The sequence below is a fragment of the Catellatospora chokoriensis genome, from assembly GCF_011297315.1.
GTDB lineage: Bacteria > Actinomycetota > Actinomycetes > Mycobacteriales > Micromonosporaceae > Catellatospora > Catellatospora citrea.
Genome location: NZ_JAAOTI010000012.1, coordinates 1 through 114,528, shown reverse-complemented (window position 1 = coordinate 114,528; position 114,528 = coordinate 1). Strand labels below are relative to the sequence as shown.

The 114,528-nt window shown below is 72.5% G+C and carries 95 protein-coding genes, 3 tRNA genes, 3 pseudogenes and 2 riboswitches (1 of these 103 only partly in view); of the genes and pseudogenes, 50 read left to right on the top strand and 51 right to left on the bottom strand.

Annotated features, from left to right (window positions below):
* On the bottom strand, nt 1–1,284 hold the 5' portion of the coding sequence (cobN, locus tag HAV39_RS19385) for a cobaltochelatase subunit CobN (protein WP_191840730.1). The gene continues 2,358 nt to the left of window position 1, outside the view; the window shows 1,284 of its 3,642 coding nt (coding positions 1–1,284); it begins with the start codon at nt 1,282–1,284; its stop codon lies beyond the left edge, outside the window.
* Nucleotides 1,285–1,350: 66 nt separating this feature from the next.
* Nucleotides 1,351–1,483: riboswitch (cobalamin riboswitch) on the bottom strand.
* A 39-nt stretch (nt 1,484–1,522) separates the two neighbouring features.
* Here cobN and HAV39_RS19380 point away from each other — a divergent pair.
* The 5 genes from HAV39_RS19380 (at nt 1,523) to HAV39_RS19355 (ending at nt 6,532) form a co-directional block, all read left to right on the top strand.
* Nucleotides 1,523–1,888: a DUF2784 domain-containing protein gene (locus HAV39_RS19380; protein ID WP_191840611.1), complete on the top strand. Its 366-nt coding sequence runs from the start codon at nt 1,523–1,525 to the stop codon at nt 1,886–1,888.
* 158 nt (nt 1,889–2,046) lie between these two features.
* A riboswitch (guanidine-I (ykkC/yxkD leader) is annotated at nt 2,047–2,176 on the top strand.
* A gap of 52 nt (nt 2,177–2,228) precedes the next feature.
* Nucleotides 2,229–3,407, top strand: a complete 1,179-nt coding sequence (locus tag HAV39_RS19375; RefSeq protein WP_203736206.1) for an agmatinase family protein — start codon at nt 2,229–2,231, stop codon at nt 3,405–3,407.
* Between the two features lie 26 nt (nt 3,408–3,433).
* Nucleotides 3,434–4,441, top strand: a complete 1,008-nt coding sequence (locus HAV39_RS19370) for an ABC transporter substrate-binding protein (protein WP_191840610.1) — start codon at nt 3,434–3,436, stop codon at nt 4,439–4,441.
* 200 nt (nt 4,442–4,641) lie between these two features.
* Nucleotides 4,642–5,619 (top strand): ABC transporter permease, encoded by a 978-nt coding sequence (locus HAV39_RS43285; RefSeq protein ID WP_373311733.1) that lies wholly within the window; start codon nt 4,642–4,644, stop codon nt 5,617–5,619.
* Nucleotides 5,620–5,755: 136 nt separating this feature from the next.
* Nucleotides 5,756–6,532: an ABC transporter ATP-binding protein gene (locus tag HAV39_RS19355; RefSeq protein ID WP_191840609.1), complete on the top strand. Its 777-nt coding sequence runs from the start codon at nt 5,756–5,758 to the stop codon at nt 6,530–6,532.
* Between the two features lie 4 nt (nt 6,533–6,536).
* On the opposite strand, the gene HAV39_RS19350 is transcribed toward HAV39_RS19355, so the two are convergent.
* A complete protein-coding gene (locus tag HAV39_RS19350) occupies nt 6,537–6,878 on the bottom strand; it encodes an HIT family protein (RefSeq protein ID WP_191840608.1) in 342 nt (113 codons plus the stop codon).
* Between the two features lie 186 nt (nt 6,879–7,064).
* Between HAV39_RS19350 and HAV39_RS19345 the strand changes: the two genes are divergently transcribed.
* Complete coding sequence (locus tag HAV39_RS19345; protein WP_191840607.1) at nt 7,065–7,538, top strand: NUDIX hydrolase; 474 nt, start codon at nt 7,065–7,067, stop codon at nt 7,536–7,538.
* Between the two features lie 63 nt (nt 7,539–7,601).
* Nucleotides 7,602–8,951: an HNH endonuclease signature motif containing protein gene (locus HAV39_RS19340; RefSeq protein WP_191840606.1), complete on the top strand. Its 1,350-nt coding sequence runs from the start codon at nt 7,602–7,604 to the stop codon at nt 8,949–8,951.
* Between the two features lie 18 nt (nt 8,952–8,969).
* Here HAV39_RS19340 and HAV39_RS19335 read toward each other — a convergent pair whose 3' ends face one another.
* From HAV39_RS19335 to HAV39_RS19320, 4 genes are all read right to left on the bottom strand, one after another.
* Nucleotides 8,970–9,152: a hypothetical protein gene (locus HAV39_RS19335; RefSeq protein ID WP_191840605.1), complete on the bottom strand. Its 183-nt coding sequence runs from the start codon at nt 9,150–9,152 to the stop codon at nt 8,970–8,972.
* A 25-nt stretch (nt 9,153–9,177) separates the two neighbouring features.
* On the bottom strand, nt 9,178–10,938 hold the full coding sequence (locus HAV39_RS19330; protein WP_191840604.1) for an urease accessory protein UreH domain-containing protein: 1,761 nt from the start codon (nt 10,936–10,938) through the stop codon (nt 9,178–9,180).
* Entirely contained in the window at nt 10,935–12,296 is a 1,362-nt protein-coding gene (locus HAV39_RS19325; RefSeq protein WP_191840603.1) for a tetratricopeptide repeat protein, read from the bottom strand. Before HAV39_RS19325 ends, HAV39_RS19330 begins: the two co-directional genes overlap by 4 nt.
* Before the next feature lie 78 nt (nt 12,297–12,374).
* Nucleotides 12,375–14,042, bottom strand: coding sequence for a DUF4331 domain-containing protein (locus tag HAV39_RS19320; protein ID WP_191840602.1), 1,668 nt, complete (start codon nt 14,040–14,042; stop codon nt 12,375–12,377).
* 257 nt (nt 14,043–14,299) lie between these two features.
* On the opposite strand from HAV39_RS19320, the gene HAV39_RS19315 reads away from it, so the two are divergent.
* From HAV39_RS19315 to HAV39_RS19305, 3 genes are read left to right on the top strand one after another with little or no spacing between them, the layout of a single operon-like run.
* A complete protein-coding gene (locus tag HAV39_RS19315) occupies nt 14,300–15,652 on the top strand; it encodes an efflux RND transporter periplasmic adaptor subunit (protein WP_191840601.1) in 1,353 nt (450 codons plus the stop codon).
* Nucleotides 15,649–16,467 (top strand): ABC transporter ATP-binding protein, encoded by an 819-nt coding sequence (locus tag HAV39_RS19310; protein ID WP_191840600.1) that lies wholly within the window; start codon nt 15,649–15,651, stop codon nt 16,465–16,467. Before HAV39_RS19315 ends, HAV39_RS19310 begins: the two co-directional genes overlap by 4 nt.
* Entirely contained in the window at nt 16,464–17,645 is a 1,182-nt protein-coding gene (locus HAV39_RS19305) for an ABC transporter permease (RefSeq protein WP_191840599.1), read from the top strand. The genes HAV39_RS19310 and HAV39_RS19305 overlap by 4 nt, the downstream gene beginning before the upstream one ends.
* A gap of 134 nt (nt 17,646–17,779) precedes the next feature.
* Here HAV39_RS19305 and HAV39_RS19300 read toward each other — a convergent pair whose 3' ends face one another.
* The 5 genes from HAV39_RS19300 to HAV39_RS19280 form a co-directional block, all read right to left on the bottom strand.
* Nucleotides 17,780–18,172: a PPOX class F420-dependent oxidoreductase gene (locus tag HAV39_RS19300; protein ID WP_191840598.1), complete on the bottom strand. Its 393-nt coding sequence runs from the start codon at nt 18,170–18,172 to the stop codon at nt 17,780–17,782.
* 38 nt (nt 18,173–18,210) lie between these two features.
* Nucleotides 18,211–18,489, bottom strand: a complete 279-nt coding sequence (locus tag HAV39_RS19295; RefSeq protein WP_120316667.1) for a DUF6510 family protein — start codon at nt 18,487–18,489, stop codon at nt 18,211–18,213.
* Nucleotides 18,490–18,518: 29 nt separating this feature from the next.
* Nucleotides 18,519–19,283, bottom strand: coding sequence for a ferredoxin reductase (locus tag HAV39_RS19290; protein ID WP_191840597.1), 765 nt, complete (start codon nt 19,281–19,283; stop codon nt 18,519–18,521).
* Nucleotides 19,253–19,849: a molybdopterin-dependent oxidoreductase gene (locus HAV39_RS19285; protein ID WP_203736213.1), complete on the bottom strand. Its 597-nt coding sequence runs from the start codon at nt 19,847–19,849 to the stop codon at nt 19,253–19,255. Before HAV39_RS19285 ends, HAV39_RS19290 begins: the two co-directional genes overlap by 31 nt.
* Nucleotides 19,850–20,074: 225 nt before the next feature.
* Nucleotides 20,075–21,358 (bottom strand): citrate synthase, encoded by a 1,284-nt coding sequence (locus HAV39_RS19280; protein WP_191840595.1) that lies wholly within the window; start codon nt 21,356–21,358, stop codon nt 20,075–20,077.
* A gap of 209 nt (nt 21,359–21,567) precedes the next feature.
* Here HAV39_RS19280 and HAV39_RS19275 point away from each other — a divergent pair, with 209 nt between their 5' ends.
* A complete protein-coding gene (locus tag HAV39_RS19275) occupies nt 21,568–22,083 on the top strand; it encodes a nucleoside deaminase (protein WP_222106269.1) in 516 nt (171 codons plus the stop codon).
* A gap of 33 nt (nt 22,084–22,116) precedes the next feature.
* Here HAV39_RS19275 and HAV39_RS19270 read toward each other — a convergent pair whose 3' ends face one another.
* From HAV39_RS19270 to HAV39_RS19260, 3 genes are all read right to left on the bottom strand, one after another.
* Nucleotides 22,117–23,118: an NAD-dependent epimerase/dehydratase family protein gene (locus HAV39_RS19270; protein WP_191840594.1), complete on the bottom strand. Its 1,002-nt coding sequence runs from the start codon at nt 23,116–23,118 to the stop codon at nt 22,117–22,119.
* A gap of 187 nt (nt 23,119–23,305) precedes the next feature.
* Nucleotides 23,306–25,564 carry an SF1B family DNA helicase RecD2 gene (recD2, locus tag HAV39_RS19265; protein WP_191840727.1) on the bottom strand — a complete coding sequence of 753 codons (2,259 nt, stop codon included), beginning with the start codon at nt 25,562–25,564 and terminating at the stop codon, nt 23,306–23,308.
* Nucleotides 25,565–25,604: 40 nt separating this feature from the next.
* A complete protein-coding gene (locus HAV39_RS19260; protein ID WP_191840593.1) occupies nt 25,605–26,984 on the bottom strand; it encodes an FAD-binding oxidoreductase in 1,380 nt (459 codons plus the stop codon).
* Nucleotides 26,985–27,142: 158 nt separating this feature from the next.
* Between HAV39_RS19260 and HAV39_RS19255 the strand changes: the two genes are divergently transcribed.
* Nucleotides 27,143–27,841 carry a hypothetical protein gene (locus HAV39_RS19255; protein ID WP_191840592.1) on the top strand — a complete coding sequence of 233 codons (699 nt, stop codon included), beginning with the start codon at nt 27,143–27,145 and terminating at the stop codon, nt 27,839–27,841.
* Between the two features lie 23 nt (nt 27,842–27,864).
* On the opposite strand, the gene HAV39_RS19250 is transcribed toward HAV39_RS19255, so the two are convergent.
* Both HAV39_RS19250 and HAV39_RS19245 read right to left on the bottom strand, forming a co-directional pair.
* Complete coding sequence (locus HAV39_RS19250; protein WP_239120516.1) at nt 27,865–28,179, bottom strand: hypothetical protein; 315 nt, start codon at nt 28,177–28,179, stop codon at nt 27,865–27,867.
* Nucleotides 28,173–28,481 carry a hypothetical protein gene (locus tag HAV39_RS19245; RefSeq protein ID WP_239120515.1) on the bottom strand — a complete coding sequence of 103 codons (309 nt, stop codon included), beginning with the start codon at nt 28,479–28,481 and terminating at the stop codon, nt 28,173–28,175. The genes HAV39_RS19250 and HAV39_RS19245 overlap by 7 nt, the downstream gene beginning before the upstream one ends.
* Nucleotides 28,482–28,619: 138 nt before the next feature.
* Here HAV39_RS19245 and HAV39_RS19240 point away from each other — a divergent pair, with 138 nt between their 5' ends.
* Entirely contained in the window at nt 28,620–31,433 is a 2,814-nt protein-coding gene (locus tag HAV39_RS19240; protein ID WP_191840591.1) for an ATP-binding protein, read from the top strand.
* Nucleotides 31,434–31,466: 33 nt separating this feature from the next.
* On the opposite strand, the gene HAV39_RS19235 is transcribed toward HAV39_RS19240, so the two are convergent.
* On the bottom strand, nt 31,467–32,663 hold the full coding sequence (locus HAV39_RS19235; protein WP_191840590.1) for an LCP family protein: 1,197 nt from the start codon (nt 32,661–32,663) through the stop codon (nt 31,467–31,469).
* Nucleotides 32,664–32,820: 157 nt separating this feature from the next.
* On the opposite strand from HAV39_RS19235, the gene HAV39_RS19230 reads away from it, so the two are divergent.
* Entirely contained in the window at nt 32,821–33,024 is a 204-nt protein-coding gene (locus HAV39_RS19230) for a CsbD family protein (RefSeq protein ID WP_191840589.1), read from the top strand.
* Between the two features lie 91 nt (nt 33,025–33,115).
* Here HAV39_RS19230 and HAV39_RS19225 read toward each other — a convergent pair whose 3' ends face one another.
* Nucleotides 33,116–33,298 carry a hypothetical protein gene (locus HAV39_RS19225; protein ID WP_147432798.1) on the bottom strand — a complete coding sequence of 61 codons (183 nt, stop codon included), beginning with the start codon at nt 33,296–33,298 and terminating at the stop codon, nt 33,116–33,118.
* 131 nt (nt 33,299–33,429) lie between these two features.
* Between HAV39_RS19225 and HAV39_RS19220 the strand changes: the two genes are divergently transcribed.
* Nucleotides 33,430–33,819, top strand: coding sequence for a hypothetical protein (locus HAV39_RS19220; RefSeq protein WP_191840588.1), 390 nt, complete (start codon nt 33,430–33,432; stop codon nt 33,817–33,819).
* A gap of 90 nt (nt 33,820–33,909) precedes the next feature.
* Nucleotides 33,910–34,065 (top strand): DUF6131 family protein, encoded by a 156-nt coding sequence (locus tag HAV39_RS19215; RefSeq protein ID WP_166382865.1) that lies wholly within the window; start codon nt 33,910–33,912, stop codon nt 34,063–34,065.
* Nucleotides 34,066–34,125: 60 nt separating this feature from the next.
* On the opposite strand, the gene HAV39_RS19210 is transcribed toward HAV39_RS19215, so the two are convergent.
* Both HAV39_RS19210 and HAV39_RS19205 read right to left on the bottom strand, forming a co-directional pair.
* The gene (locus HAV39_RS19210) at nt 34,126–35,217 is read right to left on the bottom strand and encodes a hypothetical protein (protein WP_191840587.1); all 1,092 of its coding nucleotides are present in this window, start codon (nt 35,215–35,217) and stop codon (nt 34,126–34,128) included.
* A 103-nt stretch (nt 35,218–35,320) separates the two neighbouring features.
* On the bottom strand, nt 35,321–35,791 hold the full coding sequence (locus HAV39_RS19205) for a hypothetical protein (RefSeq protein WP_191840586.1): 471 nt from the start codon (nt 35,789–35,791) through the stop codon (nt 35,321–35,323).
* A gap of 114 nt (nt 35,792–35,905) precedes the next feature.
* Between HAV39_RS19205 and HAV39_RS19200 the strand changes: the two genes are divergently transcribed.
* Nucleotides 35,906–36,526: a TetR/AcrR family transcriptional regulator gene (locus HAV39_RS19200; protein WP_191840585.1), complete on the top strand. Its 621-nt coding sequence runs from the start codon at nt 35,906–35,908 to the stop codon at nt 36,524–36,526.
* A gap of 102 nt (nt 36,527–36,628) precedes the next feature.
* Here the strand turns inward: HAV39_RS19200 and HAV39_RS19195 are convergent, their stop codons facing one another.
* Together HAV39_RS19195 and HAV39_RS19190 are read right to left on the bottom strand one after the other, a co-directional pair.
* A complete protein-coding gene (locus HAV39_RS19195) occupies nt 36,629–37,504 on the bottom strand; it encodes a diacylglycerol/lipid kinase family protein (protein ID WP_191840584.1) in 876 nt (291 codons plus the stop codon).
* Entirely contained in the window at nt 37,504–39,072 is a 1,569-nt protein-coding gene (locus HAV39_RS19190; RefSeq protein ID WP_191840724.1) for an FAD-binding oxidoreductase, read from the bottom strand. The genes HAV39_RS19195 and HAV39_RS19190 overlap by 1 nt, the downstream gene beginning before the upstream one ends.
* A 57-nt stretch (nt 39,073–39,129) precedes the next feature.
* Between HAV39_RS19190 and HAV39_RS19185 the strand changes: the two genes are divergently transcribed.
* The 5 genes from HAV39_RS19185 (at nt 39,130) to glsA (ending at nt 49,685) form a co-directional block, all read left to right on the top strand.
* The gene (locus HAV39_RS19185; protein ID WP_191840583.1) at nt 39,130–40,653 is read left to right on the top strand and encodes a glycerol-3-phosphate dehydrogenase/oxidase; all 1,524 of its coding nucleotides are present in this window, start codon (nt 39,130–39,132) and stop codon (nt 40,651–40,653) included.
* Between the two features lie 108 nt (nt 40,654–40,761).
* Entirely contained in the window at nt 40,762–42,321 is a 1,560-nt protein-coding gene (locus HAV39_RS19180; RefSeq protein WP_191840582.1) for an FAD-binding oxidoreductase, read from the top strand.
* 155 nt (nt 42,322–42,476) lie between these two features.
* On the top strand, nt 42,477–43,355 hold the full coding sequence (locus HAV39_RS19175) for a DUF4132 domain-containing protein (RefSeq protein ID WP_191840581.1): 879 nt from the start codon (nt 42,477–42,479) through the stop codon (nt 43,353–43,355).
* A gap of 11 nt (nt 43,356–43,366) precedes the next feature.
* Entirely contained in the window at nt 43,367–48,115 is a 4,749-nt protein-coding gene (locus HAV39_RS19170; protein ID WP_191840580.1) for a hypothetical protein, read from the top strand.
* Nucleotides 48,116–48,341: 226 nt separating this feature from the next.
* Nucleotides 48,342–49,685, top strand: coding sequence for a glutaminase A (gene glsA, locus HAV39_RS19165; RefSeq protein WP_191840579.1), 1,344 nt, complete (start codon nt 48,342–48,344; stop codon nt 49,683–49,685).
* 61 nt (nt 49,686–49,746) lie between these two features.
* On the opposite strand, the gene HAV39_RS19160 is transcribed toward glsA, so the two are convergent.
* From HAV39_RS19160 to HAV39_RS19150, 3 genes are all read right to left on the bottom strand, one after another.
* Nucleotides 49,747–51,630: an SLC13 family permease gene (locus tag HAV39_RS19160; protein WP_191840578.1), complete on the bottom strand. Its 1,884-nt coding sequence runs from the start codon at nt 51,628–51,630 to the stop codon at nt 49,747–49,749.
* Between the two features lie 7 nt (nt 51,631–51,637).
* Nucleotides 51,638–53,317 carry an AbgT family transporter gene (locus HAV39_RS19155; protein WP_191840577.1) on the bottom strand — a complete coding sequence of 560 codons (1,680 nt, stop codon included), beginning with the start codon at nt 53,315–53,317 and terminating at the stop codon, nt 51,638–51,640.
* A gap of 115 nt (nt 53,318–53,432) precedes the next feature.
* Entirely contained in the window at nt 53,433–54,968 is a 1,536-nt protein-coding gene (locus tag HAV39_RS19150) for a leucyl aminopeptidase (protein WP_191840576.1), read from the bottom strand.
* A 135-nt stretch (nt 54,969–55,103) separates the two neighbouring features.
* Here HAV39_RS19150 and speB point away from each other — a divergent pair, with 135 nt between their 5' ends.
* The 4 genes from speB to HAV39_RS19130 all read left to right on the top strand — a co-directional run bounded on the left by speB (nt 55,104) and on the right by HAV39_RS19130 (nt 61,001).
* Nucleotides 55,104–56,138 (top strand): agmatinase, encoded by a 1,035-nt coding sequence (gene speB / locus HAV39_RS19145; protein ID WP_191840575.1) that lies wholly within the window; start codon nt 55,104–55,106, stop codon nt 56,136–56,138.
* A gap of 205 nt (nt 56,139–56,343) precedes the next feature.
* Entirely contained in the window at nt 56,344–56,961 is a 618-nt protein-coding gene (locus HAV39_RS19140) for a class I SAM-dependent methyltransferase (RefSeq protein WP_191840574.1), read from the top strand.
* A 412-nt stretch (nt 56,962–57,373) separates the two neighbouring features.
* Nucleotides 57,374–59,674, top strand: a complete 2,301-nt coding sequence (locus tag HAV39_RS43280) for a glycoside hydrolase family 6 protein (protein ID WP_191840723.1) — start codon at nt 57,374–57,376, stop codon at nt 59,672–59,674.
* A 394-nt stretch (nt 59,675–60,068) separates the two neighbouring features.
* Nucleotides 60,069–61,001 (top strand): sensor histidine kinase, encoded by a 933-nt coding sequence (locus HAV39_RS19130; RefSeq protein WP_191840573.1) that lies wholly within the window; start codon nt 60,069–60,071, stop codon nt 60,999–61,001.
* Nucleotides 61,002–61,025: 24 nt separating this feature from the next.
* Here HAV39_RS19130 and HAV39_RS19125 read toward each other — a convergent pair whose 3' ends face one another.
* Both HAV39_RS19125 and HAV39_RS42270 read right to left on the bottom strand, forming a co-directional pair.
* Nucleotides 61,026–62,072: a LacI family DNA-binding transcriptional regulator gene (locus HAV39_RS19125; RefSeq protein WP_191840572.1), complete on the bottom strand. Its 1,047-nt coding sequence runs from the start codon at nt 62,070–62,072 to the stop codon at nt 61,026–61,028.
* A gap of 82 nt (nt 62,073–62,154) precedes the next feature.
* Nucleotides 62,155–62,655 carry a hypothetical protein gene (locus HAV39_RS42270; RefSeq protein WP_203736565.1) on the bottom strand — a complete coding sequence of 167 codons (501 nt, stop codon included), beginning with the start codon at nt 62,653–62,655 and terminating at the stop codon, nt 62,155–62,157.
* A 205-nt stretch (nt 62,656–62,860) separates the two neighbouring features.
* On the opposite strand from HAV39_RS42270, the gene HAV39_RS19115 reads away from it, so the two are divergent.
* Both HAV39_RS19115 and HAV39_RS19110 read left to right on the top strand, forming a co-directional pair.
* On the top strand, nt 62,861–64,117 hold the full coding sequence (locus HAV39_RS19115) for an MFS transporter (protein ID WP_191840571.1): 1,257 nt from the start codon (nt 62,861–62,863) through the stop codon (nt 64,115–64,117).
* Between the two features lie 66 nt (nt 64,118–64,183).
* The gene (locus HAV39_RS19110) at nt 64,184–64,483 is read left to right on the top strand and encodes a DUF2795 domain-containing protein (RefSeq protein ID WP_170213058.1); all 300 of its coding nucleotides are present in this window, start codon (nt 64,184–64,186) and stop codon (nt 64,481–64,483) included.
* A 40-nt stretch (nt 64,484–64,523) separates the two neighbouring features.
* Here the strand turns inward: HAV39_RS19110 and HAV39_RS19105 are convergent, their stop codons facing one another.
* Nucleotides 64,524–66,566, bottom strand: coding sequence for a carboxypeptidase-like regulatory domain-containing protein (locus HAV39_RS19105; RefSeq protein WP_191840570.1), 2,043 nt, complete (start codon nt 66,564–66,566; stop codon nt 64,524–64,526).
* 231 nt (nt 66,567–66,797) lie between these two features.
* Between HAV39_RS19105 and thpR the strand changes: the two genes are divergently transcribed.
* Together thpR and HAV39_RS19095 are read left to right on the top strand one after the other, a co-directional pair.
* Complete coding sequence (thpR, locus tag HAV39_RS19100; RefSeq protein WP_191840569.1) at nt 66,798–67,382, top strand: RNA 2',3'-cyclic phosphodiesterase; 585 nt, start codon at nt 66,798–66,800, stop codon at nt 67,380–67,382.
* Nucleotides 67,383–67,398: 16 nt separating this feature from the next.
* A complete protein-coding gene (locus HAV39_RS19095; RefSeq protein WP_191840568.1) occupies nt 67,399–68,130 on the top strand; it encodes a class I SAM-dependent methyltransferase in 732 nt (243 codons plus the stop codon).
* A 64-nt stretch (nt 68,131–68,194) separates the two neighbouring features.
* On the opposite strand, the gene HAV39_RS19090 is transcribed toward HAV39_RS19095, so the two are convergent.
* The 3 genes from HAV39_RS19090 to HAV39_RS19080 all read right to left on the bottom strand — a co-directional run bounded on the left by HAV39_RS19090 (nt 68,195) and on the right by HAV39_RS19080 (nt 74,815).
* Nucleotides 68,195–73,132 (bottom strand): carbohydrate-binding protein, encoded by a 4,938-nt coding sequence (locus tag HAV39_RS19090; RefSeq protein WP_191840567.1) that lies wholly within the window; start codon nt 73,130–73,132, stop codon nt 68,195–68,197.
* A 64-nt stretch (nt 73,133–73,196) separates the two neighbouring features.
* Nucleotides 73,197–74,141 (bottom strand): HoxN/HupN/NixA family nickel/cobalt transporter, encoded by a 945-nt coding sequence (locus HAV39_RS19085; protein WP_191840566.1) that lies wholly within the window; start codon nt 74,139–74,141, stop codon nt 73,197–73,199.
* A complete protein-coding gene (locus tag HAV39_RS19080) occupies nt 74,138–74,815 on the bottom strand; it encodes a hypothetical protein (RefSeq protein WP_191840565.1) in 678 nt (225 codons plus the stop codon). The genes HAV39_RS19085 and HAV39_RS19080 overlap by 4 nt, the downstream gene beginning before the upstream one ends.
* Before the next feature lie 148 nt (nt 74,816–74,963).
* On the opposite strand from HAV39_RS19080, the gene HAV39_RS19075 reads away from it, so the two are divergent.
* Nucleotides 74,964–75,548 carry a pyridoxamine 5'-phosphate oxidase family protein gene (locus HAV39_RS19075; RefSeq protein ID WP_239120858.1) on the top strand — a complete coding sequence of 195 codons (585 nt, stop codon included), beginning with the start codon at nt 74,964–74,966 and terminating at the stop codon, nt 75,546–75,548.
* A 54-nt stretch (nt 75,549–75,602) separates the two neighbouring features.
* Here HAV39_RS19075 and hisS read toward each other — a convergent pair whose 3' ends face one another.
* From hisS to HAV39_RS19045, 6 genes are all read right to left on the bottom strand, one after another.
* The gene (gene hisS / locus HAV39_RS19070; RefSeq protein ID WP_191840564.1) at nt 75,603–77,114 is read right to left on the bottom strand and encodes a histidine--tRNA ligase; all 1,512 of its coding nucleotides are present in this window, start codon (nt 77,112–77,114) and stop codon (nt 75,603–75,605) included.
* 360 nt (nt 77,115–77,474) lie between these two features.
* Nucleotides 77,475–78,059 (bottom strand): hypothetical protein, encoded by a 585-nt coding sequence (locus HAV39_RS19065; RefSeq protein ID WP_191840563.1) that lies wholly within the window; start codon nt 78,057–78,059, stop codon nt 77,475–77,477.
* 62 nt (nt 78,060–78,121) lie between these two features.
* Nucleotides 78,122–79,402: a hypothetical protein gene (locus HAV39_RS19060; protein ID WP_191840562.1), complete on the bottom strand. Its 1,281-nt coding sequence runs from the start codon at nt 79,400–79,402 to the stop codon at nt 78,122–78,124.
* A complete protein-coding gene (locus tag HAV39_RS19055; RefSeq protein ID WP_191840561.1) occupies nt 79,399–80,127 on the bottom strand; it encodes an ATP-binding cassette domain-containing protein in 729 nt (242 codons plus the stop codon). Before HAV39_RS19055 ends, HAV39_RS19060 begins: the two co-directional genes overlap by 4 nt.
* Nucleotides 80,128–80,196: 69 nt before the next feature.
* Nucleotides 80,197–80,685: a hypothetical protein gene (locus tag HAV39_RS19050; protein WP_191840560.1), complete on the bottom strand. Its 489-nt coding sequence runs from the start codon at nt 80,683–80,685 to the stop codon at nt 80,197–80,199.
* Nucleotides 80,686–80,854: 169 nt separating this feature from the next.
* Nucleotides 80,855–80,992 carry a hypothetical protein gene (locus HAV39_RS19045; protein WP_191840559.1) on the bottom strand — a complete coding sequence of 46 codons (138 nt, stop codon included), beginning with the start codon at nt 80,990–80,992 and terminating at the stop codon, nt 80,855–80,857.
* Between the two features lie 84 nt (nt 80,993–81,076).
* On the opposite strand from HAV39_RS19045, the pseudogene HAV39_RS19040 reads away from it, so the two are divergent.
* Nucleotides 81,077–81,765: pseudogene (locus tag HAV39_RS19040) on the top strand (site-specific integrase).
* A gap of 159 nt (nt 81,766–81,924) precedes the next feature.
* Here the strand turns inward: HAV39_RS19040 and HAV39_RS19035 are convergent.
* Nucleotides 81,925–82,000, bottom strand: a tRNA-Lys gene (locus HAV39_RS19035).
* Between the two features lie 420 nt (nt 82,001–82,420).
* On the opposite strand from HAV39_RS19035, the gene HAV39_RS19030 reads away from it, so the two are divergent.
* The 3 genes from HAV39_RS19030 to HAV39_RS19020 all read left to right on the top strand — a co-directional run bounded on the left by HAV39_RS19030 (nt 82,421) and on the right by HAV39_RS19020 (nt 86,884).
* Nucleotides 82,421–83,986 carry an ArnT family glycosyltransferase gene (locus tag HAV39_RS19030; protein ID WP_203736572.1) on the top strand — a complete coding sequence of 522 codons (1,566 nt, stop codon included), beginning with the start codon at nt 82,421–82,423 and terminating at the stop codon, nt 83,984–83,986.
* Nucleotides 83,987–84,131: 145 nt separating this feature from the next.
* A complete protein-coding gene (locus HAV39_RS19025) occupies nt 84,132–85,421 on the top strand; it encodes a L,D-transpeptidase (RefSeq protein ID WP_191840556.1) in 1,290 nt (429 codons plus the stop codon).
* Between the two features lie 128 nt (nt 85,422–85,549).
* Nucleotides 85,550–86,884, top strand: a complete 1,335-nt coding sequence (locus HAV39_RS19020; protein ID WP_373311830.1) for an Ig-like domain-containing protein — start codon at nt 85,550–85,552, stop codon at nt 86,882–86,884.
* Nucleotides 86,885–86,931: 47 nt separating this feature from the next.
* On the opposite strand, the gene HAV39_RS19015 is transcribed toward HAV39_RS19020, so the two are convergent.
* Nucleotides 86,932–87,007, bottom strand: a tRNA-His gene (locus HAV39_RS19015).
* A 114-nt stretch (nt 87,008–87,121) separates the two neighbouring features.
* A complete protein-coding gene (gene orn, locus HAV39_RS19010) occupies nt 87,122–87,727 on the bottom strand; it encodes an oligoribonuclease (protein ID WP_191840719.1) in 606 nt (201 codons plus the stop codon).
* Between the two features lie 105 nt (nt 87,728–87,832).
* On the opposite strand from orn, the gene HAV39_RS19005 reads away from it, so the two are divergent.
* Nucleotides 87,833–89,044 carry a glycosyltransferase 87 family protein gene (locus HAV39_RS19005; protein ID WP_191840555.1) on the top strand — a complete coding sequence of 404 codons (1,212 nt, stop codon included), beginning with the start codon at nt 87,833–87,835 and terminating at the stop codon, nt 89,042–89,044.
* 154 nt (nt 89,045–89,198) lie between these two features.
* Here the strand turns inward: HAV39_RS19005 and HAV39_RS19000 are convergent, their stop codons facing one another.
* The 4 genes from HAV39_RS19000 to HAV39_RS18985 all read right to left on the bottom strand — a co-directional run bounded on the left by HAV39_RS19000 (nt 89,199) and on the right by HAV39_RS18985 (nt 93,720).
* The gene (locus tag HAV39_RS19000) at nt 89,199–90,422 is read right to left on the bottom strand and encodes a hypothetical protein (protein ID WP_191840554.1); all 1,224 of its coding nucleotides are present in this window, start codon (nt 90,420–90,422) and stop codon (nt 89,199–89,201) included.
* A gap of 136 nt (nt 90,423–90,558) precedes the next feature.
* On the bottom strand, nt 90,559–91,260 hold the full coding sequence (locus tag HAV39_RS18995) for a YcnI family copper-binding membrane protein (RefSeq protein WP_191840553.1): 702 nt from the start codon (nt 91,258–91,260) through the stop codon (nt 90,559–90,561).
* A 37-nt stretch (nt 91,261–91,297) separates the two neighbouring features.
* Nucleotides 91,298–92,914, bottom strand: a complete 1,617-nt coding sequence (locus HAV39_RS18990) for a copper resistance CopC/CopD family protein (protein WP_239120859.1) — start codon at nt 92,912–92,914, stop codon at nt 91,298–91,300.
* Between the two features lie 155 nt (nt 92,915–93,069).
* Nucleotides 93,070–93,720, bottom strand: a complete 651-nt coding sequence (locus tag HAV39_RS18985) for a hypothetical protein (protein WP_191840552.1) — start codon at nt 93,718–93,720, stop codon at nt 93,070–93,072.
* Between the two features lie 223 nt (nt 93,721–93,943).
* Here HAV39_RS18985 and HAV39_RS18980 point away from each other — a divergent pair, with 223 nt between their 5' ends.
* From HAV39_RS18980 to HAV39_RS18965, 4 genes are read left to right on the top strand one after another with little or no spacing between them, the layout of a single operon-like run.
* Nucleotides 93,944–94,501, top strand: coding sequence for a sigma factor-like helix-turn-helix DNA-binding protein (locus HAV39_RS18980; RefSeq protein ID WP_239120862.1), 558 nt, complete (start codon nt 93,944–93,946; stop codon nt 94,499–94,501).
* Between the two features lie 31 nt (nt 94,502–94,532).
* Complete coding sequence (locus HAV39_RS18975) at nt 94,533–95,102, top strand: DoxX family protein (protein WP_191840551.1); 570 nt, start codon at nt 94,533–94,535, stop codon at nt 95,100–95,102.
* Between the two features lie 15 nt (nt 95,103–95,117).
* On the top strand, nt 95,118–95,852 hold the full coding sequence (locus HAV39_RS18970) for a DsbA family protein (protein WP_191840550.1): 735 nt from the start codon (nt 95,118–95,120) through the stop codon (nt 95,850–95,852).
* A gap of 20 nt (nt 95,853–95,872) precedes the next feature.
* Nucleotides 95,873–97,048: a hypothetical protein gene (locus HAV39_RS18965; RefSeq protein ID WP_191840549.1), complete on the top strand. Its 1,176-nt coding sequence runs from the start codon at nt 95,873–95,875 to the stop codon at nt 97,046–97,048.
* Between the two features lie 118 nt (nt 97,049–97,166).
* On the opposite strand, the gene HAV39_RS18960 is transcribed toward HAV39_RS18965, so the two are convergent.
* The 4 genes and pseudogenes from HAV39_RS18960 to HAV39_RS42260 form a co-directional block, all read right to left on the bottom strand.
* Nucleotides 97,167–97,925 carry an energy-coupling factor ABC transporter ATP-binding protein gene (locus HAV39_RS18960; protein WP_191840548.1) on the bottom strand — a complete coding sequence of 253 codons (759 nt, stop codon included), beginning with the start codon at nt 97,923–97,925 and terminating at the stop codon, nt 97,167–97,169.
* On the bottom strand, nt 97,922–98,692 hold the full coding sequence (gene cbiQ / locus HAV39_RS18955) for a cobalt ECF transporter T component CbiQ (RefSeq protein ID WP_191840547.1): 771 nt from the start codon (nt 98,690–98,692) through the stop codon (nt 97,922–97,924). The genes HAV39_RS18960 and cbiQ overlap by 4 nt, the downstream gene beginning before the upstream one ends.
* A 2-nt stretch (nt 98,693–98,694) precedes the next feature.
* Entirely contained in the window at nt 98,695–99,057 is a 363-nt protein-coding gene (locus HAV39_RS42265; RefSeq protein WP_373311833.1) for a PDGLE domain-containing protein, read from the bottom strand.
* 18 nt (nt 99,058–99,075) lie between these two features.
* Nucleotides 99,076–99,753: pseudogene (locus HAV39_RS42260) on the bottom strand (energy-coupling factor ABC transporter permease); the annotation flags it as partial.
* 107 nt (nt 99,754–99,860) lie between these two features.
* On the opposite strand from HAV39_RS42260, the gene bcp reads away from it, so the two are divergent.
* Nucleotides 99,861–100,337 carry a thioredoxin-dependent thiol peroxidase gene (bcp, locus tag HAV39_RS18945; protein ID WP_191840546.1) on the top strand — a complete coding sequence of 159 codons (477 nt, stop codon included), beginning with the start codon at nt 99,861–99,863 and terminating at the stop codon, nt 100,335–100,337.
* 69 nt (nt 100,338–100,406) lie between these two features.
* Nucleotides 100,407–100,479: transfer RNA gene (locus tag HAV39_RS18940), tRNA-Leu, on the top strand.
* Nucleotides 100,480–100,490: 11 nt separating this feature from the next.
* Here the strand turns inward: HAV39_RS18940 and HAV39_RS18935 are convergent.
* On the bottom strand, nt 100,491–100,844 hold the full coding sequence (locus tag HAV39_RS18935; RefSeq protein WP_191840545.1) for an MmcQ/YjbR family DNA-binding protein: 354 nt from the start codon (nt 100,842–100,844) through the stop codon (nt 100,491–100,493).
* 181 nt (nt 100,845–101,025) lie between these two features.
* Between HAV39_RS18935 and HAV39_RS18930 the strand changes: the two genes are divergently transcribed.
* Complete coding sequence (locus HAV39_RS18930; protein WP_191840544.1) at nt 101,026–104,133, top strand: M14 family metallopeptidase; 3,108 nt, start codon at nt 101,026–101,028, stop codon at nt 104,131–104,133.
* 98 nt (nt 104,134–104,231) lie between these two features.
* Entirely contained in the window at nt 104,232–104,747 is a 516-nt protein-coding gene (locus HAV39_RS18925; RefSeq protein ID WP_191840543.1) for a GNAT family N-acetyltransferase, read from the top strand.
* On the opposite strand, the gene HAV39_RS18920 is transcribed toward HAV39_RS18925, so the two are convergent.
* Both HAV39_RS18920 and HAV39_RS18915 read right to left on the bottom strand, forming a co-directional pair.
* Nucleotides 104,740–105,585, bottom strand: coding sequence for an MOSC domain-containing protein (locus HAV39_RS18920; RefSeq protein ID WP_191840542.1), 846 nt, complete (start codon nt 105,583–105,585; stop codon nt 104,740–104,742). The two genes, HAV39_RS18925 and HAV39_RS18920, sit on opposite strands and share 8 nt — an antisense overlap.
* 74 nt (nt 105,586–105,659) lie before the next feature.
* Nucleotides 105,660–106,502: a class I SAM-dependent methyltransferase gene (locus tag HAV39_RS18915; protein ID WP_191840541.1), complete on the bottom strand. Its 843-nt coding sequence runs from the start codon at nt 106,500–106,502 to the stop codon at nt 105,660–105,662.
* A gap of 123 nt (nt 106,503–106,625) precedes the next feature.
* On the opposite strand from HAV39_RS18915, the gene HAV39_RS18910 reads away from it, so the two are divergent.
* The 6 genes and pseudogenes from HAV39_RS18910 to hutH all read left to right on the top strand — a co-directional run bounded on the left by HAV39_RS18910 (nt 106,626) and on the right by hutH (nt 114,498).
* Nucleotides 106,626–107,495 (top strand): MurR/RpiR family transcriptional regulator, encoded by an 870-nt coding sequence (locus HAV39_RS18910; protein ID WP_373311832.1) that lies wholly within the window; start codon nt 106,626–106,628, stop codon nt 107,493–107,495.
* A gap of 12 nt (nt 107,496–107,507) precedes the next feature.
* On the top strand, nt 107,508–109,157 hold the full coding sequence (gene hutU / locus HAV39_RS18905; protein ID WP_191840540.1) for a urocanate hydratase: 1,650 nt from the start codon (nt 107,508–107,510) through the stop codon (nt 109,155–109,157).
* Between the two features lie 37 nt (nt 109,158–109,194).
* The gene (locus tag HAV39_RS18900) at nt 109,195–110,394 is read left to right on the top strand and encodes an allantoate amidohydrolase (RefSeq protein WP_191840539.1); all 1,200 of its coding nucleotides are present in this window, start codon (nt 109,195–109,197) and stop codon (nt 110,392–110,394) included.
* Nucleotides 110,394–111,761, top strand: a complete 1,368-nt coding sequence (locus HAV39_RS18895; protein ID WP_373311834.1) for a formimidoylglutamate deiminase — start codon at nt 110,394–110,396, stop codon at nt 111,759–111,761. Before HAV39_RS18900 ends, HAV39_RS18895 begins: the two co-directional genes overlap by 1 nt.
* Nucleotides 111,749–112,873: pseudogene (hutI, locus tag HAV39_RS18890) on the top strand (imidazolonepropionase); the annotation flags it as partial. The gene HAV39_RS18895 and the pseudogene hutI, both read left to right, overlap by 13 nt.
* Before the next feature lie 89 nt (nt 112,874–112,962).
* Nucleotides 112,963–114,498 carry a histidine ammonia-lyase gene (hutH, locus tag HAV39_RS18885; protein ID WP_191840536.1) on the top strand — a complete coding sequence of 512 codons (1,536 nt, stop codon included), beginning with the start codon at nt 112,963–112,965 and terminating at the stop codon, nt 114,496–114,498.
* Nucleotides 114,499–114,528 lie beyond the last annotated feature (30 nt).

Genomic DNA, 114,528 nt, shown 5'->3' with positions numbered 1-114,528 from the left:
GATGCCGTCGCGCAGGCTCGCGGGCAGCGCGTCCAGCCAGCGGGTGTGCGCGCGCAGCGGCACCCGCGCCGGGGCAGCCGCGAGCTGTTCCTCGGTCAGCCACTCCACGTCGTGCCCACCCGCCGCGATCAGCGTATGGATCAGCGCGTCGCCGTCCTCCGGGAAGCCCTCACCCAGGTCGTAGCCCGCCTCGCGCAGCGCCCGCAGCAGCACCACGGCGCTGGCGGGGGTGTCCAGGCCGACCGCGTTGCCGACCCGCGAGTGCCGGGTCGGGTAGCTGGACAGCACGATCGCGAGCCGCTTGTGCTCGTTGGGGACGTGCCGCAGCCGGGCCTGCCGCACCGCGATGCCCGCGACCCGGGCCGCCCGCTCCGGGTCGGCCGCGTAGACCGGGATGCCGTCCGGGCCCGGCTCCTTGAACGAGAACGGCACCGTGATCAGGCGGCCGTCGAACTCCGGGATGGCCACCTGCATCGCCGCGTCCATCGGGCTCAGCGCCGCGTCCGAGTCCTGCCAGACCGCCCGGGACGAGGTCAGGCACAGCGCCTGCAGCACCGGCACGTCCAGCTCGGCCAGCGCCGCCACCGACCAGGCCTCGTCGTCCCCGCCGCCGCTCGCGTCCGCCGCGACGGTGCCGCCCGCTGCCAGCACCGTGACGATCAGCGCGTCGCAGCCGCGCAGCAGGTCCCGCAGCCCGTCCGGCACCCCGCGCAGCGAGCCGCAGTACACCGGCAGCGGGTTCGCGCCCGCGTCGTGCAGCGCCCCGGCCAGGGTGTCCACGAACGCGGTGTTGCCCGCCAGCTCGTGCGCCCGGTAGTAGACGACCCCGACGGTCGGCCGTCCGGCCTCGTGCGCCGGGCCGGGGCGTACGCCGTACTCGGGCGCGGTGCGCGGCGCGTCGAAGCCCTCGCCGGTCATCAGCAGCGTGTCCGACAGGAACCGGTGCAGCTCGCGCAGGTTGTCCGCGCCGCCCTCGACCAGGTAACCCAGCGCCTCGCCGGCCACCCCGGCGGGCACCGTCGACTCGGCCTGCAGCGCGGCATCGGGCACCGCCTCCCCGCCCAGCACCACCACCGGCAGGCCCGCGGCGAGCACCGCGTCGAGCCCCTCCGGCCAGGTGCGCCGGCCACCGAGCAGGCGCACCACCCCGAAGGCGACGTCTCGCAGCAGCTCGGGGACGTCGCCGGCGTCTAGGCGGGCGGGATTGGCGATACGCCAGGGCGCGCCCGACGCCCGGGCGGCGAGCAGCTCGGTGTCCGCAGTGGACAGCAGCAGACCTTGCACAGCCGTCATGGCCGCGTACCTCCTGTCGGGGTCCGCGCCCCGGTAGCAGAGTCGATGCGGCGGCCGGAGTCTCCTGACTCCCGGATCTACGCCCGGCCCCGGGCCTTCCCTTGCGGTGGCCTCGGATCTCTCCGATGGGGTGGGGACGGGCTCCCCGGTCACAGTGGCGGGACCGTCTCGGATCTTCCCCGAGTTCCTCCCTGCCGCCGACTGCGATCCTAGCGGCAGATAATGGAGCATGGCCTATCAGTGGCTCGCCGCCGCCACCATGGTGGTGCACTTCGCGTTCCTCGCGTACGTCGTCGCGGGTGGTTTCCTCGCCTGGTGGCGGCCGTGGCTGATCTGGCCGCACGTGGTCGCCGTCGGCTGGGGTTTCGCCACGGTCGCCCTCGGCCTCGACTGCCCCCTGACGTACGTCGAGGACTGGGCCCGCCGCAAGGCCGGCGAGCAGGGCCTGAGCCGCGGGTTCATCGACACCTACCTGACCGGCGTGGTCTACCCCGAGCGGTACACCGTGCTGTTGCAGGTCCTGGCGGGTCTGGTCGTGCTGACCTCGTGGGCCGGCTTCCTGCTTCGCCGCAGGGCGACCCGCGACCGCGCCTGAGGCCCCGGCGTGGCGGCCATGGGGCGGCGGGTCACGGGCCGGCCGCTCGGGGTGGCGGTCACGAGATGGCGGTCACGAGGTGGCGGTCACGAGGTGGCAACAGCGGCGATATCGACAGGAAACCATTCGCCGATGTAATCCACGGTGACTCACCGAAGGTGAGGCGCGCCTAGGGTTCCGCCGCTCCGGCCCTGTCGTTTCGGGTCCCCGGACGGGCCTGGTCCGAGAGGCGCAGGCGGCCCGCGTTGCGGCGTGGCCGTTCCACGGCGGGACAAAAGCCCGGGAGACAGCCGAACACCTGGCTGTTTCACGGCCAGGCTCCTCGTTTCGGAGGTGCCCCATGGGCTTCGCCCACCACCATCACCACCACCGCCATGGCTCGCCGGAGGACAGCGCGCTGCGCGAGCAGCACGGCCTGCACGAGCACTACGGCCCCGAGGCGGCGTACGCCGTCGCGCGCGAGGCCGAGCTGCCGACCACGAAGTGGGAGGAGGAGATCGCCCGCGGGCTGGAGTACGGCCTGCCCGGCGCGGACTCCATCGTCGACAAGCGCATCCCGACGTTCTCCCGCGGCGAGCTGCCGCACTTCGCCGGGATCAACACCTTCCTCAAGGCCCCCTACCTGGAGGACGTGCGCCGGTGCGGCGAGTACGACGTCGCCGTGCTGGGGGCGCCGTTCGACGGCGGCACGACCTACCGCCCCGGCACCCGGTTCGGCCCGCAGGGCATCCGGCGCATCTCCGCGCTGTACGGCCCGTACAGCTTCGAACTGGGCGTGGACCTGCGGGAGTCGATCACGATCGCGGACCTGGGTGACGTGTTCACCATCCCCGCCAACATCGAGAAGACGTTCGACCAGATCTCCAAGGCCGTCGGCCACGTGTACGCCTCGGGCGCGTTCCCGGTCGTGCTCGGCGGCGACCACTCCATCGGCTACCCCACCGTGCGCGGCGTCGCCGAGCACCTGCAGGGCAACCTCGGCATCATCCACTTCGACCGCCACGTCGACACCCAGGAGACCGACCTCGACGAGCGGATGCACACCACCCCTTGGTTCCACGCCACGGACATCCCCAACGTGCCCCCGAAGAACCTGGTGCAGATCGGCATCGGCGGCTGGCAGGCCCCGCGGCCCGGCGTCCAGGTCGGGCGGGAGCGCGGCACCACGATCATGACGGTCACCGACTGCGTCGAGATGGGCATCGAGGCCGCCGCCGAACGCGCCCTGGAGGTCGCCTGGGACGGGGCCGAGGCGGTGTGGCTGTCCTTCGACGTGGACTGCCTGGACGCCGCGTTCGTGCCCGGCACCGGCTGGCCCGAGCCGGGCGGCTTCCTGCCCCGCGAGGTGCTCAAGTTCATCCAGCTCATCGCCGAGCGGCCGCTGGCGGGCATCGAGATCGTGGAGTGCTCGCCGCCGTACGACAACGCCGACATCACGTCGCTCATCGCGACCCGCGTCATCTGCGACACGCTCGGCTGCCTGGTGCGCGCCGGCCACCTGCCCCGCCGCAACTCCTGACCTCTCGACTGATCCAGGAGACATACATGAACCGACGTTTCCGCCACCGCCTCGCGGCCGTCACCGCCGTCGCCGCGCTGGTCCTGCCCGCCACCGCGTGCGGCGCGGACGAGCCCGCCCCGGGCGCGCCCGCCACCGTCGTGCTCGGCTTCAGCGCCTGGCCCGGCTGGTTCCCCTGGCAGGTCGCGCAGGAGCAGGGCCTGTTCGCCAAGAACGGCGTCACCGTCGAGCTGAAGTACTTCGACAGCTACACCGACAGCCTCACCGCGCTGGCCACCGGCAACCTCAGCGCCAACAGCCAGACGCTGGGCGACACGCTGACCTCGGTCAGCGGCGGCGCGCAGCAGACCATCGTGCTGGTCAACGACAACTCCACCGGCAACGACCAGATCATCGCCAAGCCCGGCATCAACACCGTCGCCGATCTCAAGGGCAAGCGGGTCGCCGTCGAGCAGGGCACCGTCGACCACTACCTGCTGCTGCTGGCGCTGAAGACGGCCGGGCTGACCGAGGCCGACATCGCGCTCAAGCCGATGCTGACCGACGCCGGCGCGGCGGCGTTCACCACCGGTGAGGTCGACGCGGTGGGCGCGTTCGCCCCGTTCACCACCACCGCGCTCGGCCTGGCCGGCAGCAAGGCCATCGCCACCAGCGCCGACTTCCCCGGCGCGATCCCCGACCACCTGGTCTTCACGGCCGCGTTCGTCAAGGACCACCCGACCGAGGTGCAGGCCGTGGTCAAGACCTGGTTCGACACCCTGGCCTGGATCAAGGCCAACCCGGACGCCGCGATCGACATCATGGCGAAGAAGGCCGGGGTCAGCGCCGCCGACTACAAGTCGTACGACGCCGGCACGACGATCTTCACCCGGGAGCAGAACCTGGCCGCGTTCACGCCCGGCTCGACCCCCGCCAACCTCGACTTCCAGGCGAAGTCGATCGCCGAGTTCATGGTCTCGGCGAAGCTCGTCGACTCCGCGCCGCCGCTGGACGGCCTGCTCGAACCCAAGTTCGTCCAGGCGGTGTCGCCATGAGCCTGCTCACCGAAGGCGGGCCGGAGCCGGCCGGCAGCGCAGGGCAGGCGGACACGGCAGATGTGCCGGTGGCCCACGGTGCCACTGGCCGTCCTGCGGCGGACAACTCCTTGACGCCCGCCTCAGTGCCCGGCTCCTCAGTGCCCGGCTCCGCGGCACCCGGCTCCGCGGCACCCGGCTCCGCGGCACCCGGCTCCGCGGTGCCCGGCTCCTCGGTGCCCGGCGTCCTCGTCGCCGGCGACGCCGTGTCGCCGGAGCGCGGCCCGGCCGTGGCACCCGAAGACCTGACCGGCAGCTCCGGACCGGCCGACGGCGCGGTCGGTCCGGAGCACGCCGGTCCGGGAGCCGGGGCGGCGGCGTTCGCGCCGCTGCCCCGGCGGCAGCCGCCGCGCCGCGTGCCGCGGGTCTTCGCGATCCGCGCCCCGATCCCCCGGCCGTCCCGGCTGGCGCTGACCGCGCTCTCGGTGCTCGTGCCACTCGCCTTGTGGCAGGTGCTCAGCGTGGCCATCGACGGCCGTCCCGACTACCTGCCGTCCCCCGCGCAGGCCTGGGCGGCCGGGCTCGATCTGGCCCGCGACGGGCTGCTGCTCGGCGACACCCTCGCCAGCATCCGGCGGGTGCTGCTCGGCTTCGGGCTGGCCGTGGCGGTCTCGGTGCCGCTCGGCATCGCGATGGGTGCGTTCCAGGCCGGGCGGGCCACCTTCGAGCCCGTCATCGGCCTGCTGCGCTACCTGCCGGCGAGCGCGTTCATCCCGCTGCTGGCCCTGTGGCTGGGCATCGACGAGATGTCGAAGGTGGCGCTGCTGTTCCTCGGCACCGTCTTCTTCAACACCCTGATGACCGCCGACGCGGTACGCCGGACACCCGACGCGCTCGTGGATGTGTCGTACACCCTCGGCGCGCGCCGCGGGGAGGTGCTGCGCAAGGTCGTCATCCCGCACTCACTGCCCGGCATCCTCGACGCGATCCGGGTCAACGCGGCCGCGGCCTGGAACTTCGTGGTCGTCGCCGAGCTGTTCGCGGCCGAGGAGGGCCTCGGCTACCGCATCGTGCGGTCGCAGCGCTTCAACCAGATCGACCGCATCTTCGCGGTCCTCGTGGTCATCGCGCTGATCGGCCTCACCATCGACATCGCGCTGCGCCTGCTGCGCGACCGGGTCGGCAGGTGGACCTCATGACCCGAGCACCGCGACGACCGCGCGCACGCCTGCAGGCGGCGGTGACCGGAGCAACCCGACGACCGCGCGCGCACCTGCATGCGGCCACGACCAGAACGCCGCGGCAGCCGCCCGGCCGGATCGAAAGGCTGCCCTGATGACCGGAACGCTGCGCCTTCGGGCCGTCGGCAAGGACTTCGCCCGCGGCCGGGAGCAGGTGCGCGCACTGGAGGACATCGACCTGGAGGTCGCCCGGGGCTCGTTCGTGTGCGTGGTCGGCGCGTCCGGCTCCGGCAAGTCGACCCTGCTCTCCCTGATCGCGGGCCTGTCCCGGCCCACCACGGGCGAGGTGCTGCTCGACGGGATACCCGTCACCGGGCCCGGACCCGACCGCGGCCTGGTCTTCCAGACCGGCGCCGTGTACCCCTGGCGCACCGTGGCCCGCAACGTCGCGTTCGGACTGGAACTGCTCCCCCTCAGCCGCGGCGAGCGGGCGGCCCGCGTCGACCACTACCTCGCCGCGACCGGCCTGACCAAGTTGCGCCACGCGCTGCCCCGGCAGCTGTCCGGCGGCCAGCGCCAGCGTGTCGCCATCGCCCGCGCGCTGGCCTGCGAACCCGAGGTGCTGCTGCTCGACGAGCCGTTCGGCGCGCTCGACGTGCAGACCAAGGAGGACATGCAGCTGTTCATCCGCCGCCTGTGGCAGGAGTGCGGCACCACCGTCATCATGGTCACCCACGATGTGGAGGAGGCCGTCTTCCTCGGCGAACGCGTCATCACCCTGGCCAGCAACCCCGGCCGCGTCGCCGCCGACGTGACCGTGCCGCTGCCCGGCGAGCGCGACCTCACCGTCAAGCGCGACGCCGCCTTCCTGGGCGTACGCGCGCAGATCGAGGACCTGGTCCGGCTCTACCACCACGACCAGGCCGGCTGACCGGTCAGCCGGTCTGCGGTCGCAGCGCCTCACCGCTGTTCACGTGGAAGTGCAGGTGTCTGGAGTCCTGGTACCGCCCGAGGTTGGTGAGCACCCGGCAGGCTCCGTGCTCGCGGCTGACGTCGGCGGCGACCTGCCGCACCACCGCCAGCACCGCGTGCAGCACCGGCTCGCCGGCGTCGCCGAGATCGACGAGGGAAGGCACGTGCCGCTTCGGCACGACCACGATGTGCACCGGCCAGTACGGGCGGGTGTGGTGGAACGCCAGCACCTCGTCGGTCTCGGCGACCACCCGCACCGGCGTGCGCCCGCTGAGCGCCTCGTCGCAGTAGAAGTCGTCGGTCATCGGCCCACCCCCGTCAGCACGGCTCCCCCGCCCTGTCGTCCGGCCTGCGACCCAGGGCACACGAGCAGCCACGCTAGCAGCGCTGCCGCGGCTCGCGGGCCGGCCCCGATGCGCACGGGCGCGCGGGCGCACGGGCGCGCGAGCGCCGGGCACATAGCGTCGACCGGACCGCCATAGAGTGCGTGGATGATCGAACAGCTCACCCCCGGCGGGCGGCCCGCGTTCGTCGTCAACGTCGAGGTCCACCTGCATCGCGACGGCCGCTGGCTGCTCATCAAGCGCAGCGAGCAGGAGGCCCACGCCGCAGGCCTGCTGTCCGGCGTGGGCGGCAAGGTGGACCTGCCGGCCGGGCCCGTCGTGCCCGACGTCCTGGAGCAGACCGCACGGCGCGAAGTGGCCGAGGAGATCAACGTCGACCTCACCGGCGTCCCGCTGACATACGTGGAGAGCAGCCTGTTCACCGCCGACGACGGCGACCTGGTGGTCAACGTCGTCTTCGCCGCCGCGCTCCCGGCCGACGCCGAGCCCTTCCCCGCAGCACCAGACGAGGTCGCCGACATCGTCCACCTGACCTTCGCCGAGGCCGACGCCGACCCGAACCTGCCGCCCTGGATCCGGCGCAGCCTGACCCTGGCCGTGGCCGCCACGACCGGCCCGTGACGACACATTATTGATCGATCATCTTCACCGCGGATTGTCGTACACGGGTTCTAAAATGGAGTCATGCGGGAAGCGCTGGTGCAGGCAGAGCGGACAGTCGCCGCCTGCACCGACGCACCCGTGTGGCCGCTGGCCGACGCTGAGCTGATCACCGCACTCGATGCCGCGCACCGCTTGCGGGAACGCCTGGCCGGCGTGGAGCTGTCCCTGGTCCGCGAACTCGACGCCCGTGCCGTCCCGACCGCCCACGGCGCGTCCAGCACAGCGGTCTGGCTGCGCGAGCACTGGCGCATCGGCATACGCACCGCCAAGCAGACCGTCGAGCTCGCCCGGTCACTCGACCGCCTGCCCGCGACGGCCGAGGCCCTCGCCGCCGGAACCGTCAACACCGAGCAGGCCGCCGTCATCGCCCAGGCGCTCGCCGAACTTCCCGCCCTGGCAGGACTGGAGACCGCGGCGAAGGCCGAGGCCGCCCTGATCGGATTCGCCGCCCAGTTCGAGCCGTCCGTCCTGCGCCGCTTCGGGGAGCGCGTCCTCACCCACGTCGCCCCTGACCTGGCCGAAGAGCACGAGCGCCAGGCACTGGCCGAGCACGAGGAACGCGCGCACGCGGCGCGCACCCTCACCCTGACGCCCGACCGCAGCGGGCGCGTGCGGCTGGCCGGCTGGCTCGACACCGAAGCCGCCGCCGTCGTCACCGCCGCCCTCGACCCGCTCGCCCGCCCCGGGGCCCTCGACCCCGCCCGTCCTTACGTCCGCACCGGTGACGGCATCGCGGAAGACACCGGAACCGATGACGGGTCACGCACTGCCGGGCACTTCGCGCCCGAAAAGACCCATGACACGCGCACCGCGGGTCAACGGCGTGCCGACGCCCTCACCGAGATCTGCCGCCGCGTTCCAGCCTCGGGCGAACTGCCCGACAACGGCGGCGACCGCCCTCAACTCATCGTCACCGTCGACTACGACGACCTCGCCCGACGCACCGGCGCGGGACTGCTCGACAACGGTTCGACGCTCACCCCCGGCACCGTCCGCCGCGTCGCATGCGATGCCCAGGTCATCCCTGCCGTTCTCGGTGGCGACGGACAGCTGCTCGACCTCGGCCGAACCCGCCGTCTCTACACCGGGGCCCTGCGCCGGGCGCTCGTCCTCCGCGACCGAGGCTGCGCGTTCCCTGGCTGCGACCGCCCACCGCGCTGGTGCCAGGGGCACCACATCCGCCACTGGGCGGGCGGCGGCCCCACCGACCTCGACAACGCCGTCCTGCTCTGCGGACACCACCATCGCGTCATCCACCACGACGACTGGCACGTCCGGCTCGGCCACGACCGACGACCGGAGTTCATCCCGCCCGGCTACGTGGACGTCGCTCGGCATCCCCGCCGCAACACCTTCCATCTGCGGCCCTAGGCCGCGCCCGATCGGTGATCACACCGGGCCGAGCAGGTCTTCGCTCGGCGAAAGCTGCGCGCCCTGCGGCGCTCCGCCAGGCCGACCGGCCCGGTCCGCGACGACCAGCTCGGTGCAGGAGCGCTCGCATCGTGCCTCCTCCCAGCGCGGACACCAGCCCGTCACCGACCGCGCCGCCGCCAGCCGTCGCCACCTCGGCACCACCGCGGCACCCGGCGAACCGCGATCACACCACCAGCGTCGCAGCCCGTGCGGCGAGGCCGAGGCCGACGAGCAGCACCATCGCGCTCGCGGCATACGGCCCGGCCAGGCGCAGCCGACGGAACCGGTCGAACCGTCCCGCCCAGCGGTCACGGACCTTGAGCAGGAGCAGCCCCGCCACGGTGAGCGTGCCCGCCATGCCCAGCCCGTAGGCGAGCACCAGCAGGATGCCGAATCCGGTCCGACCCAGCGCGATCGCACCCAGCAGCACGACCAGCGCGGACGGGCTCGGCACCAGGCCCGCCGCCACCCCGATCGCCCCCAGCCCGAACCACCCGCGCCCCGTGTCCTTCCCGGCGTGGCCGCCATCGTGGGAGTGCGCCCGGCCGAACAGTCCATGACGATGCGCATGCCCGTGCGAGCCGACGCCGACCGAGCCATGTGCCAGCCCACTGGGGAGCCGCGAGCCGCGGTGATCCGCGCCCTGGCCGTGCGCGTCGTGGGCGCGCGAACCGTGGCCGTGCGCGTCGTGGGCGCGCGAACCGTGACCGTGCGCGTCGTGGGCGCGCGAACCGTGACCATGCGAACCGTGGGCGTGCGCGTCGTGGGCGTGCGAACCGTCGGCGTGCGCGTCGAGGCTGTGCGAACCGTGGGCGTGGTCGGACGTGTCGTGGGAGTGGCCGCGTGCGGGTCTGCGGCGCAGGCTGGTCAACAGCATGGCGAGGCCCACAGTGATCACGATGGTGCCACTGGCCAGACCAAGCCAGCCCAGGACGGTCTGGCCGGTCAGGCCGGAGACCGCGGTGAGCAGAAGACCCAGGGCGATGACGCCGCCGGTGTGCGTCGCGGTGACGGTCGCGCCGACGGTCACCGCGTCGCGGGGACGGCCCGCGCGGCCGGCCAGGTATACCGCCATCACCGTCTTGCCGTGTCCCGGGAGCAGCGCGTGGCCCGCGCCGAGCACCAGGGCGAGCAGGACGGCGAGCAGTCCGACCAGTGGGGTGAGCCGGTCGGCGCCGACGCTGTCGAGGACCTGCTGCTGCGCCCAGGCGGCCCAGCGCAGCGGTGCGGGGTCGTCCGGTCGCGCAGGTGCGCCCAGGTCAGGTGTTGTGCCGGGCGCGATGGCGGCTGTCGGCTCGCCCGCTGATGCGGCGGCGGTGGCCGGACGGGCGGACAGGCGGGCGTCGCGCACATCGAGCGGGGATCCGAGCAGATCGACGGGGTAGTCGCGCAGTTCGTTCGTGGCGCTGCGGGCGGGCACGGGTGAGCCGGGCAGGTCGACGCCCACGCCGGCCGCGGTGATCTCACGCCAGCCGACGTGGTCGGCGAGGTGACCGTTGTGGACGGTGAGCGTCGCGGCGCGGTCCAGCTGGGCCGGGGCGCTCAGGGTGCAGGTGATCCGGCTGGTCGGCAGGCCCGCCGAGCCTGGTTCGAGGGTCATCGCGGTCGTGTCGACGGCCCAGCCCAGGGGGCGATCGTCGATGCGTACCGCCAGGTCCCGGGCGAAGGCGCCGCACGCGGCCGCAGCGTGGGCACGCAGCTCGGACGCGTCGGCGACGCCGTCTCCGGAGGTGTCGACGACGCCCCGCTGCTGCAGCGTGGGCAGTTCGGCGACGTCGAGGATCGTGGTGGCGTCGACGCGGTCGGGCCGCACGGTCAGCGCGACCGACTGGTTGATGGAGAGGTTGCCGAGCGGGTGCGCCGAGGCGGGGGCGGGCAGCAGCGCGAGCGCGGCGCCCACCAGCGCCGCCACCGGCAGCGTCCTTCTGATCAGCTTGCGGTTCATCGGGCACCTGCCGAGGCCAGGGCGCGCGCCGCGGCGGGCGCGTCGACCGGGGAGAAGTGGGGGTTGAGGTCCAGTGACCGCGCGAGATCGCGCCGGGCCGCGGCCCAGTCGCCGAGGGCCAGTTCGATCATTCCCAGGTGGTACGCGTACAGCGCGCTGCGCGCGCCGAGCGCCGCCGCACCCTTCGCCAGGGGCAGCGCCTCGGCGGAACGCCCGGCCTGGTGCAGGGCCCAGGCGAGGGTGTCCGCGACGTCGGTGTGCTTGCGCCGCCGCCACTCGGCCGTGGCCAGCCGCACCGCGGTGGCGTGGTCGCCGCGGGCCAGGGCCAGTTCGGCGGCGGCGAGATCGTCCCCGCCTCCCCCGGTCGCCAGCAGGTCGAGCGCGGCCTGTGCCAGCGTCAGTTGCGCCTCGGCTTCGGCGGCGCGGCCGAGCGAGCGCAGCAGCAGCGCGTGCTCGACCAGCAACGACGGTGTGGGCAAGGCGGCGGTCAGTGCGGCGTACCCGGCCAGCGCCTCGGCGGTGCGGCCGCTCGCCGCGTCGACGCGGGCGAGCCCGTGGCGCAGCGGCAGGTAGCCGGCGTCCGCGGCCAGCCCGGCCTGGTAGGCGGCGCGGGCCGCGACGAGGTCGCCGCCGTGCCAGGCCAGGTCACCGAGCTGGTGGTGGACGAAGGCGAGGTCGGCGGGTGCGATCGCGGTGGTGAGCGCCTGGGTCCACAGCGTGCGGGCCTCGTCGACCCGGCCGTGCTGTTCGAGGTCGTACGCGGCCCGGGACAGCGCGGGCAGGCCCGGCCGCAGGTCGAGCATGCGCTGCGCCGCCTCGGTCGCCTCGGCGGGGCGGCCGAGCTGGGTCAGCGCGTCGGTCAGCACGCCGTACGCGTCGGCGCTGAACGGGTTGACCGCGATCGCCTGCCGGGCCAGCCGCTCGGCCTGCGCGAAGTCGTGCCGTGCGTTGGCCAGCGCGCCCAGCCCGGTCAGCGCACCGTGGTTGCCCGAGCCGGTGCCGGCGCCGGTCGCGGTGCCGTCGGCGGCCGGGCCCGCCGGGTGCAGGCGCAGCGACTCGCGCAGCGCGCCGTCGGCCCGGGTGTAGTAGCCGGGGTCACCGGTGATCCGGGCCCGCTCGACGTACGCGCCGCCGAGCGCCGCCCAGGTGGTCCAGTCGCCGGGCACGTCCCGCAGCCGCGCCTGGGCCTGCTCGATCGACCTGACCAGCGGATCGCCCTGCGCGTACGCGGGTTCGGCCTGCCACGCCCCGGGTGCGGCGCCGAAAGCGCCCCCGAGGCCGAACAGCGCCACGGCGGTGACGCCCACCGCGATGCCGCGCCGCCACATGCCGCGCCGCCATATGCTCCGTCGCCACATGGTTCTCCCCTTTCACGAGTCGGCGAGGGGAAGGGCACCTTCTCCATCGCAGAGCGATGGGAAGGTGCCCTTCCTCTCTCAGTGGGTGTGCGCGGGTTCGTCGGGGCTGTGGGTGTGGTCGCCGGTGCGGTTGCGGCGGCGCATCCACCAGCCGGCGAAGAACAGCAGGCCCAGGCCGCCGGCGACGGACGAGCCGACCACCGTCATGGTCTCGCCGGTGGACATGCCCTCCTCGGTGGCGGAGGACGCTGCCGCCGGGGACGGGTCGGCCGAGGCCGGGGCTGCCGGACCAGCGCCTGCCGCGCCGGCCGCGTTGACCGCGGTCGCGTTGGGCAGGGCGACGTACGGGAAGGTGTCGCCGAAGGCGTTCTCGTTGGCGTCGACCGCGTCCCCGGCGGCCAGCGCGTCCACGATCTTGCCGGTCTGCGCCGCGCCGACCAGGGCCTGCAGTTCGATGTCGACGACGTCGTCGGCCAGCCGCCGCCCGTTCGGGAAGCCCTGCAGGTCGCCGCCGACGACGCCGAGCCGGTTCGGGTCGGCGGTGACCGGCACGGACAGGTTCAGCCGCAGCATCTCCGACGGGCGGAACTTCGCCGGGTTCACGTCGGCGTTGTTGAGCTGCGAGTTGAGGTCCGCCTTGATCGGGCCGTCGGCCTTGGTGGTGATCCCGGTCAGGAAGATCTCGACCAGGTCGTTGCGCGGGGTGGCCGGCGCGGGGATGTTGTATATCGCCTCGATCAGCTTGGGCACCTCGGGTTCGGTGACCCGCTTGACCAGCTGCGGGATGTTCGCGTCGCCGTCGGGCCGGGAGGCGTTGAAGGCGTCCTTGAGCCCGGCGGGCACGACGACCTCGTTGACCAGCGGGTTGCCCAGCCGCGAGACCTGCACCCGGTCACCGCCGCGCGGGTCGCCGGTGCGTCCGGTGATGCGCACCCGGGGCCGCTCGGTGGTGGTCCACACGCCGATCACGGGGTTGCGCGCGCCGTCCCCGCGCAGGGCGACGTCCTTGAACGGCACCTCCAGCGCGATGGTGTTGACGTTGTACCCGGCGAGCGTGTCCTGCCCGGTTTCGCTGAGGTCGCCGCCGTAGAGCAGGTCGAACACCCGCAGGTCCAGGAAGAACGGGTCGTCGGCCTGCCCGGCGAAGATGCGCCAGCCGCCGGGCAGCTTGACGGTGGCCTGCTCGCGCAGCGCGTTGTAGTCCGGCATGGACGCCGGACCCACCCGCGAGGGTGCGACCGCCACGTTGGTGGCGCGGGTGCGGAAGGCCTCGCCGTTGAACGAGGACTCCAGCGTGTACGTCTGCTTGAACAGCAGGTTCTCGTCGTCGAGCGAGGTCACCGGCCCGTTGTTGAGCAGGAAGGTGGAGTTGCCGCGCTTGTCGACGTTCTTGAACGTCCACCGGAAACGGGCATCGGGCCGGGCGTCCCCGTCGCTGTCCACATTGATCATGTACTGCGCGTCGGTGGCGAACGGGTAGAAGTTGGGGCCGCCGTTGGGCTCCTGGAACGGCACCCAGTTCGCCACGAACGTGACGTAGCCGGGGCGGTCCGGGCTGACGAACGCGTACAGGTCCGTCGCGTCCACGGCGGGGTCTTGCGCGATCAGGGGCGCCTCGCGGTGGCTGGACGCGCCGGCCGCACCGGGCCCTAGCGCGTACAGCCCGCCGGAGACGGCGATGCAGGCCGCCAGGGCGACCGCGACCGGGATGCCGCGGCGGCCCCGGGGGCGCAGGGTGAGTTTCATGATCCGTCCTCCCCAGTTCCTACTGAGTCGAGGGGCGGGACGCGCCTGCCGCGTCCGTCGTGGCTGCTTCGGACCGGCGGGAGGGCATAGATGGGTGCCTGTCCGGTTGCCGTCAACGGGCCATCCGCGAGGCCCTCGGCACCGAAGCACCTCTTCGGCACCGCCGAACGCGAGACCCGACCTGACCGTTTGCGAATGACTGCAGACACGTACCCATGGGTGCAAGATGGGGAATTTAGGACAATAGGATGACCGCCGTGACACGTACCTTCACCACGCGCCATGCGGTCATCGGGCTCACCGCGGTCGCGATGCCGCTGACCCTCACCGCGGCGGCGGTGAAGGACCCGATCGATCCGGCGATCCAGATCGACGACGTCCGGCGGGTCAGCGTGTCCGAGGTCATCGACGTGCCGGCGCAGGTCAACGCCCGCAACGCGGCCACCCTGCGGGCCGCCGCGCGGGGCGTGCTGGTCGATCTCGTGGTGGAACCCGGGCAGCTGGTAGAGGCAGGCGACGTCCTGGGCGTGATCGACTCCCCGATCGCGCAGCAGCGCCTGGCCCGCGCCCAGGCCGCCGCGGACACCGTGAAGGTGATCCACAAGATCACCCCAGCCAGCCTGGACGACCTGATCTGCGACATCCAGGAGCAGGGCAACAACCAGTACGACGCCGCGAAGGACCGCGCCCGGCTGATCCCTGTCCCCAAGCTGCGGGACAAGGTGCTCGACCAGATCGACGAAGAGCAGGACCAGTTCAACGACACCATCGACGACCTGAACGACTTCACCGACGACGTCGACAAGAACCTCAGCAAGATCTACAAGATCCTGGTCGGGCTCAACGGCGTGCTCCGCCTGCTCACCCAGTCGGCCCTGGATGCGGCGCAGAACACCGTGGACGCGCTCACCCTGCGCGCCCCCATCGCGGGAACGGTGCAGCTCGGCGGCCCCGAGAGCAACGCCGTCATCAGTGAACTGCTCGCGGACCGCCTGCCGCAGGGTCCGCTGGCCTCGCTGCTGCCCGGGCTCACCGGCATCGACATCGGGACCGGCGGCGCCGGCGACGCGGGCGTGGACGCCACACCCCAGGAGGGCGACCCGGTCACCGCCGGCAAGGCGATCGTGACCATCGTGGACGCCAGCGTGCTGACCGTCGTCGGCCAGCTCGACGAGACCGACGTGCTGCAGGTCAGACAGGGCGACGAGGCCTCGGTGTCGCTGGAGGCGACACCCGGCACCACGTACACCGCGACGGTCCTCTCGATCGACACGCTGCCCACCCCGGCCGCCCGGGGCGGCGTCTCCTACCGCACCACGTTCAGCCTGGAGGGCCCGCTCGACCCGGCGCCGCTGCCCGGCATGACCGGCACCGCGCACCTGCCCCTCGGCGGCACGACCGCCTCGCTGTCGGTGCCGCTCAAGGCGGTCCTCCAGGAGGCGGGACAGCACTTCGTCTGGCTGGTCCGCGCCGGCAGGGCCGTCAAGCAGCTGGTCAAGGCGGGCAAGGCCGGGCCGGACCGGCAGGAGATCCTGGAGGGCCTGGAGGACGGCGACCGCCTCGTCGTCAGCGGCCTGGAGAAGATCATCGACGGGATGACCGTCGAGTGAGGCCCGCCATCGAGGTACGCCAGGCAGCCCGGGCGTACCGGGTCGGCGAGACGGAGGTCGTGGCGCTGCGCGGGGTGAGCCTGACCCTGCACCGCGGCGAGCACCTGGCGGTGGTCGGGCCGTCGGGCTCGGGCAAGTCCACCCTGCTCCAGCTGCTCGGCGGGCTGGACCGGCCGACCGCGGGCAGCGTGCTCCTCGACGGGCGGGACACGGCCACCCTGTCGCAGGCCGAGCTGGCCCGCATCCGCAACCGTGTCATCGGCTTCGTGTTCCAGGGCTTCCACCTGCAGCCGCGCGCCAGCGCCCTGGACAACGTGGCGCTGCCGCTGGTCTACGGCGGTGTCCGCCGTGCCGAGCGCCGCCGTCGCGCGGCCGACATGCTAGACCGCGTCGGCCTGGGCCACCGCGCCCGGCACCTGCCCGGCCAGCTGTCCGGCGGCGAGCAACAGCGGGTGGCCGTGGCCCGCGCGCTGGTCACCGAACCGGCGGTGCTGCTGGCCGACGAGCCGACCGGCAACCTCGACTCCGCCACCGGCGAGCGCCTGCTTGACCTCCTGGCGGACCTCAACGCCGAGCATCGGGTGGCCCTGGCGATCGTGACCCACGACCACGAGGTCGCGGCACGCGCGCGCCGGCAGATCGTGATGCGTGACGGCCGCATCGTCAGCGACAGCCGCACCGTAAGCGGCAACGGCAACGGCAACGGCAGCGACAGCGGCAACGGCAACGGCAACGTGAGCGGCAGCGGCAGCGGCAGCGGCAACGCGCAGCACGCGACGGCCGGCCCGGACCGCTCGGGGCAGGGACGGGCATGAGGATCGGCGAAGCGGTGCGGGTCGCGGTCGGCGCGCTGGTGGCGGCACGGCTGCGGACCGCGCTCACCATGCTGGGCGTGACGGTCGGGGTCGGCTCGGTGATGGTGCTGATCGCGATGGGCGACGGCACCCGCCAGGAGGTGGCCGGCCGGGTCGACGAGTTGGGCTCGAACCTGCTGCTGGTGGTGCCCGGCAAGATCGAGATCGGCATGCCGGCGGTCTCCCGGATGCAGCTGTCCGACGTGGCGGCGGTGACCCGGATCGTCGGGGACCCCACCCGGGTCGCGGCCTCGGTCGCCTCCGGCGAGATGGTGCAGGCGGGCACCGCCAAGACGTTCACCACGGTGGCCGGCGTGCTGGAGAACAACCGCTCGGTGCTGGTACGCGAGCTGGCCCGCGGCACGTACCTCAGCCGGACCGATGTGGACAGCGCGCGGCGGGTGGCGGTGCTCGGGGCGAGCGTGGCCCGAGCGCTCTACGGCGGGACCGACCCGGTGGGCCGCCAGATCACCGTCGCGGGGGTGCGGTTCCGGGTCGCCGGGGTGTTCGCGCCGCTCGGGCAGAGCCTGGGCGTCGATCGCGACGACGAGGTGCACATCCCGCTCACCACGGCGCAGCGACTGTTCGCCACGACCCGGGTGGACGGCCTCGCGGTGCGCGCCACCGACCCGGCGGGCATGTCCGCGCTCGGCGACCGGATCGTGGCCGAGCTGGGCAGACGCCACCCCGACAGCACCTTCAGCGTGGTCACCCAGGATCAGATCCTCAGCGTGCTCGGCGACATCCTGGACGTGCTTACCGGTGTGCTCGGCGCGACGGCGGGCATCTCGCTGCTGGTCAGCGGGGTCGGGGTCGCCAACATCATGCTGGTGTCGGTGCGCGAGCGCACCCGCGAGATCGGTCTGCGCAAGGCCGTGGGCGCCCGCCCGGCCGACATCGGCGCCCAGTTCCTGGCCGAGGCGGTGCTGCTGACCAGCATCGGCGGCGTGCTCGGCATCGCCCTGGGCACGGCCGCCACCCTCGCCGTCGAGCGTTACACGCCCCTACCCACGCTGCTCACCGCCTGGTCCGTCGCCCTCTCCTTCGGCGTCGCCGCCGCCGTCGGCCTGACCTTCGGCACGCTGCCCGCTCTGCACGCCGCCCGCCTGGACCCCGTCCCCGCCCTGCGCGCCGAGTGACTCGCGCACCACGTCAAGGCGCACCAAGCGGAAGGAAGGGCACCTTCCACCACACACGGCGGTGTGCCGAGCTGCTGCTCGTCTCGCTGACGCGAACCGACGACGCCCTTCCTCTCATGCAGGCGGGAGGGTGGTCAGGCCTGGGCGAGCTTCACGGTCGGGGTGACCTTCACGATCACGCGCACCTCGTCGGCCTTGCGCCACGGGTAGGTGTCCTTGCCGAGGTACTTGTACGCGAGCTTGTCGATGTGCGCGTCCGCGCCCTCCTCGACGAACTCGACGGTCCCCTTGACCCACAGCGTGCGGTAGTCGTTGGCCTTGTCCACGATGGAGATGCCGACTCGCGGGTCGCGGACCATGCTGTTGTACTTCACCCGGCCCTTGGCGGTGTTGAAGAGGATGTGCTCGCCGTCGGTGTCGACCCAGACGGGGGTCACGTGCGGCGAGCCGTCGAAGTCCACCACGCCGACGTGGGCCAGCTGGGGCTCGTTGAGCAGTGCGATGTCGTCAGCGGTCAAAATAGTCATAGCACGCAATCTACCCGTTATCTCCGGGCGAGAAACGGCTACTCCGCGGGCATCGGGATGCGCAGCGACATCGTGCCGCGCAGGTCGAGCCAGGCGCTGCTCGGGCCGCGGACCAGCCGCATCACCACCTCCTGGCAGGAGGGGCAGCGCGCGACCAGGCCGGGCGCGTGGGTGTAAACCTTCATGCCCGCCACCGGCCCCTCGTCGCCGCAGCTGACGCAGCGCCCGGTGGCGCCGGTCATGTCCACCGCGAAGATCTCGCGCAGCGGCCCCGCCATCGCGTTGCCGTCGGTGAAGTCGTCGGAGAAGATCTCCATTACGGTATGCCTCCCGTCAGGTGCCGCCCTCAGGTGCCACTGGGTCCGAAGCGCTCGGTCTTCACCCGGCGGGCGTCGTGGCCCAGGGCGATCAGGATGTCGGCGACCGCCTCGACGAAGCCGGTCGGCCCGCACACGAAGCAGGCCGGCTGGAAGTCCGGCGGCCAGCCGCCGTTGTTCACGTCGGCCACGCCCAGCCGGCGCGGCGGCAGCGGCCAGCCCTCGGGCGTCTTGCGGGTGTACACGTAGCTGACGTCCAGCCCGAAGTCGTCGCGGACCCGCGTGCGCAGCTCGTCGGCGTAGTAGCGGTCCTCCGGCGTGCGCGCCGAGTAGATCAGGCGGAACAGCGCCTTGCTGCCCGCCGCGCGCCGGGCGCGGATCATCGCCATCAGCGGCACGATGCCCGAGCCGCCGCCGATCAGCAGTACCGGCGCCGGGTCCGCGGACCGCCAGACGAACCAGCCGCCCACCGGCCCGCGCAGCTCGATCACGTCACCGACGGACAGCGTCTGGATGAGGTACGGCGACACCTCCCCGTCCTCGACCAGCTGCACGGTCAGCGCCACGCGCGTGCCGTCGGCGGGCGTGGCGATGGAGTAGCTGCGCTCGGTGCTGTACCCGTCCTCGGCGGTCAGCCGCACGTCGACGTGCTGACCCGGCAGGTGGCCCGGCCAGTCGGGCACGTCGAACACCAGGGTGCGCGCGCTGGGCGTCTCGTCCCGGAACTCGACCAGCCTGGCCGCCCGCCAGACCAGCCGCGGGCTCAGTCCCCCTGATACCGCTGCTCGCGCCATGGGTCACCGTAGTCGTGATAGCCGGCGCTCTCCCAGAAGCCCGGGGTGTCCTCGTCGCTCAGCGTGATGCCGCGCACCCACTTCGCCGACTTCCACAGGTAGAGGTGCGGCACCAGCAGCCGGGCCGGTCCACCGTGCTCGGGCGTCAGGTCCTCGCCGTCGAACCGGTACACGATCCAGGCCTGCCCGTTGCGCAGGTCCTCGTACGGCAGGTTCGTGGTGTAGCCGCCGTACGAGTGGACCAGCGCGTAGTCCGCGCCCGTGTCCACGCCCTCGAACAGCACGTCCAGGCTGACGCCCTGCCAGTCCGTGTGCAGCTTCGACCACTTGGTCACGCAGTGCAGGTCGACCGTCGGCCGCTCGCTGGGCAGCGCCATCAGCTGCTGCCAGTCCCACCGGTGCTTCTCCCCGGCCTCCGTGATGATCACGAACTCCCAGGTGTCCGTGGGCACCCGCAACGTCGGTCCCGCCGTCAGCACCGGGAAGTCCTCGGTCAGGTACTGCCCCGGCGGCAACCTGACCTCGCCGCCCTCAGTCCCCCGCCGCCCCCGGAACCCCGGCGACACAATCCCACCCATCCCCCACAACTACCACCCCACCCCCGCCCCACCACACCACTTTCCCGCGTTGATCATGAACTTATGGACGTGTTCGACGGCGTGCCACTCCCCCAACTTCATGATCGCCGAGAGGGTGGGCGGGGCCCACGAGCGCGTGCGGAGGGCGTCGGGGATGCAGAAAGGCGCGCCCGCGAGGCGGGCGCGCCTTTCTGTGGTGAGCTGAGCTGTGGGTCAGCGCTCGGTGACCGGCACGAAGTTGCGCTCGGGGGCGCCGGTGTAGACCTGGCGCGGGCGGCCGATCTTGGTGGCCGGGTCGCTCATCATCTCGCGCCACTGGGCGATCCAGCCGGGCAGGCGGCCCAGCGCGAACAGCACCGTGAACATCTTCGTGGGGAAGCCCATGGCCTTGTAGATCAGGCCGGTGTAGAAGTCCACGTTCGGGTAGAGCTTGCGCGAGACGAAGAAGTCGTCGGCCAGCGCGATCTCCTCGAGCTGCATCGCGAGGTCCAGCAGCGGGTCCGGCTTGGCCATGCGGCCGAGCACGTCCTGCGCCATGTTCTTCACGATCGCCGCGCGGGGGTCGTAGTTCTTGTAGACCCGGTGGCCGAAGCCCATCAGGCGTACGCCGTCCTCGCGGTCCTTGACCTTGCGGACGAAGGCCTGCACGTCGCCGCCCTCGGCGCGGATGCGCTCGAGCATCGACAGCACGGCCTCGTTGGCACCGCCGTGCAGCGGGCCGGACAGCGCGTTCACGCCGGACGACACCGAGGCGAACAGGCTGGCCTGGGCCGAGCCGACCAGGCGCACGGTCGACGTGGAGCAGTTCTGCTCGTGGTCGGCGTGCAGGATCAGCAGCAGGTCCAGCGCCTTGGCGAACACCGGGTCGATCTCGTAGCCGGTGGCCGGCACGCCGAACGTCATGCGCAGGAAGTTCTCGACGTACCCGAGGGAGTTGTCCGGGTACAGCATCGGCTGGCCGATGGACTTCTTGTACGCGTACGACGCGATGGTCGGCAGCTTGGCGAGCATGCGCACGGTCGAGATCTCGACCTGCTCGTTGTCGAACGGGTCCTGGCTGTCCTGGTAGAAGGTGCCCAGGGCGCTCACCGCGGCGGACAGCACGGCCATCGGGTGGGCGTCACGCGGGAAGCCCTCGAAGAACCGCTTCATGTCCTCGTGCAGCAGCGTGTGCATGCGCACCCGCTCGGTGAACTCCGACAGCTGCGTCGCGCTCGGCAGCTCGCCGTACATCAGGAGGTAGGAGACCTCCAGGAAAGTGGAGTGCTCGGCCAGCTGCTCGATGGGGTAACCGCGGTAACGAAGGATCCCCTCGTCACCGTCGATGTAAGTGATCGCGGAGGTGCAGGCCGCGGTGTTGACGAAGCCCGGGTCGTACGTGACGTACCCGGTCTCCTTCAGCACCTTGCCGATGTCGAGCCCCGACGGGCCCTCGACGGCCGGCTGCACTTCCAGGGAGAGGTGTCCACCCGGGGTTTCCAGGTTCACATCCGCCACGACTTCCCTCGCTTTATCCGGGAGCTTCTTTTACCAAAGTTAAGTTTCAGGGTAAGCACTCGGCGGTGGCATCCGCCCCATCCGGGGCTGAGGGGAGAATCACGGTCCGCGGCTCTTTTAAGCCGACTTACCCTCTTTTCTGTCGAATTAACAGGGGTTGTGTGTCCAGAGCGACTGCCCCACGCGGGCTCGCGCCTTAGGCTGGACCCGTGGCGACGGAGCCCCTGGCGAGCGTGGACATGCCGGGCGAGGAAGCCGAACGTTGGCTGGCCCTCGCGGTGAAGTTCGCTGTCGCCAACGTGGAGTCGGGCGGCGGCGGACCGTTCGCGTCGATCATCGTGCGTAGCGGCGAGGTCATCGGCCGCGGCGTGAACCGGGTCATCCGCGACCTGGACCCGACCGCGCACTCCGAGATCGTGGCCATCCGCGCCGCCTGCCGCCAGGCCCTGCACTTCCGGCTGCCCGGAGCCGTGCTGGTCTCCACGTGTGAGCCCTGCCCCATGTGCCTGACCGCCGCGCTGTGGGCCGAGGTCGGCCGCATCGTGTACGCCGTCGACCGCCACGAGGCCGCCGCCGCCGGATTCCCGCAGGTCGAGCTGTACGACCTGTTCGAGGACCCGCAGCACAAGTGGACCGTGCCCGTCGGCAAGATCTCCATCGCCCAGGCCCAGGACCCCTTCGAGGCCTGGCAACGCACCAAACCCCAGCGCCAGGCCCGCCCCTGAACCCGCGCGGGAACCGGCGGTCAGGACGGGTGGTCAGGACGGGCGGTCAGAGTGCCATGTCGCCAGGAGTCCGGTCTCGTCCTCGCGGGTGATGCCGGCCCAGGGCTTGCGGGCCGGTGCATCGGCGAGCCAGGCCAGGGTGTCGCGGGCGGTGTCGGTCAGCGGGCGAGGCGCGAGGCCCGCGGCGAGCGCCGGGGAGACGTCGCGGGACAGGAATCCGGCGTACTCCGGCAGCGGCAGCCACATCGGCAGCGAGCGCTCCCCCATCCACGGCCCGACCCCCTGCGCCGCGAGGAAGTCCTGGTCGACCCAGGTAAGACGGGGCTCGGCGGCCACCGCTTCGGCGATGTCGGCGAAGAACTCCGCCCGGGTCACCGGCGCGCCGATGCCGTCGTACGCCCCGGCCAGCCGCTGCTCGGCGGCCTGCACCAGCCAGGCGGCCAGGTCGCGCACGTCGATCCACTGCACCGCCTCGCCGGGCGCGCCCGGGACGAGCACTTCGCCGCCCTCGGCGAGCCGGGCCACCCAGTAGTCGAACCGGTTCGTGGTGTCCTCCGGGCCGACGATCAGCCCGGCCCGGCACAGCAGCACGCGGTCCGGGCCCACGGCGTCGAGCAGCGCCCGCTCGCAGGCGACCTTGGCCGGGCCGTAGTTCTCGCCGGTGGCGTCGTCGGTCTCCAGAGGCAGCGGGAGGAGCAGCGGGGCCTCGTCCGCCCGCTGGCCGGGGGTGGCCTGGTCGGCGTAGACGGAGCAGCTGGACACGAAGACCCAGTGCGGGATGCGTGCGCCGAGCGCGGCGACCGCGTGCCGGACGTGGCTGGGCCGCCGAGCCACGTCGATCACCGCGTCGAAGTCGCCGTCGAGCCCGGCCAGGCCGGCGGGATCGTCCCGGTCGGCGGTGACCAGCGTGGCCCCGGCCGGGACCGCGCCGGACGTGCCGCGGGCGACGCAGGTCACGTCGTGGCCCGCGGCCAGCGCATGCGCGGCCACCGCGCGCCCGAGGAACACCGTGCCGCCGAGTACCAGGAGTCGCATGGCCGCAAGCATCGCCGAGCCGCCCGCGAATCGCACACCCGTTCGCCGACGGCGTACCCCGCCGACCCGGCCCCACCGCGACCAAGGTCGTCCGACTTGCCAGGCACCTGTGCGAAAGCGCGGCCAAGATACGCACAGGTGCCCGGCAAGTCGGACGATCAAGCGCGACGCGCGGGCCGCGGGGCGGTCAGGTGGGTGGGGTGAGGCGGTGGTCGAGGGCGGTGTGGCGGCGGCCCGCGCCGAGGGTGCGCACCGCGACCGCGAGCGCCCGGGTGGACCCGGCGAGCACGACCAGCTTCTTGGCCCGGGTGATCGCCGTGTAGAGCAGGTTGCGCTGCAGCATCATCCAGGCGCTGGTGGTCAGCGGCACGACCACGGCGGGATACTCCGAGCCCTGCGAGCGGTGGATGCTGATCGCGTACGCGTGGACCAGCTCGTCGAGCTCGTCGAAGCCGTACTCGACGTCCTCGTCCTCGTCGGTGCGCACGATCAGCTTGTGGTCGTCGGGGGCCATGCCGGTGACCACGCCGACGGTGCCGTTGAAGACCCCCGCCGCGCCCTTGTCGTAGTTGTTGCGGATCTGGGTGACCTTGTCGCCGACCCGGTACACCCGCCCGCCGTAGCGGCGCTCGGGGCGGCCCTCGGCCGCCGGGGTCAGCGCCTGCTGGAGCAGCTGGTTGAGGTTGCCCGCGCTGGCGGGGCCGCGGTGCATCGGGGTGAGCACCTGGATGTCGCGGCGCGCGTCGAGGCCGAACTTCCTCGGAATGCGCTGCGCCACCAGGTCGACCACCAGCGGCGCGGTGGCCTCGCTGTCGTCGCACTCGAAGAAGAAGAAATCAGGGAAGCCTTTGAGCTGCGGAAACTCGCCCGCGTTGACCCGGTGCGCGTTGACCACGACGCCGGACTGCTGCGCCTGCCGGAAGATCTGGGTCAGCCGTACGCGGGGCACGACGTCGGCGTTGAGCAGGTCTCGCAGCACCTCGCCCGCGCCGACCGAGGGCAGCTGGTCGACGTCGCCGACGAGCAGCAGGTGCGCCCCGGGTGCGACGGCTTTGACCAGCTTGTTGGCCAGGATCAGGTCGAGCATCGAGGCCTCGTCGACGACGACCAGGTCGGCGTCGAGCGGGTTGTCCCGGTCGTAGCTCGGGTCGCCGCCCGGCTGGAGCTTGAGCAGCCGGTGCACGGTGGTCGCCTCGTGGCCGGTCAGCTCGGCGAGGCGCTTGGCGGCCCGGCCGGTCGGCGCGGCCAGCACGATCTTCGCGCGCTTGGCGCGAGCGAGCTCGACGATCGAGCGTACGGTGAAGCTCTTGCCGCAGCCCGGACCGCCGGTCAGCACCGCGACCTTCTCGGTCAGCGCGAGCCGCACCGCCTGCTCCTGCTCGGGGGCCAGCTCGTGGCCGGTGCGCGCCTTCAGCCAGACCAGCGCCTTGGCCCAGTCGACGCCGTCGAACGCGGACAGCCGGTCCCGCCCCGTGTTGAGCAGGCTCAGCAGGCTTCCGGCGAGGCCGCGCTCGGCGCGGTGGAACGGCACCAGGTAGATGGCGGGCACCAAACCGTCCGCGCCCGGCACGTCCTCGCGGACGACGCCCTCCTCCTCGATCAGCTCGCGCAGGCAGTTCGTGATGAGGTCGGCGGGCACGCTCAGGTCCGCGCCGTCCTTGTCGGTCACCGCGAGGATCTTCGCGGCGGCGGTGGTGAGGTTCGGGGCGGGCAGGAAGCAGTGGCCGCTGTCGGCGGCCTCGCTGAGCGTGTGCTGCAGCCCGGCCTTGACGCGCTGCGGGCTGTCGTACGCGATGCCGACCGCGCGGGCGATGGTGTCCGCGGTGCGGAACCCGATCCCCCACACGTCGGCGGCCAGCCGGTACGGCTCCTCGCGCACGACGGTGATGGAGCCGTCGCCGTACTGCTTGTAGATGCGCACGGCCAGCGAGGTGGTCACCCCCACACCCTGCAGGAAGATCATGACTTCCTTGATCGCCTGCTGCTCCAGCCACGCCGCGGCGATCAGCTTGGTGCGCTTCGGGCCGAGTTTCGGCACCTCGATCAGCCGCTGCGGCTCTTCCTCGATCACCCGCAGCGTGTCCACGCCGAAGTGCGCCACGATGCGTTCGGCGAGCTTCGGGCCGATGCCCTTGACCAGGCCGGAGCCGAGGTAGCGCTCGATGCCGACGATCGTCGCGGGCAGCACCGTGGTGTAGTTCCACACCTCGAACTGGCGGCCGTAGCGCGGGTGCGAACCCCAGCGCCCGGTCAGCCGCAGGCTCTCCCCCGGCTGCGCGCCGAGCAGCGCGCCGACCACGGTGAGCAGGTCGCTGCCCGACTTCTCGGTCGCCACCCGCGCGATCGTGTAGCCGGTCTCCTCATTGGCGTAGGTGATGCGTTCGAGCACCGCCTCCAGCACGACACCCGGCGGGCGGTCCGGCGCGGCGGCCGGGGGCGAGGACAACGCGGTCACCCCGACATGGTGCCGCAACGGTGTGTCGAATTCAGCGCTCGGGGCGGATGTTCGGGTTCAGGTGGAAGGTGTTGTCGGGGTCGTAGGCGGCTTTGATCCTGGCCAGGCGGCGGTAGTTGTCGAGGCCGTAGCCGGCGACCACGCGTTCCTGGCCCTCCTGGCCGATGAAGTTGCTGTAGACCGCGCCGGTGGACCACATCTTGACGTCGGCGCGCAGATCACGGGCCCAGCGCACGGCACGCTCGTCGTCCTGCGGCGCGGACCACAGGCCGAGCGGGTGCACGACCCAGGGGGCGCGCCGCCACGGCACCGGGTAGCCGGTCGGGCCCGCGGCGACCGCCCCGCCGTACGGGAACAGCACGTGCTGGGACGGGGACGGGACGACCATGTCGTGGGCCCGCGCGCAGAACAGGTCGATGGCCTTGTCGGGCAGCGCGTCCAGGTGCTCGGCGGACCAGTAGTTGCGGTAGCCGGGCGGGTCGTCGAACATGCACTGCAGCTCGGCGTAGGGCACCTCGGCGATCAGCTCGCCCTCGTGGCCCAGCTTCAGCAGCGGGCCGATCACCTTGCGCGCCTGCGCCAGGTCACCGGCGTACGTGACGAGCATGGCGCAGGTCAGCTTGCCGACCAGGGGCGCGGGCGTGAACGGCTCGGCGGGCCCGGTCAGGTAGATCACGCCCCCGCCGACCTCCTCCGGAGCGTTCTCCATGAAGTCGCGGTAGGCCCGGGTCACCTCGGGCCCCGCCTCCGGCCGCCACAGCAGCAGCGCCACCGAGGTCGTCGGCAACGGGTGCAGGCGCAGCGTCAGCGACGTGACGACGCCGAAGTTGCCGCCGCCGCCGTGCAGCGCCCAGAACAGGTCCGGATGGGTCTCCTCGCTGGCCACCACCGTGTTGCCGTCGGCGGTTATCAGTTCGGCGGCGAGCAGGTTGTCGCAGGCCAGGCCGAACTTGCGCTCCAGCCAGCCGGAGCCGCCGCCGAGCGTGAAGCCGCCGACGCCGGTCGTGGACACCCGGCCGCCGGTGGTGGCCAGGTCGAAGGGCTGGGTGGCGCGGTCCAGGTCGCTCATCGTCGCGCCGCCGCCGATGCGTACCGTCCGCCGCTGCGGGTCGACCATCGCCTGGTTCATCCGGCGCAGGTCGATGACGAGTCCGCCGTCGGTCGAGGCGCTGCCCGCCACGCCGTGCCCGCCGCCGCGCACCGCGATCTCCAGGCCCTGCTCGCGCGCGAACTCGATGGCCCGGGACACGTCGGCGCCGGTGGCGCACTGGGCGATCACCCTCGGCCGCTTCGTGATCATCGCGTTGAACAGGGTCCGCGCGTCGGCGTACGCCGCGTCCGACGGCCCGAGCACCGAACCGGTGAAGCCGGCCCGCAGGTCGGCCACCGCCGTCTCGCCGAGGACTGTCATGAGAACTCCCCCCGCAGGCGCACGGCTGGGCCAGTGCGGACTGGCCCGCCGGGATCCGCAGTTCAGCCTAGTCAGGCCGGGGACAGGCCATCACGAAAAGCACTTTCTTCTCACATCCGCACGACACGCCTGCGAAAGTCGGTGATCAGGGGTGGGGCATGGCAGCGGTCGGCACGAGCCCGCGACGCCGGGCGGCGTACCTGGCCACGACGATGGGCGTGGTGCACTCCGTACTGGCCCTGGTGTCGTTCTGGCTGCTGCACGACGCGCCCAAGCCCGGCTCACCGGACAGCGCCGTGATCGCGTTCTACAGCGGCGGGCAGGGCCGTACGGTGCTGACCGTCGGCATCTACCTGCTGCCGCTGTCGGCCATCGCGTTCATCTGGTTCACCGTCGCACTGCGCATGTGGATCTCCGAGCACGGGCATCCCGAGCATTTCCTCTTCTCGAACCTGCAGCTGGTCGCGGGCATCGTGTACGCGGCACTGCTGCTGGTCGCGGGAGCGGCGTTCAGCGTGGACGCGGCGGTGGCCGCGCTCGGCGACGGCCCGGTCGACCCGCAGAGCGCCCGCGCCTTCCCGCAGTTCGGCCGGATGCTGGCGGTCATGCTGGACTCCCGCATGGCGGCCATCTTCGTGATGACCACGGCCGGTATCGGCCGGTCCACCAAGGTGCTGCCGGCCTGGTTCGTCTGGCTGAGCTACCCGCTGGGACTGCTGCTGCTGTTCGGAGCCACCCTGCAGACCCGGTTCGCGCTGATCTTCCCCGTCTGGGTGCTGACCCTCGCGGTGCTGCTCACCCTGCGGGTGCGCCACACCGGCGAGCCGCGCCCCGGCGACCTGGTCACCGGGGCGTGACGCCGCGCGTCAGCGGCACAACGTCAGCAGAACCAGCCGTCCTGCACCCAGCCGTTGCGGTTGACGTGGCCGTAGGCGAAGCCGTAGACGTAGCCGCCCTGCTTCGGGCCCTTGACCAGGAACGTCTGGCCCGCGTACAGCGTGCCCATCCAGGCGCCGAGCGGCTCGGTGCGCACGAACAGCGAATCGGCGCACACCGTCTCCCGCACCCCGACGGTGCCGTTGGCCGCCTGTGCCGCGGACGGCACGGCGAGCAGGGCGAGACCGGTCACGACGGCGACCGCCGTCCGCAGAGTCGCCGTCCGCAGGGTCGCCGCCCGCAGGGCTCCGGTCACCATGAGTCGTACCCTCCGATGCACTCGATCCGCATGTAGCCCCAGTCGTTGGGCCCGAAGTCGAAGGTCGCCGCCCAGCCGTTGTAGACCGGGTGCGCGCCCGGGGTGTGGCCGACCTTGTTGGCGTACTCGAGCACGCGCTTGAGCCCGTGCGGGCCGGACGCCGAGTCGTAGTTGTCGTAGAAGCTGGCACTCTGGCAGACGTTGATCGCATGCCGGGGCACGACGACGGCCTGGGCGGGGCTCGCGGTGGCGAGAGCACCCACGACGACCAGGGCCGCGACGATTCTCGTGGAGATTCGCATATCCACCCTCTTCACTTGACGGTGATCGCGCCAAGCTATCAGGACTGTAGTTTCTGCACAAGAATCACCAGATCTGTGAAACTTTCCTTTGCGCGGACTTCCCGGCCGTCAGGCACGCCCGCTCACTAGGCTCGGAGCATGAGGCCGGTCTCTCCGGTTTTCGTGGGCCGACAGGGTGAGACGGACCGGCTGCGCGCGCTCGCGCGGCAGGCGGTGGCCGGCCACGGCGTGGCGGTCCTGGTCGAGGGCGAACCGGGCATCGGCAAGACCTCACTGCTGGACCGGGTCGCCGCGGACTGCGCCGGCCTCGGCATGCGACTGCTCACCGGCGCCGCCGAGGACCTGGAGCAGCAGCTGCCGTTCTCGGCGATCGCCAACTGCCTGGGCATCGGCGCCGCCACCACGGATCCCGAGCTGGCCCGCGTCTCCGGGCTGCTGCGCGGCGAGCAGGCGTTCACGCAGAGCCTGGCCGCCGCCAACCACGACTTCGTCATCACCGAGGCCATCCTCGACCTGTTCGACGAGTGGTTCGCGCAGGGCCCGGTCGCGCTGCTGCTGGACGACGCGCAGTGGGCGGACCCGCAGAGCCTCGTCGTGACGCACCGGCTCGGCCGCGGCATCGACCAGCAGCCGATGCTCCTGGTGGTGGCCACCCGCTCGGCGCCCCGGGCCGAAGCCGTCGACGCGCTCGAACGCAGCCTCGTGGCCCGCGGCGGGCACGTGGTCGAGCTGGCGCCGCTGCCGCCGAGCGAGGTCTCCACACTCGCCCACGACCTGCTCCACGCCGACGCCGGGCCCCGGCTGCGCCGGTTGCTGGCCACCGCCGGCGGCAACCCGATGTACGTGACCGAGCTGCTGGCCGAGCTGTCCGACGAGGGTGCGCTGGCCGAGCGGAACGGCCGGGTGGAGCTGGTCTGGAACACCGACGAGCTGGCCGAGGGCTGGGTCCCGCCGCCACTGGCGGAGGTGATCCTGCACCGGCTCGCCTGCCTGCCCCCCGGCGTACGCGACGTGCTGCAGACCGCCGCGGTGTTCGGACGGACCGTCGACCTGACCGAACTGTCGCAGGTGCAGGGGCGGCCGGTGGCCGAACTGGCCGCCGTCGCCGCCAGCGCGGTCGAGGCGGGCGTCCTCACCGACACCGGCACCCGGCTGGAGTTCCGGCAACCGCTCATCCGGGAGGCGCTCGCCGCACGGGTGCCGCCCTCGGCCCGGGCCGCGCTGCACCGGCGTGCGGCGCAGTCGCTCGACGCGGGCGGGACCGGCGTGGAACGCGTCGCCGAGCACGTGATGGCGGGTGAGGACGTCGACGAGCGGACGACGCAGTGGCTGATCGGCGTGGCCGACACGCTGACCGCCCGCGCCCCCGAACTGGCGGTCGAGCTGCTGCAGCGGGCACTGCCGACGGCGACCCGGCGACAGGCGGGCAGGCTGCGGCTGCAGCTGATCCGGGCGCTGCTCTGGCGGGGCGAACCTGCCGAGGCGGAACGGCTGGCCCGCGACGCCGTCGCCACGGGTGACGATCCTGCCTGCGACGGCGAGCTGCGCTGGCTGCTCGCGCAGACCAGCTACCGCCGCGGGCACCTGCGCGAGTCGCTGGACGTCATCCAGCAGGCCCTGGCCCGGCCCGGACTGAGCGAGCCCGAGCGCGGCCGTTTCCACGGCTTCGCGGCCGTCTGCCTGTTCTTCCTGACCCGGTTCGACGAGGCCCGGACCGCCGCCCGGCAGGCGGTGCTGGCCGGCGAGGCTACCGGCGACGCGCGCTGCCGCGGCATCGGCGACTTCGCCCTGGCCATGACGATGGCGATGGACGGCGACCTGGCGCAGGCGCTGGCCGTCAACGACCGGGCGATCGCCACCCTGACCGAGGGGGTGCAGCCGGACCTGCAGGTCGACCCGCACACCCTGCGCGGCATGTGCCTGCTGGAGCTGGACCGGCCGGCCGAGGCGGAACGGGCGCTGGCCGCCGCGATCGCCGGCAACCGGGAGTCCGGCGGGGCCTACCTCCCGATGGCCCACACGCTGCGGGCGCGCCTGCTGTTCCTGACCGGACGCTGGGACGACGCCCTGGTCGAGATCGAGGCCGGGGCCGACCTGCCGGACCTGCTCGGCAGCGCGGTGCGGCTGCGCGGCATGGCCGACCTGATCGCGGTGCACCGCGGCGCGACGGTCGACCCGCCCACGGGCCCGGGCGCGTCCTACCCGCACCACTTCAGCCGGTGGGCGAGGGCGCTGTGCGTGGAGTCCCAACAGGGCCCGGCGGCCGCCTTCGAGCTGCTGTGCCCCGCCTGGGAGAAGGCGCACGGACTGGAGCCGCGACGGCTGGTCTACCGCGTCTGCGCCGACCTGGCCCGGCTGGCGGTCGCCACGGGTGACCGGGACCGGGCCCGCGTGCTGGCCCGGGAGGTGGACGAGCTGGTCACCCCGCAGGCGCAGCCGAGCCTCACCGCGACCGCGCAGCTGTGCCACGGGCTGGCCGACGACGATCCGGACCTGCTGCTGGCGGCGGCCGCGGACTACCGGGCGGCGGGCTGGCCGCTCTACGAGGGCAACGCCTTCGAGAACGCGGCCGAGGTGCTGGCCCGCCGCGACCGCCCGGCCCAGGCTCGCCAAGCCCTGGACCAGGCCCTGGAGCGGTACGGCGCGCTGGAGGCGACCGCCGACGCCGACCGCGCGGAGGCACGGCTGCGGGCGGTCGGCGTGCGCCGGGGCGTACGCGGCCCGCGCAAGCGCCCCAAGCACGGCTGGGAGGCGCTCACCGCGACCGAGCAGCGCGTCGCCGCGCTGGTGGCGGCGGGCATGTCCAACCCGGAGGTCGCCGCGCAGATGTTCCTGTCCCGGCGCACCGTGCAGTCGCACGTGTCGAGCATCCTCGGCAAGCTGGAGCTCAACTCACGGGTCGAGCTGGCGGTGCGGGCGGCCGAGCGCACCGCGGTGCGGGCCGGCGGCTAGACCGCCGGGCAGATCCGGTGGGGGCGCGGTGGTTCACCGCCGGTTCGCGGCCGCCGGGCTGTCGACCGGGGGCTGGGCGTCCACCGCGTCGCCGATGACCGACTCGGGGTGGAGCGCGACGTACTCGTCGAGCGTGCCGCTCGCGGCCGCCTGGAACATCAGCAGGGTCTGCGGGCTGATCGCCTGGGTGCCCTTGACCTTGGCCCGGTTGTACATGCCGTTGTTGGTCTTGAGCATGACCAGGTCGGTGGTGCCCAGTCCGCGCAGCGTCCAGATGTAGTCGAACAGGTCGGCGTGTCCGGTGTCGAGCTTCAGCGTGCTGCCCGCGGCCTTGAGCAGGGAATTAATCTTGATGGGATTGGTGATGATCCCGGCCGAGGTGACCTTGTCGCCGACCGCCTTCAGCAGCTGCTGCTGGTGGCGCTGCCGGTCGTAGTCGCCGTACGGGCCGCTCTTGCGCTGGCGCACGTAGTCCAGTGCCTCCCAGCCTTCCATGTCGCGGCAGCCGACGTGGTGCACGTAGGTGTTGGGCAGGAACACCCCGGACTTCTTGCCGTAGGCGTACTGCGGCTTGCCGTCCACCACGACGAAGTGGTCGGACCGGGTCTCCTGGTCGACGCACATGTGTACGCCGTCCAGCTCGTCGACCACGTTCTTGAACGCGTCGAAGTCGACGACCGCCACGCCGTCGAACTTCAGCCCGGTCAGCTCGTGCACCATGTTCGCGGTGAGCGCGGCCCCGCCCTGCCAGCCCTGCCCGTTGCGCGAGCCGTAGGTGTAGGCGGCGTTGGCCCTGGTCCGTGCCCCGTAGAAGTTGGCCGGCGGATACGCCGGGATGTGCACCAGGGCGTCACGCGGGATCGACATCAGGTATGCCCGCTCGTGCCCGGCGGGCACGTGCAGCACGATGATGGTGTCGGCCCGGCCGCTGCCCTCGACCCAGCCGTCACGGGTGTCCAGCCCCAGCAGCAGCAGGTCGATCGCACCGCGCAGGGTGCGCCCCTCGACCGTCGGCTCCTTGCGCGCCTCGCCCTCCAGCACCGAGCCGGTCTCCACCGCACTGGTCAGGCTGTGCAGGTAGGACTGGGTGACCAGCGCGCCGCCGAACCCCAGCGCCAGCACGAGCACCATCATGCCGAGCATCAGCACCGCCCACACCGGCAGCCGCCGACGGCGGGGTCGGAGCGGGGGGATGTCGGGCAGGCCGCGGGGGCTCTCGAGCGGGGTCATCAGTCTCTCCGTGCCGGGGGTCTCCTGGCGAAGGACCCTACCAGCCGAAAACTGGCTATTGGCGCGTTTTGTCTTGTTCCCCCGACTCAGGAGGTTTCAGATGATCCGCACCGGGTACTCGGTGGTCAGAGATATCCGCTGTCTCGAAGGAGTGGACATGGGCATCACCGACAAGATCAGCAACACCGCCGAGAACGCCAAGGGCAAGGCCAAAGAGGCCACCGGCAAGATGACCGACAACGAGCGCCTCGAGGCCGAGGGCAAGATGGACCAGGCCTCGGCGAAGGCCAAGCAGGTCGGCGAGAAGGCCAAGGACGCCATGGGCGACGCCAAGGACGCGGCCAAGGACGCGCTGCGCTAGCCGGTTCGAGTTGCCGATCAGGAAGGAGCCGCCCCCGGCCGGGAACGGCTCCTTCGCTGTCGTGTGCCGCCGTCGCGCCGGTCGCCGGCCCTCAGTGCTCGGAGCCGGAGAACGGCTCGGGCGGGTTGCGCGGGTCGTGGCGTTCCTCGGTCAGGCGCTCGGTGTCCTCCTGCCGACGCTGCTCGTCGCGGTGCGCCTCGTCCCGGACATGCTCCAGGTCGGAACCACCCGTCGGCTCGATCGGCTCGTACTCCTCCGGGCTGTGATCGGTCATGTCCGACTGCATACCCGCGCCACGGCCTGCACAAACGCTTGCGAGGAGGGTGCCGGGTGTATCCTGATCATCTCGGCGACATCCCGTGTTGTGCCCGCCGCAGGCCCGTGGTGACCCTATGATCTGTTGACATGACAGTCAGTGAACAGCTCATCACGGCGAGCGATGAGGAGCGGGCGGACCTTCGCGCCGAGCTGATCACTCTGCTCGACCGCTGGCAGGCCTGGCGCAACGACCCGGCTTACCCGGGCACCGGCCGGGTGGGTCCGGCCTGGCAGGCGGGCCTCGACCGGGCCATCGCCGCCACCCGGCAGTCCGTGTACGCACTGCCGCCCGATCACGACCCCAGCGCGCTGGCCGACCTGACCCAGCCCCTGCTGAGCACCTTCTGGGCACACCGGCCGGGACCAATGGCCGAGGTCGTCACCCAGGTGGCGCTGCTGCGGCTGCGCGCCGTCGCGATGCACGGCCGGGTCGCCCGGCAGCTCGCGCAGGAGCCCGTGGGCACCGCGGCCAATTGATCGTCAGCCATTGAGCGTCCGGTTTAGCCCCGTCGGGGGACGGGTACCTCATCGGTGATGGGGAGTTGTTCCTCGAGTGGGGAGATCGAAGTGCTTGTTCTAGGCCTGATTCTGTTGCTGCTGGGGTATTTCCTCCACATCAGCATCCTCTGGACCATCGGCCTGATCCTGCTGATCGTGGGAGCGATCCTCTGGATCCTGGGCGCGGTGGGCCGCCCCGTGGGCGGACGACGGCATTATTGGTGACAGGATCTGAACGACGGAAGGGGCGCCCCGCGGGGCGCCCCTTCCGTCGTTTCCGCAGCGCTACCGCCGCTCGGCGGCGGGTCGTGCCGTGGCGGCCAGCACGACCGCGACCAGCAGTCCGGCCAGCGCCTGCACGACCGGGATGCCGGTGTAGAGCTCGGGCAGCGCCTGCGCCGTGATGCTGCCCGACGCGTCGACCAGTTGCGGCGCGAAGAGGAAGCCGATCGCCAGGTAGACCGACCAGGTGAACAGGCCGGCCAGCGCGGCCACCGCCCACAGCCCGCCCCGGCTGCCCGGCGACGGCCGCAGCCACAGCACGGCCAGGTCGGTGAGCACGCCGGCGACCAGCAGCCCGCCGATGAGCTCGGGGTTGCCGAAGCCGGTGATCGCGGCACAGAGCGCGCCGATGACCGCGTAGACGACCGTCACGCTGCCCGGCGGCAGCGTCCAGCGCCGGGCCAGGGTCAGCACCGGCAGGATCAGCACCAGGTTGGTGACCAGGATCGAGGTCGCCATGTCGGAGCTGAGCCGCTCGTCGACGTTGGTCAGTGCCATCATGATCCGGCCCGGGCTGTACACCAGCGCGTTGGCGTACTGCAGGAACAGCAGCACCAGCGTGGCCGCCAGGGCGATGGACAGCACCGCCGGGAGCAGCCCGAGCAGGCCGGGGGCCGGATCGGTGCGGCGCGCCCACGCCGTGCGCAGCGGCGTGGTGACGATGATCATCATCGCGGTGACCAGGCCCAGGTGGGTGGGGCTGAACAGGATGTCGATGGTCTGCTCGACCCCGAACACGACGTGCCAGAGCATGTCACCGAGGCCCGCCAGGGCGAACCCGCCGATCGCCAGCACCGCCGCCGGATAGCCGGCCGGCATGGCGCGCAGGTCCGGCAGCCGCCCGCCGCGGAACGCGGCCCGGCAGGTCCACAGGATCCAGCCCGCGGTCACGACGAATCCCCAGTAGAACACCGCATGCCACGGCGTGAAGAAGGTCTCCAGCTCGGGCACGTTGTTGTGCGCCCAGGCGTCGACCATCAGGCCGATGGTGAACCACGTGCCCAGCAGCACGGTCACCAGGTCGGTGCGATAGGACGTCACCGGCCGGTCGGGATCGGTCGCCGGGGCGACCTGTTCGGGTGCGGTGCTGACCATGTGGAACCCCATCCTGCCGTGAGCCGAGTCCGTGGCGCGACAAAGGATATCGCCGTCGATCACCGCGCGCCGACCGCCGGGCAGGATCAGGGGGTCACCGTGATCAGGGAGTCACCGTGGGCGCGGCGGGCGAGGCCGGCGCGGCCGGCGGCACGGGCACCGGCACGCCGCCGTCGGGCAGCGTGTTCGGCGGGAACGGCCAGGGCATCGGCGGGCCTTCGAGGCCCCGCTGGCGCAGCCGCTCCAGCAGCTGGCGCTTCAGCTCCTGGTCGCGCAGGCGCTGCTCGGGCCGCACCCGCTCGTCGCGGTCGACCTTGCCGCCCCAGGGGCCGCGCTCGTGCCGGTCGAAATCGTGCTGGCCGAAATCGTGGTGGCCGCGGTGGTGACCCGCCATCAGGCCGGCCGCGAGGCCGAGGCCGCCGCAGACCAGGCCGCCCAGCAGGAACGCGATCAGCAGCGCGGCCAGCATGCCCGCGGACGGCCGGGACCAGGTGCGGGCGGTCGGCGCGGGCCGCGGGTCCGGAGCCGGCTCGGCGGTGGTGTCGTCGACCGGCTGCTGCGGCTCGGTGGTCATACGGGCTCCCAGGCTGAGGGGGTACGGCAGGACGTCGGCGCTGCCGCGCGGGCCGGGTACCACTGTGACACCGTGCGCCGCTGCGCGGAAGCCGGGCGTGGTACACATGGGCCGGTGGACGCTGAGGAGGAGCCGGGCGGACGGCGCGTGGAGGACCTCGTGCTCGACGCCGCCCGTGACTGCGTGCTGGCGTACGGGGTGCGCCGGACGACGGTGACGGACGTGGCGCGCCGGGCCGGGGTGTCCCGGATGTCGGTGTACCGCCGCTGGCCCGACGTGCAGAGCCTGGTCGGCGACCTGATGAGCCGCGAGTGGCACCGCGTGATCGTGGACGCGGCGCGGCAGGCCGCTGCGGCGGACGGGCCGCTGCGTGCCCGGCTGGTGGCCCAGTCGGTGGCCGCCGCGGCGACGCTGCGCACGCATCCGCTGCTCCGCAAGATCCTGGAAGTGGACCCCGAGATCCTGCTGCCGTACATGCTGGACCGGCGCGGCGCCGGGCAGGAGGAGATGCTCGGCTTCCTGGTCGAGATGATCGCGGCGGGGCAGGCCGAGGGTTCGGTGCGCGCCGGCGACCCGGCCCGGCTGGCCCGCGCCGTGCTGCTGACCGCACAGTCGTTCGTGCTCTCCGTGGCCACGGTCTCGGACGGGCACACCCCGGCCGAGTTCGACGAGGAACTGGCCGTCCTGCTGGACCGCTACCTCTCCCCTGGCGCGCCCGCGCCCCGCCTTTCATAGACGCTGGCCTATTACGCTGAGTTCGATCCACGAATAGTCAGCGCAATAGGCCGGCGTCTATGCCAGAGCGGGGGTTCGCGGGACGCGGGGCGGGACGTGGTTTCAGTGTGGGGCGAGGAGGGACAGGGCTGCGGGGAGCACCTGGATGGGCAGGTCGCCGTGGGTGGTGAGCGGGTCGCCGTCGGCGTAGGCGGGCACCGGGCGGTCGGCGGACAGCCGCACGGACCTGCCGCGCAGCACGGTCACCTCGGGGCGGCGCACGTGCGTGCCGGTCCGCATCTCGCGCAGGACCAGCGGGAACACCAGTTTGGACGCGTCGCCGAGCACGACCACGTCGAGCAGCCCGTCGTCGACGGCCGCGTCGGGCGCGACGTGCAGCCCGCCCCCGTAGTAGCCGGAGTTCGCCACCACCGCCGAGTACGCCCGCACGGGCGCGAGGTCCTGCCCGTCCACGGTGAGCCGGTAGACCGTGGGCCGCCACCCGAGCAGCGCACGCGCCCCGGCCAGCGGGTAGACCAGCCCGGCCGGGGTGAACCGGGCCCGGTTGGCCCGCTCGTTGGCAACCGCGTCGACCCCGGCGTACACGCTGCCGAGCACGATCTCGCCGCCCGCGTCGAGCACGTCGATCCGGCGCGGCTCGCCGTGCAGCAGGAGCGACGCGACGTCCTCGGGACGGCTCGGCAGGCCGAGCTGCCGGGCCAGGTCGTTGCCCCGCCCGGCGGGGACGACGCCCAGCACGCCGTCCGTGCCCGCCAGCGCCGCACCGAGGCAGCGCAGCGTGCCGTCACCCCCGGCGGCCAGCACCGTCTCGCCGTCGGCGGCACAGCGCCGGGCCACCTCGCGGGCCTGGTCGACACCACCGGTGTACTCGACCCGCACCCGCGCCCCGCCCGCGCGCAGCAGCTGCGCGACCGGCATCAGCCGGGCCAGCCCGCGGCGCGCGGCCGGCCCCACCACGGCCGTGAACGACCTGGTCATCAGGGCGCCGGGCGGGGTGCCACGAGAATGCCCGGGTTCAGCACCCCCGCCGGGTCGAGTTCGCGCTTGACGGCGCGCAGCACGTCGACGCCAAGCGGGCCGACCTCCTGGGCGAACCAGTCGCGGTGCTCGGTGCCGACGCCGTGGTGGTGGCTGATGGTGCCGCCCGCCGCGATGATCGCGTCGTTGGCCGCCGCCTTGGCCCGCTGCCAGCGCGCCACCGGCTCGTCGCCGAACGCGGTGACCACGGTGAAGTAGAGGGAGGCGCCGGTCTCGTACACATGGGAGACGTGGCACAGCACCATCGACGGCACGGGCAGCGCCGCGAACAGCGCCTCGCGGACGGCCTCGTACAGGCCGGGCAGCGCGGACCAGAACGCCGCGGTCTCCAGCGTCTCCGCGAACGCCCCCGCGTCGAGCAGCGCGTCGCGCAGGTAGGGCGCATCGAACCGGTGCGCGGCCCACTGCTCCCCCGGCTCGGTGCCCAGTGACTCCCCGCCGCACTCGCGCAGCACGTCGGCGGTCTCCGCCGCGACCCGGTCGACCGACGCGCCCTCGTGGCCCACCACGAGCAGGCAGCCGCCGTCGCCGCGCCCCCGGCCGGTCGCCCCGAGCATGGTCTCGACCTCGTCGGACAGCCGCAGCACGGTCGGCCGTGGACCGTCCTGGGCCAGCCGTCGCGCCGCCGCGACGCCGTCCACGAACGACGGGAACCGCCAGCCTTCGTAACGGCGCTGGGCGGCGAGCGGGCGGACCCGCACGGTGACGTCGGTGATGACGCCGAACGCGCCCTCCGAGCCGAGGAACAGGCGGCGCAGGTCGGGTCCGGCCGACGAGGCGGGGGCGCGGCCGGTGGTGAGCGTGCCGCGCGGGGTGGCCACGGTCATCCCGACGACCATGTCGTCGAAGCGGCCGTAGCCGGCGGACGCCTGGCCCGAGGAGCGGGTGGCGGCGAAGCCGCCGATGGTGGCGTACTCGTACGACTGCGGGACGTGGCCGAGGGTGAAGCCGTGGGCAGCCAGCAGCTCGTCGGCGCGCGGCGCGGGCAGCCCGGCCTGCAGCACCGCGGTGCGCGACACGGGGTCGACCGCGACCAGCCGGTCGAGCCGGCGCAGGTCGAGCGTGATGTGCCCGCCGGTCTCGGGGCTGAGCCCGCCGACGACCGAGGTGCCGCCGCCGAACGGCACCACCGCGAGCCGGTGCGCGGCGCAGACCGCCAGCACGGCCAGCACCTGGTCGTGGTCGGCGGGGGCGACCACGGCGGCCGGGAGCGCGGGCAGCTCGCCCGCGCGCTGGTGGAACAGGTCGGGAGTGGACTTGCCGGACGCGTGCAGCGCGCGTTCGGCGGCGGCGGTGTCGACATGCTCCGCGCCGACCACGGCGGCGAGCGCGGCGAGGGTGTCCGCGGCCAGCTCCGCGGGCGCCGCCACGGCGTCCAGTGCGGCGGGCGCGGCGGGCGGCGTCACCTCGAAGACCTGCTTGAGCAGCCCCGCCACGGCCTCGGGCAGCGGCTTCGCGTGCTCCGGTGTGCCCCAGCGCGCCCAGCCCGCGCGCCGCTCTTCCCGCATCACATCCATGTGTGACAGAGTTACATCAAGTGTCACTTCGGCGCAAGGAGGAGACCCGTGTCGACCTCTCTCACCGCGGCGCGCCGGGCGCGCGAGCTGGCCGCGCTGGCCGCCGGCGAGGTGGTGGACGTGCTGGTGGTCGGGCTCGGCGTGACCGGGGCCGGGGTCGCGCTCGATGCGGCCACCCGGGGCCTGTCCGTCGCCGCGATCGACGCCCACGACCTCGCCTTCGGCACCTCCCGGTGGAGCTCCAAACTGGTCCACGGCGGGCTGCGCTACCTGGCCAAGGGCGAGGTCGGCGTGGCGTACGAGAGCGCGGTGGAGCGCGGCACGCTGATGGCCCGCACCGCGCCGCACCTGACCCGGGCGCTGGCCATGGTGCTGCCCGCGACGGCGTACACCGCGCCGCTGACGGTCGGCCTGGCCGGGGCCGGCCTGCGCGCGGGCGACCTGCTGCGCGCGGCGGCGGGCACCCGGCGCGCGATCCTGCCCGGTGTGCGCTCGCTGTCCGCCGCCGAGGCGCGGGGCATGGTGCCCGCGCTGCGCCCGGCCGGGCTGCGCGGGGCGCGGCTGTCCTGGGACGGGCAGCTGTGCGACGACGCCCGGCTGGTGACCGGGCTGGCCCGCGCCGCGGCCGGGGCGGGCGCGAAGGTGCTGACCCGCTGCCGGGCCAGCGAGCTGACCGGTGACGCGGCCGCCGTGGTCGACACGCTCACCGGGACCCGGCACACCCTGCGGGCCCGCGCGGTGGTCAACGCGACCGGCGTCTGGGCCGGGCAGCTCGCCCCCGACATCACCCTGCGGCCGTCCCGCGGCACGCATCTCGTGCTGCCGTCGGCGCTGCTCGGCGGGCTGTGGGCGGGCCTGACCATCCCGGTGCCCGGCGAGCTGTCCCGCTTCGTGATCGTGCTCCCGCAGGCCGACGGCCTGGTGTACGTCGGGCTCACCGACGAACCCGTGGACGGCCCCGTGCCGGACGTGCCCGAGGTCCCCGCGTCGGATGTGGACTTCCTGCTCGACGTGCTCAACTCGGCGCTGGAGACGCCGGTGCGCCGGGCCGACGTGCTCGGCGCGTTCGCCGGGCTGCGGCCGCTGATGGCAGGCCCGCAGGCGCGAAGCGGGCGCACCGCCGACATCTCCCGGCGGCACGCCGTAGTGCAGGGGCGCGACGGCGTGGTCACCGTGGTCGGCGGCAAGCTGACCACGTACCGGCGGATGGCGCAGGACACCGTGGACGTGCTTGCCGCGCGGCCGGGCGTGCACGCCGGCCCGTGCCGGACCCGCGACCTGTCGCTGCCCGGCGCGGCCCCGCGCGACCTGCTGGCCCGGGTGCCCGCGCCCGCCCGCCTGATCGCCCGCTACGGCACCGAGGCGCCCGCCGTGCTGGCCGAGGCCCCGCCGGAACTGCACGCCCCGATCACGCCCGACAGCCCGGTGACCGGCGCCGAGCTGCTGTGGGCGATCCGCCACGAGGGCGCGCTGACCGTCGACGACCTGCTCGACCGGCGCACCCGCCTCGGCCTGGTGCCGCAGCACCGCGCCGCCGCCCTGCCCCTGGCCGAACGCCTCCTCGCCCCCTGAAACGAAGGAAGGGCACCTTCTTGTCGCTATGCGTTGTAGAAGGTGCCCTTCCCATCCACCGTCCGCGTGGGCGGTGTCCTGAGCAGCGACTATTCGAGTGGAGGCGGCATGCGCGGCGGGCGGGAACGGTCCTGGTGGGGCTGGGGGTGGGCGGATCAGGCGGTGGACGCCGAGGGGTGCGCGAAGCTGGCCCGGCGGGTCGGCCCGTTCCTGCCGTTGGACGGTGCGCTGAGTCCGGTGCCGCAGGTGCCGGAGCTGCCGCCGTCGCGGCTGCGGCCGCCCGCGACCGTCGCCGCGCTGTGCCGCGACGACGCGCGGACGCGGGCCGCGCACGCCTACGGGCGGGCGTACCGCGACGTGGTCCGGCTGCTGGACGGGGTGCTGGACAACCCACCGGACCTGGTCGCCTTCCCGCGCGACGAGCCCGACGTGATCGCGGTGCTGGACTGGGCCGGCGACGCGGCCGTCCCGGTGGTCCCGTTCGGCGGCGGCACCAGCGTCGTCGGCGGCGTCGAGTTCCGCGGCGGCGGCCCGTGGCTGTCGCTGGACCTGACCGGCCTGTCCGGCGTGGTCGAGGTCGACGAGGTCAGCCGGGCCGCGCTGATCCGGGGCGGCACCTTCGGCCCCGACCTGGAGGACGCGCTGCGACCGTACGGCCTCACCCTGCGGCACTTCCCGCAGAGCTTCGAGTTCTCCACCTTCGGCGGCTGGCTGGCCACCCGCGCCGGCGGGCACTACGCCACCGGGTACACGCACATCGACGACCTGGTCGAGTCGATGCGGGTGGTGACCCCGGCCGGGGTCGCGCAGTCGCTGCGGGTGCCCGCCTCGGGCGCGGGCCCGTCGCCGGACCGGTTCTGGCTCGGCTCCGAGGGCGCTCTCGGCGTCATCACCGAAGGCTGGGCCCGCGTGCAGCAGCGCCCGACGTTCCGGGCCGGGGCCGCGCTGCGCTTCGACGGGTACGCCGACGCGGTGCACGCCGTGCGCTCCGTCGCCCAGTCGGGGCTGCGCCCGGCGAACTGCCGCCTGCTCGACCCGCTCGAAGCGATGCTCGGCGCGGCGGCCGCCGACGGGTCGAGCCGGCTGCTGCTCGGCTTCGAATCGGCCGACCACCCGGTCGACGCGCTGCTCGCGCGGGCCGTCGAGCTGTGCCGCGAGCACGGCGGGATGGTCGAGCCGGCGGCGCAGGACAGCACCGGGCGCTGGCGGGACACCTTCGTCGGCGCGCCCTACCTGCGTGACGGGCTGGCCCGGCTCGGCGTGGTGGTGGAGACGTTCGAGACCGCGTGCACCTGGGCCGCGTTCGACGCGCTGCACGCCGCGGTGGTCGAGGCGGCCGCGGCGGCGGGCCAGGCCGAGACGGGCAGCCCGGCGCTGGTCACCTGCCGGTTCACGCACGTGTACCCGGACGGCCCGGCCCCCTACTTCACCGTGTACGCGGCCGGCCGACGCGGCGCGCAGGCGCAGATCTGGGACGCGCTCAAGCGGGCGGCGGGTGACGCGATCGCCGCGCACGGCGGCACCATCACCCATCACCACGCCGTCGGCCGCGACCATCTGCCCTGGTACACCCGACAGCGGCCGGAGCCGTTCGCGCTGGCGCTGCGGGCCGCGAAGTCCGCCGTGGATCCGGCGGGCGTGCTCAACCCGGGGGTGCTGCTGCCCTGATCCGGGTAGTAAGAAGCCCGCTTCGGCGATCACGGGGGGAACCGTCGAAGCGGGCTTGCAAGCGAAGGTACCTCGTTTTCCCGCCCGACGCCATCCCCGTCCTCAGGAATTTCTGCCGACCCGATTGTCGGGCGTGGCTGGCACAATCCCGCGTCGTGAACGGGGAGACGGAACCGGGCTGGCTGCCCGTGGGCGCGGGCTATCAGGTGGCGCTGCACGGTGGGCGGGTCGTGGCCCGCAACGCGTCGGGCGCACGGCTCAAGGGCCTGCCCGCCGCCCTGAAGGACGATCCGGTGGTGCTCGACCTGCGGCAGCTGCGCGAGTGGCTGGCCCGCCACGAGGCGGAGTGCCTGGCCGAGGTCGAGCGCTGGATGGTGCGCGGGCTGCCGGTGGCCGCCCCGGTGCTGGCCCGGGTCTGGGCCGACGAGGCCTGGCGGGCGGCCCTGCGCGACCTGGTCGTCGCGCCGTACGGCGAACACGGGCCGGACCTCGGGCGGGCCGGGTTCCTGCGCGACGTCGACGCCGCGCGCGGCGCGGGCGTGGTCGGGCTCGACGGCGAGTCGGCGTGGCTCGGCCCCGGCCCGTACGCCGTCCCGCACCCCGTGCTGCTCGACGACGTCGCCGAGCTGCGCGAGTTCGCGGCCGAGCTGGACGTGCGGCAGGGCGTGGCACAGCTGTTCCGGGAGGCTCACCGCCGCCCCGCAGGGCGCGCCGAGCAGGCCGCCCAGCTGCACGGCTACGCCGCGGCGCACTACGCGCAGCTGCGGCACGCGACCTCGCGCGCGGTCGCGCTCGGTTACGCGGTGCGCGCCGGCGTCGCCCGCTGCCGGATCGTCGAGCACGGCCGGGCGATCGACGCCGTCGTCTGGCTCGGCGACGGCGACCCGGGCTGCGAGACCTGGCTCGGCCCCCTCCAGTTCGTCGACCCGTCCGGCCGGGACGTCGCCGGTGCCCAGGTCGGGCCCATCACCTGGTCGGAGGGCGTGCGCCTGGCCGCCGCCCTGCACGCCGGCCGCACCGGGACCAGTCAGTGAGGAAGCAGGCGATGACGATGACGGCCCACTCGTCCACCGTGGACGGGCTGCTCGACGCGGGTGCGGTGCTCGCCGGCCCCGGACCGGACGATCCGGCCGTGGCGGTGGTGAGCGGTCGCGCGTACGCCCATCCGGCGCTGCCCGGCCGCACCGTGGTGCGCCTGGTCAGCGAGCCGGTCGGCACGGCCGAGGACCTGACGATGGAGTTCCTCGGCTTCACGGCGGCGGGGGCGGTGCCGGTGGGGCACGGCCGGGTGCGCGCGCTGGGCTTTCCCGCCTCGGCGCTGGTGCAGGATCCGGCCCACGGCCGCGAGGCGCTGGCCCTGGTCAAGGAGATGGAGAAGCTGGCCCGGCTGGCCCGGTCCAAGCCGGGCAACGCCCGGGACGGCTACCTCGCTGTGGCGGGCCGCCTCGCCGGCACCGTCCCGCACTTCCTGCCCGGCTTCTGGGAGCAGGCGGGGCGGGCGTTCCTCGAGGCGGAGAACCTGCGCCAGGCCGCGATCTGCTTCGGCGACGCGCGGCGCGCCGAGCAGACGTACGCCCTGCCCGTCGACGAGGCCCGGCTGCGCGACGCGCACCTGGAGTTCGCCCTGGCGGGAGCGCTGACCGCCAAGTCGTTCCGCGACTACGCGCGCGACGCGCTCACCCGGGCCCCGGCCGCGCAGGCGTACCCGCTGGTCAGGTCGGTAGCGGTGCGACGGGTCGCGGGCGGGCTGCCGCCCGGCCCGGGGCTGGCCGCCGACCTGCGCCGCTTGGCCAAGGCCGCCGGGCTCGACGCCGCGGCCGAGGACGAGTCGGTCGTCGCCGAGCTGCTGATGCTGCCCGCCGTGGTGCGCGCGGAGGCGAGCTTCTGGACGTCGTACCGCAAGGCGCTGCAACGGCTGGCCCGCCGTGACCCGTCGGTGGCGGCGCGGCTGCGGGAGCTGCTGCCGGAGCCGCCCGGCTGGCAGGCCGACGTGTCCGAGCAGTGGCTCGACCTCATCCTCGCCGCGGGCGTGCTGGACACGCCGGACGCCGACGTCGCCGGCTGGCTGGAGCGCTTCGCCTGGTACCGGGCCAACCACCGGTGGGCCGTGGGCGCGATCAGCCCTCGGCTGCTCGACCTGGTCGCGCGGCTCGCACCCCGGCTGCGGGCGGGGCGGTCGCTGCGGCTGCGGCCCGCCGACGGATCCGGCCCCGCCGACCTCAACCTCGTCGACGCCTGCCTGGCCCACGGCGTGCCGGTGTCGGTCGAGCCGACGTCCGACGGGCTGCCCGTGACCCGCTGGCATGACCAGGCCGGCGAAGGACGCCGGGACCTGAGCGCGGTCGCCGCCGACCCCGACCTGCTGGCCGACCTCGTCCGTGGCCTGTGGCGGCTGCTGGACCGCGCCACGCAGCTCGACCCGGAAGGTCCCCGTGCGGCCGGCCTGATCGCGACGCTGGCGGCGACGCCGGGACTGCTGGCGGCACTCCGGCACGGCATCGGGCAGCTGCGCACCGACGGCCTCACCGTCGCCGGGCTGGAGGCCGTCCTGCGCGAGTTGTATCCGCTGTGGTCGGCGGCCGGGATCCGGCTCGCGCCCGGCGAGCTGCGCCGGATCGCCGCGCTCGACGCCGCCGAGGTGCTGGCCGGCTCGCTGCGCGCCGGGCTGGTCGACGAGCTGGGCTGGCCCGCATACGAGACGGCGGTCACCGAACTCAAGCGGCTGGGCCTGTCCCCGAGCTGGCCGACGCTGGCCGCGAGCGACGTCACCCGGGCGGTGACCGTCTCCCCCGACGGCACGTCCACCCAGCACGTGGTGCGTGCACCGGCGAACAGCCGGCACACCGAGGCCGCCTGTCACGAGCTCGGCGGTCGAGTGCTGGTGACCGGGAGTTCGCCCTACAGCGACGGCTGGGCCTACTGGTCCGACCGCCCGGACCAGGTGTTCAAGCTGTCGCACGACCCGTCGGCGCGAGCGGAGCGGACGGAGCACGCCGGACCGCTCATGCCCTACCTGCCGCTGCCCGGTGGCGGGCTCACCACCGGTGGCCGACCCTGGCTGCCCGGCGAGCACACGCCGCCCCCGCCCGGACTGGTGAGCAGCGACGGTGTCATGTACTGGCGCTGCGAGCAGCGGGCCGACGGGTGGCACTGGCGCGAGTACGACCCGCACACCGGCGAGCCGGGTCGGCACAGTCTGCCCTCGTTCTTCACGGACGGCACGCTGGACGGAGCGCGGCTGCTGCCCGAGTGGTCGTGGCTGCGACCGGGCCCGGCGGCATTCGCCGGTTCCCCACTGGGCAGCACGGACGGCTTGCTGGGCTGGCGCGTGCACGTGCTGCCCGGCGGCACCCAGGTCGGCGGGTCGGTCGACGGCCGCACGGTCCGGTGGCAGCCGACCGTGCCCGGCGAGGTGCTGGTCGGCGCGCTGCGGCTGCCCGGCGACGACCGGCTCCGCCCGGTCACCACCCGTCCCGGCGACCGGCCGCACCCGTACGACCTCGCCGTCACGGTCTGGTCGCCCGACGGCGGCGGCCCGCTGCAGGAGTGCCTGGCCACCCACACCCGCCCGCCGTTCCCGCACTGGCACGCGCTGCGGCCGCGCGACGCGGCAGGGTCGGCGGCACTGCGCGCGGTGACCACGCCGCTGGCCGGCGCGCTGCTGGCCGACCTGCGCGGCAACGCCACGCTGGACCACTCGGTCGACGAGGCGATCAGCCGCCACCTGCCGGAGGTCACCGACCCGATGCTGCGGCGGGCCCTGCGCGCCGTCGTGCGCACCGCGCTGCGGCTGGAGACCCGGCTCGCGAAGCTGTCCGAGCTGCTCGCCGGGATCGAGGCGGAGCAGGCTTCGGCGGCTCCGTCCGGCCTGGACGCTGCGACGTCCGCCGGGCAGCGGCAGGAGGGCTCCGGCCGGAAGCCGGCCGAGACATCCGACGGCGAGCTGTCCCAGGCGCTGGGTGCGCTTCTGGTGTGGCGGGGGCGGTACTACTACGGCTCCAAGGACCATCGCACCGCGGTGATGGACCAGGTCACCGCGGTGTCGCGGGCGTTCGCCGACCCGCCGGACGGCGCTGCGCCGCCGAACGCCGAGTCGGCCTGGCCGTGGCTGCTGCCCGGGCTCGGCGCGGTGCTGATGGTCGCCGCCTCCCCGACCGGGACCCCGGAGTCCCGGTCGGTGCTCGCCCGGCTGCTGCGGGCGTTCGCGGCCTCGCCGTTCGCCGCCGCGGATCCGCGCATCCGCTTCGCCGAGCTCGCGGTCACCGCCGAGCACACCGTCCCCGAGGTGGGCGAGGGCGGTCGCCGCATCGTGTTCCTGTCCGGCAGCGGGCACGGCCTGTCCGGCGCCGACCCGAGGTTCCTGCGGTACGCCGTGGACCGCTGCGCCGACGCGGTTTTCGCGCCGATCGCGGGCATCGACGTGCGCACCGAGATCCGCCGCGGTGGCTGGGGTGACGCCGCCCGGCTGAACGCCGCCGCCGACCTGCTCGATCGCGAGGGCGCCCGGCCGTGGCAGGCCGACGGGGCACGGCGGCTGGCCGAGCTGACCGGGCTGACCCGGGCCGAGGCCGTGCTGCTGCTCGCCGGGCTGCCCATCGGCGGCTGGAGCCGGCACTCGCTCAGCGCCGCCCAGCGCAAGGTTGTCGGCCTGTCCGCGGCCGAGGCGGACCTGGCCGCACAGCAGTGGCACCTGATCCCGCACGAGCGCCGCGTCGCGCTGCTCGACGCGGCCGTGCCGGACGATCCCGCCGACCTGTGGCGGCACGGGCCCGACGTGGACGAGCTGGCGGCCCGGTGGCTCGCCCTGTTCGGACGGCGTACGCCGCTGCCGGAGGAGCTGCTGATCGAGGCGAAGCGGGTGGTCCCCGGCGGCACGGGGCAGGAGGTGCTGCGCGTCATCGCCGAGCCGGGGCCGCGCACCTGGCTGTGCACCGACGGGGTGACCGAGGCGAGCTCATGGGCGTTGGAGACCCACGCGAGCGGCGGCGAAGCGTTCGACGAGGGCTGGCTGAAGGGTGCCGCGGCGGGGCTGGCCTGGCTGGCATACCGGCTGCCCGCGGGCGACCCGCTGCGGGCGGCGCTGCCACGCGCGCTGGACCTGGTGCGGCAGCGGCTGGACAACCCCAAACTGGCCGTGGGGACCACGTACCTGCGGCTCGGCCTGGTGCCCGACGGGCTGCCCGGGGTGTGGCGCAGCGACGACGACGGCACTCACGGCACGTACCACCTGCTGCCCGCCGCGATCACGGCCCCGGACGACCCGGCGCTGGCGCTGGGCGAACCCGGTGTCTCCCACGCCCTGCGCCTGCTGCGTGACCCGGCGCTGGCCGCCGCGCTCGCCGAGGCGGACGCGCTGCCCGCGGGGACCTGGCCGCAGGACCCCCGGCACACCGTGCCCGACCTGGTCGCGGCGGCGGTCGCGGCACACGGGCTGACGCCGGAGGCAGCCGCGTACTACCTGCAACTGCTGGCGCTGCCGGACCCGAGCGACGCCAACGCGGCCCGCTGGCTAGGCGTCACCACGGCGCGGCTGAAACCGCTGCGGGCGGCGCTGATCGCGGCGGGACTGGTCGTCGAGGCGCGGCGCGAGCGGTCGGGCCGCACGGTGTTCCTGCCGGGCGGCTGGCTGAACCTCAAGGCCCCCGCGCTGCCGGTCGAGTCGTGGAAGGCCCCGTTGCTGGGGCTGCGGGCCGACACCGCGCCGCCGCTGGGCACGGCCCTGCTCGGCCGCCCGGTCGCCGGCCTGTTCCGCGCCGCGTGGGCCCGGGCCACGGCAGGTGACCGCCCGGCGTGACCGGCCTGTCCCGCGTCGCGGGTCAGCGCCCAGCGTGACCAGCCCGTTCCGCGCCGGGGTGGGCGCCCGGCGCGATCACTGTCTCGGGTCGGAGAGTGCGGTCGGACCGCACTTTCCGGCCGGAAACGGCGATCTTCACGGCGCCGCCACGGCGGAGCGGCGGAATCGCGGGTGGCCGGGGTGCGGGTCCCCTACGCTGGCGTCGGAGGACGACGGGTGGTGGGCCGTGGCGGCGGTGGGGGCGGTCTCGCGGGCGCTGGCCGAGCTGCACGCGCGGCTGGCCGTCGTGGACGACGGCGCGGTCGCCGACTACATCCCGCAGCTGGCGCTCGCCGATCCGGCCGCCTTCGGGCTGGCCCTGGTCAGCATGGACGGCCACCGGTACACCGCGGGCGACGCCCTGGCCCCGCTGACCATCCAGTCGGTCTCCAAACCCTTCGTGTACGCCCTGGCGCTGGCCGAACTCGGCCTCGACGCGGTGACGGCCCACGTCGGCGCGGAACCCAGCGGTGAGGGCTTCAACGCGATCAGCCTGGAGCCCGGCACCGGCCGCCCGGCCAACCCGATGATCAACGCGGGCGCGATCGTGACCACGTCGCTGATCCCGGCCGCCGACCCGGCGGCGCGCTTCGAACGCATCCTGGCCTGCCTGTCCGCCTTCGCGGGCCGCCGCCTCGACGTCGACGAGGCCGTGTACGCCTCCGAGTCGCGCACCGGCGACCGCAACCGGGCGCTGGCGTACCTGATGCGCGGCGCGGGTTCGCTGGCCGTGGATGTCGAGGAGGCGGTGGACGTCTACTTCCGGCAGTGCGCGGTGCGGGTGACCGCGGCCGACCTGGCGGTGATGGCGGCCACGCTGGCCGGCGGCGGGGTGAACCCGGTGACCGGCGAGCCGGTGGTGCCGGAGCTGACGGCCGAGCGGGTGCTGGCGGTGATGGCGACGTCCGGCATGTACGACGCGGCCGGCGACTGGCTGCTGCGGGTGGGCCTGCCCGCCAAGGGCGGCGTGTCCGGGGGGCTGATCGCGTGCAGCCCGGCCCGGTTCGGCATCGCCGCGTACAGCCCGCCGCTGGACGCGGTCGGCAACCCCGTGCGCGGCGTGCTGGCGCTGCGGGAACTGTCCGAACGTTATGCCCTGCACCTGATGCACCATCCCGGCGCGGCGCCGGCGACCGTCACCCGGGACGTGCACGGCGACGGCGTGGCGCTGGTGATCGCGCAGGGTCCGCTGGAGTTCACCACGACCGAGCGGCTGCTGTCCGTGCTGGCGGAAGCGGTCGCGCCGCTGCCCGCAGCCGGTGGCGTGGTGCTGGACCTCGACCGGGTGACCCGCGTCGACCCGCCCTCGGCGGCGATGGTGCGCGAGGAGCTGACCGTGCTGCGCCGCCGCGGGCTCACCGTCGCCGCCGTGGGCGAGGCCGGGGCGTCCGTGCTCGACGATCCCGACCACGTGTTCGGCACCCGCAAGCGGGCCGTGGCCTGGTGCGAGCAGCAGGTCAGCGCCGCCGAGCCGCCGGAGGAGCGGCGGCGGACCGGAGCGGCGGAACCCCCCGAGCAACCGCACTGGTAGCAGCTCGCAACGGCGTCACCGGTCGCGGACCTCGCCCGGCGGCCATCGGCGGCACCGGGTGTCAGAAGTGCCAGAACAGCGGGACCAGCAGCACGGCGACGACGCCGAACCAGGCCAGCATCACCGAGCCGAGCCGCCAGTAGTCACCGAAGCGGTAGCCGCCGGGTCCGAGCACCATCATGTTGGCGGGCGTGGCCACCGGGGTCAGGAACGCCGCGGCGGCGGCCACCGTCACGCACATGATCACGGGTCGCACCGATACGCCCAGCTCCGCGGCGGCCGACAGCGCGATCGGGATGACGATCAGCGCCGTCGCGGTGTTGCTGATCAGCTGCCCGAGCACCGCGGTGACCAGGAACAACCCCAGCAGCAGGGCGTACGGGCCGGCGTCGCCGACCGCCGCGACGAGCGCGTGCGCGACCAGCCCGGCCGCGCCGGAGCGCTGGATGGCGACCGACAGCGGGATCATCGCGCCGATGATGACGATGGTCGTCCACGAGACGGCCCGGTAGGCCTGCGCGACGGTGACCACCCGCAGCACGACCATCGCCCCGGCGGCCAGCACCCCGGCCACCGCCGCCGGGACGACGCCGGTGGCCAGCAGCAGCACCATCGCGGCCAGCACGGCGACGGCCCGGTACGCCCCCGGCCCCAGCGGCACCGCCTGGCGGCGCACCAGCGCGGGCGAGTCCACCACGAGCACGTCGGGATCGCGGTCGACGTTGCGCTCCAGCGCGGCCCAGTCGCCCTGCACCAGCAGCGTGTCCCCGGCGGCCAGCGCCGTCCGGCCGGGCCCCTGGTGGTGGCCCTTGCGCTGCACGGCGAGCACGACCAGGTCGCCGCTGTCGGTGACCATGCCCGGGAACGCCGTCGCACCGACCAGGCCGGAGCGCGGGCCGACGACGACCTCGGCGACGCCGAACTCCCGGTTGAGCAGCGCGCCCGGCACGTGGTCGGCGGCCGTGCCGGGCAGGGTCTGCAGTCCGTGTTCGGCCGCGAAGCGCTCGGCCGTGTCCGCGTCGCCGCTGAGCACCAGCACGTCGCCGGGCCCGGCCGGACCGGCGGCGCGCGGCACGCCGTCCGCGGTCTGCACCCCGAGCAGCACCAGCCCCGGATAGCGGACCGGATCGGGCGGCGCCGGCGCGGTGGCGCGTCCACCGTCCACGCGGGCACCCGGCCCGGCCGTCTCGCCCGCCGAGCCCGGCGCGGTGTCCCGACCGGTGGCCACGGGCACCGACGGCGGGACCAGCAGGCGGTGCGCGTCCCGGTCGAGGCGGTACTGCTTGGCCAGGGTGCGGGCGTGGCGGCTGAGGTCGCGCGGCATCGTGTCGGCGGTGCGCCGGGGCAGCAGCCGGTGCCCGGCCAGCACCGCGATGGTGATCACGCCGACCACCAGCGGCACCCCGGCCATCGCGAACTCGAAATATCCGAAGCCGCGGCCGCCGGCCTCCTGGGCCGCTTCGGAGGCGATCACGTTGATCGGTGTGCCGGTCAGCGCCAGCATCGACCCGGCGTGCGCGCCGAAGGCCAGCGGCATGGCCAGTTCCGACGGCGCGTGTCCGGTGCGGACGGCGAGGATGACCACCATCGGCAGCAGCGCGGCCACCGCACCGTTGACGGTGATCAGCGCGGTGAGTCCCGCGACCAGCAGCATGACCAGCATCAGCAGCCGGGTGCGCCCCCTGCCCGCGTGCGCCATGAGGGTCTGCCCGGCCCACGTGGTGACGCCGGTGGCGTCCAGGCCCTCGCTGACCACGAACAGGCTCGCCACGAAGATCACCACGGGGTCGCCGAACCCGGCGAAGATCTCCGCGGGTCCGAGCAGTCCGGTGAAGTAGAGGCTCAGCGCCGCGCCGAGCGCCACCACCTCGACGGGCAGCCGGTTCCAGGCGAACAGGACGACGACCGCACCGAGGATCGCGAACGCGAGCGCCGCCTGGCTCACCGGCGGACTACCCCAGCTCGACCGGCGCGCCCGGACCGAGCGGGATGCCCAGCAGATACCAGACCACGAAGAACAGGGTCCAGGCCACCGCGATGATCAGCATGTACGGGATCATCAGCGAGATGACCGTGCCGACGCCGGCCTCCTTCTTGTACTTCTGCGCCAGCAGCACGATGAACGGCAGGTAGACCATCAGCGGGGTGACCACGTTCATCGGCGAGTCGGCCACCCGGTAGGCGGCCAGCACGGTCTGCGGCGCGACGCCCAGGCGCAGGAACAGCGGCACGAAGATGGGCGCGAAGATGGCCCACTTCGGGATGACGCCCGGGATGATGATGTCCAGCAGCAGCACCACCAGGATGAAGCCGATGAGCAGCCACAGCGGCCCGATGTTGGCGCGTTCCAGCCCGTCGGCCATCTTCACCGCGGCGACGGTGGCCATGTTGGTGTAGTTGAAGTACGCGATGAACTGGGCGATCACCAGCAGCATGAAGATCAGGCCGCCGAGCCCGGCGAACGTCTTCGTGATCGCGTCCATCGCCGCCGCGGTGCCCTTGAGGGTGCCCGCGCCCGCCCCGTAGCACAGGCCGCAGACCAGGAAGACCAGCATGATGATGAAGATCAGGCTGTCCATCAGCGGCGAGTCCTCGACCAGGCTGCCGGTGACCGGGTTGCGCAGGATGCCCCACGGTTTGGGCGGCACCGACAGCAGCAGCAGCACCGCCAGCACGGCCAGCAGGCCCCAGCCGGCGTAGCGCAGCCCGCGGGCCTGCGCGGCCGGGGGCGCGTCGCCCTCCACCGGCGCGGCCTCGGGCACGTCGGTGGCCTCGTGCGACACGGCTCCCGTGTACTTGCCCAGCCGCGGCTCGATGATCTTCTCGGTGATGAAGGTGATCAGGAACGCCAGGAAGACGGTCGAGCCGATGGCGAAGAACATGTTCGCGGTGAGGCTGATCTTCCGGGCCGGGTCGGCCAGCGCGACCGCCTCGTTGGTGATCTCGGTGATGATGCCGTCGGTCGGCGTGATGAGCACGTTCACCATGAACGTGCCGCCCACCGCGCCGAACGCGGCGGCGAGCCCGGCCAGCGGATGCCGGCCGACGCTCATGAAGGCGACCGCCCCGAGCGGGATCAGCACCAGGTATCCGGCGTCGGAGGCGATCGACGACAGGATGCCGACCAGCACGATGATGAAGGTCAGCGACCAGGGCGGAGCGACCGCGACCAGCTTGCGGATCAGCGCGCCGATGAGCCCGGCCCGCTCGGCCAGGCCCACGCCGATCATGGCGACGAGGATGACGCCGACCACGCCGAAGTTGGTGAAGTTGGTGACCGCCGAGGTGAAGATGAACCGGATGCCGTCCGCGGTGAGCAGGCTCTTGATCGCGGTGGTCTCGGTGTGGGTCTTCACCTCGGGGTGGTAGAACTCCTCGGGCGGGATGTCCAGTGAGGGCTGCTGGGTGCCGCCGGGATAGGTCTCCTCCGCCACCACCGGCGCGGGGGCGGCCGACTCGTAGGTGACCTGCACGCCGATCGCGGCGAAGATCGCCGAGAGCACGATGATCAGACCGATCAGGATCAGGAAGATCATCACCGGGTGCGGCACCTTGTTGCCGACCTTCTCGACCCCGTCCAGCAGACGCTGGGTGAACGGGCGCTTCCCGGCGGACGCGGTCGCTGCGGTCATGCCTGCTCCTCGCTGCGCTCGTCGTCGGCCCGCGCTGGCGCCGACATGTCTCGCTCGCCGCGATCAGCCGCGGCCCGGCGGCATGCGGGCAGGTGCCGCCCTTGCCGTCGCTTGCTCATGCGCGGCCTTTCCCCGCCAGTGGCGCGGGCTGCGGGCGCTGGAAGGCCAGCGCGAGGTCGAGCAGCAGCCGCGCGCCGAATCCGGTGCAGCCCTGCGGGATCCAGGTGCGCGCCGTGTCGTTCTGCGCCGTGCCGGCGATGTCGATGTGCGCCCACGGGGTGCCCGCGACGAACTCCTCCAGGAACAGCGCGGCGTGGATCGCCGCCGCGTTCGCACCGCCCATGTTCTTGATGTCGGCGACGTCGGAGTTCATCTCGCCGCGGTAGCGGTGCGCCACGGGCAGCTGCCAGACCTGCTCGTCGACCCGCGCCGCCGCGGCCCGCACCTGGTCCACCAGGCCCTGGTCGTTGCCGAACACCCCGGCGATCTGCGCGCCGAGGGCGCGCAGGCAGGCCCCGGTCAGCGTGGCGATGTCCACGATCGCGTCCACCGGCTCCTCGGTCGCCAGCACCAGCGCGTCGGCCATCACCAGGCGGCCCTCGGCGTCGGCGTTGACCACCTCGACCGTGGTGCCGCCGCGGATGGTGAGCACGTCACCGAGCTTGACGGCGGTGCCCGAGGGCATGTTGTCGGTGCACATCAGGTAGCCGGTGACCGCCACGGGGCAGTCCAGCTCGCGCAGCAGCGCCATCGCGGCCAGGATCGCGCCCGCGCCGGACATGTCGTTCTTCATGGTCGCGTGGACCGCGTCGGCGGGCTTGAGGCTGATGCCGCCGGAGTCGTACATGATGCCCTTGCCCACCAGCGTCAACCGGGGCACCTCGGGGTCGCCCTCGGGGCGGTAGCGCAGCTTGATCATGCGCGGCTCGTCGGCGCTGCCCGCGTTCACCCCGAGCAGCCCGCCGCAGCCCAGTTCGATGAGCGCGTCCCGGTCGTACACCTCGACGGACAGCCCGCTGTCCGCGCCGAGCTGCGCGGCGACCCCGCCCAGCCGCTCCGCGGTGAGCATGCTCGGCGGCGAGTTGGCCAGATCGCGGGCCAGCGCGGTGGCCCTGGCGTACGCGAGCCCGCGGCCCACCCCGCGCCGCACCGCCTGCACGTCGTCCGGCGCGGCGACCACCGTCAGCGCGGTGACCGGCGGCGCGCTTTCCTTCTTCAGCACCTCGAAGCGATACCGAGCCAGCAGCACCCCCTCGACCGCGGCCTGCCCGGCGGTCTCCGGTGGCACCCCGGTCGTCCCCTCCAGCGCCAGCACCAGGCGTCCGGCGGAGCCCGCGGCTCGGGCGAACGCGGCAGCCGCGTCGCGCAGCCGGTCGCCGTCGAGTTCCGCAGGCTCGCCGGTGCCGACGGCGATCAGCGCGGAACCGCCGGGCTGCGGCAGCGCCAGCGTCTGGCCGATCTTTCCCGTGAACTCCGCCTCGGCCAGGTCGCCGCGGTCCACGCCCAGCACCGGCGGCACCGTGCCCGAGGCGGCCACCAGCACGCCCATCGGCGCGTCGCCCACGTCGAGATCCCCGGCCGCGACGACGGCGACGTCGGGAACACGGGTCCAGGAGGGAACGGGCTCGAAGCCTGTCGCCGTCGCTGTCATTCCACCGCTCCCTCATGCCGACGGCACACCACCGGTTCGTGCAGCCCTGAAGCACAGCATCACGGCTCTGGAGTGAATTTGCGGACGTTTTGCGAGGATTGGTCGTCAGGCCCGGCCTCCGGCGAGAATGGAGGCGTGACCCGCTACGGCGCGCAGTACGGCCCGGACTTCACGTTCCTCGGGGTGCCCCGCTGCGACTGGGCCGATCCGGCGACCTATGCCGACGCCGACGTGGTGATCCTGGGCGCGCCGTTCGACGGCGGCACCTCGCACCGCCCCGGCACCCGGTTCGGGCCCGGCGCCATCCGCGGCACCGACTACCTGCCCCACGACGGCTCCCGGCCGCACCTGGCGCTGCGGGTCGACCCGCTCGGTCCCGACCTGGCCGTACGCGACGCGGGCGACCTGGAGCTCTACAGCGGCGAGGTGCAACGCAGCTGCCAGAGCATCGCCGACGCGGTCGCGTTCCTCGCCGAGCACGGCGTGATCCCGCTGATCCTGGGCGGCGACCACACCGTGACCTGGCCGGACGTCACCGGAGTGGCCCGGCGGCACGGATACGGCCGGGTCTCGGTGATCCACTTCGACGCGCACGCCGACACCGGCGACATCAACTTCGGCTCGCTCTACGGCCACGGCCAGCCGATGCGCCGGCTGATCGAGTCCGGCGCGGTACGAGGGGACCGCTTCCTGCAGCTCGGACTACGCGGCTACTGGCCCGAGCCGGCGACCCTGGACTGGATGGCCGACCAGGGCATGCGGTCGTACCACATGAACGAGATCGGCGCCCGGGGGCTGGACGCGGTGCTCGACGAGGCGTTCGCGATCGCCCTGGACGGGTGCGACGCGGTCTTCCTCTCCGTCGACATCGACGTGTGCGACCCGGCGCACGCGCCCGGCACCGGCACGCCCGAGCCCGGCGGCCTCACCGCCCGCCAGCTGCTCGACGCGGTGTCGCGCATCTGCCGCACGCTGCCCGTGGCGGGCGCGGACGTGGTCGAGGTCTCCCCGCCGTACGACCACGCCGAGGTCACCGCGATGCTCGGCAACCGCGTCGTCCTGGAGGCGCTGTCCGGTATGGCCCGCCGCCGCCGCGACACCCGCGACGGCGCCCCCTGGGACCCCACCACCCCACTCCTCGACGGCCGCGGCGCGACCTCCTCGGACTGACACACCGCCACCGCGCCCGCAAGATCGCCCGACTTGCCCGGCACCTGTGCGAATCTTGGCCCTCCACTCGCCCACCTGCCAGGCAAGTCGAACGATCATGGCACCGCGCCGCGTCACGGCGGCCGGGCGCGGCGAGGCACGGTCGGTGGGCGAGTCCGGCGATCATGCGTCGGGTGGGCGGCCCGGGGCGGTAGGGTCGGCGGCGATGGACGCCGAGGACTGGAACCGCCGCTACGCCGCCGCCGACCTGGTGTGGAGCGCCGAACCCAACCGCTTCGTGGCGGCCGCGCTCGACGGGCTGCCGCCGGGCCGGGCGCTCGACCTCGCCTCGGGCGAGGGGCGCAACGCGCTGTGGCTGGCCGGCAAGGGCTGGCAGGTGACCGCGATCGACTACGCGCAGGTCGCGGTCGACAAGGGACGCGAGCGGGCCCGGCGCGACGGGCTGGACGTGGACTGGACGGTCGGCGACGTGCTGGCGTACCGGCCTCCCGCGGAGGGCTTCGATCTGGTCCTGATCGCCTACCTGCAGCTGCCGCCGGACCAGATGGCGCAGGTGTGGGCGCTGGCGTCGCGGGCGGTCGCGCCCGGCGGCACGCTGTTCGCGATCGGCCACGACCGGACCAACCTCACCCACGGCACCGGCGGTCCGCAGGACCCGGACCTGCTCTGGGTGCCCGAGGAGCTGACCCGGACCCTGGTCGCCGACGGGCTCACCGTGGACCGGGCCGAGCGGGTGCGGCGCGAGGTCGCCACCGACGAGGGCGTCCGCCAGGCCGTGGACACCCTGCTGCAAGCCCACGCCCCGGTGCCCGACCTGCCCTGAACGCGACGCCCGCCGGAACGACGCCGGACGGATCATGGCAGGTCATCATACGTCTTAGTTGTGCGACCCGACTTTGTGCCAGATCCATCGACACACGTTGCGGTCCTGTTGCGACGGTGTGAAACTTCCATCACGCGCGCAGGGAGCCAGACCGCGCGACACGGCACCGAGGGCCCCGGTTCACCGGGAGGTGCCGCGCACCGCCGCAACAGCCTGTCCGGGCTGTCCATTCCTTCCTGCGCGCGAGCGCGCCGCCCGCCCGGTGGCCGCGTCCCCGCGCGGGCCCCGCACCGGTCCCGAGGCAAGTCGGACCGGTCCGGGCTGGCTCAAGGAGTACCCAGTGAGGATTCCGATCAGATTCACCTTGCGACGCCGGTTGACGGCGCTGCTCGGCGTGAGCGCGCTGGCCACCATGGGGTTGGTCGCCGTGGCCGCGCCCGCACAGGCCGCCGTGTCCTGCCAGGTGACCTACACCAAGGCCTGGGACAACGGCAGCGGCTTCGGCGCCAACATCAACATCACCAACACCGGCGACCCGCTGACCAGCTGGTCGCTGACCTGGACCTGGCCCGGCAACCAGGGCGGTATCCAGGGCTGGTCGGCCAACTACAGCCAGTCGGGCCAGAACGTCACCGCCACCAGCCTGTCCTACAACGGCAGCCTGGCCACGGGCGCGTCGACCGGCATCGGGTTCAACGGCTCGTACAGCGGCACGAACACCAACCCGTCCAACTTCGCGATCAACGGGGTCTCCTGCGGCGGCACCACGCCGACGGTGAGCCTGGTCGTGTCGCCGACGTCGGTGAGCGTGCCCGAGGGCGGCACCGCGACCTACGCGGTACGCCTGTCGGCGCAGCCCACTGGCAACGTCACGGTCGCCACGACCGCTGGTTCCGGTGACACCAACCTCACCGTGTCGTCCGGCGCGAGCCTGACGTTCACGACGAGCAACTGGAACACCAACCAGAACGTCACCCTGGCCGCGGCCGAGGACTCCGACACCACCAACGGCACCAGGCCGTTCACGGTGGCGGCGTCCGGGTTGAGCTCGGTGACGGTCAACGCGACCGAGGCCGACAACGACAGCACCACGACCCAGTCGCTGGTGGTCTCGTCGACCAGCGTCAGCGTGCCGGAGGGTGGCACGGCGACCTACACGGTGCGCCTGGCCGCGCAGCCCTCGGGCAACGTGACGGTCACCAACACCGCCGGCTCCGGCGACACCAACATCACGGTCTCGTCCGGCGGCAGCCTGACGTTCACCACCGGCAACTGGAGCACCCCGCAGACGGTGACCCTGGCCGCCGCCGAGGACTCCGACACCACCGCCGGCACCCGCCCGATCACGGTCGCCTCCAGTGGCCTGACCTCGGTGACGGTGACCGCGACCGAGGCCGACAACGACGGCGGCACCGGCGGCCCGCGAGCCGACAACCCGTACTCGGGCGCGGGTGTCTACGTGAACCCGCAGTGGCGGGCCGCGGCGCTGGCCGAGCCCGGCGGCAGCCGGATCGCCAACCAGCCCACCGGTGTCTGGTTCGACCGGATCAGCGCGCTGACCGGCAACGGCAGCCCGACCACGGGCAGCATGGGCCTGGCCGACCACCTCGACCAGGCGGTCATCCAGGACGCCGCCAACGGCTCCGCGCCGATGGTGATCCAGATCGTCGTCTACAACCTGCCCGGCCGTGACTGTGCCGCGCTGGCGTCCAACGGCGAGCTGGGCCCGACCGAGCTGCCCCGCTACAAGTCCGAGTACATCGACCCGATGGCGGCGATCCTGGCCCGCCCGGCGTACGCGAACCTGCGCATCGTGGCGATCATCGAGATCGACTCGCTGCCGAACCTGGTGACCAACGTCGGCGGCCGCGCCACCGCGACCGCGATGTGCGACACCATGCTCGCCAACCGCGGCTACGTCGAGGGTGTCGGCTACGCGCTGGCCAAGCTCGGCGCGGTCCCGAACGTCTACAACTACATCGACGCGGCGCACCACGGCTGGGTCGGCTGGGACGACAACTTCGGGGCGACCGCGAACATGATGTTCTCGGCCGCGACCGCGTCCGGCAGCACCGCTGCCAACGTGCACGGCTTCATCACCAACACGGCGAACACCTCGGCGCTGACCGAGCCGTACGTCGGCACGGTGACCGAGCAGCTGCGCCAGACCACCTGGATCGACTGGAACCGGTACAACGACGAGCTGACCTTCGCGCAGGCGTTCCGGTCGCGGCTCATCCAGTCCGGCTTCTCGTCGAGCATCGGCATGCTGATCGACACCTCGCGCAACGGCTGGGGCAACTGCGTGCAGACGCCCTGCCAGCCGACGCAGGCCACCCGGCCCACGGCGGCGAGCACGTCGACCGACCCGAACACGTTCGTGAACCAGTCCCGCATCGACCGTCGCATCCACAAGGGCAACTGGTGCAACCAGGCCGGCGCCGGCCTCGGCGAGCGCCCGCGTGCCGCGCCCGCGACGGGCATCGACGCGTACGTCTGGATCAAGCCGCCGGGCGAGTCCGACGGCTCCAGCAGCCTGATCCCGAACGACGAGGGCAAGGGTTTCGACCGGATGTGCGACCCGACCTACACGGGCAACGCCCGTAACGGCAACAGCATGTCCGGCGCGCTGCCCAACGCCCCCGTGTCGGGGCACTGGTTCTCCGCTCAGTTCCAGCAGCTGATGGCGAACGCGTATCCGCCGTTGAGCTGACCCGCTACCGAGTGGCGGTCCCGCATCCGCGTGGGTGCTCAGGATCGGGGCCGTCCTCGCGCCGTCGGGGCATCGCCGTCATGGCGGCCCGGGCGGCGGGAACCCCGCCGGCCGGGCGCACCGGCCCGGCGGGTCTGTAGGGAGTGCCGCCAGGGCGGAAACTTGGGCCCCGCCGGCAGCGGCACGGCCGCCGGCGTCGTGAGAGCGACGCCGGCGGTCCGCCGTTCAGCAGGGCGTACGCCACTTCGAGGAGTTGGCGAATCTTTTTCTCCGAAGCGGTGTTTAACCGCTCGTCCGATCGGGTACCGCCCCCGCTATGGCATGGCAACAGGTGCCCCCATGGCTCGTGCCCCGCGAAGGCGCCGCCGCACCACCGCTCCCGGCCGCGTGACGCATGTCCGAACCTGCACCACGCGCACATGTCGGCTTCCCGTACCGCGGGGTCGCCGAGTACGTCAGCGGCACCCTGGCCTTCCTCCACACCGCCCTCGACGCCGGGAACCCGGTGCTGGTCGCCGTGCCCAGCGCGAAGCTGGAGATCCTGCGGGACTGTCTCGGCTCGTACGCCGAGCGGGTGCGGTTCACCGATCTGACCGTCGCCGGCCGCAACCCCGGCCGCATCCTGCCCGGCGTGCTGCTGGCCTTCGCCGACGAGTTCCCCGGCCGCGGCACGGCGATCGTCGTCGAGCCGCTGTGGCCGGGCCGGAGCCCGCTGGAGTATCCGGCGTGCGTCGCGCACGAGGCGCTGGTCAACCTCGCCTTCGCGGGCCGCGACGTGAGCCTGCTGTGCCCCTGCGACGCCGCCAACCTGGACCCGCACATGGTGTCCGACGCCCACCGCACCCACCCCGAGCTGCTGCTGCGCGGCGAGCGCCGGCCGAACCCGGCGTACGGCGACCCGCGCCAGACCGCGGCCTCGTTCCATCCGCCGCTGCCCGCTCCCCCGCCGCATGCGGCGACGATGCGCTACGACGCGGTGCACGACCTGGCCGGGCTGCGTTCCTTCGTGACCGGCCACGCGGCCGCCGCCGGGCTGAAGCCGGAGCGCTGCGACACGCTCGCCGACGTGGTGTCGGAGTTGGCCGGCGGCACCCTGGCGCACACCGACGGCCCCGGCGCGGTCAGTGTGTGGCCGGAACGCGACCTGGTGGTCTGCCAGCTGCGCGACTCCGGCCAGTTCACCGACCCGCTGGCCGGGCTGGTCCCGCCCACCGTGCGGCGCGGCACGGGCGCCCTGCTGGACGCCCACCTGCAATGCGATCTGGTACGCGTGCACGCGCGCCCCGGCGCGACCACCGTGCGCCTGCACATGGCCGTGCCCGACTGACCTCTGCCGGGCCGCGCGGGCGGCTCAGGCCGAGTCGCGGACGACGAGTTCGGTGGGCAGGACGGTGGCGTACTCGCGCGGCGCCTCACCGGCCGCGGCCGCGAGCAGGCCCTGCACGGCCGTCGCACCCATCAGCTCCACGGGCTGGCGCACCGTGGTCAGCGCCGGGCGCACCTGGGCCGCCAGCGCGTGATCGTCGAATCCGACCACGGCCACGTCGTCGGGGATGCGCCGGCCGGCCTGGCGCAGGTAGCGCACCGCGCCCGCGGCCATCACGTCGGACGCGGCGAACACCGCGTCGAGCTGCGGGCGCTGGTCGAGCAGGCGCTGCATGGCGTGCGCGGCGGACGCCTGGCTCCAGTCGCCGTACGCGACCGGCAGGTCGGTGCGTCCCGACGCCTGGATCGCGTCGCGGTAACCGGCGAGCCGGTCGGCCCCCGGCCCGGTGTCCGGCGGCGCGGCGATGTGCCCGATCGTCCGGTAACCCCTGCCCAGCAGGTATTCCACCGCGGCACGGGCGCCGCCGCGGTTGTCCGCGTCCACATAGGGCAGCTGGTACGGGTGCAGCGGCCGGCCGACCACGGTGATCGGCAGCCCGAGCGCGGCCAGCGAGCCGGACAGCGGCAGCGGGCCGTGATCCGACACGATGATCACCCCGGCCACGTTGCCGGCCCGCAGGTAGCGGCCCACGGTCTCGGCCAGCGTGCCGGACACGTTGGTGACCAGCAGCGGCAGGTCGTAGCGGGCCAGCTCGGTCTCCGCCGCGCCGAGGAAGCGGGCGAAGAACGGCTCGGTGTAGACCAGCCGGTGCCCGGCGTGCACCACCGCCGCGACGGCCCGCGCACCGGCTGACGAGCGCCCCCAGGCCGCCCGCCGCCGCCGGTAGCCGAGCCGGCTCGCCGCGTCGCAGACGCGCTGGTATGCCTCGGCGCTGACCTGGCTGGAGTTGTTGAGCACGCGCGAGGCGGTCGCGATGGAGACCCCGGCCGCGCGGGCCACCTCCGCCAGCGTGGCCGGGGTGGCCGCCCCGGCGGGTCCCGGGTGCGGCGTGGAAGCGCTCCCGTACGTCATTGGTGCACCATAGCCCGCTGTTCCGGGGCGGCGGTAGGGTTCGCGCGAGCCATCCGTCCGCAGTGGCCGGACGGCATTCGGCTCAGCCTGCGTAGACCAGGTCCATCGTGTCGGTGTGGCCCGGCCAGCTCAGCTCCAGCCGCCAGCAGCCCGCCCCCGGCAGGTCGATGATGGACGGACCCGGCCCGCCCTTGACCTCGCGGAGCACCGGCTCGCCCGTGCCGTCCCGCCGCGCCGTGATGGTCAGCGTGCCCGGCTCCGCCACCTCCCGCGACACCCACAGGATCTTGTTGCTGACGCCGTCCTTGCGGTCGTAGGTCAGCGGGTGCCCGAACAGCACCGCGGCGATCTCACCCCGCACCCCGATCACGTGCGTGGCGACGGCATCCCCGCTGAACCCGGCGTCCGCCCAGTCCGGCAGCCGACCATTCTCGATCTTCGTCGCGGCGCACCCTGGCGCGAGGGACACCGCCGCCGACGGGCTCGGCGCGGCGGGCGGCGGATCCTGCCCCGTGCAGCCGGCGGCCAGCGCGGCACAGGCGGCCAGGACGAGGGCGGCGGGACGCCTCAACAGTGCGGTCATGGAAGTCTCCCGGATCCGGGGTGGCGGTCATCCGGGACGAGTCGTGGCGCTTCCCGCCGGTTCCGGGCGGACGCCGCAGAATCCCTGCGGACTCCCTCGGGGCGACCGGACGAGCCGCGGCACGCGCCCGGCAGGCGGCGCCGATCCCCCGCCGGTGGCCGCGCCGCCTTGACCTCAAGCCTGGTTGAGCTGGCAGGCTGTGCCGATGCGCATGACGAATCGCCTGGTCCCGGCCGCCTACCGGGACGTGTCGCAGGTGCCGGGGTTCCGCCGCCTGCTGTCCGGCGAGGCCGTCTCCTACCTCGGCGACGGCCTGAGCATCGTCACGATCTCTCTGCTGGCCATCCGCATCGCCGCCCCGGAGCACGCGGCCCTCGTCGTCGGCGCGGCCGTCGCCGCGTACACGCTGCCCGCCGCGCTCGGCGCGCTCGCGCTGGCCCCGTGGCTGCGCCGCGTCGACGCGCGCACCCTGGTCACCGCCAACGCGCTGCTGCGGGCCGGCGGCCTGGGCGCGGCCGCCGCGCTGCACCTGCTCGGGCTGCTCTCCCCGGCCGGATACGTCGCCCTGCTGGCGGTCTCGTCACTGCTCGTCGCGTGGGGTTCGGCAGGCACCTACACGCTGGTCAGCCGGCTCGTGCCGGCCGAGCACCGGCTGCCCGCCAACACGCTGCTCGGCACCAGCCAGACCACCGCCATCATCGCCGGGCCGCCGCTGGCCGGGCTGCTGGTCGCCGCCACCGGCCCCGGTGTCGCGCTGGCCGTCGACGCGCTGACCTACCTCGTGCTGGCCGCGCAGCTGCGCCGTATCCCGGCCGTAGCCGCGCCGGCCGAGCCCGAGGCGACCCGTACGACCAGCGGTTTCCGCCTGCTGGCCCGGCGGCCGGAGCTGCTGGGCCTGCTCGCGCTCACCGCGGTCTTCTTCTTCCTGTACGGCCCCGTCGAGGTCGCGCTGCCGCTGTTCATCGTCGACACGCTCGACCGCTCCGCGGGCTTCCTGGGCGTCTACTGGGCCGTCTTCGGCGTCGGCGCGCTGCTCGGCGGCCTGCTCGCGGGCACCCTGCGGCAGGTGACGCCGTGGCCGTTCACCATCGTGGTCATCGCGGGCTGGGGCGCCGCGCTGCTGCCGTTCGGCTTCACCACCTCGACCTGGATCACCCTGGTCGGGCTGGCCGTCGGCGGCCTGATCTACGGACCGTTCCCCGCCTTCAACATCACCCTGTTCCAGTCCGCGGCCGACCCGGCCGACCTGCCCGCGGTGCTCGCCGCCCGGGGTTCGATCACCGTGGCGGCGGCCCCGATCGGGGCCGCGTTCGGGGGCCCGCTGGTCGCCTGGCTCGGGCCGGGCGGCACGCTGCTGGCCTCGGGCGCGGCGACCGTGGCGCTGGCCGTGGTCGCGGCAGCGCTGCGGCCGGCGAGCACGGCTCGGCGGCCCGTGCCGGCCGTCGCCACTCCCACGGCCTGAGCCGCCGGCGGCAGGAGTTTTGCCGAACAGCCCGTGCGATGCCCGTGGACGGCTCAGAGTCGAATGATGGAGAACCAAGCCTGGCTGCAGATGCAGCAAGCGTTACGCGATATCGACTTCCCGGCGGATAAGCACGCAATCTTCTCACACGTCATCGAATACACCAGCGACGGTGACGTGCTGAAACTGGCGCGGACGCTGCCGCCCGAGGTCTACCGGAACATGTCCGAGGTGCGCAGCTCGGTGCGGCTCGACCCGTCGGTCGAGGAGGGCACCACGGTCACACAGAAGGCGGCGCAGGCGCGCTCGCACAACAAGAAGGTCGCCTCGTACCTGCGCGAGGTCCCTGACACCGAGCTCAGCTGACCGGCGCGGCCGGGGCGGGCGGACCCGCCCCGGCCGGTTCTCACCGGGTGACGGTGACCGTCTTGGTGCCCGTGGTGGGGATGTTCACCGAGGTGGCGGTGGCGAAGTCGGCCCCGCCGTGCCAGAAGTGCTCGCCCTCGCCCCAGACCTTGAAGCGCACCTTCTGCCCGCCGAGCACCAGCATGTCGCAGGTCATCGCCGCACGGCGGCCGTCGCAGGCGCCGCTGGCCTCGCCGGTCGCCGCGTGGTAGGCGGCGTAGTAGCCGCCCACCGGCGCCTTGACGGTGACCTTGGTGCCCTTGAGCAGCCGGATGTCGTAAGGCACGCTCTTGCCCGCCCGGACCTTGACCTTCGTCGCACCGGACCGGCCGCCCGAGTTGCCGCTCCACTGCGGGGCGTGGCCGTCGGCGTAGAAGTGCACCGGCCACAGGTACGGCCCGAGGAAGTCGACGCTGTACCGGCCGTCGGTGGCCACCGGCACGGAGATGCCCCCGCCGCCGTTGCTGTAGTCGATGTTGCCGAACCCGACGTAGGCGTTCTTGGCGGGCGTGCCGTCGGCGGCCCGGACGGTGCCGGTGATGGTGCCCCGCCGGTCCAGCTTGATGGTCGGCCCGGTCACGGTCTCCCCGGCCACCGCGGTGACCACCGCGGCCAGGGTCTGGTTGCCGGTGCCGCCGTCGGCGGTCACCCACTGCGCGCCGTACGGCGAGGCGGTCTCCGCCCAGGGCTGCCCGTAGGCGAACAGCTGGTGGGGGCCGGGCTGCAGCCGGTCCAGGACCACCTTGCCCTCGCTGTCGCTCGGCATGCAGCCCATACCGATGCTCAGCGCGCTGGGCGCGGTCGCCTCCACGCAGAAGCCCGCGACCGGCGCCCCGGTCTGGGCGTCGACGACCGTCGCGGCGATCCGTGCCGTGCGGCTGAGCACGACGGCGACCTCCGCCATGGGACCCTCGGTGACCGTCACGGCGGCGAAGTTCACCGAGTTGTAGCCGTCGGCCCAGATCGAGTAGCTCTGCCGCCCGACCGGCACGCCGTAGACCGTGGCCGAGCCGTCGACGCCCTCGGCCTGCGACTGGCCGGCATGCACGCTGAAGGCCGGCACCGGCTCGCCGGTCACCGAGTCGGTCGCGGTGACCTGCACCGAGCCGTTCGCCAGCTGCGTGTCGTCGACGCGCGTGGTGGCGTCCGTGGTGACGGTCACCGGGTCGGCCTCGAAGCGGTCGCCCTTGCCGCGGGCGTACTGCGCGATGAGGCGGTTGTGGTCGGTGAACTGGACCGTGTACTCGGAAGGAAGGACCTCGACCCGATACTCCCCCGCCTCGTCGGTGGTGGTGTAGTAGTTGAGGTTGCCCTGCTCGTTGCGCACCGCCACGTCGACGCCGGCCAAGGCCACGCCGGCCCGGTCGGTGAAGCGGCCCGCGACGGTGCCGGTGCCCACCAGCGTGTCGTCCACGGTCACGGTCTGCCCGCCCGTCACCGTGTACCTCGTCGCGGAGGCGGAGTCGGCCGCACCCGGCGCGTACTGCTCCCTGGTCCAGTCGATCCGGAACGAGACCACGTAGACACCCTGCGACACCCGCAGCGAGTACCGGCCGTTCTCGTCGGTCTGCGCGGACACGCCGTCACCACTGCCGACCGGCCCGGCCGACACCGACACGCCCGCCATGCCGTTGCCGGCGCGGTCCCGGAACGTGCCCGTGATCGTGCCCAGCGGCAGCAGCTCGCCGTCGATGGTCAACTGAGCGCCCGGGGTCAGCAGGTAGCTCGACGATCCGTGGTAGGCCACCGTGCCGGGGGCGTACCACGTCTGGCGCCCGGACGCCCAGTAACTCACCCGGTAGACCCCGGCCGGGAGGTTCGGCAGCGTGTAGTGGCCGGTGTCGTCGGTGCTGGTGAAGCCCGAGCCGGCACCGCTGAGCGAGGAGGCCGAGACACTCACTCCGGCGGCCGGCAGGCCGCCGTCGGTGAGCCGCCCGGTGATGCTTGCCGTGTCGGCGGCCTGCGCCGGCGCGGCCAGCCCCAGGGTGCCGATGGCGAGCGCGAGGGCGAGCACGCCCAGTCGTCTCGCTGAAGTCTTCAACATGACGTCCTCGAGGGGTACGCGAAGCGTCGCCGCGATCGCATTGATGGGAGCCGCCCCGTGATCAAATGCGGCGTATCCGATTGTCCACGAGGGACTCATCCCGTGCGTGTCCCCCGAACGTCGCCGCACGCCATACGAACGTCCAGCCGCCCAGCTCGTAGCCCTGTCACCAGCTGCTGATCCGGGCACCCCGCAGACGGGCCCGGTGGCGGCTCGTTACCGTGTTCTGCCGTGCCACCTACGCAGCGTCTGTTCATCGCGGTCTACCCGCCCGCACCGGCCGTCACCGACCTGGCCGGCCTGGTCTCCCGCCTTGCCTTCACCCGGCCGCACCCCGAGGGCCTGTCGCTGCGGCCCGTGCCACCCGAGCAGTGGCACGTCACCGTGGCCTTCCTCGGCGAGCTCGACCCCGCCCAGCTCGACACCACGATCGCGGCGATGAACGCCGTCGCGTCGGCGACCCCGCGCGCCCCGCGGCTGCGCCTGTCCGGCGGCGGTCGCTTCCCCAACGGGCGAGCGGCGGCGATCTGGGCCGGCCTGCACGGTGACCTCGATGACCTGCACGAACTCGCGAACCGGCTGCGCGGCGCGCTGACCGAGGCGCGCGTGCCCTTCGACCCGCGCCCCTACCAGCCGCACCTGACCCTGGCCCGGCCCGGCGACCGGCTCGGCGCGGACGAGCTGCGCGAGATAATGGACCAGCTCGACGCGTACGCCGGACCGGTCTGGCCCGCGCCCGCCCTCATGCTCATGCGCAGCGACCACCCGGTGAGCAACCACTACACCGAGGTGTTCCGCGCGCCCCTGCCCACCTGACCCCTGAGGAGCCACCGTGGAACGCGACATCCGCACCGTCGACGACGTGCTGAGCCTGATGGACACCCTGTTCGCGCCGGGCGCCGACCGCTGGACCGCCGCCGACGGCGCCTCCTGGTGGGACGGCTTCTACACGGACCGCTCGCGCGAGGTGCCGTTCTTCGCCGCCAAGCCGGACGAGAACCTGGCCTCCTACCTCGACCGCGGGCTGGTCACCCCGGGCCGCGCCCTCGACCTGGGCTGCGGGCCCGGCCGCAACGCCGTGCACCTCGCCGCGCTGGGGTTCGAGGTCGACGCCGTCGACCTGTCCCCGGCCGCCCTGGCCTGGGCGCAGGACCGGGCCAGCGAGGCGTCGGTCGACGTCCGCTTCCTGTGCGGCGACGCGTTCGCGCTGGACCTGACCGGCCCGTACGACCTGATCTACGACTCCGGCTGCTTCCACCACCTGCCGCCGCACCGCCGCATCAGCTACCTGCGGCTGCTGGACCGGAGCCTGGCCCCGGGCGGCCACTTCGGCCTGAGCTGCTTCGCGGCCGGCGGCATGGGCTCCGAGGAGTCCGATGCCGACCTCTACCGCCATGGGCGGCTGCACGGCGGCCTGGCCTACACCGCGGAGTCCCTGCGCGGCATCTTCGCCGACCTGACCGAGGTCGAGCTGCGCCGGATGCACGACGAGCCGGCCGACTCCGCGCTGTTCGGCGAGCCCTTCCTGTGGACGGCGCTGTTCCGCCGGGCGGCCCGGCCCTGACGGCACAGCCTGGACACACGTCGGGCCGGGACCAGCACGGCCCCGGCCCGACGTGTCCGACCCGCTACTTGATCAGCTTCCAGGGACTGTTCGAGCCCGTGGCGGGAGCCTGGTTGCGGGTGTACCACTTCGCCTCGTAGACGTGGCCCTGGTACGACACCCGGTCGCCGGCGTCGTACACCGTCGTGGGCGTCCAGGCGGCGGGGCTGCCGTCGGCGGGCGGCGGAGCCTGCTCCTCCCAGGGACCGTTCGGATCGCCCGGGGCCTGGTTGCGGGAGTACCAGCGCGCGCGGAACCTCTTGTCCTGGTGGACCACGACGTCGCCGCCGTTGAAGATCCGTGACGCCGTCCAGATCGTGACGCCGTCCTCGGTCATGGCCAGTTCCTGCCACGGACCGTTCGCGTCGCCCGGCTTCTGGTTCTGCGCATACCAGGAGGCCTTGTAGACCCTGCCCTGGTAGACGACCTTGTCGCCCTCCTTGTACGCCTTCGACGCGACCCAGGCCGGCGGCAGGTTCACCGTCACCGTGCCGCTGCCCTGCGCCGCTTCGAGCTGAGCGGTGCCGGCGTACGACGCGGTCAGCGGGTGGCTGCCCGCCGCGAGGCCCACCGGCAGGGTGAACGTCGCGGTGCCGTCGGTCGTGGTGACCGAGCCGCGCACCTTGTCGCCCTCGCGCAGCTCCACGGTGCCCGCCACGGGCAGGCTGCCCGCGGCGACCTTGACCGTCACCTTCGCCGCCGTGCCCCAGTCCACCGGGGCCGAGGTCACCGTGACCGCGGGTTTGCCCTTGCCGGTGCGGAACACCGCGGGCTGCGCCACGGCCACGCCGTCGTCGGCGCTGCGCGCCGAGACGATCCAGGCGTACGACGTCACCGGTGCGAGCCCCGACCAGGTCACCGTGGCCGTGCCGTTCGCGGCCACCTGGTCGGAGCCGATGACGCCCGCCGGCACGTAGACCGCCAGGGAGTCGGTCGACAGCGACGTCTTGCGGCTGGTCAGGTCGACCGGCAGGGTCAGGTTGTCCTCCGCGCCGTTGTAGCGCGGCTTGGTCTGGCTGCCGTCGGCGCGGATGTCGAACTCGGTCGCCCCGAAGGTGTCGAGGAACGGCGAGTACGTGTCGATGTGCATCTCGGCGTTCTTGACGTCGAACTGCATCAGCCGCAGGAAGCTCGCACCGAACTGCAGCCGGTCGGCCGCCTTGTGGTCGATGACGCCGTCGCCGTCGACGTCGATGTTCCCGCTCGCGTCGACCTTGTCGGGCCACAGGTCGCTCGCGGGCACCGTGTAGAACTGGTAGTCCGCCAGCAGCTCGACGACGTCGTGCGACACCGTCACGCCGACCTTCGACTTCAGGTTGATGCCCACGCCGTGCTCGTGGCCGGCGAGGATCAGGAACACGTTCGGGTTGTTCTCGACGACGCCCTTGTAGAGGGCGGAGCCGTCCGGGTCGGAGAACGCCGCCCCGCGGCCGTCCGCGTTCGCCGACGGCTTGAGGTAGTCGTGGGACAGCAGGATCCCGTTGCGGTCCTTGAACCGCTTGAAGATCGAGTCAGCCCACCGCGCCTCGGCCGGGGTGACGCCGTAGGACAGGCCGACCGCGACGAAGTCGAGGCCGCCCGCGCTGAACAGCACGTAGTTGTTCTGGTTGTCCCTGCCCGGGGTGACCGTGCCGTCGGCGTTCGCCACCTCGTCCCACGCGTGGTACGACGCGCCCGCGGGCCAGCCCTTCGCCACGCCGTAGTACCGGTCGGCGCTGAACGTCCTGCTGAACCGGGAGTTCGAGCCGGTCTCGGCGCCGAGCTGGTTGTCGTGGTTGCCGGCGATGACCTGGTTCACCACGCCGCCGTCGTCGAGGATCTTCTGGTAGCCCGACGAGACCGCCAGCTCCTTCTCGACCTGCTCGTGCAGACCGGGCCGGAGCAGCGTGCCGTCGGCGTTCTTCGCCAGCGGGTCGTAGTAGTCGTTCTCGATGACGTCACCGGTGTGCGCCGAGTACGCGATCTTGCGGCTCTTCGCGTTGTCGGCGATCCACTGCGCCTCCGCGCGGTAGGCCGCCTGCCAGATGGCCTGCTCCTCCGCCGCCATCACGTCCGACGGCTCGGACTTGCCGTCCCAGTCGTCGTACGTGCCGCCGGCCGCGCCCTCGGTCAGGTACTGCGTGTCGGTGAAGTGCGAGATCGCGAAGTCGTACGTGTCCGCGTCCTCGAAGTGGTTCTTGTCGAGCGCCGCCGACGCGTCGCGCGGCGACAGGTCGTCGGCGAACGGGTCCTCACCGGTGACCAGCACGTGCACGGTCGTGCCGTCCCGGTAGCCGGCGGCCAGCGGCGCGGTCAGCACCGTGCTGCGGGCGGCCTGGCCGCGAGAGCTGGTCAGTACCGTCCACTTCGCGGCGGCCGGGTCCCACACCCGCAGCGCGACGACCCGCTTCGGGTCGATCGTGCCCTCCCAGCGCAGCGTCGGCGACGCCGCATTGGCCGCCACGGTCAGGTCGTACCGCTGGAACACCACGTCCCGGCCGGACGGCGTGTCGACCGCCTGCCCGTCGAGCGGCCGCAGCGAATCGACCTTCACGGCCCCGTCGTGGGCGACGTCGAGCGTGGTTGGCACGGTGACCGCCTCGCCCTGGTAGCCCGCGGTCGGCAGGACCACGTCGGCCTTGGTGAAGGTCGCCGTCAGCGGTACGCCCTGCTCGCCCGGGATCCGGGCGGACAGCCGCGCCGCCGGGACGTTGGGGTCGCCCACCGTCGCGGTGAGCTCCGCCGGCACGTCCGGGATGCTCGCGCTGGTGAAGCGGATCAGCCGGGTGCCCGTGTTGCCGAGCGCGTCGGTCGCCGTGACGGCGATCGTGTGCGCCCCGGCGGGCAGGCCGTGCCCGATCTCGTCGCCCTGCGCGACCGGCTTGCCGTCCAGGGTCATCGCCGGGGTCCCGACGATGCCCGAGGCGTCCTTGACCTTGACGTTGAGCGCCACCGTCGCGACCAGCTTCTGGCCCTCGGCCGGCACGCTGCCGTCGATCTCCGGCGCGGTGTTGTCGACGGTGAACCGGCGGGTGGACGTCTTGCCCCCGACGACGGCCGCGATGGTGTGCCGCCCGTCGGCCAGCTTCGTCGTGTCGACGTCGGCCCGCGTGCCGAGCACCGGCAGTGCCGCTCCGTCAGCGGCGGTGACCTCGAACAGCATCGCCTTGACCAGCGCGCTGTTGAAGCTGCTGCCGCAGGTGCCGTCACCCATGTGCACGGTCACCGGCGAGCCCGCCGGGTAGCTCGCCGCACCGATGGTGACGGTGCTCTGCGCGAGCTGCCTGGTCAGCTGCGCTGCCTTCGCGCCCACCGGGGCGAGGGCGAAGTCGCGCAGCGTGAAGTCGTCGAAGTTGTCGCAGCCGCCCGGCTTGGCGCTGCCGTGGTCGCTGCCCGCGACGAACTCCAGCACGTTGACGCCCGGCACCAGCCACTCGTTCGGGAAGGCGAGATCGGCCGTCTCCTTCTCCCACACCCCCATGTCCAGCGGGATGCCGTTGATCAGAACCTTGTTGTCGTACCCGTTGTCGGTGCCGTTGCCGCCGATGAACATCCGCAGGTGCGCGTCGCCGCCACTGCCCAGCGTGCCGACGGTGCGCGTCGTCGGCGCGCCCGCGATGTCGAAGTGCAGCTCGGCGTCCTTGTTCGGCCCGCACGTCCCGTCGCCCAGCGCCAGCGAGGCGGCCGTCGTCTCGGCCTTCGTCTCCGTCGTCCCGGTGGTCGTCACCAGGTACGTCGTGCCCGACGTGACCGTGCCCGGCAGGCTCAGCGAAAGCTTCGCCGAGGTCCGGGTCACCTTGAAGTCGTCGTGGTTGGCGCAGGTCGCGCCGTTGGCGGTGCCGTTGTAGTCGCCCGTGCGCAGCTGGACGACGTTGTCGCCGGAACGCAGGAACCGGGTCGGGAACCGCAGGCTGACGTCCTCGGCCCCGTACCCGCCGTAGTCGCCGCCGAGGTCGACGCGGTTGCCGTTGACCAGGACGAAGTTGTGGTACTTCGCCTCGGCCGAGTTGCCGGCCTCGATCGTCAGCCCGAGCGTCGCGGTGCCCGCGGCGAGGGTCTCCGGGTTCGCCGCCGGAGCGTCGTCGATGGACAGCGACTCGACCGTGTCCGCGCTGCCGTTCGGCAGCGCCGCCGTGACCAGCTGCGTGCCGCGGGCCAGCGCGCCGTCGGCGGGCGTCACCTTCGCCGCCCCCGCCGGAGCGTTGTTGACCTCCACGGTGACGCTGGTCCGCGCGCCCGACGCCGTCGTCGCGGCGACCGTGTGCGTGCCGTTGGACAGCTTCGTCGTGTCGAGGTCGGCGCGCAGGCCCGCGGTGCTGCCCGGCTCGCCGGACACCACGAACGTCAGCGGCTGGCTCAGCAGGCGCTTCGATGTGCCGCAGGTGCCGTCACCGAAGCTGTAGCTGAACGCGTTCTGCTCGCCGTCGGCCACCACCCCGAGCAGGCCCAGGCCGATGCTGCTCAGCGCGAAGTCGTCGTAGTTCGGGCAGCGCAGGCCCTCCCCGTACGGCAGCTGCTCCACCCCGACCGCGGTCGTGCTCGTGGTGTCGACCCAGTTGGCGCCCGCCTTGACGGTGATCGTGTTGGTCCCGGCCTGCAACCACGAGCCCGGGAAGTCAAGCGTGCCGCGCGTGCCGCCGGCGACGTCGGGGAGGAAGACCCGGTCGGCGTCCGCGGTGTGCCCGTTGACGACGACGTAGTTGTGGTAGCGGGCCTCGGTGCCGTTGCCGCCCATGTCGAAGCTCAGGTGCGCGGTTCCGGCGGTCGGCGCGGCGGGGACCGTCGCGCCGTCGACGGTGAGGGAGACGACCGAGTCGCCCTCGACGGTCGGACCCGCCTCGACACCCACGGTGCCTTCGAGGGTCTGGCCTTCCCGCAGGCCGAGGGTCGGCCCGTTGCTCTGCGCCGACGCCGGCGAACCGTCGGCGGCTACCGCGGCGACGATCGCGGTGCTCGCACCGGCGACGAGCGCCAGGGCGAGCACCGGACCGAGTAAGCGCGGGTGCCTCCGTCCCAGTCGGAAACGGTGGATCATGAGGGGTGTCTCCTTAGGTGACATTCGTGAGCTGCACCGCTGCGACAGCGGTGATGCCGACGCCGAACACCGTGATGCCGGCGGCGGCGAGAACAGGGGCCACCCGGGTGGCGAGGTGAAGCAGGCCGCTCGACCGCGAGCCGCGTGCGACCAGGGATCCGCCCGCGAGAGCCAGCACGCCGACCCCGAACAGCACCACGGCCATGCCGATGCCGAACGTCATCACCAGCAGCAGCGCGAACCCGGGCCGCCCGATGAACAAGCCGGTCACCAGCACCAGGAAGGCCGCCGGAGACGGGGTGAGCCCGCCGGAGATGCCGAGCAGCACCAGACCGGGCCGCTTGCCCGCGCCGTCCCCGTGGGTGTGTCCATGTCCGTGCGCGTGGTCTGTGCCGTGGTCGTGCGCGTGGTCTGTGCCGTGGTCGTGCGCGTGGTCTGTGCTGAGTGCGGAGCCGTGGTCATGCGTGTGGCCGTGTTCAGCGCTGTGCGCGCTGTCGATGCCGTGCGAGTGAAGGTGGCCGTGACCGTGACGGTGACCGTGGCTGTGGCCGTGACCGTGGCTGTGGCCGTGCGATCCGGCGTGTGCGCGGACGTGCCGTCGCACCAGGGCGAGGCCCGTGGCCAGCACGATCAGTCCGGCGAGCAGTTGCAGCCAGCTGGTCAGCTCCGCCATGCGCAGGACGTCCGAGAGGGACAGGAACGTCCAGGCCAGGCCGATGACGAGGACCGAGACGGTATGCATGACGGCGACCGAGCCGCCGAGCCAGGCGGCGTCGCGGATCCGGCCGCGCGACCCGATGAGGTACGCCGCAGCCAGGCTCTTGCCGTGCCCTGGCGCGACCGCGTGCGCCGCACCCGCGATGAACGCGAGCCCGAACGCCAGCGGCGGCACACCCGGCGCTTGGATGATGTTCTGCAGCTGGTCGGCGACCGACACGGCGGACGCGGCGGCACTCATCCGGCGACCCGCCGACGGCGACCGAACCGGCGGAACAGCGCCAGCGCGCCGACCGCGACGAGCAGCACCCCGCCCAGCACGGCGGCGATCTGCACGGCCGCGCTGCGGCCCAGGTCCGCACCGGCCGGCGGGGGCGCGTCTCCGAGCACCCAGTCGTGGGCGGGCTGGTCGGCGGTGTACACCGCGCGGGCCCCGCCGGGGCCGCTCGCCATGGTGCGGTAGGCCGGGTTCAGGTCGGTCAAGGTCCGCACCGCGACCGCGACCGTGCCGACCGGCCCGGGACACGTGTAGTCGATGGTCACGCCGGTCCGCGCCAGGTCGCTCGACGGTGTGACCGTGCCCGCGCAGGCCCGGCCGCCACTGTCGACCGTGATCTGCTTCAGCAGGTAGGCGGTGAAAGCGCCGGACGGCCCGATCGTCGCCGCATCCGCGTCCTGGAAGAAGACCGCGCCGTCGAGCATGACCCGGTCCTGCGGGAGCAGGCCGAGCGCGACCCCGAGCAGGGTCAGGTCGTCGGCGCCGCCGACCTTCCAGCGCACGTGCACGACCGCGGGGCGGGCGGTGTCGGCCGCGATGGCGACGGTCTGCGGATCCCCGAACGGGTGCGCGCCCGCCGGGGCGGCCGGGACCAGCACGGTCGCGGCCAGCGCCACCAGCGCGAGGACGATCGACATGCCACGGCACGGTCGATGTGCGAATGGAGACAAGGACGAAGCTCCGGTTCCCTGGGCTGCGTCGCGCCGAGGACGCGACCAGCCGAGGACTCTGCCGAGCCTTCACGAACTCACCGAGTGGCCTCGGTGATCAACGGGGATTGCCCGCGTGAACAGTAAGTTGATCAGCACCCGCCGGGGCGGTGGCGGTTACCGTGGCGGAGTGCGCGAAACACCGGAAGACCTCGTCGAACTCCAGGCCCTGCTGCACGCCTCCCTGTCCCGCTCCACCTCGCATCTCCGCTCGATCATCAACGCGGAACGCACGCTGACCGCGGCGCAGCTCACGCAGGTCCTCACCGGGATGTGCACGCTCGCCCTGTCCACCGTGACCGCGAAGGGCGAGCCGCGGATCAGCGGGGTGGACGGGCACTTCCTACGTGGGAAGTGGCATTTCGGCACGGCACGCACCGCCGCCAAGGCCCGCCACCTGGCCGCCCGGCCCGCCGTCAGCGCCGCCCACCTGCGTGGGGAAGATCTGGGCGTGTTCACGCACGGCCAGGTGGAGATCCTCAACCCCGCGCAGGGCGAGCCGGCCGCCGACTGGCCGGAGCTGCTGGCCTACTTCAAGGACTGCTACGGCGCCGACGCCTTCGACTGGGACCGCGAGGTGGTCTACTACCGGCTGCATCCCCAGTGGATGACCGTGTACGCCCCCGACTTCGAAAAGCTCACGGCCACGTCCCCAGCGTGATCGGGACGTGGCCGTGCCTCGCGACGTGCCACTAGCGGGCGACGATCGCGGACCTCATCGTTCGGCTTCCCACTTGGCCAGCAAGTCTGCGGCTCCTGTCACACTGCTCGCCGTCCGCATACCTGACACGAGATCCTTGACCGAGACCGTGCCCTCCGGGTCGAGAGTCAGCACATACCGCGCGCCGCGGCTGTCGGCGTACTTCATCTGCGCCCCGTGCTTGGCGTCCCGGGCCGGGAAGAGGTCGACGTCGAACGTGCCCGTCGCGCGCACCGCAGCCGCGATGCCCGCCAGGGCGACGGAGTCGCACTCCGGGCCCCGCGTCACCACGACGAGCGTGCGCTGCCGCCCGCTCTTGGGCAACCTGTCCAGGCCCTCCAGCGCGGAAAGGATCCGGGAGACGCCGATCGTGCCGCCGACGCCGGGCAGCTTCCGGGCGGTGTAAAGGCCGGAGAGGTTGTCGTAGCGCCCGCCGCCGCCGATGCTGCCGACCTCGGGCGCCCACTCGTGCATCACCTCGAAGACCACCCCGGTGTAGTAGTCGAGGCCGCGCACGATGCTCGGATCGAACCGCACGAGGTCCGACCGGCCGGTGGCGGCGGCGACGAGGTCGAGCACCTGGCGCACCTCCGCCAGACCGGCCTCCCCTTCGGCCGACGCGCCGACCAGCTCCGCCATCCTGGCCAGCGTCTGCTCGTTGGTCTGCTGGCGGCAGCCGACCACCGCGAGGATGCGGTCGACGGCGGCGGAACTCACGCCGACTCCGCCCAGCTCGGCCACCACGCCGCCGGGCCCGATCTTGTCGATCTTGTCGAGCGCCCGGAGCACGGCCACGATCCGGTCTCCCAGCCGCAGATTCTCCAGCAGTCCGTTGAGGATCCGCCGGTTGTTCAGCCGGAGGACGAGCGGGCCGATCTCCATCCGCAGCAGCGCGGTCTGGATGATCGACAGGATCTCCGCGTCCGCTGTCACGCCGGTGTCGCCGATGATGTCGGCATCGCACTGCAGGAACTCGCGATAGCGGCCACGCTGCGGACGCTCCCCGCGCCAGACGTAGCCGATGTTGAACGCCCGCAGCGGCAGCGTCAGCCGGGCGTGGTGCTGCGCGACGAAACGCGCCAGCGGAACAGTCAGGTCGAAACGCAGCGCGACGGCCCTGCCGCCCTGGTCCTCGAACTCGAACATCTGCTTGTCCGACTCCGCGCCGCCCTTGCCCTTCAGAATCTCGGCGTACTCGACGGCCGGAGTCTGGATGGGATCGAAACCGAAAGAGGTGAACACGTCCTCGATCGCCATGATCATGCGGCGGCGGTGCTGTCCGGCGGCGGGCAGGATGTCGGTGAAACCACGCAGGGTACGGGGTTGGATGATCTGTTCGCTCACGGAGCTTCTACTTCCGGTCAGACGACGGATGGGCCACGGTCCGGAATCCGGGGCCACCACCGTGACCAGCTCCTTACATCGCACACCGTGCGGCGCGTCGTGGAGCGGGCAGGCCGAGCAGCGGCCCCCCGATATGGTCCACGCCCACCGCGATCGATCGCGTCCCACCGGCTCGTCGCGCACTGGCGACGGAGACCTCGAACGGCAAGGCGACGGCCCGGCCGACGGGCTGGAAGCCGCTGCGGATCGCGGCCATGACCTGCTGCTCCAACGCGACCGACCGGATCAGCCGATCAGGAACGCCCGCGAGCGGCTCGCGCGCCATCTGTTCGACCTCCCCCGTTGACGTCTGTCCCGATAAAGGGGAGGCCCGTCAGCCACACCACCGTACTTTCCACCCCCGAGACCGTCAACCTGCTCGATCTCTCCGAACAGGCGACCAGCTGGGTGTCGACCCCGTCCTTGCCCGGCGCGGCCGGCCTGTCTTTCGCCATGTCGTCATCAGCGAGCGCGGGTACCGCATCGATCAGGGAACGTGGCGCCTTACGGCGCCGACCGGATGTGCGCCGGCAATCCTCCGCCGACAGGGCCGATCCTGGCACTGCCACCACGAAACACGTATCCGGCCAGCGCGAGCCCGTACCACGATCCCGCCGCGGCGAGCTGCTCCAGCGTGGCATCGGCCTCCATGACGGGGGCCCACCAGTAGTAACGGGGTTCGTTGGGTGGGAAGCCGAACATCATGCAGACGACGGTGTAGCCGAGCACCGGCAACCACGCCATGTGCGAGAACCCGCTGCTGACGGCGAGCAGTGCGATTCCGGTGTAGATCAGCATGTTGCGCACGGTCGCGGCCGGGTCGGTCGGCGCATCCGCCAGCTGCCCCACCTCCGCGGCGGCGGTCGCCGCCGCGGTCCAGCCGATCGCCCACAGGAACCTGGCGACCCGGGCCCTGGCCGGGTCGGGAAGCGGTAGGCCGGCTTCGTTGTGGCATGCCGTCGCGGCCGCGACGCCGCCGATGGCGGGCAACAGCAGCATCACGGAGACTTCGGCGAAGAACCGGACGACACCGAGGTCCTGGATCGTCGCCTGCGCCAAGAACCACGACGAGAGTGCGGTCAGCGCCACGATGTTCAGTGCCGGCCGGGTGGCGTGCACCGAGGCCCAGGCGCGAGCCGTCGACACGTTGCTCAACTGCGGCCGTCCAGCTCACAGCGCTGGAAGTCCTCGACCATCACTTGAGCCTCGGCGGGGTTCAGCACGCGGAACTCGGCCGGAACGGGACGGTCGAGGCGGTGGTCGGCGATCTGCATCCAGGTCATGAACAGGGAGAAGTACCTGGAGTGGTAGGCCTGCCAGTCGAGGTCCACCGTCATGGGATCGACGCCTGGCCCCAGCTCCTTGCAGTGCCACGGCGAGACGAGGCTTTCCACCAGGAGTTCCAAGGGAAGCTGCCCCTGCTCGTAGACCTCGGCAGGCAGCCAGAGGCGCTGGACGGCAGGCCCGGAGGGGAGGTAGGTCCGGCTCTGCTCCAGCACTCGCTGCGGCACGAGCGCCTGGTAGCCCTTGTGTTTTGCCTTGTCCATCAGCTGCTGCACCTGCGGCACGACCAGATCGGTATAGCGCCGGTGCTCGTCGAACAGGCAGATCTGCGGGGCGTCGCCCGTGCAGACGTCCGGCGGGACCGGCACGTCGACCTGGCGGTTGTTGGGGAACAGCGCCGGTGCGAAGGCGAGCAGGCCAACTGCGGCGCAGGCCGCTGCCCATCCTGCGGCCGATGGCATCCGCATTCCTGAGCGCGACCGCACCCGCAGCGTGACGAGCAGCAGTGCGGTCGTGAAGAGCAGGATCGCCTGCCCGCCGAGGTAGGCGGCGTTGTAGGTGCGTCCCAGCAGCGTGATGGTGGCGCCGCCGAACTTGAGCAGGCGGAACTGCTGGTCGCTGTCGAAGGCGTTGCTCAGCGTGTAGTTGAGCACGAAGCTGCTTGTGGCGCCGAGCAGCCCTGCCACGAGCGGCGAGGCGAACCTGCCCAGGGCGGACCCGAGGGCGACGTACCAGAAGATGGCCAGCACCTGCACCGACACCGATGCGATGATCGCCCACCAGCCGGCGCTCGGTTGCCTCACCTGCCCGACGAGCAGCGCCACGGCGATGGTCGCCATGTGCGCCGCAGCGACGGGTGCGGCGCACCACAGCGCAGCACGCAGGTACACCCGCTCCGGGCGGGGGACCGACAGCACCAGGTGAATGTTTCCCGGGCGGGTCAGCCGAGCCGCGTCGACCGCTGCGACTCCGGCGCTGACCGGGCCGAGGACGAACAGCGCGACCGCGAACCAGTCCGCGGTCCACATGCCTTCGCCTCGCCAGGGCATGCCCCGCTGGAGGAACGTGACGACGTCGAGCACGATGGCCGGCAGCACCAGCCACGGACCGATCAGTGTGTGGACCGCATACCCGAGCTTCGTCCTCATTCGCTCGCTCCCGTCATGAGAACCGCGATGGCCCGCTCCAGATCGGTGTCGCCAGGCGCGTCGTCGGTGGCGTGCGCCTCCAGTGACGCCACGTCGCCGTCGTAGGCGACCTGCCCCTCGCCAAGGATCACCACCCGATCGGCCAGCCCGCGTACATCCTCCACCAGGTGCGTCGACACGATGACGATGCGGTTGCGGCTCACTGCGGCGACTGCCTCGCGCAGCGCGATGCGCTGGCGCGGGTCCAGCCCGACAGTCGGCTCGTCTAGCAGAAGCACCAGCGGGTCGTGGACGAGAGCATGCGCGATGCCCAGACGACGACGCATGCCACCGGACAGGGTGCCGATGCGTGCGTTCCGGCGATCGGACAGACCGACCTGGTCGAGTGCGTGCGATGCGGCGCCCGCTCGGTCCCGCCTGGGCACCCGCTGCAGCCAGGCCACGTGGTGGAGGAACTCCTCGCAGGTGGCCGAGTTCGGCAGCTTCGGTTCCTGCGGCAGGTAGCCCAGCCCGGCCCCGCCGGTTTCGGCGACGACGCCGATTGAACCCGAGCTGGGCCGGTCCACGCCGGCAGCCAACCGGAAGAACGTCGACTTGCCGGCCCCGTTGGGGCCGACGAGGCAGGTGACGCCGGTGGCGACTTCCATGGTCAGCGGGCCCAGCCGGAATCCACTGCGGTAGCTTTTCGTCAATCGCTCGCACACGAGCCGGTCGTGCTCAGTCATTTTTCCTTCTTCAAAGCCGGAGGGCCAGGTCGCCCACTCACGCTGCAGAGGCGACCTGGCCGGACGATGTCAGCTCCAGTAGCTGGACGCGGAGTAGGCCCAACCGCTGCACGGGTCCGTGCGGTAGGGCACGTCCAGGCACACCCGGGCTTCCGCCCGGAACTGGTTGCTGGCGGTGAGGTTGAGCCCGGTGTTGGCGTACAGCCACGACGCGGACGTGGTGCTCGAGTGACCGGTCTCGGCGTCGTCGTACGAGTTCCAGGCGCCGTAGGTGTTGAACTGCGTCCAGAAGTGCGCGTACTTCTTGTGGTCGTCGGCGTTGGTGTACCAGACGTTGGCGTCGAGGTACGACCGCGGACCCGAACCGGTGTCGTATGGGCGCCACTGCCCGTTGCCGTTGACCTGGCTGCCGTAGCCAGAGACGGCGACGTAACCACCACCGTTCGGCCACGTTCGGTACTCGCCTGCAGCCGACGCGGCCGACACCGAGCCGGCCGCCAGGATGCCCCCGGCTAGCAACGCAAGACCGGCGCGGGCGAAGAAGCTCTTCTTCTCCATGATCCCTCCCCAGAAATTGGGCACGGGGATCCGCGAAGCGGCGCTGTCGCACCGTTTTCACCCCCGTGAATTGGTGGATAGGTTGGCGTACATCCATATGCCTGTCAAGGTCTTGCGGGATCCCGGCGCCGGATGTTAAGGGCGTGTCTCATTTGGTGAGGCGGCGGTATCAGATCAGCGCACTGGCGATCACGGCAAAAGCTTCAAAGGGTTTCTTGCGTTGAGCCTTGGCGTGGTCGAGGCACACTTGAGCGGTGAATTCGTCGCCCCGCGTCCGTCCGGCGTCGCCCGCGAGGACGGCGTTCACCGGGGTCGGATTCGACGGGTCGTCGCAAACACCTTGATTCTGGGGGTGTTGCTGGGTCGCCCAGCGGAATGGAGGAAAGCGTTGATGGGCAGGGCCGCGATGAAGTCGCCGAGGCGCCGTCGCATCGGCGGGACGTGGAGAGGGCGTTCTGGCGTGAAATCGCGACGGGGTGCACCAGCGAGGCCGCTGCCGTGGCGGTGGGTGTGTCTCCGGTCGCCGGTACGCGGTGGTACCGGGATCGTGGCGGCATGCCGATGTTCATGCGCGCCCGGGTGAAGGGCCGCTGTCTGTCGTTCGCGGAACCCGAGGAGATCGCGCTCTTCACCCTGTACGCAATGGCTCTCGCGCTGGGGCTGCGCCGTGGCGAAGCGCTCGGGCTGCGATGGCAGGACGCAGATCTGAACGAAGGTTTGATCTTTGTGCGGCAGACCGTTCAACGCCTCAACGGGCAGCTCGTGTTCGGCCCGGTCGAGTCTGATGGCTCCGAACGGGTCGTCGGGCTGCCTGCGCCATGCCTCGACGCGCTCAAGCGGCATCGCATGGCGCAGCAGGCAGAGAGGAAGTCTGCCGTCGGCAAGTGGCGGGAGCACGGGCTGATCTTCACGACCACGATCGGAACGCCGATCGAACCGCGCAATCTGAACAGGCACTTCGTCAGACTGCTCGGCTTGGCCGGCCCGGACCGCATCCAGCTTCACGACCTTCGGCACTCGTGCGCAACGCTGCTGGACGAGCAAGGCGTGCCGATCGAGAAGATCCAGGACGTCCTCTGACACAGCTCTCCGACGATCACCAAGCTGATCTACGTGGAGGCGACCCGGCAGGCTCAGCGGTCGACGACCGACAAGCTCAGCTTTCTGTTCGAGAGCTGACGTAGGGGTCAAGAAAGGGATCAGGGCCGGTCTGAGAAGACCGGCCCTGAGTGTTACTGCTGGTGCGCCGCCAGGGACTCGAACCCCGAACCCGCGGATTAAGAGTCCGCTGCTCTGCCAGTTGAGCTAGCGGCGCTCGTTGGCAACGGAGAGAACATTAGCACGGCGATCCGGGGGATCTCCAACCGGTTACCGAACACCCCGAGCGCGCCGCCGAACCCCCTCAAACCACCCACAAAAATCGCCTCAAACCAGTTGATCCCCGGCACCCATCAACCCCGCCAAAACCAACCACAGAGGGTCACCGGGCCGCCGTGTGATCACCCTCACTTGATGATCAACAGCCCGTCGACACGATCACTCCGGCGTAGGGCCCATACCCGCTCCCCCGATTTCACCGAGGAGTGACCAAATGTCCGACCCGACCGGGTCGGCACATCTTCGACGGAGGTGAAACAATCTCGCGCGCCGGGTCGGTCGGGTACCCGTCACATGGGGGTACAGAATGCGTCGCCAGTGGCTGGTTCCTGCTGCCGTCCTGCTCATGCTGAGCTGGATGGCGACAGCGATGGTGGTGACCGCCATCCAGCAGTCACCGATCAACGACGAGCCGGTCTACGTCGCCGCCGCGGTCGCCTACGACCAGCGGGGCTCACTCCAGGTCAATCCGGAGCACCCGCCGCTGACCAAGATCTTGATCGCCGTGGGCCTCCAGGGCGCCGACGTGCACCTCGACCCCGCCTACAAGATCGGCCTGAAGCTCAACGACCAGTGGACCCTGGGCCGGACCGTGCTCTACGAGTCGGGTAACGACACCGACCGGATGCTCCTCTGGGCCCGCCTGCCCTCGATCGTCCTGACGCTGCTGTTCGGCCTGGTGGTCTTCTTCTTCGCGCGGGACCTGTTCGGCGACGGCGGCGGCTTGCTGGCACTGGCCCTGTTCACGCTCTCCCCTGACCTGATCGCGCACGGGTCGGTGGCGGCCAACGACGTTCCGGTGGCCGGGTTCATCCTGACCACGGCGTGGCTGCTGTGGCGGGCCCGCAACCGGCCGAAGCTGTACCTGCCGCTGGCGGGCGCCGCATTCGGCTGCGCGCTGGCGTCGAAGATGTCGGCGCTCAGCCTCTTCCCCGTGGTGCTCGTGCTGGCCGGGTGGAGCATGTGGTACGCGTCGTCGGCGCCGACCCGGCGCCGGCTGCTGCATGCCGCGGGCGCGGTCGCGTTGGTGGGCGCCATCGCGGTGGCCGTGGTCTGGATCACCTACCTGGTCGTCGACCCGTCGCTGAACGTGGTCGTCGAGCCCAGGTTCCGGCCCAGTTCGCGCCTGAAGCGGCTCGTGCTCAAGCTGATGCCGTTCCCGAAGCCGTACACCGACGGGCTGTCGATCCAGCTGAAGTTCGAGGGCAACGAGTACAAGAGTTACCTGTTCGGCGAGATCTCCGACACCGCCCGGTGGTACTACCTGCCGGTCGCGCTGGCGGTCAAGGAGCCGCTCGGCATGCTGGGGGCGTGGCTGGTCGGATTGGCGGCGTTCGCCGTGCACCGGATGCTGCGGCCGATGGTGCCGTACGTGCTGCTGATGCCCGCGGTGCTGCTCGGGGTGGCGATGACCGGCAGCCGGGATCTCGGCGTCCGGTATGTCGTCTGGCTGCCGATGTTCATGGCGGTGGCGGCGGGGGCGGTGGTGGTGTTCCGGCGGCGCCGGGTCGCGATCGGGGCCATGGTGGCGCTGGTGGCGTTCACGGCCTTCAGCACGGTGCGGGCGTTCCCCTACTACCTGCCCTACTCGAACGAGGCGTTCGGCGGGCCGTCGCAGACCTACCGGTATCTCGGCGACTCCAACGTCGACTGGGGTCAGGACATGCGCCGCCTGGGCCAGTACCTGGGCCGTACCGCGCCGGGCGAGCCGGTCTGGCTGATGTACTACGGCCCGGCCGTGCCCGGTTACTACGGCGTCAACGCGCGCAACCTCAAGGACGTCCCGGTGAGCGACGTGCACGGCCTGGTGGCCGTGTCGGTGCACCTGCTCGCCACGCGGAAGGACCAGTACACGGCGCTGCTCGCCGATGCCGAGCCGATCACGACGATCGGCCACACGATCAAGGTCTACCGCCTTCCGTGAGCGTCCGCGCGGTGGTCCGGAAACACCCGGGCCGCCGCGCGGACGCGCCGAAGTTCCGAGATTCCGTCAGAACCTGCCATGACGCCCAACCGTTTACGGCAGGATGTGAACCGGGACATAACGGCAGTAATGGGTGGGTGGCGTCATGGGTGCTCTGCGCAGGTTCGGTCTCGTCGCGGCGGCTGCGGCCGTGCTCGTCCCGCTGGGTTCGTGCACGGGCGAGTCCGCCGGGTCCAAGGAACAGGCCGCTCCGCAGCCTGCTCCGCCGGCGCAGACCCTGGAGCTGACGCCCGTCGCCGAGCAGAAGGACCTGCCGGTCAGCACCGAGATCGGCATCACCGTCGCGAACGCGGGCGTACGCTCGGTGGCCCTCGCCGACGCCAAGGGCCGCCTGATCCCGGGCCGGATGCGCCCCGGCGGCTCGGCCTGGATCCCGGACCGCCCGCTGGACTACAAGAGCCGCTACTCGGTCACGGTCACCGCCACCGACGGGCGGCGGGCGATCACGAAGTCGACCTCGTTCAGCACGATGGCGGAGCCGCAGCGGCAGGTCGGCACGGGCATGTACCTGTTCGACGGCAACACCTACGGCGTGGCGATGCCGGTGGTGGTGGAGTTCTCCGAGCAGATCCCGGAGTCGGCGCGGGCGCAGGTGGAGTCGCGGCTGTTCGTGACGACCACGCCGGCGCAGCCGGGGGTGTGGCACTGGATGAGCGGGCGGCAGGTGACCTACCGGGCGCCGGAGTACTGGAAGCCGGGCACGGTGCTCAGCGTGCGGGCGGCGCTGAAGGGCCTGCCGATGGGCGAGGGCCGGTTCGGCGACGAGGACCGGAAGGCCACCGCGAAGATCGCGGACGAGAAGCTGGAGCTGATCGTCAAGAACTCGAACAAGCACATCGAGGTCTTCCGCAACGGCAAGAAGGTCAAGTCGATGCCGGTGAGCCTGGGCAAGGCGAGCACTCCGTCCTCCTCCGGCACCATGGTGATCATGGACAAGCAGGAGTCCACCATCTTCGACACCACCGGCGAGCCGGGTGACCAGTACCGGGTGGCGATCCAGTACGCGCAGCGGCTGACCTGGGGCGGGGAGTTCATCCACTCGGCCCCGTGGAGCGTCGGCGACCAGGGCAACCGCAACGTGTCGCACGGCTGCCTGAACGTCTCCTACGGCAACGCGGTGTGGCTGTTCCAGAACACGCACGTGGGCGACCCGGTGACGGTCAAGGGCACGGGGGTGAAGCTGGAACGCGGGAACGGCTTCACCGCTTGGGACCTGAGCTGGAAGGAGTTCGTCAAGGGCAGCGCGCTGCCGGTGCCGCAGGAGTTGCTCGACCCGGTGCCGGCCGTGGCGCCCTCCCCTTCCCCGAGCGCAGGCGCGAGCGCCAGCGCCAGCGCCGCTGCGGTGACCCCGTCCCCGTCGGATCCGACAAACTAGTCCGTTTTATCCTCTTATGTAACGGTGTGCAGCCTCACTGGATGCAACCAAGTCCTCAGCCTGAGCGTCGTTGAGGCAGTATGGACAGGCGCATCGCGCATACACCCCTCGATCTTGGTGAGGAGCCTATGCCCACCCCCGATCTCCCGACCCCCATGTCCATGACCCGGCGGCGCGCGCTCACCGCGCTCGGCCTGGCCGGCGCGGGTGTCGCCGGAGTGGCCGGCCTGGCTGCCTGCACGGGCGACAAGTCCCCGGTCTGGAACGGCGCGGACGGCGGCGGCGACAAGCCGGCCGAGACGCCGCCGAAGGCGACCGTCGCGATCAGCGGCCCGGCCGCCGACGCCAAGGACGTGCCGGCCAGCGCGGAGCTCGTGTTCGCCGCGACCGAGTCCGTGACCACCACGGTCTCGCTGAAGGACGCCGCCGGCGTCGAGGTGAAGGGTGCCATGCACCCCGACGGCGCGGGCTGGCTGCCGGAGAAGGCACTGGCCTTCGGCACGGCCTACACCGCGACGGTGACCGCGACCGGCGACGACGGCAAGCCCGCCACCGCGACCACCACGTTCACCACCATGGCCAAGCCGACCAAGCTGGTCGGGATCAGCAGCTTCCTGGCCGACAACGCCGTCGTCGGCGTCGGCATGGTGCTGATCTTCAGGACCAGCCGGGACATCGCGAAGGCGGACCGGGCCGCGGTCCAGCGCCGCCTGATGGTGACGACCGAACCGTTCCACGAAGGCATCTGGACCTGGTACACCGCTCGTGAGCTGCACTGGCGGCCGAAGACGTTCTGGAAGGCCGGCACGTCGATCTCCGTCGACGTGCGGGCCGGCGGCCTGCCGATGGGCGGCGGCTACTACGGCCGCCGCGACTCCACGCTGGTCTGCAAGGTCGGGCCGGACCTGCAGCTGCAGGTCGACGACAAGACCCACAAGATGACGGTGCATCAGGACGGCAAGGTCATCAAGACGATCCCGGTCAGCCTGGGCCGTCCCAGCATGCCGTCCTCCAGCGGCACGATGATCATTATGGAGAAGAAGCGGAACACCGTCTTCGACACCATGGACGCCCCGAACCCGGCCAACCGCTACCGCACCCCGGTGGAGTACGCGCAGCGGATGACCTGGGGCGGCGAGTTCATCCACGCGGCACCGTGGTCGGTGCAGAACCAGGGCCGCACCAACGTGTCGCACGGCTGCGTGAACGTGTCCATGGCCAACGCGGCCTGGCTGTTCGCCAACACCCTGATCGGCACGCCGATCACCACCAAGGGCACGCCCCGCAGGCTCGACTACGGCAACGGCTGGACCGACTGGGACAAGACCTGGGAGCAGTACGTGAAGGGCAGCGCCATTCCGTACGCCCCTCCGGCCGAGCCCACGCCCGACCCGGCGACGACGCCGTCCACCGGCCCGTCCGGTGCCCCCTCCGCGGGCCCCTCGGGCACACCGAGCGCCTGACGAACAGCAGAAAGCCCCGGCGGGAATCCCGCCGGGGCTTTCTCGTATGGGGTGATCGACGGGACTTGAACCCGCGACCCCCGGGACCACAACCCGGTGCTCTACCAGCTGAGCTACGACCACCATCGCACCGCCGACGACCTTGCGGCCGCAGCGACTGACCAATGATAGCGGTACCCCCCGGCCTCACGTCGAGCGGGTATCGCTGTGTCCCCCGCTACCCTGAGTTTCCGGGGTTCAGGGCAGCATCATCGTCGCCGCGATGCGCTTGGCCTCGTCGACGTCCGGGCCGGGCTGCGGCACGAAGATGGCCTCGCGGTAGTAGCGCAGCTCGCGGATGCTCTCCCGGATGTCGGCCAGGGCCCGGTGGGCCAGCCCCTTCTCCGGCTGGCCGAAGTACACCCGGGGATACCAGCGGCGGCACAGCTCCTTCACCGACGACACGTCGATCATGCGGTAGTGCAGGTGCGTGTCGAGGCGGGGCATGTCGCGGACGATGAAGCCCCGGTCGGTGGCGATCGAGTTGCCGCACAGCGGCGCGGTGCGCGGCTCGGTGACGTACTTGGTGACGTACTCCAGCACCATGTCCTCGGCCTGCTCGACGGTGACCGTGGACCGGCGCACCGCCTCGGTCAGGCCCGATTTCTCGTGCATCTGCTTCACCACGTCGACCATGCCGTCCAGGGCGGCGTCGTCGGTGTGGATCACGACGTCCACCCCGTCGCCCAGCACGTTCAGGTCGGCATCGGTGACCAGGGCCGCTACCTCGATCAAGGCGTCGCTGCCCAGGTTCAGGCCGGTCATCTCACAGTCGATCCATACCAGATGGTCGGCGCTTCGCAGATCTCCCACCGGCACAGCGTACGCCGTATGGCCGCACTGTCAGTGTCGCCACCGTCGGGCCGGGGGCATGCCTGTGCGGCCCCCGTGGCGGATAGGGTGGCGACCATGTCCCAGGTCCGCACCCGCGACCCGCTCGTGCGGGTGCTCACCGTGATCGCCGTGCTCGCGCTGGCCGCCGTCGCCTTCTGGCGGCTGCGGGTGGAGCACGACTTCTTCGACCTGAAGATCTACATGTCCGCGGTGAACTGGTGGGGCGACGGCCAGGACCTGTACGACTACGCCCAGCCCGACCGGGTGCAGGGCGCGCTGTACTTCACCTATCCGCCGTTCGCGGCGCTGCTGCTGTTCCCGTTCGGCCTGCTGCCGCTGGGCGTGACCCAGGCGCTGTTCACGCTGGGCACCGTCGCCGCCGTCGTGGTCACCACCTACTGGCTGGTGGCCCCCCTGGCCCGCCGGCAGGGGTGGCCGGCCTGGTACGCGGTGGGCATCGGCGCGCCGCTGGTGCTGGTCATCGAGCCGCTGCGGGAGACCATCACGTTCGGCCAGATCAACATGCTGCTGATCCTGCTGATCATGATGGACCTGCTGGTGCTCGGGCCGCGCGGCTCGAAGTGGACCGGCGTCGGCATCGGCGTGGCCACCGCGCTGAAGCTGATTCCCGGCCTGTTCATCGTGTATCTGCTGGTCACCCGCCAGTGGCGGGCGGCGTTCACGGCGATGGGCGCGGCCGCGGGCGTGACCCTGCTGGCCGCCGCGATCGCGCCGCGGGCCTCGTGGGACTTCTGGACCTCGGCGCTGTGGGACACCGCTCGGGTGGGCCGCCTCGACTACACCGGCAACCAGTCGCTGCAGGGCATGCTGGCCCGTTTCGTCGCGCCGGAGCAGCCCGCGAAGTGGCTCTGGCTGCTGCTGGCCCTGGTGGTGCTGGGCTTCGGCATGTGGCGGGCGGCGCGGGCGGGCCTGGCCGGCGACGCGGTGACCGGGCTGGCGCTGACCGGCCTGGTGTCGGGGCTGATCAGCCCGATCACCTGGCCGCACCACCTCTACTGGTTCGTGCCCGCGATCGTGACACTGCTCGTCGCGGCGCAGCGGGCGGGTGACGGCCGCCGGTGGGGCTGGCTCGCCTTCGCGGCCGGCACGTACGCCGTCTGCGTGATCGGCGTGGTCTCGGTGGTGGACTGGGGGGTGGCCGCGGTGCCCACGGACACGGTGGGACTTTTCCTGGCCCGCAACGCCTACGTCCTGCTCAGCCTGGTGCTGCTGGTCTTCCTGCCGATCAACCGACCAGGGGATTATCCCACGTCAAGGGCCATATAGCCAGTCTTGTCCGTTCTGACGGTTTTACCGTAACATGAACGCTAGGGACAACGTCTCCCCCGGGACAGGTCCCCAAGTGGTGACACCGTTCCCCCGGTGAGAGCGGCCCGTACGCCGGTACGTACGGGCCGCTCGACTTGTCTCCGGCAACCCGTCAGACCCGCTGCCGCGGGCGGTCCAGCCGCAGCGCGCAGGCGGGGCGGGGCAGCCACTGCCGCACGAACTCCTCGGTGATCACGTCCCGGACCGGCTCGGTCGCGGGCAGCGTGCCACGCGGCGGAGGCCAGGGCAGCTCAGGCGCGGCGACGGTGCGCATCGCGGGCACGACCGGTGCGCCGACGCCGAAGATGCCGACCCCGGTCAGCGTGTCGGCGAGCATCGTGTCGGCGAGCATCGGGTCGCCGAGCGCCGCGTCGTCGAGCCCGGCACCGGACCTGGCGGGCACGGTCGCGGCCTGGAGGCAGGTCACGATCGGCGCGGCGCTCGGGCCGGTGTACGGCGCGCCCGCCCAGGGCACGGTCAGCGGTGCGCGTTCGGCCTGCTCGCTGCCCTGCGGGACGCGTACCCCCGGCTCGTCCGCCTGCGGCGCACGCTGCCCGGGCGCCGGCGGCAGGGTGACCTCGGTGTCCCCGGACAGCACCGGCCTGGTGTCCGTGGACAGCAGCGCGGTCAGCGCGCCGTCACCGGTAGTGTCGGCCACCTGTTCGCCGGTCCGGGCCGGCCAGGCCAGCGTCACGAAGGCCAGGATCAGCAGCACCATGCCGAGGATCAGCAGCCCCCACGAGGCCGAGCCGAGCCAGCTCGCGCCGAGCGCCACGTCCAGACTCGCCGCGTCCGACGGCAGCACGGGCCCGCCGCCTGCCGGGGTGTCCCGCAGCACCACGACCAGGGCCAGGTGCTGTCCCCGGTCCAGTTGCGGATTCCAGGACAGCGAGCCGAGTCCCTGCCGCAGCCAGAACTCCTCGGCCAGCGGGTCGCGCGGGTCCCGGCCGGGCGCGTCCATCCGGTTGGTGCGCAGCACCACCGGCCCCGACCCGACGACGGTCTGCGCCACCTCGGTGTAGCGGATGCCCGCCAGGTACGCGGCCACCTCGTCGGGTGCCGCGACGCCGATGAACGCGGGCGTGTTCGCCGAGCTCGCCGACAGGCGCACCGTGGTCGCGCCGACCCGCGCGTACGGCACGTCGCGTTGCAGCAGCGCGTCCAGGTCCGGCACCACCAGCACCCGGTTGGAGTCCTTCGGCGGGGCGATCGCGGCGTGGAACGCGCCGTCGGGGCTGTCGTGGCGGGCCAGCCAGGCCGCGCCGCCCCCCGCGGCCAGTGCGGGCACCGCGACGAGCAGGGCCAGCAGGCCGACGAGAACACGAACAGCGCGCATCGGGTGTCCTCCCAGGGCTCGCCGGTGGGACGGCGAGGCTCTCCGCGCGCCGGTGATCGGGGCGCGCTCTCCCGGGACAACGCGGCCGGGCACCCGGCAGATGCGGGCACCCGGCCGATGACGACCGTGCGGATGACTAGCGCGCGGGCTCCTTGCGGGTACGCGCCAGCGCCACTCCGGCGAGGATCAGCGCGAGCAGGCCGGCGATCAGACCGGCCACGCCGAACCAGTCCGTGCCGCTGCTCTTGGTGTCGCCGACGGCGAGGGTGTTGTCCGTCGCCGGGGTGGCCTCAGCGCCCGCCGCCGCGGGCAGCAGCGTCAGCACCGGGGCCGGGCTCTCCGGCTCCGCGCCGTCGTTGGCGGGCGGGTCGATCCAGCGCACCACCGCCCCGTCGGAGTAGGTCTGCAGCGTCTTGAAGACCATCTTGTCGACCTTGGGCAGCGGGCCCATGGACACCGGGAACTCCTGGAACTGGCCGGGTTTGACCGCCGCGTCGGGAGAGGTCGCGGTCCAGGTCAGCGTGGAGACGACCTCGCTGACCGGGCTGCCGTGCACCTCGATCGGCGTGGCCAGTTTGCGCTTGGCCACGGTCACCGTCCAGCCAGGGACAGGCATCGTGGTGACCGACGCGACCGGGGCGTCCTCCGGCAGGTACACCTCGACCTTGGTGGTGTTCGTGTCGTCGGACTCGTTCGGCACCCGGAACGCCACGCGGGCGTAGCCGCCCTGCACGGCCTCCTTCGGGTTGACCGTGACGTGGGCCGACGCGGGCACGGCGACGGCCAGCAGGCCGAGCACCGTCATCGCGACCACACCGAACCGGCGCGTCATCTTCATGCCTGGACCTTTCGTACGGCTCAGCGGGCGCCGAGCGCTATGAGATCGGCACCGTCGCGGTGACCGAATCCTGATCGATCTCGGAGAGGCGAAGGGTGAAGCGCAGCTGCCAGTCTCCGGGCGTGGGCAGGGTGACCTGCCCGCTGGCGTGGTTGTCGGTGAGCTGGAGCATGGGGAACGTGATCGGCTCGATGCCCGCCGAGGGCAGCGCCGCGGTGGCCTTCCACTCCACCACCGGCAGCGGCGAGCCGTCGGCCTTGTACGCGTACAGGTGCACCCCGTTGTCGCCGAGCTTGGCCGGGTCGACCTCCACCTGCAGCGTGTACAGCGAGCTGGTCAGGGTCGAGGAGTAGATGACCGGCTGGGCCGGCAGCTGCGCGGTCTCCTGCGCGGTGCGGGCCGGGGTGGTCTGCGTCAGCGCGCCGGTCACCGCGAGCACCACGGCCGCGATGGCCAGTTCGGTGGTGACGACGCGGCGCAGCGGGCGGGGGTTGTCGGCGGCCCCGTTGTTCGTCCAGCGCCGGGCGAGGAACGCCGCGACCAGGATCAGGCCCACCAGCACGATCTTGGCGATCATGAGCTGCCCGTACGTCGTGTCGATCAGCGCCCGCGGCGTGCCGATCTGGATCAGCCCGGACACCACGCCGGCCAGCAGCACGGTCGACACGGCCAGCGCCGCCCAGCGGGACCAGATCGGCAGGATCGCGCCGAGCTCGCGGTTGTCGGCCTGGCGCAGCAGGAACAGCGCCAGCATGAGCAGCCCGCCCAGCCAGACGGCCGCCCCGGCCAGGTGCAGCGCGTCGACGACCACGGACACGGCGGGCACCGGTGAGGCGGCCGGGTGCCCGGCCAGCGGCCAGGTCAGCGCGGCCCCGGCGGCGACCGCGAGCAGCAGCACCCGGTCCACGATCCCGTCGCGCCCGGCCAGCAGCGGGCGCACCAGGAACGCGGCCACCGCCAGCAGCGCCAGCCGCACCAGCAGCGCGATGCCGTACTGGCTGCCCAGCACGTCGCCGAGGTCGCTGCCGGTGGCCCCGAACAGGCTGCCGCCGGTCGAGTACGGGGCCTGCAGGTACAGGCCGGCCAGGGTGGCGAGGGCGACCACGCCGAAGCCCGTCCACATGACCCGGCGCGGGCCGCGCTGGCTGAGCCGGGCCGGCCACAGCAGCGTCAGCACCAGCACCGGACCGACCAGGAGCACCAGGCCGGCGTACCCGATCGCCTTGCCGATCGCGATCAGGTTGCGGATCGTGGTGTCGACCTTCTCCTCCGGCAGCGCCGCCGGGGTGGCCGAGGGCGCGCCGACCGAGAACGTGAACCCGCCCGGGATCGGGTGGCTGTCCGCCGAGATCACCCGGTAGCTGACCAGGTAGGTGCCCCTCGGAGCGTCCTCGCGCAACTCGATCTTCAGCACGTTGCCGTCGACCGTCGGCTTGCCGCGGTCGGCCCGCTGGCCGTCCGGCCCGATGATCCGGATCTTGTCGGCGACCGGTGACACCGGCTCGCTGAACGTCAGCGTCACGTCCCGGGGCGCCTCGGGCACCACCGACCCGGCCGGCGGGCTGGTGCGCAGCAGCGCCGCGTGCGCGTACGCCGGCGAGCCCGGCAACAGCGTCAACGCCAGGAACGCCACGACGGCCAGCAACCCCCGCACCCGCCGTCCCCGCACGCCGCGCGGCTCTCGCGCGCCGTCGACGATCGCCGGACTTGCCTGGCATACGTGCGTATCTTGACCGCTCACTCGCCCGTCTGCCGGGCACGTCGAGTGATCATGGGGTGCGGAGGCGCGGAGGGGCGCAGTCATGTGACTCACGGGGCGACCGTAACGGGGCGGGCGGGTTCGCGCGAGACGGTGGTCGTGCGGCTGAGCGCCCACAGGAGTCCGGCCTGCACGAGCGCCGCGGCGTGGCCGATCTCGTGGGCCAGCGCGGTCACGCCCTCGGCGACATCGAAGGCACTGGTCATGATCAGGCAGGCGGCGAGCACGAAGGCCACCGGCACGAACGCGCGGGCGCGTTCCGGCCGCCACGCGGCCAGCGCGAAGCCGACCGCGAGCGCGATGTCGAACGACGCCGCCTCCCGGCCGGTGTGCAGCCCGCCGCCGCCCGCGAACAGCGCCGGCAGCGCCAGCAGCACCTGGATCACGGCGGTGGTGCCGAGCGCGACGCGCAGGATCTGCCGCCGGCCCTCGGCCTGCCGCCGGGCGGCCCGGACCGCGCCGTCCCGCTCGGCTGCGACCGCGGCGAGGATCGGGGCGGTCAGGTCGGGCACCACGACCGACTGCACCCGCACCGCGCGGGTGAGCTGCTCGGCGGCCCGCGACCAGGTGCGGCAGTCGGCACACCCGGCCAGGTGCCCGTCGAGCGCGTCCGGCGCGAGCCCGGCCTGCGCCGCCCATGCCTCGACCTCGCCGTCCAGCCGCGCGGACAGCCCGACCCGCACCTCGTCGCAGTTCGTCATGGGCGGGTAGTCGCCGCATGCCGCGATTCAGTTCCCGCCGGTGTCCCAGGACACGCGAGTCGTCACCGCCCGGAGTGAGCCCGACCGGCGGTTAGGCTTGCTCCCCGTGCCCCCCGTGCCACGAGACGACACGCTCCCGGACGACGGTGTCCCCGTCGCCCGCGGTGGTGGGCGCTCGGAGACGGCCCGCGATTCGTCGGCCACCCTGGGCGCCAACGTGCCGCTGGCCCGACAGGCGGAGCATCATCCGGGCATCGATCCGGCCACCGAGTGGGCCCTGGCCGCCCGCACCGGTGATCCCGTCGCGCAGGCCGCGTTCGTGCGGTCCACCCAGGCCGAGGTGTGGCGGTTCGTCGCCGCGCTGGTCGACCCCGGCAGCGCGGACGACCTCACCCAGGAGACCTACCTGCGGGCGTTCCGGGCGCTGCCCGCGTTCGAGGGCCGCTCGACGGTGCGCACCTGGCTGCTCGGCATCGCCCGGCGCACCTGCGCCGACCATCTGCGTACGGTGGTAAGGCAGCGCCGGCTCGGCGTGCGCCTGGCCGCACAGGCGCTGACGAGCGGGCCGCACCCGGATCCGGCGGGCCAGGTCGGGGCGGCGCAGCTGCTCGACCGGCTGTCGCCGGAGCGCCGGGAGGCGTTCGTGCTGACCCAGCTGCTGGGGTTGTCGTACGAGCAGGCGGCGGTGGTGCAGGAGGTGCCGGTCGGCACGATCCGGTCCCGGGTCGCCCGCGCCCGCGCCGAACTGGTGGACGACGTCGTTAGCGCCTTAGCCGCCTGAGGCGGCCGCGCGGGGGCGAAGGAGGAACACGATGGACGAGCGCACCGGCTGGACCAGGGCCCAGCCGTGGGTGAGCCTGCTGGTCAGGCTCGGCCTGGCGGGGATCTTCCTGGTCGCGGGCCTGCTCAAGGTCACCGACCTGGCCGCCAACGGCCGCGCCGTGAACGCGTACCAGATCATGTCGTACGACGCCGCGATGGTCGTCGGCGCGATCCAGCCCTTCGTGGAGATCGTCGTCGGCCTGCTGCTCCTGGTGGGCCTCGCGACCCGGCTGGCCGCGTGGCTCTCGGCGGGCATGATGGTCGCCTTCATCGCGGGCATCAGCTCGGCCTGGGCCCGCGGCCTGAACATCGACTGCGGGTGCTTCAGCAAGGGCGGCCAGCTGCCGCCCGGGGTGACGCCCAACTATCTTCCGGAGATCCTCCGGGATGTGGCCTTCCTCGCGATGGCCATCTTTTTGATCATCTACCCGGTCAGCCGTTTCTCCCTCGACGCACGACTGGATCGACCGTTCTCCGCCGGGGTGCCGGCGGATGACGACGTGCTGGAGGAAGACAGTGAATCGAGCGAGCACACCGCACCCCGCCGCGAGCGGGCCTGACCGGGGAATCAACGCATGAGCAGCCGGAAGGACCAGAACGCGGCTGCCCGGATGGTCCGGGACCAGATCGCCAAGGAGCAGCGCCGCAAGCGCACCATGTGGATCTCCATCGCGGCGGTGGCCGCGCTGGTCATCGCCGGCCTGATCGGCTGGGGCATCTACGCGGGCTCCAAGACGACGGACTTCACCGCCCCGAAGGGCGCCAACGCGGCCGGTGACGGCATCACCACCGGCAACGGGCCGGTCGTCGTCGACGAGTACGTCGACTTCCTCTGCCCGCACTGCAAGTCCTTCCACGACGAGGCCGCCGCCTCGATCGCGCAGCTGGCCGCCGACGGCAAGATCACGCTGGTCACCCACCCCGTGGCCTACCTCGACGGCGCGTCCACGAACCGGTACTCCACCCGCTCGTCGGCCGCCTCCGGCTGCGCCGCCGAGTTCGGCAAGTTCACCGAGTTCTCGAACGTACTGTTCGACAACCAGCCCGCCGAGGGCGGGGCCGGACCCACCGACGACGATCTGATCGTGCTCGGCCGGCAGGCCGGGCTCGGTGAGGACTTCGCGCAGTGCGTACGCGAGAAGCGCTTCCTCACCTGGACCAACCACGTCAGCGAGGAGGCCGGCCGCGCCGGTGTCACCGGCACCCCGACCGTCCTGGTCAACGGCAAGCCCACCCAGGCCAGCGCGGCGCAGATCGCCGCCGCGGTCGCCGCCGCCGCCGGCGCCAACCCGTCCGCGAGCACCAGCTGACATGAGCTGAGCAGGAGCAGATGACACCCCTCACGGCACAGCGGGTGGGCGCGGTCCTCGGGACCGCGCTCACCCTGCTGCTCACCCTCGCCACCCCCGCCGCCGCGCACGGGGCCGACGCCCCCGACGCCACGAACTACCGCACCGCCATCACCGGCACACCCGACCTGCCCGGCCTCGAAGTGATCACGATCGAGGCGGGGGCGCGCCTGCAGCTGACCAACCACAGCGGCAAGCCGGTCGAGGTGCTGGGCTACAACAACGAGCCCTACCTGGAGGTACGCCCCGACGGGGTGTACGAGAACATCCACTCCCCCGCCACGTACCTGAACATCACCATCGCGCACGTCGACCCGCCCGCGCACGCCGACCCGACGGTGCCCCCGGAGTGGCGCAAGGTCAGCGACGAGCCGGTGTACCGCTGGCACGACCAGCGCGCCATCTGGACCGAGACCACCGAGCCGCCCGCCGTCGCCGCCGCGCCCGGCCAGCCCCACCGCATCCGCGAGTGGACCGTGCCGATGCGCACCGAGGTGACCCCGCTGCAGGTCACCGGCACCCTCGACTGGGTGCCGCCACCGAACCCGGTGACCTGGTGGGTCGCCACCGTCGCCGGAGCGCTCGCGGTCGCCCTGCTCGGCCTGGTACGCGGCCGCCCCCGCGCGATCACCGTCGCGCTCTCCGCCGCCGCGATCGCCGCGGGCGTCCTGGCCCTCGCCTACGCGGTCGCCCGTGAGGTCGACGCGGGCAACCACACCGTCGGCCCGATCCTGCTCGAACTGCTCACGGTCCAGCTGTGGGCCGTGGTCAGCGCCCTGGCCGCGATCGCCGCAGGGGCGTACTCGCTGTCCCGCCGCGCCGCGGGGGACTTCGCGCTGGCGCTCGGTGCGGCGGCGGTCGGCCTGTTCGCGGGCATGGTCAACGCGGCCGTCTTCCACCGCTCCATCGCCCCGGTCCCCTGGGGCGACACCGCGGCCCGTCTCGCCGTCGCCACCGTGATCGCCCTCGGCGTCGGCGTCGCCGCCGCCGGTATGCTCCGCCTCCGCGGCACCACCTCGGGCACACCCGCGCCCGGCGAGACCTCATCCGACCCGCACACCACCGGCGCGCCCGATTCCGCAGCCGGGACCCCCGGCACAGCAACGCCCGCCGTCACGCACCACCACAACCGCGACGCCTCCACCCCGCCCGCCTGACGGCACGACCCCGACTTCAATAGACGCTGGCCTATTACATCGAGTATTTGTAGATCAAACTCGTGTAATAGGCCAGCGTCTATGAAAAACGGAGCGCGTAGCGCGGGCGATGCTCGGGTCAGGCGACCGGGACGGCGAAGCCGTACGGGAGTTCCAGGCGGTGGCGGGCCAGCAGGTCGGCGTCGGCCAGCAGCTCCCGGGTCGGCCCGTCGGCCACGATGCGGCCCTCGTCCAGGATCACCGACCGCGGGCACAGCTGCAGCGCGTACGGCAGGTCATGGGTGACCATCAGCAGCGTCACGTCCAGCCCCAGCACGATCTCGGCCAGCTCCCGCCGCGCCTGCGGGTCCAGGTTGGACGACGGCTCGTCCATGACCAGCAGATCGGGCCGCATCGCCAGCACCGTCGCGACGGCGACCCGCCGCCGCTGCCCCAGCGACAGGTGGTGCGGGGCACGATCCTTCACGTCGCCCATCCCGACCGCGGCCAGCGCCTCGTCCACCCGCGCGGCCAGCTCGGCACCGCGCAGCCCCAGGTTCGCCGGCCCGAACGCCACGTCCTCGGCGACGGTCGGCAGGAACAGCTGGTCGTCGGGGTCCTGGAAGACCAGGCCGACGCGGCGGCGGATCTCGGCGAGGCCGGGCCGGTCCTTCGGATCGACGGTGCGGTCGCCGACCGACACCGTGCCGGACGAGCCGGCCAGGCCGGACGCCGGCAGGATGCCGTTGAGGTGCAGCACCAGCGTGGTCTTGCCGGCGCCGTTGGGGCCGAGCAGGGCGACCCGCTCGCCGGGCGCGACGCGCAGGCTCACGCCGTGCAGCGCCTGGTGGCCGTCGGGGTAGGCGTAACGCACGTCGTCGAGCAGCAGCGCGGTCATACCAGGAACCTATCCGTCAGCAGGACCACGACGGCGAGCACGGGCACCGTGGCCCCGACCGCCCACTGCCGGGCGGTGGCGACGCTGCCCTCGTGCAGCGCGGCGGGCAGCCGCCCGGTGTAGCCGCGCGAGCGCATGGCCAGGAAGACCCGCTCACCGCGCTCGAAGGCGCGCAGGAACAGGGTGCCCAGCCCGGCCGCGAAGCCGCGCAGCTGCCAGAGGAACCGCGGGTCGTCGAGCCGGGACAGCCGCGCGATGCGCATGCGCCGCGCCTCGTCGGCGAGCACGTCCAGGTAGCGGAGCATGAACAGGGCGATCTGGGTGATCGCCTGCGGGGTGCGCAGCCGGTCCAGGCCGACCAGCACGTCGCGGGCCGGGGTGGTGCCGGCCAGCAGCAACGCGACGAGCACGCCGAGCGTGCCCTTGACCAGGATGTTCCAGCCCGCCCACAGGCCCTCCACGGCGACCGAAAGCCCGAGCACGTCGGTGCGGGGCCCGGCCGCGAAGAACGGCAGCAGCAGCGCGGTGGCCACGAACGGCAGCTCGATCAGGCTGCGCCGGGCCAGCCACCCGGCGGGGATCCGGGCCAGCACCGCGAGCACCGCCACGATCACCGCGTACGCCCCGAAGGCGGGCAGCAGCTCGCGGGGCGTCGCCACCACCACGATCGTGAACAGCACCGAGACCGCGATCTTCACCTCGGGCGCGAGGTGGTGCACGGGCGAGTGCCCGTGCACGTACATCGGGTGGGTGTGCCCGGCGCCCACGGCTACTTCTCCGCGGGCACGGCGGCCGGGGTCGGCTCGCTCGCCGCGGACTCGGCGGCCGCGTGCCGGCGGCGGCGCACCGACCAGAAGATCGCCAAGCCGACCGCGAAGGTCAGCGCGACGCCGATGAGCCCGGCCAGGCCGGTCGCGTCGTCGATGCCCTTGATGCCGTAGTCGGCCAGGAACGAGCCGCCGAGTTCGTGGTCGGCCGCGCGCTGCGCGATGCAGCTGCCGCCGGTGATCGCCCCGTCGGCGTCGACGGTGCAGCCCGCGAGCGTGGTCGCGTCCAGACCGTCCGGCGAGCCCGAGGCCAGGTAGCTGACCCCGCCGGCCAGCACTGCGGCGACGGCCAGGCCGCCGAGCACGAAGACCCGGGTGGGCAGGCCGCCGGTCGCGGGCCGCTCCAGCCGCGCCCCGCGCAGCGCGTACACCAGGTCGGGGCGCACCTTGGCCACGGTGGTGACGGTGACGGCCGCGATGAGGCCCTCACCGATGCCGATCAGCGCGTGCACGCCGGCCATGGTCGCCGAGATCTGCCCGTAGCCGATGGTCAGCGGCACCTCGCCGCCGAGGACGAACTGCAGCACGAAGCCCTGCGAGGCGAGCACCACCGAGACGATCGAGGCTCCGAACACGGCCAGGCCGACGCCCGCGGCGGTGCGCGGCAGCAGCTTCATCAGGCCGACCAGCACCAGGTAGCCGACGGCGGTGCCGAGCAGCGCCATGTTGGAGATGTTGAGGCCCAGCGCGCTGATGCCGCCGTCGGCGAAGACCAGCGCCTGCACGATCAGGACCACCGAGACGCACAGCGCGCCGACCCACGGGCCGACCAGCGCGGCGGCCAGCGCACCGCCGAGCAGGTGCCCGCTGACGCCGGGCAGCACCGGGAAGTTGAGCATCTGCACCGCGAAGATGAACGCGGCGACCAGGCCCGCCATGGGCGCCAGCCGGTCGTTGAGGTCCTGGCGCGCCCGGCCCAGGCAGAGGGCCAGCAGCACCACGGCGACGACGCCGTAGGCGAGCGAGACCGGCCCGCCGATGATGCCGTTGGAGATGTGCATCGCGATATTCACTCAGCCAGCCTAAGGTTGTTGCAAAGTACTTGCAATAAGGTGCGTCGGTTCCGCCCTCACCTGCGAGGCCGGGCGGCCCGGCTAAGGTGTCCGGTGTGACGGAGAACGTACGACTCGCGCCCGGTGACGCCGCCCCCGACTTCAGCCTGCCGACCGCGGACGGCGGCACGCTCAGCCTGTCCGACCTGCGCGGCAAGAAGGTCGTGCTGTACGCCTACCCGGCCGCGATGACCCCCGGCTGCACCACCCAGGCCTGCGACTTCCGCGACTCGCTCGCCTCGCTCACCGCCAAGGGGTACGCCGTGGTCGGCATCTCCCCCGACGCGCCCGCGAAGCTGGCCAAGTTCGTCGAGCGCGACGCGATCACCTTCCCGCTCGTGAGCGACCAGGACAAGTCGGTCCTCACCAGCTACGGCGCGTTCGGCGAGAAGAAGAACTACGGCAAGGTCGTGCAGGGTGTCATCCGGTCCACCTTCGTCATCGACGAGAAGGGCCTGATCGAGCACGCCTTCTACAACGTCAAGGCCACCGGCCACGTCGCCAAACTCCGCCGGGATCTCAAGATCGACTGAAATCGCGTAGCCTGCATCACGATCGTCGGCGAGGATGAGCGAGAATACGGCGGGCAGCTGATGCCCCCTGGGGCCGTAGCCCAACGGCAGAGGCACGCGGTTTAGGTCCGCGCCAGTGCGGGTTCGAATCCCGCCGGCCCTACTCACCCTCGCTCAGCTCGACCCGAGCACGCGCAGGTGTTCGGCGGCGACGCGTCTGGGCACGCACATGCGCCAGGCGTCGATGATCAGCTCGCGCATCTCGCCCTCGTCGAGCGCGGCCATCCGTGCCTGCACCCAGTGGTAGCGCAGGTCGGACGTGCGCGGCAGGAAGAACTTGTCCGGCTCGGCCGCCACCAGCGCGTCGCGGGCCTCCTTCGGATAGCCGAAGCCCAGCTCCGTCTCGTCGGCGGAGAGGGCCGCGAACACGATCCACCCCACCCGGAACTTGACCCGGTCGCGCACCAGCGCCTCGTACGCCCTCGGCAGCGACAGCGCGACCTGCCGCACCTGTTCCACCGTGACCATTCGCGCCTCCCCTTTGCCGGGCGTACCCGATTCAGCCCGTGACCCGGTGCCACACCCGCCAGTCTGCGCCGGACCGGTGACATTTCGCGCGCGTCTACGCAGAAGACCGCACCTCTATTGACATATTTAACGGTGTTCCGAAAGGCTCGGTGCGCGAGTCCTTCGACACCCTGGAGGGGCAGTGAGGAAACTACGAGTCGTGGCGGTGTGCCTCGGCATGATCGGCGCCATCGCGCTGGTCGTGCCGGCGAGCGCGAAACCCGTCGGTGACAGCGATCGGGCCAGGAATCCGCTCGACGTGTACGTTGGCGAGCTCGATCAGAGCCAGCTGGAACAGTTCCGCAAGCTCGGCATCGACAACGAGGAGTTGCGGACCGCGCCGCTGGCCGGCGGCAAGGTGAAGGTCGAGGCGATTCTCTCCGAAGTGGAGGCGTCGCGGCTGGCCGGTCGCGGTGTGCAGCTGTCGGTGAAGATGATCCGCGGTCAGAAGGCCTCGGACGCGCTGCGCAGGCAGGCGCTGGCCGGCAACGCGGTGTACCGGCCGTACAGCGGGCCGGGCGGCCTGCGCGAAGAGCTGGAGAAGATCGCGGCGGAGAACCCGTCGATCACCAAGCTCCTGACGATCGGGCACACCGTGCAGGGCAAGCCGATCCGGGGCATCAAGCTGTCCCTGGGCGCGCGTTACCTGCCCGACGGGACCAAGCCGTCGGTGGTCTACGGAGCCGCCCAGCACGCCCGCGAGTGGATCACGCCGGAGATGGTGCGCCGGCTGCTGCACCACTACCTCGACGGGTACGGCAGCAATGCCGAGCTGACCAACCTGATCAAGACGCGTGAGCTGTACTTCTTCCCGGTGGTCAACCCGGACGGCTACGACTTCACGTTCACCGAGGGCAACCGGTTGTGGCGCAAGAACCTGCGCGACAACAACGGCGACGGGCAGATCACCGCGGGCGACGGTGTCGACCCGAACCGCAACTACGCCTTCAAGTGGGGATACGACAACGAGGGTTCCTCACCCGACCCGGCCAGTGAGACCTACCGGGGCAGCGGCCCGAACTCGGAGCCGGAGAGCAAGGCGCTCGACTCGTTCTTCAAGCGGGTGCGCCCGGACTACTACATCAACTACCACTCGGCCGCGGAGCTGCTGCTCTACGGCACGGGCTGGCAGGTCAGCACGCCGACGCCGGATGACGTCATCTACACGGCGCTGGCCGGTGACGACGCGAACCCGGCGGTGCCCGGCTACGACCCGGACATCTCCGCCGAGCTGTACACCACCAACGGCGACGTCGACTCGCACATGCAGGCCAAGTACGGCACGCTCGGCTTCACGCCCGAGATGACCACCTGCGAGACGGTGTCGAACTCGATCCCGGACGACGAGTGGCTGGCCGAGGACTGCGCCAGCGGCTTCAACTTCCCGGACGACGAGGAGCTGATCCAGGCGGAGTTCGCCAAGAACATCCCGTTCGCCCTGTCGCTGGCCAAGTCGGCGGCGCGGCCGGACGACCCGGTGTCCTCGCTGGGCCACGTCACCCCGCACTTCGTGACCGACGCCTTCGACGTGTCGTACGGCCGCAGCCAGGACGTGGCCGCGACGATCCGCCGGTCGCTGAAGAACGTGAAGGTGCACTGGAAGATCAACGGTGGCTCCACCAAGAGCGGCTCGGTGAAGGAGTGGAAGGGCGGCGAGCGCTACGGCGACGAGAACGACGACTTCTACGCCGAGTTCCGCGGCACGGTGACCGGGCAGAAGCCCGGTGACCAGGTCGAGGTGTGGTTCAGCGGGTTCTCCGTGACGCCGGGGCGCACCGGTTCGGTGGCCAGCGACCACTTCACCTACCGGGTGAACGGCGACATCGGCGGCAAGGTCCTGATCCTCGCCGCGGAGGACGTCACCGGCCTCAGCCCGGCGCAGGGCGTGACCACGGCGAAGTACGCCGCGGACTACGCCGCGTCGCTGAGCGCGGCCGGCTACTCCAGCGACGTGTACGACTTCGACGCGCAGGGCCGCAAGGCGCCGCACCACCTGGGCGTGCTGTCGCACTACAAGGCGATCGTGTGGGAGACCGGCGACGACATCATCCTGCGGTCGGCCGGGCAGCCCGGCGGCACCGCCGCGAAGGCCGCGCTCGACATCGAGCTGGCTGTGCGCGACTACCTGAACGAGGGCGGCAAGCTGCTGCTCACCGGGCAGAACGCGCTGTTCGCGCAGTCGGCCGACGGGGCGTACTTCTACCACCCGGACGCGCCGGCGCAGCCGGAGTGCACGGTGCGCGCGTACCCGTGCCTGCCGCTGCTGAACGACTTCATGCAGTACTACCTCGGCGCGTACACCTATGTCAGCGACGGCGGCACCGACCCGGACGGCGCGCCGTACGGTGTCGGCGGCGGCGCGGGCGCGTTCAGCGGCTTCTCGGGCGCGCTCAACGGGGCCGGCTCGGCGGGCAACCAGACGCACACCGCGTCGTTCCTGACCACGTCGAGCTTCCTGCCGCCGGCGCAGTTCCCGCAGTTCAACAGCTCCGCCCCGGCGGACTGGCTGCGTCCGGGAGCGGCGCCGTTCGACCCCCGCACCGGTGGCTGGTACACCTACAGCGACCGGGCGGACACGTCGTACAAGCGGCTCACCCGGACCGTGGACCTGACCGGCAAGACGTCGGGCGAGCTGCGGTTCTGGTCGTCGTACGACACCGAGCCGAACTGGGACTTCATGTTCGTGGAGGCGCATCCGGTCGGCTCGGACGACTGGACCACGCTGCCGGACACCACCGGGCACAGCACCCAGGTGACCGGTGACAGCTGCGCGAGCGGCTGGTCCGACCTGCACCCGTTCATCTCGCACTACCAGGGCGCGGACTGCTCGCCGACGGGCACGACGGGCGCGTGGCACGCGCTGACCGGTCCCTCCGGGGGCTGGACGGAGCTGGCCTACGACCTGACCCCGTACGCGGGCCAGCAGGTGGAGATCTCGATCTCCTACGTCTCCGACTGGGGCACGCAGGGGCTCGGCGTCTTCCTCGACGACGTGACGGTGAGCGCCGACGGCGCTCAGGTCGCGACGACCTCGTTCGAGGACGGCTTCGGCGGCTTCACCGTCGCCGCGCCGCCGGCCGGCTCGCCGGACAGCAGCAACACCTGGCTGCGCAGCCAGCAGGCGTTCGAGGAGGGTTCGATCGTGGTCACCCGTGACACGGTCTTCACCGGCTTCGGGGCCGAGGGCCTGACCCCCGCGCAGCGCAACGATCTGGTCAAGCGCTCGATGAAACACCTGCTCGGGCACTGACCCGCCGGGCACTGAGTCAGGAAGGGCACCTTCCTCCACGCATAGCGTCGGGAAGGTGCCCTTCCTTTGTTCCGAGCGGGGGTTCGTAGGATCGGATCATGCGCTTTGAGCTGGACCCCGAGCTGACCGACGACGTACGCGAGCAGATCATCGGCATGTGGACCGACGTCTCGAACGCCGGCGGGTCGGTCGGTTTCGTGGGGCAGGTGACGCGGGACGACGTCGAGCCGGTGGCCCGGGTGGCGTTCGACGGGATCGCGGCCGGGATCGACCGGCTGCTGGTCGGATACGACGAGGGCGGCACCGTCGCGGCCATGCTGATCCTGGTCAGCAAGCGGTTCGCGCTGGCGGCGCACTGGCGCACGGTGGGCCGGGTCATGGTGCATCCGCGGCGGCAGGGGCGGGGCGAGGGCGCGGCGCTGATGCGCGAGGGCGCACGGGTCGGCCGCGAGATGGGGCTCGAAGGCCTGCACATCACCGTGCGCGGGGGCATGGGGCTGGAGCGCTTCTACACGCCGCTGGGCTACCGGGAGATCGGCCGCCTGCCGGGCGCGCTGCGGGTGGCCCCCGGCGACGACCGCGACGAGGTGGTGATGTGGCTCGACCTCAGCTGAGGTCGAGCGGGTCGCGGAAGCGGTCCAGCACCTCGACCGGGTCGCCGACGCCGATCTCGCCGACCGTGTCGGGGATCAGGTTGGTGCCGAAGAGCAGCTGTTGGTCGACGTTGCGGTAGCGGGCCAGGGTGCGCAGCGGTTCGCGGCCGCGGTCGCCGGTCTCCTGGTCGGTGGTGGTGACCACGCAGCGGCCGCACGGCTTGGCGGCCCGGAACACGAGCGCGCCGATGCGCAGCCGCCGGCCGAGCCAGTCGTCCTCGGCGAACGGCGTCGCGCCGTCGACCACCACGTTGGGCCGGAACCGGGCCATCGGCAGCGGGCCCTCGTCGGAGCCAGACTCGGCGATCCAGTCGTTGAGCCGGTCCAGCGAGGCGCTGTTGGTCAGCAGCAGCGGGAAGCCGTCGGCGAAGGAGACCCGGTCGGTGGGCAGCGAGTACTCCGGTTCGACCGGGCGGCGGCTCGCCGGGTCGTCCATCCAGACCAGCCGCACGTCACGGTCGAGTTCCTTGCTGAGCAGGGCGTCGGCGTCCGGCCCGGCCGCGGTCGCGGCCATGGTGATACGCCCCCACAGCGTGGAGGTCACCGCCGGGTCGGCTGCCGGCTGCGCGACCAGCAGCGGCTCGGAGCCGGGAAAGGACAGCTCCAGGCCGGTGCCCACGGGCACGGCGCGCAGCAGCGCGAGGCGGGCGACGTCGCGCTGGGTCACCTGGTCGCCGTCCCGGTCGATGATCATCCAACGCCGGTCGCCGACCAGGCCCCAGGGCTCGACGACGGCCCGCTCGTGGTCGATCCGGCGGCAGCCCTTGATCGGGTACGTGTGCAGCGCGCTCACTCGCATGACGCGACGTTATCAGCGCGTCACGCGCCAGCATGCCCGCTGTCGGCGACGCGTCCGGCAGCGGGCGGCCCGCTTCAGCGCCAGGCTGCCCCGATGCCGTCGCCGGGATACCAGTGCTCCTTGGGCTGCTCGCGGAAGGCCAGGAAGCGGCGGCCGGTCTTCTCCGCGTGCTTGAGCAGCACAGTGGTGATCGTGACGTTGTCGGTGAGCAGCAGCGCCCGCTCGGACAGGTGCGGCTCGACCGCGGTGAACTCACGCTGCTCGTGCCCGGCGCTGTGGTCGCTGTCGTGCAGGAACATGTCCACCGGCCGGTCCAGCGCGTTCAGCGTCGTGATCGAGTCGCCGATGACCAGGTCCACCACCCCGGCCCAGGGTTCGGCCTTGGCCAGGTAGCCCGCCTCGGGGTTGATGTCGAGCGAGGTGACCCGGCCCGGGTGGCCCTCGGCCGCGTTGCGCAGCAGCGCCGCGGCCAGCACGCAGGTGCCCAGGCCCTTGTCCACGCCGGTCTCCACCACGTGGCGCGGCTTGCGGGCGCGGACCAGGGCATACCAGCCGACCCGGCGGGCGTAGCGGACCTGCTTGTCGGCCAGGCCGCGGCGGGCGGACTTCGCGGTGGCCTGCTCGATGTGCGTGCGCAGCGCGTCGTCGGCCTCGATCTCGACCATCCAGCGGCGCACGTCGACGACGGGGGCCTCGGCGACGATGCTGACGAACCAGGCCAGGTGCTCGCGGTTGAGCTGGGTCAGGTCGTAGGTGTAGTTGTGGTGCTCGCGGGAGGTCACCAGCCAGCGCGCGGACTGCCGCAGCACTTTGGCGTCGTGCCTGGCCACCCGGGCGAGCCGCTTCGGCAGCGCGGCCAGCGGGGCCAGCGCGGTGCGCGACACGGCACGCCTGATCCGGGTCTTGCGGTCGGGCATGGGGACGCACCTTCCACGGCGAACATGAATCCGTGTGCGAGTTCTATCATGTCCGACCATCCCCGGGACAGACCTGAGATTGTCACTGAATGAAAGTTTGCATACAGTGTCGTTGTGAATGTGGTGGCAACAACCGACGCGTCGACCGGGGCAGCAGCCGGGGCGACGGCGGGCGTGCGCGCACTCGTGCAGGGTGCCCGCCTGACGCCCACCCAGCGGCGCATCGCCCGGGAACTCGTGCACCACGCCGACACCGTCGCCTACCTGTCCGCCGCCGAGGTCGCCGAGCTGGCGCAGGTCAGCCAGCCGTCGGTGACCCGGTTCGCGATGGCGCTGGGCTTCGACGGCTATCCCGCGCTGCGCCGCCGCCTGCGCGAGCTCACCGCGGGGCCGCGCGCCACGACCGCCCCGGACGGCGACAACGACCTCCAGCGTGCCGTACGCGGGGAGATGGCCAACCTGACCCGGCTCGCCGACCACCTCGCCGACCCGGCCGCGGTGCACGCCGCCGCGGGGCTGCTGGCCGCCAGCCGCCCGCTGCCCGTGGTCGGCCTGCGCGCCGCCGCCCCGCTCGCGGGCTACTTCGGCTACTTCGCCGCCAAGATCCACCCCGAGGTGCGGGTGCTGGACACCGGCGGCAGCATGCTCGCCGAGCGGCTCGAACAGGCCGCCGACTCCGGCGCGCGGGCCGTGCTGGCGTACGCGCTGCCGCGCTACCCCCGGGAGCTGCGCGACGCCCTCACCGAGGCCCGCAACCTGGGCCTGAAGATCGTCGTGGTGACCGATTCACCGGTCAGCCCGGCCACCGACCTCGCCGACGTGACGCTCACCGCCGCGGTCGGCTCCCAGCTCGTGTTCGACCTGCACACCGCCCCCATGGTGCTGACCATGGTGCTGCTGCAGGCCATCAGCGACGTCGACCCGGCGGCCACCCAGCGCCGGCTCGAACACTTCGAGAGCTCGGCCACCCGCCGCAGCGTCTTCACGGAATAGGTAGGGGAAGCGATGGAGCAGATCATCCGTGCCGCGACCGGCACCACCCGCACCGCGATGGGCTGGCCGCAGGAGGCGGCGATCCGGATGCTGTGCAACAACCTGGACCCGGACGTCGCCGAGCGCCCGCAGGACCTGGTGGTCTACGGCGGCACCGGCAAGGCCGCCCGCGACTGGCCGAGCTTCCACGCCCTCATCCGCACCCTGACCACGCTCAAGGACGACGAGACCATGCTGGTCCAGTCGGGCCGCCCGGTCGGCGTGTTCCGCACCCACGAGTGGGCCCCGCGCGTGCTGCTGGCCAACTCGAACCTGGTCGGCGACTGGGCCACCTGGCCCGAGTTCCGCCGCCTGGAGCAGCTCGGCCTGACCATGTACGGCCAGATGACCGCCGGCTCCTGGATCTACATCGGCACCCAGGGCATCCTGCAGGGCACCTACGAGACCTTCGCGGCCGTCGCGGCCAAGAAGTTCGGCGACACCCTCGCCGGGACGCTGACGCTGACCGGCGGCTGCGGCGGCATGGGCGGCGCGCAGCCGCTCGCCGTCACCATGAACGGCGGCGCGTGCCTGATCGTCGACGTCGACAAGACCCGCCTGGACCGCCGGGTGCAGACCCGTTACCTCGACGTGGTCGCCGACTCGCTCGACCACGGCATCGAGCTGGCGCTGGCCGCCAAGCGCGAGCGCCGCCCGCTGTCGGTCGGCGTCGTCGGCAACGCCGCGACGATCTTCCCGGAGCTGCTGCGCCGCGGCGTCGAGATCGACATCGTGACCGACCAGACCAGCGCCCACGACCCGCTGTCCTACCTGCCCGAGGGCGTGTTCATGGAGGAGTGGCAGACCTTCGCGGCCGACAAGCCCGAGGAGTTCACCGAGCGGGCCCGCGCCAGCATGGCCAAGCACGTCGAGGCCATGGTCGGCTTCATGGACGCGGGCGCCGAGGTGTTCGACTACGGCAACTCCATCCGCGGCGAGGCCCAGCTCGGCGGGTACGACCGCGCGTTCGCGTTCCCGGGCTTCGTGCCCGCGTACATCCGGCCGCTGTTCAACGAGGGCAAGGGACCCTTCCGCTGGGCCGCGCTGTCCGGCGACCCGGCCGACATCGCCGCCACCGACAAGGCCGTGCTCGACCTGTTCCCGGAGAACGAGTCCCTGTCCCGCTGGATCAAGATGGCGCAGGAGAAGGTCGCCTTCCAGGGCCTGCCCGCCCGCATCTGCTGGCTCGGCTACGGCGAGCGCGACAAGGCCGGCGTCCGGTTCAACGAGATGGTCGCCGACGGCACGCTGAAGGCCCCGATCGTCATCGGCCGCGACCACCTCGACTGCGGCAGCGTCGCGTCCCCCTACCGGGAGACCGAGGCGATGCTCGACGGCTCCGATGCGATCGCCGACTGGCCGCTGCTCAACGCCCTGGTCAACACCGCCTCCGGCGCGTCGTGGGTGTCCATCCACCACGGCGGCGGCGTCGGCATCGGCCGCTCCATCCACGCCGGGCAGGTCACCGTCGCCGACGGCACCGCCCTGGCCGCCCAGAAGATCGAGCGAGTCCTCACCAACGACCCCGGCATGGGCGTCATCCGCCACGTCGACGCCGGCTACGACCTCGCCGCCGAGGTCGCCGCCGAACGCGGCGTCCGCATCCCGATGCGTGAGTCCTGATGAGCGCGCGGATGAGGGTCGGCGTGGAGGTGTCGGGATGAGCGCGTTCGCGGAGCTCTGGGCGCAGCTCGCGCCGGTCGGGCGGGACGCGGAGACCGGCGGTTACCTGCGCTACGCCTTCGGACCGGCCGAGATGACCCTGCGAGCCTGGTTCCTCGAGCAGGCCAAGGCGCGTGACCTGGTGATCGAGGAGGACGGCAACGGCAACATCTTCGCGTGGTGGGGCGATCCCGCCGCCGGGGACGCCGTGCTGACCGGCTCGCACCTGGACTCGGTGCCGCACGGCGGGGCGTACGACGGGCCGCTCGGTGTGGTCAGCGCCCTGCTCGCGGTCGACGAGCTGCGGGCCCGTGGCGCCACCCCGGCCCGCCCGATCGGCATCGCGGTCTTCGCCGAGGAGGAGGGCTCCCGGTTCGGGCTGGCCTGCCTCGGCTCGCGCCTGCTCGCGGGCCTGGTCGACCCGGCCGCCGCGGCGGCGCTGACCGACCGCGACGGCGTCACCCTGGACACCGCCATGCACGAGGCACTCGGCGCGGGCCCGGCCGGGGCCCGGCCGGAGCTGCTGGGCCGCCTCGGCTGCTACGTCGAGCTGCACGTGGAGCAGGGCCGGGCCCTGGTCGACCTGGACCGCCCGGTCGCCGTGGCCAGCGCGATCTGGCCGCACGGCCGCTGGCGGCTGGACTTCACGGGCGAGGCCAACCACGCCGGCACCACGCTGATGGCCGACCGCCGCGACCCGATGCTCACCTTCGCCGCCACCGTGCTGGCCGCCAACGACGAGGCCAGGCGCCTCGGCGCGCACGCCACCATCGGCCGCGTCCAGGTCTACCCGAACGCCACCAACGCCATCCCCGGCAAGGTCAGCGCCTGGCTGGACGCCCGCGCCGACTCCCCGGACACGATGGAGCAGGTGGTCGCCGGAGTCCACCTGCAGGCCCAGCACCGCGCCCTGGCCGACGGCACCAAGGTCACGCTGACCGCCGAGTCGGTCTCCCCGGAGACCGAGTTCCACACCGGCCTGCGCGACCGCCTGGCGAAGCTGCTCGACGACGCCCCCGTCCTGCCCACCGGGGCGGGCCACGACGCGGGTGTCCTGAGCGCCTTCGTCCCGACGGCGATGCTCTTCGTCCGCAACCCGACCGGGGTCTCCCACTCCCCCGCCGAGCACTCCACCGACACCGACTGCGAAGCCGGCATCCAGGCCCTCGCCGACGTCCTGCAGGACCTCGCGTGCTGATCCACTGCCAGTACGCCTGGCTCCCCGACGGCGTCTTCCCGGACGTCGTCCTGGAGATCCGCGAAAACCGCCTGACCCGCGTGACCCGCCGCCAAGATCGCGACGATCTTGCGCGAACTGTTGCGGATATGCCCGATTCGGGCGTGTCGTCCCCACAGTCCACGCAAGATCGTCGCCCCGAGGGGGCGGTGTATCGGGCTGGGTTGACCATGGCGGGGTTCGCCAATGCGCACTCGCACGCGTTTCATCGGGCATTGCGGGGGCGTACGCATGGGGACCGGGGGTCGTTCTGGACCTGGCGGGAGCAGATGTACCGGGTGGCGGCGGCGCTCGATCCGGACTCGTACTACCGGCTCGCGCGCGGGGTCTACGGGGAGATGGCGCTGGGCGGGATCACCTCGGTGGGCGAGTTCCACTACCTGCACCACGGGCCGGACGGCACGCCCTACGGCGACCCGAACGCGATGAGCCAGGCGCTGATCGCCGCGGCCAGGGACGCGGGGCTGCGGATCACGCTGCTGGACACGCTCTACCTGACCGCGTCCGTGGACGGCAAGCCGCTGGAAGGGCCGCAGCTGCGGTTCGGCGACGGCGACGCGCTGCGCTGGGCGGACCGGGTCGACGCCCTGCCCGACGCACCGCACCTGGTCGTGGGGGCGGCGATCCACTCGGTGCGGGCGGTGCCGCTGCCGCAGATGGCGACCGTGGCCGCCTGGGCCGCCGGGCGGCCGCTGCACGCGCACGTGTCCGAGCAGCGCGCCGAGAACGAGGCCTGCCTGGCCGAGCACGGCCGTACGCCGACCGAGGTGCTGGCCGACTTCGGGGCGGTGCACGAGACGTTCACGGCGGTGCACGCGACACACCTGACGCACCGGGACATGGCGCTGCTGTCGGACTCCTACGCCTGCTTCTGCCCGACCACCGAACGCGACCTCGGCGACGGCATCGGCCCGGCCCGCACCCTGGCCGACGCGGGCACCCGGCTGACCTTGGGCAGCGACAGCCACGCGGTCATAGACTTCTTCGAGGAGTCGCGGGCCCTGGAGCTGGACGAACGCCTCGCCACAGAGCAGCGCGGACACTTCACGGCGGCCGAGCTGCGGGCCGCGGCGACGGCGACCGGACACACCAGCCTGGGCTGGCCCGACGCCGGGCGCATCGAGGTCGGCGCACGTGCCGACCTGGTGACCGTGGCGCTGGACAGCCCGCGCACCGCGGGGATCGACCCCGAGGGCGTGCTGTTCGCGGCGAGCGCGGCCGACGTCACCCACGTGCTGGCCGACGGCCGGGAGATCGTCCGCGACGGGCGGCACGGCACCGTCGACGTGGCCCGCGAGCTGCAGGAGGCGATCTCGTGTCTCTACTGATCACCAACATCGGCGAGCTGACCACGAACGACCCCGAGCTGGGCGTCCTGCGCGACGCCGCGATCGTGGTCGGCGAGCGGGTCGAATGGGTCGGCCCGGCCGCCGCCGCACCGGCCGCCGACGAGCGCGTCGACGTACGCGGGGCGGCGGTGCTGCCCGGTTTCGTGGACAGCCACAGCCACCTGGTGTTCGCCGGGGACCGCGCACCGGAGTTCGCGGCGCGCATGGCCGGGGAGCCGTACACCGGCGGCGGCATCCGCACCACGGTCGCCGCGACCCGCGCCGCCACCGACGACCAGCTGCGCGCCAACGTGGCCCGCCTGGTCGGCGAGGCGCTGCGGCAGGGCACCACCACCATCGAGATCAAGAGTGGGTACGGCCTCAGCACGCTCGACGAGGCCCGCTCGGTCCGCATCGCGCGCGAGTTCACCGACGAGGTCACCTTCCTCGGCGCGCACGTGAAACCCGCCGACTCCCCCGACGGCTACGTGGACCTGGTCACCGGCCCGATGCTGGACGCCTGCGCGGAGTATGCGGGCTGGGTCGACGTGTTCTGCGAGCGGGGCGCGTTCGACGTCGCGGAGTCGCGCCGGGTGCTCAAGGCGGGCATCGCCGCCGGGCTGCGCCCGCGCATCCACGCCAACCAGCTCACCATGGGCGGCGGCGTGCAGCTCGCCGTCGAACTCGACTGCGCCAGCGCCGACCACTGCACCCACCTGTCCGACGCCGACGTGGACGCCCTGGCGCACTCGGACACCGTCGCGACCCTGCTCCCGGGCGCGGAGTTCTCCACCCGCGCGCCCTACCCCGACGCGCGCCGCCTGCTCGCCGCCGGCGTCACCGTCGCGCTGGCCTCGGACTGCAACCCCGGCTCGTCGTACACCTCGTCCATGCCCTTCTGCATCGCCCTCGCGGTGCGGGACATGGGCATGACCCCCACCGAGGCCGTCTGGGCCGCGACGGCAGGCGGGGCCCGCGCCCTGCGCCGCCCCGACCTGGGCCACCTCGCCCCCGGCGCGTCCGCGGACCTGATCGTCCTCGACGCCCCCTCTCACCTGCACCTGGCCTACCGGCCCGGCGTGCCGCTGATCGCTTCCGTCGCAAGGAAGGGCACCTTCCACTCGCTATGCGTAGAGGAAGGGCACCTTCTTAACGCCTCGGGGCCGCACCATCCGGAATCTCCGCACAAGGGAGTGCTCTCATGACCGTCATCGTCGAACCCACCGGCATCGCCCCCGGCGCTGTCGCCGCGGTGGCCCGCGCCGACGCGCAGGTCGCCATCAGCGAGGCCGCCATCGCCGCGATGCAGGCCAGCCGCGCCATCGTCGATGACATCGAACGCGCCGGCCGACCCGTGTACGGCGTCTCCACCGGCTTCGGAGCGCTGGCCAACACCTTCATCGCCCCCGAACGCCGCTCCGAGCTGCAGCACGCGCTGATCCGCTCGCACGCCGCCGGCATCGGCGCGCCCATGCCGCGCGAGGTGGTGCGGGCCATGATGCTGCTGCGGGTGCGCTCGCTGGCGCTGGGCCACTCCGGCGTACGCCCGCTCGTCGCCCAGGCGCTCGTCGACCTGCTCAACCACGACATCACCCCGTGGGTGCCCGAGCACGGCTCGCTCGGCGCGTCCGGCGACCTGGCCCCGCTGGCCCACTGCGCGCTGGTGCTGATGGGCGAGGGCTGGGTGCTGGGCAAGGACGGCGCCCGGGTGTCCGCCGAGGACGCCCTGCACGCCGCCGGGCTCACCGGCATCTCGCTGTCCTCCAAGGAGGGCCTGGCGCTGATCAACGGCACCGACGGCATGCTCGCCATGCTGCTGCTGGCCTGCGACGACCTGGGCCACCTGTGCACCATGGCCGACGTGACCGCGGCGCTGTCGATCGAGGCCATGCTCGGCACCGACCGGCCGTTCCACCCGTCGATCCACGAGATCCGCCCGCACCCGGGCCAGGGCGCGAGCGCCGCCAACATGTACAAGCTGCTCCAGCAGTCGTCGATCATGGACAGTCACCGGGACGACCACGAGCACGCGGTGCAGGACGCGTACTCGATGCGCTGCGCCCCGCAGGTCGCCGGCGCGGCCCGCGACACCCTGGAGTTCGCCCGCACCGTCGCCGCCCGGGAGCTGGTCAGCCTCGCCGACAACCCGGTGGTGCTGCCCGACGGCCGGGTCGAGTCGACCGGCAACTTCCACGGCGCGCCGCTCGGCTTCGCCGCGGACTTCCTCGCCATCGCCGCGGCCGAGATCGGCTCGATCAGCGAGCGCCGGGTGGACCGGCTGCTCGACATGACCCGCTCGCGGGACCTGCCGCCGTTCCTCAGCCCCGACGCGGGCGTCAACTCCGGCCTGATGATCGCGCAGTACACCGCGGCGGGCATCGTCGCCGAGAACCGGCGGCTGGCCTCGCCCGCCAGCGTCGACACCATCCCGACCTCGGGTATGCAGGAGGACCACGTCAGCATGGGCTGGGCCGCGGCGAAGAAGCTGAGGGTCGTCCTGGACAACCTGACCAGCCTGCTCGCGGTGGAACTGCTGGCCGCGGTACGCGGTCTGCAGCTGCGCGCCCCGCTGACCCCGTCCCCCGCCGGCCGGATCGCCATCGAGCAGCTCACCCCGGTCATCGGCACGCCCGGCCCCGACGTCTTCATGGCCCCGATCCTGGAGCAGGTCCGCACCGTCGTCTCCGGCCCCGACCTCCTCGACGCCATCAAAACCCAGGTAGGCCCCCTGGCCTAACCCCCCGCCCCCCGCCCCGCCCCGCCCCGC

Bases quoted from the DNA above. Each gene is read 5' to 3' on its own strand.
- HAV39_RS19230 (WP_191840589.1), top strand. From the start codon at position 32,821: ATGGGCATCACCGACAAGATCAGCAACACCGCCGAGAACGCCAAGGGC.
- HAV39_RS18920 (WP_191840542.1), bottom strand. From the start codon at position 105,585: ATGCGAGTGAGCGCGCTGCACACGTACCCGATCAAGGGCTGCCGCCGG.
- HAV39_RS19210 (WP_191840587.1), bottom strand. From the start codon at position 35,217: ATGGTCAGCACCGCACCCGAACAGGTCGCCCCGGCGACCGATCCCGAC.
- HAV39_RS19030 (WP_203736572.1), top strand. From the start codon at position 82,421: ATGGCGACAGCGATGGTGGTGACCGCCATCCAGCAGTCACCGATCAAC.
- HAV39_RS19115 (WP_191840571.1), top strand. From the start codon at position 62,861: ATGCGCATGACGAATCGCCTGGTCCCGGCCGCCTACCGGGACGTGTCG.
- HAV39_RS18985 (WP_191840552.1), bottom strand. From the start codon at position 93,720: ATGACGAACTGCGACGAGGTGCGGGTCGGGCTGTCCGCGCGGCTGGAC.
- HAV39_RS19195 (WP_191840584.1), bottom strand. From the start codon at position 37,504: ATGACCAGGTCGTTCACGGCCGTGGTGGGGCCGGCCGCGCGCCGCGGG.
- HAV39_RS19050 (WP_191840560.1), bottom strand. From the start codon at position 80,685: ATGGAGAAGAAGAGCTTCTTCGCCCGCGCCGGTCTTGCGTTGCTAGCC.
- HAV39_RS43280 (WP_191840723.1), top strand. From the start codon at position 57,374: ATGGGGTTGGTCGCCGTGGCCGCGCCCGCACAGGCCGCCGTGTCCTGC.
- HAV39_RS18995 (WP_191840553.1), bottom strand. From the start codon at position 91,260: ATGAAGATGACGCGCCGGTTCGGTGTGGTCGCGATGACGGTGCTCGGC.
- HAV39_RS19170 (WP_191840580.1), top strand. From the start codon at position 43,367: ATGACGATGACGGCCCACTCGTCCACCGTGGACGGGCTGCTCGACGCG.
- HAV39_RS19370 (WP_191840610.1), top strand. From the start codon at position 3,434: ATGAACCGACGTTTCCGCCACCGCCTCGCGGCCGTCACCGCCGTCGCC.
- HAV39_RS19205 (WP_191840586.1), bottom strand. From the start codon at position 35,791: ATGACCACCGAGCCGCAGCAGCCGGTCGACGACACCACCGCCGAGCCG.
- HAV39_RS19320 (WP_191840602.1), bottom strand. From the start codon at position 14,042: ATGAAACTCACCCTGCGCCCCCGGGGCCGCCGCGGCATCCCGGTCGCG.
- HAV39_RS19130 (WP_191840573.1), top strand. From the start codon at position 60,069: ATGTCCGAACCTGCACCACGCGCACATGTCGGCTTCCCGTACCGCGGG.
- HAV39_RS19255 (WP_191840592.1), top strand. From the start codon at position 27,143: ATGGCAGCGGTCGGCACGAGCCCGCGACGCCGGGCGGCGTACCTGGCC.
- HAV39_RS19005 (WP_191840555.1), top strand. From the start codon at position 87,833: ATGTCCCAGGTCCGCACCCGCGACCCGCTCGTGCGGGTGCTCACCGTG.
- HAV39_RS19305 (WP_191840599.1), top strand. From the start codon at position 16,464: ATGAGGATCGGCGAAGCGGTGCGGGTCGCGGTCGGCGCGCTGGTGGCG.
- HAV39_RS19190 (WP_191840724.1), bottom strand. From the start codon at position 39,072: ATGCGGGAAGAGCGGCGCGCGGGCTGGGCGCGCTGGGGCACACCGGAG.
- HAV39_RS19235 (WP_191840590.1), bottom strand. From the start codon at position 32,663: ATGACCCCGCTCGAGAGCCCCCGCGGCCTGCCCGACATCCCCCCGCTC.
- HAV39_RS19085 (WP_191840566.1), bottom strand. From the start codon at position 74,141: ATGAGTGCCGCCGCGTCCGCCGTGTCGGTCGCCGACCAGCTGCAGAAC.
- HAV39_RS19250 (WP_239120516.1), bottom strand. From the start codon at position 28,179: ATGGTGACCGGAGCCCTGCGGGCGGCGACCCTGCGGACGGCGACTCTG.
- HAV39_RS19325 (WP_191840603.1), bottom strand. From the start codon at position 12,296: ATGTGGCGACGGAGCATATGGCGGCGCGGCATGTGGCGGCGCGGCATC.
- HAV39_RS19080 (WP_191840565.1), bottom strand. From the start codon at position 74,815: ATGTCGATCGTCCTCGCGCTGGTGGCGCTGGCCGCGACCGTGCTGGTC.
- HAV39_RS18960 (WP_191840548.1), bottom strand. From the start codon at position 97,925: ATGACCGCGCTGCTGCTCGACGACGTGCGTTACGCCTACCCCGACGGC.
- HAV39_RS19355 (WP_191840609.1), top strand. From the start codon at position 5,756: ATGACCGGAACGCTGCGCCTTCGGGCCGTCGGCAAGGACTTCGCCCGC.
- HAV39_RS19060 (WP_191840562.1), bottom strand. From the start codon at position 79,402: ATGAGGACGAAGCTCGGGTATGCGGTCCACACACTGATCGGTCCGTGG.
- HAV39_RS19290 (WP_191840597.1), bottom strand. From the start codon at position 19,283: ATGGCGCGAGCAGCGGTATCAGGGGGACTGAGCCCGCGGCTGGTCTGG.
- HAV39_RS19380 (WP_191840611.1), top strand. From the start codon at position 1,523: ATGGCCTATCAGTGGCTCGCCGCCGCCACCATGGTGGTGCACTTCGCG.
- HAV39_RS19270 (WP_191840594.1), bottom strand. From the start codon at position 23,118: ATGCGACTCCTGGTACTCGGCGGCACGGTGTTCCTCGGGCGCGCGGTG.
- HAV39_RS19245 (WP_239120515.1), bottom strand. From the start codon at position 28,481: ATGCGAATCTCCACGAGAATCGTCGCGGCCCTGGTCGTCGTGGGTGCT.
- HAV39_RS18965 (WP_191840549.1), top strand. From the start codon at position 95,873: ATGACACCCCTCACGGCACAGCGGGTGGGCGCGGTCCTCGGGACCGCG.
- HAV39_RS19300 (WP_191840598.1), bottom strand. From the start codon at position 18,172: ATGACTATTTTGACCGCTGACGACATCGCACTGCTCAACGAGCCCCAG.
- hutH (WP_191840536.1), top strand. From the start codon at position 112,963: ATGACCGTCATCGTCGAACCCACCGGCATCGCCCCCGGCGCTGTCGCC.
- HAV39_RS19020 (WP_373311830.1), top strand. From the start codon at position 85,550: ATGCCCACCCCCGATCTCCCGACCCCCATGTCCATGACCCGGCGGCGC.
- HAV39_RS19055 (WP_191840561.1), bottom strand. From the start codon at position 80,127: ATGACTGAGCACGACCGGCTCGTGTGCGAGCGATTGACGAAAAGCTAC.
- HAV39_RS18935 (WP_191840545.1), bottom strand. From the start codon at position 100,844: ATGGTCACGGTGGAACAGGTGCGGCAGGTCGCGCTGTCGCTGCCGAGG.
- HAV39_RS18925 (WP_191840543.1), top strand. From the start codon at position 104,232: ATGCGCTTTGAGCTGGACCCCGAGCTGACCGACGACGTACGCGAGCAG.
- HAV39_RS18900 (WP_191840539.1), top strand. From the start codon at position 109,195: ATGAGCGCGTTCGCGGAGCTCTGGGCGCAGCTCGCGCCGGTCGGGCGG.
- HAV39_RS19150 (WP_191840576.1), bottom strand. From the start codon at position 54,968: ATGACAGCGACGGCGACAGGCTTCGAGCCCGTTCCCTCCTGGACCCGT.
- HAV39_RS42270 (WP_203736565.1), bottom strand. From the start codon at position 62,655: ATGACCGCACTGTTGAGGCGTCCCGCCGCCCTCGTCCTGGCCGCCTGT.
- HAV39_RS19125 (WP_191840572.1), bottom strand. From the start codon at position 62,072: ATGACGTACGGGAGCGCTTCCACGCCGCACCCGGGACCCGCCGGGGCG.
- hutU (WP_191840540.1), top strand. From the start codon at position 107,508: ATGGAGCAGATCATCCGTGCCGCGACCGGCACCACCCGCACCGCGATG.
- HAV39_RS19105 (WP_191840570.1), bottom strand. From the start codon at position 66,566: ATGTTGAAGACTTCAGCGAGACGACTGGGCGTGCTCGCCCTCGCGCTC.
- HAV39_RS18915 (WP_191840541.1), bottom strand. From the start codon at position 106,502: ATGCCCGACCGCAAGACCCGGATCAGGCGTGCCGTGTCGCGCACCGCG.
- HAV39_RS19260 (WP_191840593.1), bottom strand. From the start codon at position 26,984: ATGACAGTCCTCGGCGAGACGGCGGTGGCCGACCTGCGGGCCGGCTTC.
- HAV39_RS18970 (WP_191840550.1), top strand. From the start codon at position 95,118: ATGAGCAGCCGGAAGGACCAGAACGCGGCTGCCCGGATGGTCCGGGAC.
- HAV39_RS19345 (WP_191840607.1), top strand. From the start codon at position 7,065: ATGATCGAACAGCTCACCCCCGGCGGGCGGCCCGCGTTCGTCGTCAAC.
- HAV39_RS19350 (WP_191840608.1), bottom strand. From the start codon at position 6,878: ATGACCGACGACTTCTACTGCGACGAGGCGCTCAGCGGGCGCACGCCG.
- HAV39_RS19375 (WP_203736206.1), top strand. From the start codon at position 2,229: ATGGGCTTCGCCCACCACCATCACCACCACCGCCATGGCTCGCCGGAG.
- HAV39_RS18975 (WP_191840551.1), top strand. From the start codon at position 94,533: ATGGACGAGCGCACCGGCTGGACCAGGGCCCAGCCGTGGGTGAGCCTG.
- HAV39_RS19295 (WP_120316667.1), bottom strand. From the start codon at position 18,489: ATGGAGATCTTCTCCGACGACTTCACCGACGGCAACGCGATGGCGGGG.
- HAV39_RS19220 (WP_191840588.1), top strand. From the start codon at position 33,430: ATGACAGTCAGTGAACAGCTCATCACGGCGAGCGATGAGGAGCGGGCG.
- HAV39_RS19110 (WP_170213058.1), top strand. From the start codon at position 64,184: ATGGAGAACCAAGCCTGGCTGCAGATGCAGCAAGCGTTACGCGATATC.
- HAV39_RS19225 (WP_147432798.1), bottom strand. From the start codon at position 33,298: ATGACCGATCACAGCCCGGAGGAGTACGAGCCGATCGAGCCGACGGGT.
- HAV39_RS19025 (WP_191840556.1), top strand. From the start codon at position 84,132: ATGGGTGCTCTGCGCAGGTTCGGTCTCGTCGCGGCGGCTGCGGCCGTG.
- HAV39_RS19000 (WP_191840554.1), bottom strand. From the start codon at position 90,422: ATGCGCGCTGTTCGTGTTCTCGTCGGCCTGCTGGCCCTGCTCGTCGCG.
- HAV39_RS19240 (WP_191840591.1), top strand. From the start codon at position 28,620: ATGAGGCCGGTCTCTCCGGTTTTCGTGGGCCGACAGGGTGAGACGGAC.
- HAV39_RS19140 (WP_191840574.1), top strand. From the start codon at position 56,344: ATGGACGCCGAGGACTGGAACCGCCGCTACGCCGCCGCCGACCTGGTG.
- HAV39_RS19155 (WP_191840577.1), bottom strand. From the start codon at position 53,317: ATGACCGCAGCGACCGCGTCCGCCGGGAAGCGCCCGTTCACCCAGCGT.
- HAV39_RS19180 (WP_191840582.1), top strand. From the start codon at position 40,762: ATGCGCGGCGGGCGGGAACGGTCCTGGTGGGGCTGGGGGTGGGCGGAT.
- HAV39_RS19330 (WP_191840604.1), bottom strand. From the start codon at position 10,938: ATGAACCGCAAGCTGATCAGAAGGACGCTGCCGGTGGCGGCGCTGGTG.
- HAV39_RS19340 (WP_191840606.1), top strand. From the start codon at position 7,602: ATGCGGGAAGCGCTGGTGCAGGCAGAGCGGACAGTCGCCGCCTGCACC.